Here is a 113,490-nt window from a genome sequence, read left to right on the forward strand (position 1 = left end):
GCGTGCTGGAGCGGATGGACGCCATGCTGTCCGAGACGGACGACGCGGGCCGGCCGGTGGCCTACAACCGCGTCGCGGGCGTCGTCGTCACCGGCAACGAGGACGGCGCCCACCATGTGATCAGCGAGATCACCGGCGGGCTGCAGGACATCGGCTACACCATCCCGGGCCAGGCGTGGACGTACTGGAACCAGGGACCGGGACCGGGGCCGAGCTTCCTCGAGGGCGGCCGCGGCCACGACTGGTCCCGCAGGACGGGCCGGGCCATGGCCGCCAACCTGCTGGGCGTGGCCCAGGCCCTGTCAGCCCACCCCCTGGGCCCGCCGCCCCAGTGACCACTGCCTGCGAGCGCCCGCACGCCGCCGGCGGAACCGCGCCCTGACAGCCGAACCGCGCGAGGAACGTCGGGCGGTTCGGCTGGACGAACGCCGAGCCAGGGGGAGAGCCTGGGCGCCCGTGCCGACCCCTCTGCTGAACTGCCCACAGAGCCGGTCGGCCCGCAGCGGGCCCGCCGGAGGGGCGGAGGCCACCCGGAGGAACCGGAGGCCGTTCGAAGGAACCGGAGCCCACGCGGAGGACCGGAGCCGGCTGGAGGAACCGGAGCCGGCTGGAGGAACCGGAGCCGGCGCGGAGGACTGGAGGCCGCTCGTAGGAACCGGAGCCCACGCGGTGGAACCGGAGGCCACGACGCCCGGTGCCACGCGGAGGACCGGAGCCCGCTCGCGAAGCCGGAGCCCGCTCGCGAAGCCGGACCCCGCCCGGAGGGCCGGAGCCCGGTCCGAGGGCGGGTCCGGTGCCGTCGGCGGGCGGGCCGGGGTCGGGGGCGGGGGGCGTCGTGGGGCCGAGCTGCTTGCCTCAGTCGCGCCGGGACTGTTCCTGGGCGTCGGTGTTGGGGGTGACGGCCTCGCCCGCCTCGCCCCGGCGGCGGCGTTGTTCCTCGGAGTCCCTGGTGCGCCGCTCGGCCTCCTCGACCTCGCGCAGGACCTCCTCGACGGCCGTCTCCGGCTGCTTGCGGTCGTCGTTCTCGGACACGGGATGCCTCCTCGTTCGTCGGTTCGGTGTCGGCTTGGCGGCTGCTCAGCTGCCCGCCGTGGCGATGCGCAACGGCACCGGACCGGCCACCGGGTCGGCGCGGGCGGGGTCGTCCGCGTTGCGGCGGGTGACCTCCTCCCACCAGGACGGGCCGTCCTCGATGTGCCGCAGCAGCACCCCCTCGCGCAGCGCCCACGGGCAGATGGTGACCGTTCGCAGACCGGTCAGCTTCATCGCCGTGTGGGCGACGACCGCGCCCGCGAGGCTCTGTGCGGAGCGCGGCGCGGAGATCCCGGGCAGCCGGGCGCGTTCGGCGGCGGGCAGCACGGCCAGGCGGTCGATCGCGGTGCGCAGGTCCGCGCAGCTCAGCTGCCGCTCCACGAACGGCCCGTGCCGCCCGGGAGCCGCCCCGCACAGCCGCCCCAGTTGCTGGAACGTGCGGGAGGTGGCGGCCGCCGTGCGGGGCCCCTCCCAGCGGATCCGGGCCGCCGCGTCCCGCATCTGGTGCCGGATCCTGCGGCGCAGCGCCCGCACCTGCTCCGGCGTCGGCGGGTCCTCCTCGCCGAAGTACTCGTGGGTCAGCCGGCCCGCGCCCAGCGGCAGCGAGGCCACGAAGTCGGGCAGCCGGCCGCGTCCGAACGCCACTTCCAGCGAACCCCCGCCGATGTCGAGCAGGGCGAGCGGACCGGACCGCCAGCCCATCCAGCGGCGCGCTCCGAGAAATGTGAGCTCGGCTTCGAGCTCCCCCGGCAGCGTGCACAGGGCGACGCCCGTGCGGTCCCGGACGGTGCGGAGCACGTCCTGCCGGTTCGGGGCGCCGCGCACCACGGCGGTCGCGAAGGCCAGCGGACCGGCCGCGCCCCACCGCTCGGCGGTACGGCTCGCCGCGGCCACCGCGTCCACCAGCCGCTCCACCGCCGCCTCGGGCACCGGATCGCCCGGTGTCACGTGCTCGGACAGCCTCAATGGCCACTTCGCCGTGTGCACCGGCAGCGGCGCCCCGCCGTCCGTGTCCGCCACGACGAGTCTGACGGTCTTCGATCCCACATCCACCACGCTGGTCCGCATGGCCCGCTGGGTACCCCGCCGGCGGTGGTTCACCCTCCCTTCATCGCCAGGCCGGCCTCCCGACATGCGGTTTCAGGCCATCTGCCGCCGCACCAGCTCGTGCAGTCGGCCGCTCGTGTCGGCGAGCAGCCGGGCGGGCGGTCCCTGCTGGACCACCTTGCCGTCCTCCATCACCACCACGCGGTCCGCGTCCAGCACCGTCGACAGCCGGTGCGCGATGACGATGCGGGTCGCCCGGAGCGCCTTGGTGCTCTCGATCACCGTGCGCTGCGTCTCGTTGTCCAGGGCGCTGGTCGCCTCGTCGAAGAAGAGGATCCGCGGCTGGCGGATCAGCGCCTGGGCGATCATCAGCCGCTGCCGCTGACCCCCGGAGACCGCGCCGCTGCCGGACACGATCGTGTGCAGTCCCATCGGCATCCGCTTGATGTCCTCGGCCAGCCCCGCCATCTCCGCCGCCGCCATCGCCTCCTCGGGCGTGTACGGCTCGGTGCCGCAGATGACGTCCAGGATCGAGCCGGTGAACGGCTGGGCGTGCTGGAGCACCACCCCGCACTGCCGGCGCACCGCCGACTGGTCGAGCGCGGCCAGGTCCTGACCGTCGTAGAGCACGCTGCCGGACAGCGGCTTGTCGAAGCCGATGAGCAGGCGCAGCAGCGTGGACTTGCCGCAGCCGCTCGGGCCGACGATCGCCACGAACTCGCCCGGCCGCACCTCGAAGGACACGTCGTCGAGGACGAGCGGCCCGTCGTCGGAGTAGCGGAACGACAGCCTCCGCGCCTCGATCGCCCCGGTCAGCGGCCCGGGACGCGTGCTGGCGGCCCGCACCTCGGGGGTGGCGTCCAGAACCGGCCTGATCTGTTCGAACAGCGGCAGCGCGGCCACCCCGGAGACGAACGCACCGGTCAGCTGGGTGACGGAGGTCAGCACCATCGTCACCGACGTGTTGAAGGTGAGGAACTCCGCCGCCGTCATCGAGCCCCGTGCCGGTCCCGCCAGCAGCATGAACATCGCCAGCGTGCACAGCGGCAGATAGACGGCGCCCAGCACCGCCGTCAGGTTCTTGATCCGGCCCACCTTCTGCTGCAGCTCACGGCTGCGGGCGAACTCGGACGCCCAGGCGGCGTAGGCGTAGTTCTCCGCCGCCGCGACCCGCAGCTTCGGCAGCCCGCGCAGGGTCTGGAAGGCCTGGTTGTTCAGCTTGTTGGTGAGCACCACCAGCCGCCGCTGCCAGCGCACCTGCCACAGCCCCAGCCCCAGGAACACGCCCGCGATGACGACGAGCATCCCGATCGCGGCGAGTGCCATCGGCACGCTGAACCACAGCAGCAGCCCCAGGTTCATCGCGCCCACGGTCACCGACTGGGCGACGGTCGGCCCCACCCCGGCCAGCAGCCGGCGGATCGCGCTGATGCCCATGGCGGCGCTCGCCAGCTCACCGGTCGACCGCTCGGTGAAGAACTTCGTCGGCAGCCTCAGCAGCCGGTCCCAGACGGCCGGCTGGAGCGTGGCCTCCACCCGCCCCTCCAGCCGCAGCAGCGTGAGGTTCTGCAGCAGCATGAACACCGCCGCCACCACGCTGCTGAGGATCACCGCGAGGCACACCTGCACGATCAGCTCGGTCTGCGCCTTCGGCACGAACTCGCCCAGCACCTTGCCGGTGGCGATCGGCACGAGCGCCCCGATCGCCACCGTCACCAGACCACTGAGCAGCAGCCCCGCCAGATCGCCGCGGGTGCCGGACATGCAGAACCGCAGCAGCCTCAGCGGGCTCAGCCGCCGCTCGGGCAGCGGCCGGTAGAACATCACCGCCCGCGGCTCGAACTCCTCGGCGTTGGCCTTCTCGATCGGCGTCTCGCGGCCGGTGGACGGATGCACCGCCACATAGCCGCCGCGCCGCCACAGCAGCGCCACCGGAGCACCCGACAGCGCCCGGTGACCCACCAGCGGCCCGACGTTCTCCCGCCACCAGCGGCCGTCCAGCCGGACCGCCCGGGTCCGCAGACGGGACGCCACGGCGATCCGCTCCACCGGATCGAGACGGTCGCCGCCGGTACCCGCCTGCGCGGGCTCGGCCAGCGTGATCCCCGCCGCCCGCGCCACCAGCCGGCACGCCGCGTAGGTGGCGTCCGCGTCCGCCGCGGTGGCGCGCTGCGCGGAACGCTTGCCGATCGCGGCGAGCAGCGTCCGGTCGGCCTGGGCGCGCACCGCCTCGCCGGCCTTGATGCCCTCCGCGGTGCGCGTCTCGTGGGTGTGCTCCAGCTGCTCGATCCAGCGGTCCAGCGTCGTTGTCAGCCGGTACTGCTGGTCCACCATGGACTGCCACAGCGCCGGGTCCATCAGCAGGTCGGCCGCCGCCTCGGCGCCGTACAGCGAGCCGTACTGCACGCTGCCCGGCGGCACCTGCATCCAGAAGACCTCGTCGTCGCTCCGCGCCGCCCCCCGCTCGCTCGCCATCGGCGCCTGGAACAGCACCGCCAGGCTGCGCCCCACACCGAGGGCGAGGGCGTACTCCAGCGGGCTCGTCGTCGGCGGCACGTACTGCGGGTTGCCGTACTCGTCGTACGACCAGGTCTCGGTGCTCGCCGGCTGATACAGCTCGCGCAGGCCGATACGGTGCACCACGCAGTCCCGCAGCGGGCGGGCCACCAGCGTGTGCCGCGGCCCCGCGACCGGGCCGAGCAGCAGCGAGCCCGCCTCCAGGCGGCCCAGATGGTGCCAGTGGCCCTGCTGCTCGGCGTCCACCGCGAACAGGTCCACCGCGCCGGAGGCGATCAGCCACAGCACCTGCGGGCCCTGGAGGTCGAGGCGGTTGAACCCCGAGCAGTCCAGCGGGGTGCCCAGCTGCCCCAGCGCATGGAGGACGACGTCCCCCTCGTGCACGGACTCGTGTACGGAGGTCATCTCACCGCTCCCTGACCAGCGCCGCGTACGCGCCGCCGCGCGCCACCAGCTCGTCGTGCCGTCCGCGCTCCACGACCGTGCCGTGGTCGAGGACGACGATCTCGTCGCTGTCGCGGACCGTGCTCAGCCGGTGCGCGATCACCACGCAGGCACAGCCGCGGCGGCGCAGATTGTCCATCACCACCTGCTCGGTCTCGGCGTCCAGCGCGCTGGTCACCTCGTCGAGGACCAGGATGCTGGGCCGCCGCACCAGCGCCCGGGCGATCTCCAGGCGCTGGCGCTGCCCGCCGGAGAAGTTCCGCCCGTCCTGCTCGACCGGGCTGTGGATGCCGCCCGGCCTGCGCATGATCACGTCGTACAGGGCCGCGTCCTGGAGCGCCTCCACCACGGCCTCGTCCGGGATCGACGGGTCCCACAGCGCCACGTTGTCGCGGACCGTGCCCTCGAACAGGAACACGTCCTGGTCCACGAAGGAGACGGAGGCGGCGAGCGCGCCGCGCGGGATGTCCTCGATGCGCCGGCCGTCGATGCGGATCACGCCCTCCCACGGCGTGTACAGGCCCGATATCAGCCGGGACACCGTGGACTTGCCGCTGCCCGAGCCGCCCACCAGCGCCACCTGCTGCCCCGGGCCGACGGTCAGGTCGAAGCCGGTCAGCAGGGGCTGGTCGAGCGGGTTGTAGCCGAAGGTGATGTTCTGCAGCTCGACATGACCGTGCAGGCGGCGCGTCGACTCCCCGGCGCCGGGGCGGCCGTAGAGCGGGTCGGCGCGGAAGTTCTCCACGTCCTTCAGCCGCGCCACGTCGGCCGCGAAGTCCTGGATGCGGCCCGCCACACCGTTCAGCCGGGTCAGCGGCGCGGTGAAGCGGGTGACCAGCGCCTGGAAGGCGACCAGCAGTCCGACCGAGATGTGTCCCTCGACCGCGCGCATGCCGCCGATCCACAGGATCAGCGCGCTGTTGAGGGTGGCGAGCGTCGGCGCGACCACCCCGAGCCAGGCACTCGGCACCCCGAGCCGCTGCTGCTCCTCCAGCGTGGTGGCGTGCTGCCCCGCCCACTTGCGGAAGTAGCCGTCCTCACCGCCGGTCGCCTTCATCGTCTCGATCAGCTGCAGCCCGGTGTACGCCGTGTTGGTCAGCCGCGCGGTGTCCGCGCGCAGTTTCGCCGTCCGGGTCGCGCGCAGCCGGACGACGACCCGCATCGCCACCAGGTTCAGCAGCGCCACGCCGACGCCGACGAACGTCAGCTGCGGGTCGTACGTGTACAGCAGCACCGCGTACAGCACGACCACCACCGCGTCCACGCCCGCCGCCGACAGATCGCGGGCCAGCGTCTCGGCCACGGCGTCGTTGGACTGCAGCCGCTGCACCAGATCGGCCGGACTGCGCTGGGCGAAGAACGTCACCGGCAGCCGCAGCAGATGGCGCAGGAAGCGGGCGCTGGACAGCGTGGAGGAGATGATCCGGCCGCGCAGCAGATTGGCCTGCTGCAACCAGGTCAGCACCAGCGTCAGCAGCACACATGCGCCCATCGACAGGAACAGCACGTCCAGCGTCGACGTCCGCCGGCCGATCAGGAAGTCGTCGATGAAGGTGCGGCTGAGCCCGGGCAGCGCCGCGCCCACCGCCACCAGCAGGAGGCTCGCGAGCACCACCGCGGGCATCGTGCCGGCCGTGCCGCGCAGCCGGGCCGGCATCGCGCCGAGCACCCCCGGCTTGCGGCCGCCCCGCTCGAAGTCCTCGCCGGGCTCCATCACCAGCACCACACCGGTGAAGCTGCCGTCGAAGTCCTCCAGCGGCACGAAACGGCGGCCCTTGCCGGGGTCGTTGATGAACACCCCGCGCCGGCCGAAGCGGCGGCCCATGCCGTCGTAGACGACGTAGTGGTTGAACTCCCAGAACAGGATGGCCGGCCCCTGCACCTCGGCGAGGGCGGCGAGGTCCATCTGCATGCCCTTGGCGGTCAGGCCGTAACTGCGCGCCGCCTTCAGCAGATTGCTGGCGCGTGAGCCGTCGCGGGAGACGCCGCAGGCGATGCGCAGCTCCTCCAGCGGGACATGGCGGCCGTGGTGGCCGAGCACCATCGCCAGGGAGGCGGCGCCGCACTCGACGGCCTCCATCTGCAGCACGGTGGGCGTACGGACGGTCCGCGTACGGGACCTGGGCACCTTGCGGCGGGGCGGGGCGGCACGGCGTCTGCCGCGGGTCTGCTGTGCGGTGCTCATGGCAGCAGCCAGTCGACGGGGCGCCGGTCGGCCAGCCGGATCGAAGCGGTGGCCAGGGTCATCGAGGTCAGCTCGAACGGCGGCCCGTCCGCGGAGGACCACGCGTAGCCGCTCTTCGTGGCGGACGACCTCTCCAGCTCCACCGTGACGGCCACGGGCCTGCCCTTCTTCGTGAACTCCTCGCCCAGCTGGCTGTCCCCGAGGAACGCGGCGATCTGCTGCGGGGACTGCGCCGAGCGGTCCACGGACTTCACCTCGCCGTGCAGCACGCCGTACTCCTGGCTCGGCACCGACTGGACGGTCAGGTCGACGGAGGCGTGCGCGGGGATGCCGGCGGCGCTCTCGGCGGGGACGTACACGGTGGCGTAGAGGGGGTCCTTCGCGCGGGCGACCTTCTCGACGGCGGCGACGTTCGCGCCCATCCGGATGATCTGCCCGACACTGGCGGCGAGCGCGGTGACGCGGCCCGCGTCCAGGGTGCGCACGACGGTGTCTCCCTGTTCGGTGCGGACCTTGAGCACCGGGGAGTCGGCGGGCAGCCGTTCGCCCTGCTTCGCGAGGACGGTGGTGACCTGACCGGCGACGGGACTCTGGAGGACGTAACTGCCCTGCCCGTGCGTGAGGATGGCGGGCGCGCCGACCGTGGACGACACCGATCCGGTCACCGCCCACACCGAGGCGGCGGCCATCGCGATCAGCGTCACGGACAGCACCAGCCACCCCTGCGGGCGGGCGAGACGCACCGGGAGGTCCAGCTCCTCCGGTGACTGGAGCTTGGCGAGGGCCTGTTGGCGGAACTGCACGGGTCTTCCCTCACCTGCGGGACTCGAGCGACGTGACGAAGGGTGACGGCACCGCTGAGTCCCGGAGCAGCCGGCAGGCGGCTCCGGGACTCAGGTGGCACAAGGGCGCGATCAGAGACCGGCGACCAGGTTCGTGACCGGGGCGGTGTTCAGGCCGGTGACACCCTCGACGGTGCCGACGGCCGTGTCGACGAGGGCGGAGACCGGGGCGATGCTGTCCACCGCGCCCGTCAGGGTGTTCACGGCGTTCACGGACAGGCCGCCGGAGACGCTGTCGAGCTCGGCGTCAGAGATCTCGACGGTCTCGACCTGGGGGGTGGAGTTCATGATGGAACTTCCCTTCGTATGGATATTTCACAAGGGGGAGAGCGGCCCCCTCTGGGGACAGACGAAGGCCGCGACCGCGGGCGCCGAACCGCCCGTCGCCGGGTGAGGAACGGCCTTGCGGTGCGATGGATCAAAGCACGCTGCGGGTCCGGGCTTCCAATCAACCAGCCCCCTCACCAGGCAACTTGCGCCCCTGAGGCGCCCAACCGTGCAGATGGGCGCACGGCTCGGTGGCGACTTCTTCACATGCCCCACGGCATCGCCGCATCCCTCCCCTTGCGCCTCGTGCGGCGGAATCCGGCACACCGGTCCCAAAGGCGTGAGCGGGACCGCCGGTGTGTGGACGAATCCCGGCCGCGGTGACCGGGTTGAGCATTCGATGTGCAGATTCGCTGAAGCAGGGATTCCACCGAGTGTCCACAACGGACCGTGTCTGCTCGATCGCGGTACGTAAGAAGTTCGTCGCGCTTCCGGTTCGGATGCCGTGGCCGATTCCGTCCCGTCGACCGGGTGGCCGCACAGGGATTTGAACGCCCCACAGGGCCCGTGCGTACCAACAGCCATCCAGGCGCCCCGACAGCTGCCGCACGGCGGCACGACTCCCGTCCCCCCAGGAGGTCGAGAAGTTTGAGTCACAAGCGAATTCCGAAGCGCAAGGCCGCGATAGCGGCGGGCGGTGTGGTGGCGCTCGGCGCCGCCGCCATCCTGCTGCCGAACGCCAACGCGTCCCAGGACGGCGCGTCGGACGACGCGGCGGCTGCGCCGAAGACACTGAAGGCGGGCGATGCCTCGGATCTCGCCTCGCAGCTCTCCGGGCTCCTCGGTGACGCCTTCGCCGGTTCCTACTACGACGGTGACAAGCAGCAGCTCGTCGTCAACGTCGTACCGGGCGACAACAACAACGTCATCGTGCAGGCGAAGAAGGCGGGCGCGGCCGTCCGCGAGGTCGACAACAGCATGCAGGAGCTGGAGGCCGGGGCGCAGACCCTGAAGGCGAAGGCCACCATCCCCGGCACCTCTTGGGCCGTCGACCCGCGTACCAACAAGATCCTCGTCACCGCGGACAGCACGGTGACCGGCGAGAAGTGGGACAGACTGGAGTCCACCGTGCAGAGCCTCGGCTCGGGCATGGCGACCATCAAGAAGTCCGCGGGCACGTTCAAACCGTTCGTCTCCGGCGGCGACGCCATCTTCGCGGGTGGCTCGCGCTGTTCCCTCGGCTTCAACGTCACCGCGAGCGACGGTTCCCCCGCGTTCCTGACGGCCGGTCACTGCACCCTCGGCGGCAACGAGTGGTCGGACCAGCAGGGCGGCCAGCCGATCGCCACCGTCGACCAGTCCGTCTTCCCCGGTGAGGGAGACTTCGCGCTCGTCAAGTACAACGACCCGGCGACCGAGGCGCCCAGTGAGGTCAACGTCGGCGGCCAGACCGTGGCGATCAACCAGGCCGCGGAGGCCACCGTCGGCCAGGAGGTGTTCCGGATGGGCAGCACCACCGGGCTCGCCGACGGCCAGGTCCTCGGCCTGAACGCCACGGTGAACTACCCGGAGGGCACGGTCACGGGCCTCATCCAGACCGACGTCTGCGCCGAGCCCGGCGACAGCGGCGGCTCCATGTTCACCCAGGACGGCCTCGCCCTGGGCCTCACCTCGGGCGGCAGCGGCGACTGCACCTCGGGCGGCGAGACGTTCTTCCAGCCGGTCACCACGGCACTGGCCGCGGTGGGCGCGACCCTCGGCGAGGCCGGCGCGGGCGGTGGCGACGCGGGTGCGGGCGGCGAGGAGGCAGGCGCCGGTGAGCAGGGCGCGGGCGAGGAAGCCGGCGCCGGCCAGGGCGTGGGCAACGGTCAAGGTGCCGGCAACGGTCAGGGCGCCGGAAACGGTCAGGGCGCGGGCAACGGCCAGGGCCTCGGCAACGGCCAGGAGGCCGAGGACGGCTCCGGCCTGACCCAGACCGACTGACCGCTACCGGCTGACCGAGACCGGCCGGCAGGTCGGCGAGGCGGGCACGCCGTCGGTCCGACCGACCCGGCTCCTGAGCCGACCGCCCCGGTCCAGGGCGATCACCGGCCCGGTCCCGCACCACACCGTGGCGGGACCGGGCCGGCTCCGCGCCGTCCGGGGCCGACGTCAGTCGTCCGGCAGCGCCCTCAGCAGCAGCAGCGCGATGTCGTCCAACCGCCCCTCCGCGTCCGCCGCGTGCTGGACCAGGGCGTCGGCGAGGTCGTCCAGCGGGCGGTCGCCGAGGTCGGTGAGGCGGTGACGTAGGTCGGTGAGGGCGTCCTCGAAGTCCGTGCCGGGGGATTCGACCAGGCCGTCGGTGTACAGGACGAGCAGCGAACCGGGAGCCAGGACGACCTCCGTCGTCGGGTAGGTCGCCGAACCGTCGATGCCGAGCAGCGGCCCCCCGGCGAGGTCCAGCACCCGCGCCCGCCCGTCCGGCTTGCGCAGCAGCGGCGGCGGATGACCCGCACGGGACATCACGGCCCGTCCCCGCGCCGGATCGAGCCGCAGGTACAGACAGCTCGCGAACAGGTCGGACCCCAGGTCGAGGAGCAGCCGGTTGGTGCTGCGCATGACCTCCGCCGGCGACTGCCCCACCGCCGTGTACGCACGCACCGCCGTACGGACCTGACCCATCAGCCCCGCCGCCGTCACGTTGTGCCCCTGCACGTCCCCGATCACCGCCGCGGCCATGCCCTGCGTGGGCACCAGGTCGTAGAAGTCACCGCCGATCTCCATGCCCTGAGTGGCCGGCAGATAACGGGCCGCCGCCTCGATGCCGTCCAGCGAGGGCAGCGAGTGCGGCAGCAGGGCCTCCTGCAGCCCGTGCGCGAGCCGGTGCTTGGCGTCGTACAGCAGCGCCCGCTCCAGCGCCTGCGCGATCAGGCTCGCCAGACTCGTCAGCACCGCCCGCTCCTCCGTGGCGAAGTGGTGCGGCGTCGCGTACGACAGCACGCACGTCCCCACCGGCCGCCCCGAGGCGATCAGGGGCAAATAGGCGAACGCCGAGAACTCGGACGGCTGCACGGTGAGGGCCGGGTACAAGCGCTCCAGCTCGTCCCGTGACTCGAAGAAGACGGGCACACCGCTGCGCAGCGCCTGGCTGCCGGGAGTCGGCTCAGACAGCGGCATCCCGTCGTGCCAGTCGACGACGCGCGTGTCCCGGTATCCCCGATGGCCGAGCACCCGCATCCGCCCGGCCCGGGAGCCCAGCACCACCAGCCCCTGACTGCCCACGGCCGGCGCGATCTCGTCCGCGACCAGCTGCACCACGTCCTGCACGCCCACCGCCTCGGTCAGCGCCCCCGCGAGGCTCAGCACCTGCGTGATGCTGACCAGCCGCTTCGGCGCCGCCTCACCGGGCGGCGGCGCGGCCCGGTTCATCTCGGCCACCCCACGGGCCCGGCTGATGCGCACGCTGAGCCCGTTCGTGCTCGGATACAACCGGAACGACAGCCACTCGCCGGGCGGCCGCAACGCCACGAACGACGTCACGTGCTGGCTGAACAGCGCCGCCCGGTACCGGTCCTCGTACACGGGATCGTTCAGCCACGGCACCGACGCCCACAGATGCGCGCCGATCAGCCGCGTGATCGGTACGTCCAGCAGCTCGCTCGCGGCCGCGTTGGCGAAACCGACCCGCCCGTGCAGATCGAGCGAGCACAGCCCGTACGGCAGCCGGGCCACCATCCGGGCCGCCTCCACCGAGCCCAGCGTGCCCGCCACCCCGCCCACCAGCGGCGCGGCCAGCAGATCGGGTTCGGGAAGCACCGGCACGCTCTGCTCCGCGGCCCGCTCCAGCCGCAGCGCCAGCCGGTCGCAGGCCGCGGTCAGGTGATCACGCTCCCACTCGGACAGCTCCGGCGGATGGCTGCCGGGCCAGGTCACGAAGATCGCGCCGTACGCCTTGCTCTCGGTCGCCACCGGCAGGGCGGCCAGGGAGAAGGGGTACGGCAGGACGACGGCGATCCGGGGATAGTGGCGCGCCATCGCCTCCTGGTCGCCGACCCACACCAGCCGCCGCTCGCGCACCGCGTCGGACACCGGGATCGGCGCGCTGAGGCCCACCCGCTCCCAGGGAGCCGCGAACGCGCGGGGCAGGCCCGCCATGACCGCCATCTCCAGCACCGGCTGCTCCGGCGAGAGGAGATACACCGCCCCCGAATGGGCGTGCACCTCGTCCATCATCGAAGCCAGCGTCAAGGAGAGCAGCGGACGGCCGACCGGCGTCCGCGTACCCGCCGGCGCCTGCGCGGACGACTGCCCGTCGGACACGCCGACCACCTCCTCGCACGGCCGCGCCACCGACTCCGGATCCAATCTCCTCCCTGCGGGCCCGTCCCGCACGGCGAGCGAGCAAGAAGCCGTCCGTTCCCGGCGGCCGAGGACGACCGGGCGGCCCACGGTCGACGCACGTGCGTCTACCCCGCGCCCGCGCCCCTACGCCGCTCCCGGCGCACGCCCCTCCCCGGAGCAGGGGCGACCCGCACATTCGTCACCTTTCACGCGCCCGCGCCCCCGGCACCCCCACGGAACGACCGCAGGGGCTGCGCAGGTGTCTCATAAGCGCTGTAATGGCCAACGTGGTCGGTGAGGGCGCTGCGGGACGCAGCACGAGGACTCTGCGTGCGGAAAGCGCCCTCAGGACGATCACGGTCGACCAGGAGTCCCCCGAACGGCTGCGCAGGGTCCTGGAACAGGCCCTCGTCTTCGCGGGCGCCGCGTTCGTCGCCGTGTACACGCGCGGCGAGGACGGCGAACTGCTGTGCCTGGTCGAGTCGGCAGGAGCCCCGGGAAGCCTGTACGGCGTGCGGGACAGCTACCCGGTGGCCGGGCGTTCCCCGGTGGCGGAGGCCCTGCGGCGCGGGCAGCCGGTGTGGCTCGGCGCGAAGGAACTCTCCGAACGCGCGCAGTCCCGGCGCATCCCGGCCCAGAACTTCGCCCTGGCCGCGCTTCCGGTGCGGGACGACGGCGGCGGCTGTCTGCTCGCCGTGAGCGAGCGCCCCGACGGCTTCGACGCCGACGACCGGGTCTGTCTGCGGCTCGTCGCCGACGCAGTCGCCTTTCCCGCGCCGGCCGCCACCCCCGACGGCGCGGAACTGCCGCCCGGTGCCTTCAGCCTCGCCATGGACACCGGCCGGGTGGCGGTCGGCGACGGCATCCTGGAACTGTTCGGCCTCGACCCGGACGACTTCGACGGCCGGGTGGAGACCCTGCTGAGCCTGACCGTGCCGGAGGACCTGCCCTCGCTGATGTCCGTCGTCGAGGCCGACCACATGTCCATCGGCGAACGCGAGCTGGAGTTCCGGGTGCTGCAGCCCGCCGGACCACCGAAATGGCTCCGGCTGCGCGGCCGCCTGGTCTCCGGCGGCGAGGGCCGGCCCGCCCGTCTCGTGGGCTCCGTCGCCGACGCCTCCACCCTGCGCTCCGACATCACCGACGTGGCCCGCGTCCAGCGTCTCGCCGCCGCCCTGGCCACCGCGGTCACCGTCCGCGACGTCGGCAAGGCCGTGGTCGCCGCGCTGCGCAGACCGCTGCGGGCCGACCGGATCGCGCTCGCCGAGCTGGAGAGCGACCGGCTCGTCGTCACCGTCCTCGACCCGCCCGAACCCGAGGCCTGGCCGGAACTGTGGCGCGCGGAGTGGCGCACCGAATGGCCCGACGCGCCCGTGCGCACCATGCCCACCCTCGCCGCCGCCCTGCGCGAGGGCCGCGCCCGGATCTGGCCCGCCGGGAGCCCCCTGGAGACCGCGCTCGCCGAGGTCGGCCCCGGCGGCCTCGCCATGCTGCCGCTGCCCGCCGGCAACCGCATGGCCGGAGCCTGCCTCATCGGCTGGGACACCCCGCACGAGTTCGGCGCCGACGAACGCGCCCTGCTCACCGCCGCCGCCGGTCTCGCCGGACAGGCCCTGATGCGGGCCCGCGCGTTCGACGCCGAGCACGAGCTCGTCGGCATGCTCCAGCGCCAGCTGCTGCCCCGCCGGCTGCCCCGGCTGCCCGGCGCGGTCGCCGTCGCCCGCTATCTGCCCAGCACCGCCGGACTGGAGCTCGGCGGCGACTGGTACGACGTCATCCCGCTCCCCGACAACCACGTCGCCCTGGTCATCGGCGACGTCCAGGGCCACAGCGCCGGCGCCGCCACGCTCATGGGCCAGATGCGCACCGCACTGCGCGCCTACGCCGTCGAGGGACACCCGCCCGACGTGGTGGTCTCCCACGCCAACCGGCTGCTCATGGACATGGAGACCGACCTCTTCGCGACCTGCGCCTATGTCGACGTCGACATGGAGGAGGGCTCCGCCTGGTGCGTACGCGCCGGACATCTGCCGCCGGTGCTGCGTCACCCGGACGGCGGCACCGACATCGCGGAGGCCGAGGGCGGCCCGCCGCTCGGCGTCGTACGGCAGGCCGACTTCCCCATGAGCCCGCTCAGGCTCCAGCCCGGCACGATGGTCGCCCTCACCACGGACGGGCTGGTCGAGTCCCACGAGGCCGACATCGACGAGGGCATGCGCCGCCTCGCCGAGCGGCTGTCCGCCTCCGACCCGGCCCACCTCGGACTCGTCGCCGACGCCCTGCTCGGCAACGCCCCCCGCAGCGACGACGTCGCCCTGCTGCTGATGCGCTACGACGGCATGGCCCTGCGCCCGCTGCGGGAGAGCTGGACGGTGTGGCGGGTGCCCCAGGCGGTCGGGCACGCCCGCCGCTTCACCCGGCGCACCCTGCGCTCCTGGGGGGTCACCGAGGATCTCGACGCCGCCCTGCTCGTCGTCTCCGAGCTGGTCACCAACGCCCTGGTGCACACCGACGGCCGGGTCCGCCTCGACATCACCCTCGTCAACGACCGGCTCCGCCTCGCGGTCGCCGACGCCTCGCCGCGGACCCCCGTCAAGCCCACCAGCATCGGCTGGGAGGCCACCGGCGGCCGGGGCATCCTGCTCGTCGAGGCCCTTTCGGCGACGTGGGGGACGGTGCCGGTCAGCGGCGGCAAACAGGTGTGGGCCGAGATCGTCCTGGGCCGCTCACCGGCCGGCCGGTGAGCGATCCGCCGCTCACAGCCGCTTCAGCAGCTCCTCGGCGAGCGGTGCGGAGGACGCCGGGTTCTGCCCGGTGATCAGTCCGCGGTCGGCCACGACGTGGGGCGCCCACGGCTCACCCGCCCGCACCCGCACACCGGCCTGCGTCAGCCGGTCCTCCAGCAGCCACCGCACCTTGCCGGCGAGCCCGCCCTGGATCTCCTCGGCGTTGGTGAAGGCGGCCACCTCGTACCCGGCGAAGGCGTTGGTGCCGTCGGCGCGCTCGGCGGCCAGCAGCGCGGCCGGGCCGTGGCAGACGACCGCGAGCGGTGTCCCTGCCGCCAGGGCCTCGGTCAGCAGCCGACCGGAGTCGGCGTTCACGGCGAGATCCTCCATGGGGCCGTGGCCACCGGGGTAGAAGACGGCCGCGTACTCGTCGAGCCGCACGTCCTCGAGCCGGACCGGCCTCCGGAGCTCCTCGAAGGACTCCAGCGCCTTCGCCATCCGGTCGGCGTTCTCCTGGCCGCCGTTCATCGCGGGCGCGAGGGAGCCGCGGTCGACGGGCGGCACGACCCCGCCCGGCGTGGCGACGACGACCTCGTGGCCCGCGGCCGTGAACGCCTCGTAGGGGACGACGGCCTCCTCGGCCCAGAAACCGGTCGGGTGCGTGGAACCGTCGGCCAGGGTCAGCCGGTCGGCGCCGGTGAGAACGAAAAGGATCTTCGACATGTGCTCACTTCCAGATGCACGGGGACACGTCCAGATGCCTCGACGGTAGAGCCGCCGACCGCCGGAACTCCAATACCGAAAGACATGGCTGCCATAGGTAAGCCGATGGCCTTCAGGGCTAGGCTCGCGGCGTGAGGCACAGCGAACCCGAGGACCGGGACCCCACGGAGGCCGCAGACCCGGGCGCGGCCCCGGCCCCGCATCCCGACCTGAACCTGCTGCGGACGTTCCTGGCCGTGTACCGGTCCGGCTCGTTCACGGCCGCCGGGCGGCTCCTCGGCCTGTCCCAGCCGACGGTGACCACGCAGATGCGCGCGCTGGAGCGGCACACCGGCCGCGAGCTGTTCCAGCGGCTGCCCCGCGGGGTCGCGCCGACCGCCGTCGCCGACGAACTGGCCGCCCGCATCGCCGCCCCGCTCGACGCGCTCGCCGAGGCCGCCGGACACGGCTCGCCCGCCCGCACCCGCCCCGAGCCCGTCCACCTCGCGGGCCCGGCCGAACTGCTCGCCACCCGCGCCCTCCCGGCACTCGCGCCGCTGGTGTCCCGGGGCGTACGGCTGCGCGTCACCCCGGGCCTGACCGACCCGCTGCTCGACGAACTGCGCGCCGGCCGCCACGACTTGGTCATCGCCACGTCGCGGCCGCGCGGCCGCACGCTGGCCGCGGTGCCGCTGACCGACGAGGAGTTCGTCCTGGTGGCTGCGCCCGACGTGGCCGACGGGTGCCGCGAGCGCCTCGCCGCCGAGGGCCCCGGCGCGCTGCACGCCGTAGCGCTGATCGCCTACGCCGAGGACCTGCCCATCGTGCGTCGCTACTGGCGGCACGTGTTCGGCCGGCGCCTGAACTGCCGGGCCGCCGTCTCCGTCGGCGACCTGCGGGCCGTCCTCGGCCTGGTGGTCGCCGGGGCCGGCTTCAGCGTGCTGCCGCGCTACCTGTGCGCCGGGGAACTGGCCTCCGGGGCCCTCGTCCTGCTCCACGAGCCCGAGGACGCGCCGATCAACACCAGCTTCCTGGTGCGGCGTCCGGGCACCTCCGACAACCCCCACGTCTCTCTCGTCCACGACCGCCTCCTACGGGCCGCTCGCGGCTGGTGACCGGCACGGTCCGGCGGGTACCCGGTCGGCGACGCGCAGGAAGACACCACGCACGACTCGACGAACGGGAGCACGTCATGGCCCAGCACGTCCGCGACATCATGACCAGCGCACCGGTGACCGTGGGCCCGCACACCTCGGTCGCCGAGGTCGCCCGCGTCATGCGCGACCGCGACCTCGGAGCCGTCCTGGTGACGGACGGGGACCAGTTGCGCGGACTGGTCACCGACCGCGACCTGGTCGTCCGTTCCCTCGCGGAGGGCGGCGACCCGGAGCAGACCACGGTGGCCGGTGCGTGCAGCGAGGACCTGGTGACCGTGGCCCCGGACGACGAACTGGACACCGCGATACGGCTGATGCGCGAGCACGCCGTGCGCCGCGTCCCGGTCGTCGACCGGGGACACGCCGTGGGCGTCGTCTCGTTGGGCGACGCGGCCATGGAACGGGACCCGGGATCGGCGCTCGGCGACATCAGCGTGGCCAGGCCCAACACCTGAGGGGCGACCCGCCCGGCCGGGAACCGCCCGCCCGGGCCGGGCGTCTTCCGGGGCACAGGCGCGAGGCGGCGGCCGGGGGTTTCCCCGCCGGGCCGCCGGGGACTCGACCGGCAGCGGAGTCAGAAGGAAGATGATGCGTCGTGACCTCGGAGATCAGTGACAAACCCCGTCCCCGCCGACCGGAGACCGGCTGGGCGCGCGCCCAGCGGCTGCGCGGCCAGGACCCGCTGCGGACCTGCCTGCCCGCCGTGGTCGACCGGACGTCCTCCACCCCACCGAACACGGGCAGGGACGAGACGATAGTCAGAGGTGAGGACTAGCGGGGATCAGGGCGACTGATCGGGTCTCTCCCGGGATTTCGTAATCAACGAGTAAATCAAATGATGTTCGTCGTGCCGGTGAACGGCTATGGTGAGTCAGATGAAGGCTCTCGTGCTGTCCGGCGGCGCCGGAACCCGGCTGAGGCCGATCACCCACACCTCGGCGAAACAGTTGGTGCCCGTGGCCAACAAGCCCGTGCTCTTCTACGGGTTGGAGTCCCTCGCGGACGCGGGCATCACCGATGTCGGGATGATCGTCGGTGATACGGCGGAAGAGATCGAGGAAGCGGTCGGCGACGGATCGAAATTCGGTCTGCAGGTCACCTATATCCCCCAGGAGAAGCCCCTCGGGCTGGCGCACGCGGTGCTGATCGCCCGCGAATGGCTCGGCGACGACGACTTCGTGATGTACCTCGGCGACAACTTCATCGTCGGCGGCATCACCGGACTCGTCGAGGAGTTCCGCCGGCACCGGCCCGACGCGCAGATCCTGCTCACCCGCGTCGCCGACCCCCGCTCCTTCGGCGTCGCCGAACTCGACTCCTCCGGACAGGTGATCGGCCTGGAGGAGAAGCCGGACAACCCCAAGAGCGACCTGGCCCTCGTAGGCGTCTATCTGTTCACGCCCGCCATCCACAAGGCGGTGCGCGCGATCAAGCCCTCCTGGCGCGGCGAACTCGAGATCACCCACGCCATCCAGCACCTGATCGACACCCACGCCGACGTGCGCAGCACGATCATCCACGGCTACTGGAAGGACACCGGCAACGTCGTCGACATGCTGGAGGTCAACCGCTCGGTCCTGGAAGGCGTCGAGCGCCGCATCGACGGCGAGGTGGACGCCGGCTCGGAGACGATCGGCCGCGTGGTGATCGAGGAGGGCGCGCGGATCGTCAACTCCCGGATCGTCGGCCCCGCCGTGATCGGTTCCGGTACGGTCGTCAGCGACTCCTACGTCGGCCCGTTCACCTCCGTCGCGCAGAACTGCCGGATCACCGACAGTGAACTCGAGTTCTCCATCGTGCTGCGGGACTCCTCGATCGACGGCGTCGGCCGTATCGAGTCCTCGCTGATCGGCCGGCATGTCGAGGTCACGCCGGCGCCCAGCGTCCCCAGCGCCCACCGACTCGTCCTCGGAGACCACAGCAAGGTGCAGATCCATTCATGAATCTCCTCGTCACCGGCGCCGCCGGCTTCATCGGTTCCCGCTACGTCGCCGCGCTCCTCGCCTCCGACACGCCGGGGGCGCCGCGCATCACCGTGCTGGACAAGCTCACCTACGCCGGCACGCTCGAGAACCTGCAACTCGACCACCCCCGGCTGAAGTTCGTCCGGGGCGACATCCGTGACGCCGACCTGGTCGACAAGCTGATGGCCGAGGCGGACCAGGTGGTCCACTTCGCCGCCGAGTCGCACGTCGACCGCTCGATCCTCACCGCCTCCGACTTCGTCCTCACCAACGTCGTCGGCACCCAGGTCCTCCTCGACGCCGCGCTGCGCCACGGCCTGAAGACCTTCGTGCACGTCTCCACCGACGAGGTCTACGGCTCCATCGAGTCCGGCTCGGCCACCGAGGAGTACCCGCTCGAGCCCAGCTCGCCCTACTCGGCGTCCAAGGCCTCCTCCGACCTGCTCGCCCTGGCCTACCACCGCACCCACGGCCTGGACGTACGCGTCACCCGCTGCTCCAACAACTACGGCCCGCACCAGTTCCCCGAGAAGGTCATCCCGCTCTTCGTCACCAACCTCCTCGACGGGAAGAAGGTCCCCCTCTACGGCGAGGGCCTCAACGTCCGCGACTGGCTCTACGTCGACGACCACTGCGCCGGCGTCGAACTCGTCCGCACCAAGGGCCGCCCCGGCGAGGTGTACAACATCGGCGGCGGCACGGAGCTCACCAACAAGGAACTCACCGGCCTGCTCCTCGAGGCGTGCGGGGCCGGCTGGGACCGGGTGGAGTACGTCGAGGACCGCAAGGGCCACGACCTGCGCTACTCGGTCGACTGGACGAAGGCCCGCGACGAGCTCGGCTACCGCCCCCGCCACGACTTCACCACGGGGCTCGCCGAGACCATCGCCTGGTACCGGGACAACCGCGCCTGGTGGGAGCCGCTGAAGCGGCGCGTCGCCGAGGAGCGGCCATGACCTGGCTGGTCACCGGCGCGGGCGGCATGCTCGGCCGGGACGTCGTCGACGAACTGGCCCGGCGCGGCGAGCAGGTGACCGGACTCGACCGCGCCGCGCTCGACATCACCAGCGCCGACGCGATCGAGGGCGCCCTGGCGGAGCACCGCCCCGCGCTCGTGGTCAACTGCGCCGCGTACACGGCGGTGGACGACGCGGAGACGGACGAGGAGACCGCCACGCGGATCAACGCCGACGGCCCGCGCCTGCTGGCCCGCGCGTGCGGGAGGCACGGCGCCCGCCTGATCCATGTCTCCACCGACTACGTCTTCTCCGGGGAGGCCCGCACCACTCCCTACCCGGAGGACCACCCGACCGCCCCGCGCACCGCCTACGGCCGCTCCAAGCTCGCCGGTGAGCAGGCCGTCCTGGCGGAACTGCCCGATGCGAGCGCGGTGGTGCGTACCGCTTGGCTCTACGGGGTGCACGGCACTAACTTCGTGCGGACGATGATCGGTCTGGAGTCCCGCCGCCCCACCGTCGACGTCGTCGACGACCAGCGCGGCCAGCCCACCTGGAGCGCGGACGTCGCCGCACGCATAGCCGACCTCGGCCCCCGCCTCGGCGACGGCACGCACGGCGTCTTCCACGCCACCAGCTCCGGCGAGGCCACCTGGCACGACCTGGCCCGCGAGGTGTTCCGCCTGCTCGGCGCCGACCCGTCCCGAGTCAGGCCCACCACCACCGAGGCCTTCCCCCGCCCCGCCGCGCGCCCTGCCTACAGCGCGCTCGGTCACCACAGGTGGCAGGAGATCGGTCTGGAGCCGATACGGGACTGGAAGTCCGCCCTGCAGGAAGCACTCCCCCTCATCCGCAAAGAGATGTCCCAGTGAAAGGAAACGTCTCGCGATGTCGATCAGGCCAATGGTCAAGTCCGCGTTGGGCGAGAAGAATGTGCGGGTTCTGCGCCAGTTGAAGCGGCAGCTCACGGGCAAGCCGCCCGTGCCGGTCAAGCCGACCGGACTGGACGCGATCTCCCACGATCTCAACAAGCTGGCCGTGCACTTCAAGACGGACAAGTGGGGGACCCACCGTTACACACAGCACTACCAGCGCCATCTCCAGCACCTGAAGAACAAGAAGTTCAACCTGCTGGAGATCGGGATCGGGGGCTACAGCCGGGCGGGTCAGGGCGGGGCGTCGCTGCGCATGTGGAAGGCGTTCTTCCCCAACGCGCACATCTTCGGCATGGACATCCATGACAAGTCATTTGTCGACGAGGACCGCATCACGACATTCATCGGTGACCAGTCCGACCCCGATTCCCTGAACGCCGTCGCTGACAAGATCGGCGAGATCGACGTCATCATCGACGACGGCAGCCACCGCAGTCCGCATGTGATCACGACGTTCGAGACGCTGTTCCCCCGTCTGAAGGACGGCGGAATCTACGCCGTGGAGGACACACAGTCGTCGTACTGGCCCGAATGGATGGGCAGCGAGGACCTCGACGCGAAGCACACCAGCATGGGAATGCTGAAGCGTCTGACGGACGGCCTGAACTACGAGGAGTTCGTGGACGAGAGCTACGAGCCGACCTACACGGACCGCAACGTGGTCGGCGTGCACTTCTACCACAACCTGGTGATCATCGAGAAAGGCAAGAACGCCGAAGGCTCCAACAAGCGCAGCGCCCTGAAACAGCGCTACGCCAAGTCCTGACGGTGCCCGGGGTGGCCGCGGCCCGAGGCGCGGCCACCCTCGCGGTGCGTCAGCCGCAAAGACCCGGGCCGCGCAGCCGTTCGTAGTGTGCGCGGCAGGTCTCGTACGACGGGAGGAGGCCGAGGCGTTCCGCTTCGGCCAGGGTGGGGGCCTGTTCGTCCTTCGGGGAGAGGACCGGGGGGATGCCCTCCGGCCAGGCGATGGCGAGGGCCGGGTCCAGGGGGTGGATGCCGTGCTCCCGTTCTGGGGCGTAGCCCGTCGAGCAGAGGTACACCACCGTCGCGTCGTCGGTGAGGGCCATGAAGGCATGGCCGAGGCCCTCGGCGAGGAACATCGCGTGCCGGGTGTCGTCGTCGAGACGCACCGCCTCCCAGCGCCCGTAGCCCGGCGAGCCCACCCGCAGATCGATCACCACGTCGAGGACCGCGCCGCGCACACACGTCACGTACTTGGCCTGGCCGGGCGGGACGTCCGCGAAGTGCACCCCGCGGATCACCCCCCGGCGCGAGACCGAGCAGTTGGCCTGCGCCAGCGACAGGTCGTAGCCCGTCGCCTCGCGGAACTCCTCACCCCGGTACCACTCGTGGAAGCTGCCCCGCTCGTCCGGGAACACCTTGGGCTCCAGCACCCAGGCACCCTCGATCTCCAGCGCGCGCACGCTTCACCGCCTTCCGTTCATGCCGTTCACCAGGGGAGCGACCCGTCTGCGGGCCGCGCCGAGCACGCGCCGCGCCCTGCCCAGCAGTTTCCGCGCGCCGCGCGGCCGCGGAATGGGCACCACCTGCATGGTGCCGCCACCGCCGCGCAGCGCGAACGGCAGCCCCGTCCACCGCGGTTCGGCCGCGTCCGGGGCCAGGCAGAGCGAGACGCGCCAGATGCCCCGGGGCAGCGTCGCGGGCAGCGTGGACTCCAGCAGCGACCCCTGCCCCTGAGTCGCACCGGTCAGCGTGGCGTTCGCCTCCAGCGTCCGGCGCGGGGAGGTGAACCTCAGCCGCACCCCGGTGCCGTCCGGGGTGTGCAGCGGCAGCCGCGCGCTCAGCCGGAGACCGGATACCGTCACGTCCGTGCGCCGCAGCCCGTCCAGCCCGATCCGCTTGCCCTTGACGGCGGTGTCCAGGGAGAGATTGCCGTGCGGCTCCGTCCAGTACGGCAGGACCACACGCCCGCCGGCGATCCCCGCGTACGGCTCGGGGCGGCTCGCCCGCGGGAGCGGACCGAGGCGGCATTCCTTCGTCCAGCCGCCGAGTTTCACCCGCACGACCGCGTCCCACACCCCCGTACCGGGCAGCGTGGCGGGATCGACGGTCGCGGTCGCGTGCAGCACCAGCCGCATCTGCTCGCCGCTCTCCCCGCCGTCTGCGCCGTCTGCGCCGTCTCCGCCGTCCCCGGCGGGAACGGTCTCCCGGGTGAACTCGACCGGCTGGAAGTACTGGGCGGAGCTGGTGCGTTCACGCAGCAGCAGGTCCGCGGTCGCCTGACCGAAGCGGGCCGCGGTCTGAGCACCGACCCACGCCACCGCCTCCTCCACGTTCTTCGGCGTGTCGGCGAGCGGGGTGTGCGCCGCGCCCTCGGGGAACGTCATCGGCTTGCGGGCCGAGGTGTACTCGGCGGTGAAGCCGACCCGCAGCGCACCGTCCCGCCACTCGACACCGGTCGGCGTCGCCCTGGGCGCGACCCCGGCCTCCCACTCGGCGAACGCCACCACGTCGTCGTACCGGTCGGCCGCCGTCAGCGCGGCCACCACCTGCTGGGTGGGCTGCAGTCCGGCCGCCACACCCGGCCCGAACCGCTCCACGACCACCTTGTGGATCTCCGCGAACAGTTCCCTGCGGTAGTCGTCCGGCAGGGCCAGCAGCCGCCGGGCGCGCAGCCGTTCCACCATCTCCACCCGCAGCCAGCGGCGGAACAGCCGGTCGCGGACCGCACCCGGCTCGGTGTACCGCTCGACGACGTCGAGCGCCTCACGGAGGTTCTTGAAATAGCCCACCGGGTCGAAGCGCTGGAAACCGGCGTTCGAGGCGTCGTCGCGCCGGATGTGGTAGTAGCAGACATAGTCGCTGAGCACGGACACGTTCTCCGCGCGCAGATACGCCTCTGTGACGAAGACATGGTCCTCCAGGCGCCGCCGCCCCTCCGGGAAGCGCAGCCCGATCCGGTCGAGGAACTCCCGGCGGAACATCTTGTGCGGGGTGAGGCTGTCGATCAGCGGTGCGTTCTCGACCGTGGCCCGCGGATGGTTGCGGCGGAACAACTCCACCGGCACGCCGCGGTTCTTGCCGGCCATCTTCCCGACGACGACATCGGCGCCGTTGGCCACGCCGTAGTCGTACATCCGCTCCAGCGCCTCGTCGCCCAGATAGTCGTCGTTGTCGACGAACATCACGAACTCGCCGCGGGCGGCCGCGATGCCGACGTTGCGGGGCTTGCCCGACCAGCCGGAGTTCTCCTGGTGGATCACCCGCATCCGCGGGTCCTCCGCGGCGAGCCGGTCGAGCCGGGCCGGCGTCTCGTCGGTGGACCCGTCGTCGACGAAGATCGCCTCGAACTCGTCGGGAGGCAGCGACTGCCGCTGCAGCGAGGAAATGCAGTCCTCGATGTAGATTCCCGGGTTGTAGACGGGAACGATGACGCTGACCTTGACCGGCATCTAGATTTAGGGCCCTTCGGGTCTTCTTGCCGACGAACGTGCTGGCTTGGTATGCGTTGCCCGATCGTAACCCCCTGGCCACCGCGGTCCCACCATTCGGCCACCGACGAGACCGTGCCGTGATCAACTGCCCCGCCCCGTGGAGTGCTGACCGTGCGTCTGCTGCTGATGTCCGACACGCATCTGCCCAAGCGGGCCAAGCGGCTGCCCGAGCAACTGCTCGGCGAACTCGACTCCGCGGACGTCGTGTTCCACGCGGGCGACTGGGTCGACACGGCCACGCTCGACCTGCTGGAGTCCCGCAGCCGACGCCTGGTCGGCGTGTACGGCAACAACGACGGGGCCGAGCTGCGCGCCCGGCTGCCGGAGATCGCGTACGCCGAACTCGACGGACTGCGCTTCGGGGTGATCCACGAGACGGGGCCCGCGCAGGGCCGCGAGGCGCGCTGCGCCGCCCGGTTCCCCGATCTGGACGTGCTGGTCTTCGGACACAGCCACATCCCGTGGGACACCACCGCACCGACGGGACTGCGGCTGCTCAACCCGGGGTCACCGACGGACCGGCGCCGGCAGCCCCACTGCACCTATATGACCGTCACGGTCACCGGCGGCCGGCTGACCGAGGTGGAACTGCACCGGCTGCCTCCACGGCGGTGACAGCGCGCACACGGTCCGGGCCGCTTCGTTGTCGGTGGAAGCGGCCCGGGCGCTGCGAGTAGATGCGCTGTCACGGACCTCCTTCCCACGATCGAAAGGGTGGTTATCCGGGCGACTACCCATCTCGGCCGGACTCACACACACCTCATCTCGTCATCTGCGGGAGCGCCGCCACCTGCGGATCCCCGCGGCGAGCGCGGCCACCGCGAGGACGGCGGCGAGGACCGCGCCGGCACGCCTGGCCAGCGGCGGGCCGACGGTGCGCAGCAGGTCGAGCGGCTCCTCCTCGCGGCCCTCCGCCGGTCGCGGGGCCGCGGCCGTGGCCACCGCGGCGGTCTGAGCTTCGGCGGCCCCCGCTCCGGTGGTCTCGGTCTCGGCGGTCCCCGCCGGTGCCGCGTCCGCCGCCGGCTGCGGCTGCCGCTGGGACAGCCGCTCGGACAGACACGCCGCGAACTGGCCGATGATCCGCTCACCCACCTCCGCGAGCACACCCCGCCCGAACTGCGCCGGACGCCCGGTCACCGTCAGATCGGTGCGCACCGACACGGCCGTGGCGCCGTCCCGCTCACCGAGCGTCCCCGTCACGGTGGCCCGGGCCGTGCCCTGGCCCCGGGTCTCCCGGCCACTGGCGACCAGCACCACGCGGTGCGCGGTCTCGTCCCGCTCCTCGAAGACCGCCGTCCCCTTGTACGTGACCGTCACCGGTCCCACCTTGACCTTGACCGAGCCGGACACCGTCTTGTCGTCGTACTCCTCGACCGTCGCGCCGGGCAGACACGGCGCGACCCGTTCGATGTCGAGCAGCGCACGCCACGCGTCGTCGACCGGGACGGGGACGGTGAACTCGTGGTGCAGCTCCATGGCTTCCTCCTCAGGACAGGGCACGTCCGCCGGCAGGGTCCCAGGGGCCCGGCGGGGGCGGATGGACCGCGCCGTGGGTCGCGGTCAGCGGGGCGCCGGTGCCGCCCCACCGCAGGGCGACGATCTCCGCGGCCACGGACACGGCCACCTCCTCGGGCGTACGGGCGCCCAGGTCGAGGCCGACGGGGGAGCGCAGCCGGGACAGCTCACGCTCGCCGAGCCCGGCCTCGGTCAGCCGCCGTGCCCGGTCGTCGTGGGTGCGCCGGCTGCCCATCGCGCCGATGTACGCGGCCGGCCTGCGCAAGGCCTCCTCGAGCAGCGGTACGTCGAACTTCGGGTCGTGGGTGAGCACGCAGATCACCGTGCGCTCGTCGGTGTCGGTGTCGCGCAGATACCGGTGCGGCCACTCGGCGACCACCTCGACGCCCTCCGGGAAGCGGCGCGGGGTGACGAACACCGGTCGGGCGTCGCAGACGGTGACCCGGTAGCCGAGGAACGCGCCGATGCGGGCCACGGCCGCCGCGTAGTCGATCGCGCCGAAGACCAGCATGCGCGGGGGAGGGGCGAAGGACTGCAGGAAGACGCTCACCGCGTCCTCTCGGCGCTGGCCGTGCGGCCCGTAGTGCCGCAGCCCGGTCGCCCCGAGAGCGAGTTCACCCCGCGCGTCGGCGGTGACGGCCGCGTCCAGACCGGTCGTGCCCAGCGTTCCCGAGACCCGGTCCGGCCAGACGGCGAGGGTGGCACCGCGCGGCGCCGGGCCGTCGGTCACCGTCGCCACGGTCACCGGCGCTCCCGCGGCGACGGACTCGGCGACCTCGCCGAAGGACGGATCCAGCTCGGGCGTGACCGGCCGCACCAGCAGGGTGATCTCGCCACCGCACGTCAGACCGACCGCGAAGGCGTCCTCGTCGCTGTAGCCGAACGACTCCAGGCGTGCCTCGCCGTCGGCCACGACCTCCTGCGCCAGCTCGAACACCGCGCCCTCGACACAGCCCCCGGACACGCTGCCGACCACCTCGTCGTCCGGGCCCACCGCCATCGCCGCCCCCGGGTCGCGCGGCGCGCTGCGGCTGACCTCGACGACGGTGGCCAGTCCGAACGGCGCCCGGTCCGCGTACCAGCGGGCCAGCGCCGGGAGGATGTCACGCACGTTGAACTCCTTCCACGGGCGGCTCGGGCACGGGTACCGGGCCGCCCCGCACCACCGCCGCCAGCCGCTCCAGCGCGGCCAGACTGTGCCCCTCGACGAACGCGTCCACACTCGGCAGAGCCGCCGCCATCCCGGCCGCCAGCGGCGCGTACCCGGGCCGTGCCTTGAGCGGATTCGCCCAGATCACCCGGTGCGCCAGGCGGTGCAGGCGGCGCATCCCGTCCGCGAGCAGCTCCGGATCGCCCCGCTCCCAGCCGTCCGACAGCAGCACCACCACCGCGCCGCGCGCCAGGCCGCGCTGCCCGTGGCGCACCAGGAACTCGTGCAGCAGCTCACCCAGCCGGGTACCCCCGCGCCAGTCGGGCACGGCCGAGGCGACCGCCGCCATCGCCAGATCCGGATCGCGGTGCGCCAGCTGCCGGGTGACCCGGGTGAGCCGGGTGCCGATGGTGAACACGTCGGTGCGCGGTCCGCGCGCCGCAGCGTGCGCGAACCGCAGCAGCGCGTCCGCGTACGGCGCCATCGACCCGCTGACATCCACCAGCAGCACGATCCGCCGGGGCCGCTCGGCGCGTGTCCGGTGCCGCAGCCGTGCGGGCTCGCCGCCGCTCCGCAGCAGCTCCCGCACCGTCGGGCGCGGATCGACCTCGCCGCGGCGGGCCGCCCGGCGCCGCGCCGTGCGCCGCACCTCACCGCGCAGTGCCAACGCGGCCAGCAGCCGCCGCACCTGCTCCCGCTCGGCCGCGGTCAGCCCGGCGACATCGCGATGGCGCAGGACCTCGGTGGACGCGGCGAGCGCGGGCACGGGCGGACGGCGGTGGTCCCGTTCCGCCGGCGCGCGGGACGCCGTGCGCGCGTCATGGACGGTGAGCCGGGGCCGGGGCGCGCGGGCCGGTGGTGTCGTGGGACGGGGGTGCGGCTGCTCGCCGGTGCCGAAGCAGGTGGCGAACACGCGCTCGTAGTGCTCCAGGTCGTCCCGGCTGCCGCACAGGGTCAGCCGCCCCGCCCAGTACAGGTCCGTCCGCGCTCCCAGCCGCAGCACCTCCACCGCGCGCACGAACGCCTGCACCCGTTCGCTGCTCGCCTCCAGACCGGCGGCGCGCAGCGCGCGGACGAATGCCAGGAGGCTCGCCAGGGGGCCCGCGACGTCCGGCACGTCACACCCCCCGTCCGGCCAGCACCGCCGCGAAGTCCAGCTTCCGGGCCCGCTCGGCGTCCTCCCGGTACTTCAGCACCGAGCCGAGCGTGGCGAGCGCGAGCGCGGCGTCCACCTCGTGCGCGCCGAGCGCGTCCAGCGCCTCGGCCCAGTCGATCGTCTCGGCCACGCCCGGCGGTTTGACCAGGTCCAGGGTCCGCAGCTCCCGCACCAGCGCGGTCACCTGCTCCGCGAGCCGTTCCGCCACACCGGGCAACCGCCGCCGCACGATGGCCAGTTCACGTGCGAACTCCGGGTGGTCGAACCAGTGGTACAGGCAGCGCCGCTTCAGCGCGTCGTGCACCTCGCGGGTGCGGTTGGAGGTCAGCACCACCACCGGAGGCACCTCGGCCCGGATCGTGCCCAGCTCCGGGATCGTCACCGAGAACTCCGACAGCAGTTCCAGCAGAAACGCCTCGAACTCGTCGTCCGCCCGGTCGATCTCGTCCACCAGCAGCACGCACGGCCGGGTCTGCAGCGCCTGGAGCAGCGGGCGGGCGATCAGGAAGCGGCGGTCGTACAGCTCGCCCTCCAGCCGCCCGGGATCGGTGACCCCGGCCGCCTCGGCGGCCCGCAGATGCAGCAGCTGGCGCGGGAAGTCCCAGTCGTACAGCGCCTGGGAGGCGTCGATGCCCTCGTGGCACTGCAGGCGGATCAGCGGAGCGTCCAGCGCCTCGGCGAGGGCGGAGGCGAGCGCGGTCTTGCCCGTGCCCGCGTCGCCCTCGCAGAAGACCGGCCGGTGCAGTCTCAGCGCCAGGTAGCAGGCGATCGCCAGCCCGTCGTCGACCAGGTACCCCGTCTCCTCCAGACGGGCCCGCACCTGCTCCGGGCCCTGCACCTCGGTGATCGTCGCTCACCCCATCCCGGCGGCGGCCAGCACCGCCCGCTTGGTGAGCACCCGCGCCAGATGCGCCCGGTACTCGGGCGAGGCCGCGGTGTCCCGGGCGGGCCGGGTGCCCTCCGCCGCGGCCTCGGCGGCCCGGCCCACCGCGTCCGCGTCGCCGGCGCCGGACAGGGCCTGCTCGGCCGCCGTGGCGCGCAGGGGTGTGGCACCCATGTTGGTCAGGGCGATGCGGGTCTCGGCGATGTGCCCGTCGTCCCGCCGCACCAGCGCGGCCACGCCGACCGTCGCCCACGACTGGGCCACCCGGTGGAACTTCTCGTACCGGAAGCCCCAGCCGTCCGTCTTCGGGATGCGGACCTCGACCAGCAGCTCGTCGGGGGACAGGGCCGACTCCAGATAGTCGACGAAGAAGTCGCGCGCCGCGATGGTGCGCCGGCCGCCCGGCCCCTGTGCGACCAGCTCACCGTCCAGTGCCAGGACGACGGCGGGCAGGTCCCCGGCCGGGTCGGCGTGCGCGAGAGATCCGCCGAGGGTGCCCCGGTGCCGCACGGCGGGGTCGGCGACCGTGGAGGTGGCGGACGCGAGCAGCCCCGCGTGCCGGCGGACCAGCGGGTCGGTGACGACGGCGTGGTGGGTGGTCATCGCGCCGATGACCAGGGTGTCGCCGTCCTCGCGGACCCCGCGCAGCCCGGGGATGCGGTTGACGTCCACGACGAGCTCGGGGAAGGCCAGCCGCAGCCGCATCAGGGGCAGCAGGCTCTGCCCGCCGGCCAGCACCTTCGCGTCCTCGCCCGCGTCGGCGAGCGTGCGCACCGCCTCCTCGACGCTGCTGGGGCGGGCGTACTCGAATGCGGGGGGAATCATGCCGCCGCCTCCTTCCCGGAGTCACCGGAGTCACCGGAGTCACGCGAGCGACCGGGGTCGCGCGAGCCACCGGAGCCGGACCGCACGGCCTGCCAGACCCGCTCGGGTGTGCACGGCATGCGGATGTCCTGCACGCCGAGGGGTCGCAGGGCGTCCACGACCGCGTTGACGACGGCGGGCGTCGAGGCGATCGTGCCCGCCTCGCCGACGCCCTTCACCCCCAGCGGGTTGGAGGTGGCCGGTGTCTCGGTGCGGTCGGTGACGAACTCGGGCAGGTCCGGGGCGGCCGGCACCATGTAGTCGGCCAGGGTGCCGGTGACCAGGGTGCCCTCCTCGTCGTACACGGCCTCCTCGTACAGCGCCTGCGCGATGCCCTGGGCGATGCCGCCGTGCAGCTGGCCCTCGACGATCAGCGGGTTGATCACCTTGCCGACGTCGTCGACGCACACGTACGACCGGATGCGCACGGCGCCGGTCTCGGTGTCGGCCTCGACCGCGCACAGATGGGTGCCGTGCGGGTAGGAGAACGTGTCCGGGTCGAGGACGTGCTCGGCGTTGATCGACGGCTCCATGCCCTCGGGCAGGTCGTGCGAGGCGAACGTCGCGAAGGCCACCTCCTGGATGGTCTTGCGCGCCTCCGGGGAGCCCTTGACGACGAAGGCGCCGTCCGTGAAGTCGAGGTCGGCCTCGTTCGCCTCCAGCAGGTGGGCGGCGACCTTGCGGGCCTTGTCCACGACCTTGCGCGCCGCCTGGTGGACGGCGACGCCGCCGACGACGAGGGAGCGTGAGCCGTAGGTGTCCAGGCCGTGCGTCGCCAGCCGGGTGTCGCCGTGCAGCACCTCGACGTCCTCGAACGGCACCCCGAGGACGTCGGCGGCGATCTGGCTCCAGGACGTCACATGGCCCTGGCCGTGCGGGCTGGTGCCGGTGATGACCTCGACCTTGCCGGTGGGCAGCATCCGCACGCTCGCCGCCTCCCAGCCGCCGGCCGCGTAGCGCATCTCGCCCAGCCAGCGGCTCGGCGCGAGGCCGCACATCTCGGTGTACGTCGAGACACCGATGCCGAGGCGTACGGTGTCGCCCCGGTGCGCGCGGTCGGCCTGCTCGGCGCGCAGTTTGTCGTAGTCGAACAGGGCGAGCGCCTTGTCGGTGGCGGCCTCGTAGTTGCCGCTGTCGTAGGTGAGCCCGGCGATCGTGGTGTACGGGAACTCCTCGTGCCGGATCCAGTTGCGGCGGCGCAGCTCGACCGGGTCCATGCCGAGTTCGGCCGCCAGGTCGTCCATGATCCGCTCGATCGCGAAGGTCGCCTCGGGCCGGCCGGCGCCGCGGTAGGCGTCGATCGGGGTGCGGTTGGTGAACACGCCGGTGCAGGAGAAGTCGTACGCTCCCATCTTGTAGATCGCCGGGTACATGGAGGCGCCGAGGACGGGGATGCCCGGGCTGAGCAGCATCAGGTAGGCACCCATGTCGGCCAGCAGGGACACCTTCAGACCCAGCAGCGTGCCGTCGCGGCGCGCGGCGATCTCGATGTCCTGGACCTGGCTGCGGCCGTGGTGGGTGGCGACGTTGGCCTCGGAGCGGGACTCGGTCCACTTCAGCGGACGGCCCAGCCGCCTGGCCAGCACGAGGGTGATCACTTCCTCGCCGTACACCTGGAGCTTGGAGCCGAATCCGCCGCCCACGTCGGGGGCGACGACGCGGAGCTTGTTCTCCGGGACGCCGGTGGTGACGGCGAGCAGGACCCGCAGGACGTGCGGGATCTGGGTGGAGGAGTACAGGGTGAACTCGCCGGAGGCCGCGAGCGGATCCACCACGACCGCCCGCGGCTCCATCGCGGTCGGGATGAGGCGCTGCTGGTGGTAGCGGCGCGTCAGGACGACGTCCGCCCGGTCCCTTTCGGTCTCGTAGTCGCCGTTGGCCGTGCGGTACTCGTACGAGCGGTTGGTGCCCTTGTCGGCGTGGACCAGCGGGGCGTCGTCGGCGAGGGCCGCCTCGATGTCCAGGGCGGCGGGCAGCGGGGTGTAGTCGACCTCGATCGCCTCCAGGGCGTCGGCGGCCGTGTACCGGTCGCGGGCCACCACCACCGCCACCGGGTCGCCCGCGTAGCGCACCTCGTCGACGGCGATCGGCGGGTGGTCCGGCACCACGGTGTCCTCGGCCACCGGCCAGGCACACGGCAGCGACCCCATCTCCTCCGCGACGTCCCGGCCGCTGAACGCGGCGATGACGCCGGGGCGCTCCAGCGCCGCCGACACATCCACGCGGTCGATCCGGGCGTGGGCCATCGGGCTGCGCAGGATCGCCAGGTGCAGCAGTCCGCTGACGCTGATGTTGTCGGTCCAGTTGGTCTGCCCGGTGATCAGGCGGGCGTCCTCCTTGCGGGTCCGGGCCCGGCCGACCTCCCGCTCCACCGTCTCGGTCATGTCGCGACCTCCTGTTCGGAGGCGGCCAGCACGGCGGCCACGATGTTCTGGTAACCGGTGCAGCGGCACAGGTTCCCCTCCAGGCCGTGCCGCACCTCGTCCGGCGTGGGATGCGGATGCTCGCGCAGCAGATCGCGCGCCGCCATGATCATGCCCGGGGTGCAGTAGCCGCACTGCAGCGCGTGCCGCTCGTGGAACGCCTTCTGCAGCTCGGTCAGCTCCCCGTTCCGGGACAGCCCCTGCACGGTGGTCACCTCACCGCCGTCCGCCTGGACGGCCAGCACGGTGCAGCTCTTGACGCTCGCGCCGTCGAGCTCCACCGTGCAGGCCCCGCAGTTGGAGGTGTCGCAGCCGATCGGGGTGCCGGTCAGGCCGAGCCGGTCGCGCAGGTAGTGGACCAGGAGGAGGCGGGGCTCCACGTCGTCCTCGTACGTGGTGCCGTCCACCTTCACCGAGATGTGGGTCATGTGCCCTCCAGAGGCCGATCGGGTGGATAGGAGCAGGAAACATCGGCCGGGCGTGATGTAGGTCACTCTAGGACCGGTCCACCGCGGTGGCGACCGCTGCGGCGCGGTTCGTCGGGCGTTAATCCGTTGCCTCCGCGCACCCGGTCCTGGTGCACTGTCCGTGTCCCGCCCGTCACGCGACGAGGAGCAGCAATGCGCGCACCGTTCATGTCCCTCCCGGAAGGAACGCCCTCCACCTCAAAGGACATGACGCTTCGTGCACCTGCTCAATCTCGGGATCCTCGCCCATGTCGACGCCGGTAAGACCAGCCTGACCGAGCGGCTGCTGCACTCCGCCGGGGTGATCGACCGGATCGGCAGCGTCGACGCCGGCAGCACCCGCACCGACACCCTCACGCTGGAGCGCCGGCGCGGCATCACCATCAAGGCGGCCGTCGTCTCGTTCCCGCTCGGCGGCGCGACCGTGAACCTCATCGACACACCGGGCCACCCGGACTTCATCGCCGAGGTGGAGCGGGCGCTCGCCGTGCTGGACGGCGCGGTGCTGGTCGTCTCCGCCGTGGAGGGCGTGCAGGCGCAGACCCGCGTGCTGATGCGGACCCTCCAGCGGCTGCGCATCCCCACGCTGATCTTCGTGAACAAGATCGACCGCAGCGGCGCACGGGAGGCGGAGGTGCTGCGGGCGATCTCGGCCCGGCTGACCCCGTCGATCGTGCCGATGGCGACGACCTCCGGCCTCGGCACATCGGGCGCCCGTGCCGTCCCCGGACTCTCCCCGAGCGCGCTGGACGTCCTCACCGGCCAGGACGACGAGCTGCTCGCCGAGTACCTCGAGGGGGAGATCTCGGGCCCCCGCCTGCGCACCGCTCTCGTCGCACAGACCCGGCAGGCCCTGGTGCACCCGGTGTACTTCGGCTCCGCCGTCACCGGCGCGGGCGTCGAGGCGCTGCTGACGGGAGTCAGGGAGCTGCTGCCCCCGGCGGACGGCGACCCCGAGGAGCCGGTCTCCGGCACCGTGTTCAAGGTGGAGCGGGGCCCGGCCGGGGAGAAGATCGCCTACGCGCGGATGTTCTCGGGCACCCTGCGGGTCCGCGACCGGATCCCGTTCGGGCGGGACGGCGGCGCGGACACCCGGCCGGAGGGCCGCGTCACCGCGATCAGCGTCTTCGACCACGGCACGGACACCCTCGCGGACTCGGTGCCGGCGGGCCGGATCGCCCGGCTGTGGGGCCTGGCGGACATCCGGATCGGTGACGCGCTCGGCGAACCCCGCAAGACCCAGGAGCACTTCTTCGCCCCGCCCACCCTGGAGACCGTCGTCGTCCCGGGGCCCGGCGCGGACCACAGGGCCCTGCATCTCGCGCTCACCCAGCTCGCCGAACAGGACCCCCTGATCGGCCTGCGCCACGACCCGGTGCGGCGCGAGACCTCCGTGTCGCTCTACGGCGAGGTGCAGAAGGAGGTCGTCCAGGCCACGCTCGCCGAGGAGTACGGCCTGGACGTCACCTTCCGCGCGACGACACCGCTGTGCATCGAGCGGCCCGCCGGGACGGGGGCGGCCGTGGAGTTCAACAAGAAGGACCCGAACCCGTTCCTCGCGACGGTCGGCCTGCGCGTCGACCCGGCACCCGCCGGCAGCGGCGTCGACTTCCGCCTGGAGGTGGAGCTGGGCTCGATGCCGTACGCCTTCTTCAAGGCGGTCGAGGACACCGTGCGCGAGGCACTCGGCCAAGGGCTGCACGGCTGGCAGGTCACCGACTGCACGGTCACCATGACCCACGCCGGCTACTCGCCCCGGCAGAGCCACGCACACCAGCGCTTCGACAAGAGCATGTCGAGCACCGGCGCCGACTTCCGCGGGCTGACCCCGCTGGTCCTCGTCGAGGCGCTGCGCCGCGCGGGCACCGTCGTGCACGAGCCGATGCACCGCTTCCGCATCGAGGCACCGGCGGACACCCTCGGCGCCCTGCTGCCCCTGCTGGCGGGTCTGGGAGCCGTGCCCGAGTCCACCGACACGCACGGTGACCGTTGCGTCCTGCACGGCACGGTGCCGGCGGCCCGGGTGCACACCCTGGAGCAGCGGCTGCCGGGACCGACCCGCGGCGAGGGCGAGCTGGAGACCTCCTTCGGGCACTACGCGCCGGTCACGCACGGCACGCTGCCGGAACGCCCGCGCACCGACCACAACCCGCTGAACCGCAAGGAGTACCTGCTGAACGTCACCCGGAGAGTGGGCGGTTGACCGCCGCCCACCCCCGCGGCGTGCCTACTCGTCCCACGCCTGGATGAGCGTCTGCTCGGTGATCTTTCCGTCGCGCAGCGAGAGCATCGACTCCGAGAGCACGCGCACCCCGTCGGAGTACACACAGCTCTCGCTGTAGGCGGCACGGTCGCCCTGGACGACACACTGCTCCAGCTTGTGCGTCATGTCGCGGCTGTACACGTCGTCGAGCATGGCGGCGATCTCGTCCCGGCCGTGCAGGACCTTCGGGTGGCTGGGCTGGGTGTTGCGGTCCACGATGCGCAGCTCCGCGTCGTCGGCGTACAGCGACACCAGATTGGCCGACGTGTCGGCCTCGACGCACCGGCGCAGAGTGTCGGTGGTGAAGACGGGTTCTGCCGCGGTTGCCATGATGACCTCCTCCGAACGGGCCGCGGCGCGGTCCTCCGAACGGGCCGCGAGGGGCCTCGCCTACGAGCCTCCTCCGCCCCGCGATGCCGGGCAAACGCAGCGCTCCCGCACGGCCCGGCCGTCGGCCGTCCCCCGCGCTCACCGGCCCTTACCGATCAGTCGGACGTAGGGTCGGGAGGAACGGACAGCGGCCGACGAAGGAGACGCACCATGGCGCAGGAAGTACGCGGCGTGATCGCACCGGGGAAGGACGAGCCGGTACGGATCGAGACGGTCGTCGTACCCGACCCCGGTCCGGGTGAGGCGGTCGTCCGCGTCCAGGCCTGCGGGGTGTGCCACACCGACCTGCACTACAAACAGGGCGGCATCAACGACGAGTTCCCCTTCCTGCTCGGCCACGAGGCCGCGGGCGTGGTGGAGTCGGTCGGCGACGGCGTCACCGACGTCGCGCCCGGGGACTTCGTGATCCTCAACTGGCGCGCGGTGTGCGGGAAGTGCCGCGCCTGTCTGCGCGGGCGGCCCTGGTACTGCTTCGACACGCACAACGCCCGGCAGCGGATGACGCTCACCGACGGCACCGAACTCTCCCCGGCGCTCGGCATCGGTGCCTTCGCCGAGAAGACCCTCGTCGCCGCCGGACAGTGCACCAAGGTCGACCCCGCCGTCTCCCCGCAGGTCGCCGGGCTGCTCGGCTGCGGGGTGATGGCCGGCATCGGCGCCGCGATCAACACGGGGAACGTCGGCCGGGGCGACTCGGTCGCGGTCATCGGCTGCGGCGGCGTCGGGGACGCGGCTGTCGCGGGGTCGCGTCTGGCCGGGGCGGCGAAGATCATCGCGGTCGACATCGACGACCGGAAGCTGGAGACCGCCCGCTCGATGGGCGCCACCCACACCGTCAACTCGCGGGAGACGGACCCGGTGGAGGCGATCCGGGACCTCACCGGCGGCTTCGGCGCCGATGTCGTCATCGAGGCCGTGGGCCGGCCCGAGACCTACCGGCAGGCGTTCTACGCCCGCGACCTGGCCGGCACGGTCGTCCTGGTCGGTGTGCCCACACCCGAGATGAAGCTGGAACTGCCGCTCCTCGACGTCTTCGGGCGCGGCGGCTCCCTGAAGTCATCGTGGTACGGCGACTGCCTGCCGTCCCGTGACTTCCCGATGCTGATCGATCTGCATATCCAAGGGCGCTTGGACCTCGGCGCGTTCGTCACCGAGACCATCCAGCTCGACGAGGTCGAGAAGGCCTTCGAGCGGATGCACCGCGGCGACGTGCTGCGGTCGGTGGTGGTGCTGTGATGACCGCCCGCATCGAACGCCTCGTCACCTCCGGTCGGTTCAGCCTCGACGGCGGCACCTGGGACGTCGACAACAACGTGTGGATCGTGGGTGACGACCACCAGGCCGTCGTCATCGACGCCGCCCATGACGCCGACGCCATCGCCGAGGCCGTCGGCGACCGCCGGCTGACGGCGATCGTGTGCACCCACGCCCACAACGACCACATCGACGCCGCGCCCGCCCTCGCCGAGCGCACCGGCGCCACCATCTGGCTGCACCACGACGACCTGCCGCTGTGGAAGCAGACCCACCCCGACCGTGACCCCGACGCCTGGCTGGTCGACGGGCAGGTGATCGAGGCGGCCGGCGCCGACCTCACCGTGCTGCACACCCCGGGGCACGCGCCGGGCGCGGTCTGCCTGTACGACCCCGGTCTGGGGACCGTCTTCACCGGCGACACGCTCTTCCAGGGCGGGCCCGGCGCGACCGGCCGCTCGTTCTCCCACTTCCCGACGATCATCGACTCGATCCGGGACCGACTGCTGACGCTCCCGCCCGAGACGAAGGTGCTCACCGGGCACGGTGACGCGACGACCATCGGCGCGGAGGCCCCGCATCTGGACGAGTGGATCGCCCGCGGCCACTGAGCCGACCCGCCGGAAAAGGTGACAGAGGATGTCCGGCTTACCCGTCACGCTCGGAGCAGCACGCGCAGCAACAGCAGTACGAGCAGTACGAGCAGCACGAGAGCAACGGGAGGCCGGGCATGCCGGAAGAGCTGAAGGACAAGGTCGCGCTGGTCGCGGGGGCGACCCGGGGAGCCGGGCGGGGCATCGCCGTGGAGCTGGGCGCGGCGGGCGCGACCGTGTACGTGACCGGCCGCAGCACACGCGAGCGCCGCTCCGAGTACGACCGGCCGGAGACCCTGGAGGACACCGCCGACCTGGTCACCGAGGCGGGCGGCCGGGGCATCGCCGTACCGACCGATCACCTCGACCCCGCCCAGGTGCGCGGGCTCGTCGACCGCATCGCGGACGAACAGGGCCGGCTGGACGTCCTCGTCAACGACATCTGGGGCGGCGAGAAGCTCTTCGAGTGGGACACCCCCGTCTGGGAGCACGACCTCGACAACGGGCTCAGGCTGCTGCGGCTCGCGATCGACACCCACGCCATCACCAGCCACCACGCCCTGCCCCTGCTGCTGCGCCGGCCGGGCGGACTCGTCGTCGAGGTCACCGACGGCACCGCCGACTACAACCGCGAGAACTACCGCGTCAACTTCTTCTACGACCTGGCCAAGTCCGCCGTGCTGCGGATGGCCTTCGCGCTGGGGCACGAACTGGGTCCGCGCGGCGCCACGGCCGTCGCGCTGACTCCCGGATGGCTGCGCTCGGAGATCATGCTCGAGACCTTCGGGGTGCGTGAGGACAACTGGCGCGACGCGCTGGAGCGCGTGCCCCACTTCGCCATCTCCGAGACGCCGCGCTATGCCGGCCGCGCGGTCACCGCCCTCGCCGCCGACCCGGACGTGGCCCGCTTCAACGGCACCTCCCTCTCCAGCGGCGGCCTCGCCCAGGAGTACGGCTTCACCGACCTGGACGGCAGCCGCCCGGACGCCTGGCGGTACCTGGTCGAGGTGCAGGACGCGGGCAAGCCGGCGGACGTGACCGGCTACCGGTGAACGCCCGGCCCGGTGGATCCGTTCCGGCCTCTGCCGCGGTGATCGACCGGGCGGCTACCGTCACCCCATGACGAAGGACGCACGGCGCTTCGAGGGGTACGGGGTTCTCATCACCGGCGCGGCACGCGGCATCGGCGCGGCCACCGCCCGGCGGTTCGCCGAGGAGGGGGCCGGGGTGCTGGTGGCCGACGTGGACGCGGCCGAGGCGGAGCGGACCGCGTCAGCCCTGCGCAAGCGCGGGCTCGCGGCCGAGGCCCGGGTGTGCGACGTGGCCGACCAGGTGTCCGTCGAGGAGGCCGTCGCGCACTGCGCCGGCACCTTCGGCTCGCTCGACGTCCTGGTCAACAACGCCGCCCATTGCACCCCCGACGCGCCCCGCTTCGAGGACGAGCCGGACGAGGAGTGGGCGGCCGACCTCGACATCACCCTCACCGGCGCGTACCGCTGCTGCCGGGCCGCGCTGCCGCACCTCGCCGCGACCGGCAGGGGCGCGATCGTGAGCGTCGGCTCGGTCAACGGGCTGCAGGACTTCGGCAACCACGCCTACAGCGCCGCGAAGGCCGGTCTGATCTCCCTCACCCGCACCCTCGCCGGCCACGCCGGGCCCCGGGGGGTCCGCGTCAACCTCGTGGCGCCCGGCACGGTCCGCACCAGGGCCTGGGAGGGCCGGGACGCGGACCTGGAAGCGGCGCGCCGCCTGTACCCGCTGGGCCGCGTGGGCGAGCCCGAGGACATCGCCGCCGCGGTCGCCTTCCTCGCCTCCCGGGACGCCTCGTGGATCACCGGCGCCACGCTCGTCGTCGACGGCGGCATCACGGCGGTGAACTCCGGCTTCCACCAGGCGCTGCCGCGGCCCGACGGTGTCCGGGGAACCTAGGGGGTGTCCGCAAGGTCCCGCCTGCCCCGCGACGCCCGGCACGCACTCTCGCCGCACACCTGATCCTCTCCGCAGGCGTCCCAGGTCACCGTTCGATTGCGGCGTGTGAGTCCGTACAACCGATTTTTCCGATCGGCCGTCTACCTGGCAGAGTGCGCAGGCCATGCGCTCAACTCCAGGGGAAAGGCAAATCGGACCATGGGGGACATACGTAGACGGAGCGCCGTCGTCCTCGGGCTCACCGCGCTGGTGACCCCGCTCACGCTGACGCTCGGCACCGCACCGGCGCAGGCCGCGAGCTGCACCACCCAGGCGGGCCCGCATCAGAAGCAGGTGGAGAAGTTCCTCGGCCGCCCGGTCGACGGCAAGCAGTCCTCCGCCGACTGCAAGGCCATCCGCGCCTTCCAGACCAAGCACGGAATCACGCCGGCCGCCGGCTACGCGGGTCCGGTCACCTGGGGTGTGATGGACCTCATGAACAAGCAGAAGGCCGTGGGCAAGAACCCGAACAAATCGGGTAAATGCCCGGTGAACAAGGGCCGCATCGCCTGCGTGGACCTCACCCTTCAGCTGAGCTGGATCCAGGACGGCAAGAAGCTCGTCTACGGCCCCGTGCCGGTCCGCACCGGCCGCGACGGCTACGAGACCCGCACCGGCCTGAAGAAGATCTCCTGGCGCAACATCGACCACGTCTCGACCATCTACGACGTGCCCATGCCGTACGCGCAGTTCTTCGACGGCGGCCAGGCCTTCCACTCGGTCGGCGTCAGCATGTGGAACCCGCCCGGTTCGCACGGCTGCGTCAACATGACGAAGACCGACGCCAAGAAGTACTGGTCGCTGCTGAAGACCGGCGACGACGTCTACGTGTACGGCCGCAAGCCGGGCACCTGACGCCCCCGGCCCGCGCCGGCCGCGCCACGGGCCGGATCTCCGCCGATGTGTGAAGGCGGGCACACGAGCGCGGAGGTGGGCGCTCCGTGTGAACTCCCGCACGTGCCGGGCCAGATGGACGTGATCAGCAACACGTCCGAAATGCCCCATGCGCGTGCGATTACTCACAGCGCCTTCACCTCGGGCGCCGTATGCTTCACAGCATGTCCACCACTGTTGAACCCTCCTCCGAGCGATCGGCTGCCGAGGTCAACGAGGAGATCCGGGCCCTGTGGCTCCGGTCGGGCGGGACACTGAGCGGCGAACAGCGCGAGGAGTACCAGCGCCTCGTCCTGGAGTGGGCCGCGGCCCTCCCTCAGCCGGCCAAGGCCGCCTGACCGTCCCGTAGACCAGCTCGGCACCACCACCTCGGCATCGCACATCCACCAGCAGGGCACCCGTGACCGAATGGGTGCCCTTCTCGCACTTGCCTCGGCCCTCTGCTACGGCATCGTCGACTTCGCCGGCGGACTGCTGTCCCGGCGCGTACCCCACACCACCGTCACGTTCCTCGGACAGGTGGGCGGGCTGCTGCTCGCCGTCGCGGCCGCGCTCGCGCTGCCCGCGGACGCCGTAGCCGCCTCCGACCTGATGTGGGGCGCGCTCTCCGGCGTCGGCAGTGCCACCGCGATGCGTCACCTCAACCGTGGCCTGAGCCATGGGGCGATGAGCGTGGTGGTGCCCGTCAGCGCCGTGACGGGGGTCGCCCTGTCCGTTCTGTGCGGGGTCCTGGTCCTCGGCGACCGCCCCGGGGCCCTCGCCTGGGCCGGTATCGCGGTCACCGGCCCCGCCCTGTGGTGGGTCTCCGGCGGCGGTGCCCGCATGGGCGACGGAGCGAGGGACGGGCTGCTGGCCAGTGCCGGAGTGGCCGTGCAGTACGTCGCTCTCGGCCAGGCCGACCCGGTGAGCGGGCTGTGGCCCGTCGCCGCGGGCCGTGTCGCCGCCGTCCTGGTGCTGCTGCCCGGCGTGCTGCGCCGCCCCCGGCTGCCGAGACCGCCGGCGCGGCAGAGCCTTCAGGCCCTGGCCGTCGGAGCGGGCGCAGCGCTCGGCCTGGTGCTGTATCTCCTCGCCGCGCAGCGCCACCTGCTGGCCGTCGCGGTCGTCCTCGCCTCGCTCTATCCCGCTCTCCCGGTCGTCCTGGGACTCGCCGTGCTCGACGAACACGTCTCACGACGCCAGGCGGCGGGTCTGCTCGGCGCCGCACTGGCGACCGTCCTGCTCACGGTGGGATGACGCGGGCCGGCCGGCTGCCTGTGCCGACTGTGCGGTGCCCGCTCAGCCCCACATCGCCGAATAGTGGCGCTGGTAGGCCTTGCGGTCCTGTTCCGCCCGGATCCAGCGGGTGGCCACCAGCGCCACCATGCTGCCGCCGACGACGAGCAGTCCGGGCCCGACGTTGCGGGGGTCGGCCAGGCGGGACAGCAGCGTGGAGGCGTCCGGGATGCCCGTGGTCGGCGCAGAGGAACCCGGGGACGCGCCGCCCGGTGCCGCCGCGCCCGCGGGACCCGAGGGCGCGGGGGAGGGGGCCGCGGACTCGTTGCCGTCCGGCGGGGACACGATGAGACGGACGTTCAGCGCGGAGAGGGCCTTCGTCACGGGCTGGAAGTACGTCGTCCCGCCCGCACGGCAGTCGCCGCTGCCGCCCGAGGTGACGCCGAGCGCGATGCCCTCGGAGAACATCGGTCCCCCGCTGTCGCCGGGCTCCGCGCACACATTGGTCTCGATGAGCCCGCTGACCGTGCCCTCGGGGTAGTTCACCGTCGCGTTGAGCGCGGTCACCTCCCCGTCGCGCAGTCCACTGGTGCTGCCGCTGCGGAACACCCGCTGGCCGACCGTGGGATCACCCACGCCGGTGATGCGCACGCCCTTGCCGTCCCCGACGGCCACCACACCGGCGCCCTCGCCGGCCCGGCCGTCGGCGTACTCGATCAGGGAGTAGTCGTCGCCGGGGAAGCTGCCGCCGACCGTCGTCCCGACCTCCTGCCTGCCCCGGCCGTCGGAGAACCACACGGAGCCCTCCGGCCCGCAGTGCCCGGCCGTGAGGATGAACTCCCGTGTACCGTCGGTCACGTTGAACCCCGCCGAGCACCGCCCGGCGGTGGACAGGATGGGCGTCGCGCCGTTGAGCCGGGTGGTGAACGTGCCCTCGGTGCGCTCCATCCGCACGAAACCGCCGATGCCGTCGGCCACTTCGGTCAGCTCGGACCAGTCGTCGGCGGACACCGTGGTGTCGCCCCGGACCACCACCTGGTTGGAGCGGTAGTCCATGGCCCACGCCGTGCCGGGCACCCGCGGAGCCGAACGCAGCGTCCGCGTAGCCGACTTCAGCTCGCTCATGCTGTGCCGCACCATCTTCGGCTCGGCACCGGCCCGCCTCACCTCCCGCGCCGCCTCCTCGTCGGTGACCGCGACCACCGTCCGCCCGTCCGCGCCGATCCAGCTGCCCGCCGTGCGGTCGGTGCCGAGCCGCGACACCAGCCGCGCGCCGGGCCCGGCGGACGTCGCCTCCTCGGTCGCCGCCGCGAACGGCACGGCGTCCGCGGCGGGCGGCTCGCTCGCCACCGCGCGCGTGACCATCGTGCATCCCAGGAGGATTCCGCCGACGGCCGCCAGCCGTGTCACTCGCCGGACGACCCGTCGTCGTGCGTGCCTCATGCATGGCTCCCGTACCAGAACAGCGCGCGGTGCGCACACCACGGGGCACTCCCTTGAGTCGAGTGCCCTCACTCCATACGGGCCCGGGCCCCGGCGCGTTCAGCGCCGACCGCGATGCGAACGGCACGTACGCGGCTCTCGTGGTGTCCGCTCACCCCACGGCCGCCTATCTTGAGCCCATGACCAGGATCGCGCACGGACCGTCCGGTGAACCGAACCCCCTCAGGGCCCTCACCCTCGAGCAGCTGCGCGGCCGCACCAGCATGAAGTGGCGGACGTACCCCGCGGACGTGCTTCCCCTGTGGGTGGCCGAGATGGACGTGCCGCTCGCCGAACCCGTGGTGCGGGCCGTCACCGAGGCACTCGAGCGGGGCGACACCGGCTACCCCGCCGGCACCGCCTACGCCGAGGCGCTCGCGGCCTTCGCGGAGAAGCGGTGGGGATGGGACGGGCTCGCGGTGGAGCGCACGGCGATCGTGCCCGACGTGATGCTGGGCGTGGTGGAGATGCTCAAGCTGGTCACCGGGTACGGCGACGCGGTGGTGGTGAACTCGCCCGTCTACCCGCCCTTCTACGACTTCGTCCGGCACATGGACCGCCGGCTGGTCGAGGCCCCGCTCGGCGCGGACGGGCGTCTCGACCTCGCCGCGCTCGAGGACACCTTCCGGCAGGCCGTGCAGGGCGGAGGGCGCGCCGCGCACCTGCTGTGCAGCCCGCACAACCCCACCGGCACCGTGCACACCGCCGAGGAACTGACCGCCGTCGCCGCTCTCGCCGACCGGTACGGCGTGCGCGTCGTCGCCGATGAGATCCACGCCCCGCTGGTCGTCGGCGACACCGGCTTCGTGCCGTATCTGAGCGTGCCGGGCGGCGAACGCGGACTGTCCCTGATGTCGGCCTCGAAGGCGTGGAACCTCGCCGGGCTCAAGGCGGCCCTCGCCGTCGCCGGGCCCGAGGCGGAGGGCGATCTGGCCCGGATGCCCGAGGAGGTCGGCCACGGTCCGAGCCACGTCGGCATCATCGCCCACACCGCCGCCCTGCGCGACGGGACAGCCTGGCTGGACGCGCTGCTCGCCGGACTCGACGCCAACCGCCGGCTGCTCGCCGGCCTCCTGGCCGAGCGCCTGCCGGCGATCCGCTACCGCCCGGGCGAGGCCACCTATCTCGCCTGGCTCGACTGCCGCGCCCTCGCGCTCGGCGACGACCCGGCCCGTGTCTTCCTGGACCGCGGCCGGGTGGCCCTCAACTCCGGGCTGCCGTTCGGCACGGGCGGCGCGGGCCGCGCGCGGCTGAACCTGGCCACCTCACCGGAGGTGATCGAGGAGGCCGTTCGCCGCATGGGGATCGCCGCAGAGGGCGGCGTCGTGGATCCGGGGGCCTAGGGGGTGTCCGCAAAGTCCCGCCTGCCCTGCGGGCGGACGACGCGCTTTGCGGACACCCCCTAGACTGCCCGGCATGGACGACGAGGTGGTGGGCCGGCTCGGGGCGGGCAAGTACCTGTTGGTCACCAGCTACCGCCGGAACGGCACGCCGGTGGCCACCCCGGTGTGGGTCGTACGGGACGGCGACGCGCTCGGGGTGTGGACGGTGGCCGACTCCTGGAAGGTCAAGCGGATCCGCAACCGCCCCGATGTCCTCGTCGGCCCCTGCGACCTGCGCGGCAACCCCACCGGCGACCAGGTACCCGCCACCGCGGAGATCTGCGACCGGGCCACCACCGCCCGCTACCGCGCGCTGATCGCCCGCAAGTACGGTCTGACGGGCCGGCTGACGCTGCTCGGCAGCCGGTTGCGCAGGGGACTGGACGGTACGGTCGGGATCCGCATCACCCTGTGACGGGCACGCCCCGTCGGTCCGTCAGCTCCACGCCCGGTAGGGCTCGTCGACCAGCTGGAAGACCGGTTCGCCGCGTACCGGGTCCTTGGCCGTGGACAGCCGCACCCGGTCACCGCTGTGGATGCCGATGGGCGGCCCCATCACCCGGCCGCGCAGCACGAAGCCCTCGGCCATCTCGATGAGGGACACGTTGCGCGCGGCGGGCGTGTTGCGGTGCACCACCGTGGAGTGGCGGACCGTGCCGACGCCCTCGCTGCGCTCCGTGCGCAGGTCGCTGCCCTGACAGACGGGGCACAGCAGCCGGTGGTACATGGCGGTGCCGCACCAGGTGCAGCGCTGGAAGAGGATGGCCTCCGACTCCGGGCCCTGCGGTTCGAGGACGCCCGTCGCGGAGCCGGCTGCCTGCTGAGCGACGCTTCCTGAGTGGTGGTACACGCTGGTCAACTCCCTGCACTCGGCCGGAATCCCGCGTGCCCGGTCACCCGGGCACGGGTGTGCGCGGCTCGCCGTGCCACCGTGCACAGCGACAGAGTATGGCACTGAGTGCCACGCGTAAAGGCACTGCGTACCCTGAATCTTCCCGGGCGGTGCCGCGCGGTACGGTCAGGAGCGACCCAGCGCGGACTCGAGCTCCTGCACCACCCGCCACAGCGGCGCCTGACGCCGGGCGACGACGACCACCACGTCCTCGGGCCGCTCGTCCACCGGCGGCGTGAGCACCGCGCCGAAGGCGGCCTGGACGTGCCGCAGGGCGTGGTCCACCGCCGCCTCGGAGTCGTCCCTGCCGTCCGAACGCAGCCAGGAACGCAGCGCGTTGTTGTGCGCGGCCACCACCGCCGCCGCGACCACGTCGGCCCGCAGAGTGCCGTCCCGGTGCCCGGCGAAGCGTCCGCGCAGATAGTCGGCGAGAGCCCGCTCGTAGCGCCACACCACCGACAACTCGTAGGCGCGCAGCCCCGGAACCCGCTTGGTGAGGCGGTAGCGCTGGACGGAGAAGGCCGGGTTCTCGGCGTACATCCGCAGCACGAGCCGGGCCGCGTCGCAGACCCGGCGCACCGGTTCGTCGTCGTCGGAGCTCGCCGCGAGGAACGCGGTCATGTCGGCCAGACAGCGCTCGTGGTCCGGGAAGACCACGTCCTCCTTGGACGGGAAGTAGCGGAAGAACGACCGCCGTCCCACACCGGCGAGCGCCACGATGTCGTCCACCGTCGTCTGCTCGTAGCCCCGCTCCAGGAACAGTTCGAACGCGGCCGCGATCAGCGCGTCCCGCATGGACGGCCTGTCCGCCCTGCCGGCCTTGTCGTCGCGGCCGGGAGCCGCGCTGCTGGAGCTCATGAACGGGAACGTAGCACTTGAGCGCCGCGCATGGCACTCAGTGCAGGACTGGGCGGAACTGAGTGCTGTCCGTCGGCCGCGCTCTCCGGGGCGTCCTTATGATCGGGTGACCGTCACTCCCGAGGAGCCCCTATGCCGTCCGCCCGCCCCCGCATCCTCTACGTCACCGACCTGGCCTACCCGGCCCGCGGGCGCCGCTACTGCGACGAGGACATCTTCCTGACCTCGCGGCTGCGGACGGCCTTCGACCTCGCCCTGTGCCACCCGAAGGACGCCGCCGCACTGCTCGACGGCTTCGACGCCGTGGTGATCCGCAACAGCGGTCCCGTCCTGGCGTACCAGGAGGCCTACGACTCCTTCCGCGCCCGCGCCACGGCGACCGGGACGCCGGTGTACAACCCCCTCACGGGCCGCGGCGACATGGCCGGCAAGCAGTACCTGCTCGATCTGACCGCCGCCGGCCACCCGGTGATCCCCACCGTCGACCGCCCGGAGGATCTGCACCGGCTGCCCGCGGCCGAGCGGTACGTGGTGAAGCCCCGGCTCGGCGCCGACTCCATCGGACTGCGCGTCGTCCCCGCCGGCGAGGTGCCCGCGCTCGTCGACGGGAGTGTCCTGGTGCAGCCGCACATCGACTTCGCCTACGAGGTGTCCTTCTACTTCGTCGACGACGCCTTCCAGTACGCCCTGTACGCCCCGCACCCGGACCGGCGCTGGCAGCTGGAGCCCTACGAGCCCTCCGAGGAGGACCTCCGGTTCGCCCGGCGGTTCATCGACTGGAACACCCTCGACCACGGCATCCAGCGAGTGGACGCCTGCCGGGCGCCGCACGGCGAACTGCTGCTGGTCGAACTGGAGGACCTCAACCCCTACCTCTCCCTCGACGCCCTCGACGAGGCCCGCCGGGAGGCGTTCGTCACCACCATGGCGGCCTCGCTGCGCCGCTTCACCGGCACGGGCGGCTGAACCTCCCGGGCGCCCGGCGCGTATCTCTCCGCATCAGGCGGCTGACGGTTCCCCGTGTCTGGACGGATCCCCGTGTCCGGGACAGTCCCCGGTGTCCGGGACGCCCCCCGCGGGACGGAAGGAGAGCAGCGTGACGACACCGTCCGAGCCACCCCGGCCGCACGACGGCCCACCCCTCGAACCCATCCGCGTCCTGCGCCCGCGCCGCACCGACGCGCTCGCGGAACTGTTCCGGCAGTTCGAGGAGGACCAGGAAGCCTACGAGCCGGTGTTCCCGCCCCGGGCGCCCGCCGGATCCGAGGACGAGACACAGGAACTCCCGTCCCTCGCCCCCACCGCCGTGCGGCGCCGTGTCTCACTCGCCGAGCACCCCGCGGTCGTCACGGCCGCCATGGCCGTCGCGGCGCTGATCGGCTTCGGCGGGGCGGCCCTGCTCACCGGCCCGGGCGCCGACGACCGCACGGCTCCCGTCCCCGCGCCCCGCCCGTCCACCGCCCAGCCCGCCGTCCCGCCCCCGCCCACCCGGGACGACCGCGGATTCCTCAGCGAGGGCGACGTGGGCCCCGCGGTGACCGAACTCCAGCAGCGCCTGCTGCGCATCCCCGACGTCTACCGGGACGGCACCACCGACGGCCGCTACGACGCCACGCTGTCCGCGGCCGTCGCCCGTTTCCAGCTCTGGTACGGCATCCAGGGCGACGAGACCGGCGTCTACGGCGACGACACGCGTCTGGCGCTGGAGTCCCGCACCCAGGCCGTGGCGGGCGGGACGCCGAGCGGCCCGCCCCATCCGGACGGCGCGTGACCGCCCGACGCGGGCGCCGTGCTCAGACCCGCCCGCGCCCTGGCCGGCGCCCTGCGCGGGCCCACCCCTTCGGCACACGGATGTCGAGGACGCACACGTCGTCGCGGCGTTCCTCCTCCAGCATCGCGTCCAGCAGCGTGCCCAGGGAGCCCTGCTCGTCACCCGGGTCGGCGGCGACGGCCCGGGCCAGCCGGTCGAGGCCCTGGTCGAGGCTCTCCGGGGGCCGCTCCACCAGTCCGTCCGTGTACATCAGCAGCCGGTCGCCCGGTTCGAGACGGCACCGCGCCTCCTCGAAGTGCGGGGTCGCGGTGGCGCCCAGCAGCGTGCCGCGGGGCCGGTCCAGATAGGTCACCTCGCCGCCGCGCAGCAGCAGCGGCGGCGTGTGCCCCGCCTGCGCCCAGACCAGGCAGCGCTCGGCGGGGTCGTACCGGGCCAGGACCATGGTCGCCGTGCCATGGCTGTCCCGCGAGTGCAGCAGCAGGGTGTTGAGGCGGGAGAGCGCGCCGGTGAGCGAGGACCCGGTGATGACCATGCCCTTCGCGGTGAACCGCAGCTGGGCCATGGTGGCGACGGCGTCGACGCCGTGCCCGGCGACATCCCCGACGACGAACAGCGCGTCGCCGTCGGGGAGTTCTATGGCGCTGAACCAGTCGCCGCCCACGTGGATCCCCGACTGCGCGGGGAGGTACGCGACTTCGACGCGCAGCCCGGCCAGGTCGACCGGCTGCCCGGGCAGCGGCAGCAGGGCGTGCTGCAGCCGTGCCACCAGGGTCCGCTCCGCCTGGAGCACGTCGTGCTGGGTGAGGATGGCCCGCTCGCTCTCGACCAGGGCGAGTTCGGCGCGGCGCCGCGCGGTGACGTCCTGCACGAAGCCGTGCACCTCGACGGGCGTGCCGTCCCTGTCCGCCACCGCCTCGGCGACGAGCCGCAGATGCCGGACACCGCGGGCGGTGCGGACCCGGAACGGGGCGTCGACCGGCCGCCCCTCGCGGATCAGCCGTTCGACGGCGCGGGCCAGGGCGGGCCGGTCGTCGGGCAGCGCGAGCGGCGGGAGGTCGTCGAGCCGGACCGGTCCCCGTGCGGAGTCCCGGTCGAGGATGGTGAAGACCTGTGAGGACCAAGAGGCGGCCGACGTGGCCAGGTTCCAGTGCGCCCAGCCGAGATTGCCCAGCCGCTGCAGATCGGCGAGGCGCTGTTCCTGCCGGTCGGAGGAGGCGTGGCGGATCCAGGTGAGGACCAGCGCGTCGTCCAGCCGCGTCACGCGCACGGAGTAGGTGGGCAGCTCCGCGACGCCGTCCACCACCTCCTCGTGGGCGAAGGGCTCGCCGTCGTACGGCTCCCCGGTCGCCAGGGTGTGCAGGCACCCCTGCCACAGTGCGTCGTCCGGCAGTTCGGACCGGTACTCGCGCAGCCGCCGCCCGGCCGGCTCGCCTCCCGTGCCGCGCAGCAGACCTGCGGCCTGCGCGGTCGCCGCGTCGATGCGGAAGTCCTCGACCTCACCGGCCGGTCCGCGCACCGGGGTGAGCAGCATCGCGGGGACGGGCAGGGCCTCGAACAACGCGGTCACGGCGTTCGCGGGCGCTTCGGCCGGCGGCTCGCGTCGCGTCGCGAACGCACGCAGCCGTCCCGCGCACAGCCGGGTCACTCCCCGCAGGTGCGCGCGGTCGCGCGGGGTGAACGGTCCGTCGCCGCCGCGCAGCACACCGATGCAGAACTCGGCGTCCCCGCCCGGGGGGACGGGCAGCCACGCCCGTGAGCGCCAGCGCTCGGACGGCTCGCCGATCAGGGCGTAGCGCCTGCTGTCCTCGGCGAAGTCCTCCAGCCAGCGCGGCCGGCCGGTCGCGGCGGCGTTCACCGCCGCGACACCGCTGAACGGAGGGATCTGGCGCCAGCGGGCGGCCAGCGCCTCGTCGATGCCGGCGTGGCCGACCAGTTCGAGCCCTCCGGCGGGCCGGCAGGCGTAGATCATCACCGCGTCGGCGCGCAGATCGGGGGCGAGGTGCTCCAGCAGACAGCCGGCCAGATCCTGCGGGGTGTCGACGCGCACGAGGGCCCGGCCGAGGCGGCTGAGCGCGGCGGCGACGTCGTCGGGCGGGTCGTCCGCCGGGACGTCGGACGGCAGGCCGCGCGGGTCCCCGATCCCCGCCGATGCCTCGACGGCGCCGGCGGCCGGGGCGGGCGCCAGCTCCCCGAGGGTGATCCAGCACTCCTCCAGCAGTGAGTGACGGGCCGCCTTGGCGCGCTGGAGCAGCGTCTCGCCCGCGGCGTCCGCGGAGCAGCCGGTCAGGGCCATCACCACGCCCTTGGCGCGCTCCACGACGGCCGACATCGCCGTCTGCTCGCGCAGCCGGTCCATCTCGGCGCGTTGCCGCGCGACGACCCTGGCCAATTCGGCCAGGTCAGGCGCGGCCCCGGGCTCCGCCGGGGTAACGGGGTCGCTCACGCGTCGAGCATGGCACACAAACCGCTGTTCGATGACGGCCTTGCCCCGCGGAGATCCGCGGAACCTCCAGCAGCCCCCGCAGGGCCTCCGGGGTCAGCGGCCCGCGTTCACCAGGGCCTGGGTCACCGCGCGGACGCTCCGGGCGATGTGCTGGAGCTGCATGACCTCGGCCGCGTACAGCTTGATCGTGTGCTCGATGACGCCCTCGTGCAGTCCCAGCCGGGGAAGGTCGGCCCGGGCCGTCTGCAGGGCGGTGCGGGCCACCCGGATCTCCTGTTCGACCTGGAGCTGGGCGTGCCGGGCCAGCAGCACGGGGTTCCTGATGAACGCGGGATAACTCGCGTAGCGCGCCGGCACCAGCTCGCGCAGCCACTTGGCCGCCGAGCGCTCCCAGTCGTAGCTGCCGGGCGTCTTGACCTGGCAGGGCCAGTCGGGGCTGACACGCGTGGACGTCAGGGGCATGTTCATCGCTTCCGGGTGTGCGGCGCCGTTGGGGTGGACGACGGGGTGGGGCGGCCCCGGCCTAGGGGATGACCGGGGCCGCCACGGGCGGCCGGGCAGGGGACGCCCGGCCGGACACCCTCACCACCGGAGCGGGTAGGAGCCGGCGGCTGCGGGTGTCGCTGCGCGGCAGGGCCGCGATCCGTGAGCAGTATTTATATATGCCGTCTGCTTTGCAAGACGTATGAAAACATTCATGCGTGCTTTGATGCGGATGGTCCCCTTGGTGGGTGTTCCGCAGGGGTGCCGTCAGTCCCGGATGAAGAACTGGTGCTGGTCGGCGACCTGTTCGTACTCCTCCAGGCGCGCCTGCGTCCGCTCCGGGTCCGCGTCCGTCATCGCCTGGAGCAGCGCCGCGCACATCACGCCCGGCGCCGCGTACGAGTCGAACACCAGCCGCGACCCGGTGCCGGTCGCGAAGGTGACGTCGGCCTCGTCCGCGATCGGCCCCAGCGCCAGATCGGTGATCAGCGCCACCTTCAGCCCCGCGCCCCGCGCGACCCGCACCGCCGTGAGCGTCTCGTGCGCGTGCCGCGGCATGGAGAACGCCAGCACCCAGGTGCCGCCCGCTTCCCGCGACTGCAGCAGCGCGTCGTAGGCGACGCTGCCGCCCAGCGTCACCAGCCGCACGTCCGGGTGGATACGACGCGCCGCGTAGGCGAAGTACTCGGCCAGGGAGACGGAGATGCGCAGTCCGAGGACGGTCAGCGGGGCCGACTCCGACAGTTTGCGGCCGATCTCGATGACCCGGTCCGCGTCGGCGAAGTCCCGCCGCAGGTTCTCCAGGTTCTCGATCTCCGCGTCGACCGCCGCCTGCAGCTCGTTGCCCCGGTTCTCCTCCGCCGCGCCGCCGGCGAGGGTGCCGAGGGCGATCGACTGGAGCTTCTCCCGTAGCGCGGGGTAACCGCTGAAGCCGACCGCGGAGGCGAACCGCGTCACCGACGGCTGACTCACCCCGACCCGGTCCGCGAGATCCGTGATCGACAGGAACGCCGCCTCGGTGATGTGCTCGATCAGGTACTGGGCGATGCGCCGCTGCCCGGGGGAGAGCCGGGGCCGGTCGAACAGCGTGCGGAGCTGGGAAGTCGGGGACACCTCCGTGTCCTGGCCCGCCTTCCCCGAGGTGATCGCGGATGCCTGTGCGCGTGCCTGCTGCGGCGATGGCACCGGTGCGCCTCCTTCGTCTCCCACGAAGGTTCAACATAGCTCACTCACCGTGGCGACCAGCCGTCTCACCGGTGCGCACCGGCACGCTCGCGCGGGGATATCCCCGGCCCGGGCGGGAACCCGCCCTCCCGTCACAAGCCTCAGACCCCACGCACAGGAGGAACAACCGGAATGACCGTCCCCGAGGAGAACCGGCCCAAGACCACGGCCACGGACGACACCACCGAGCAGCGGCACGCGGAGCGGAACCGCGACCAGGGCGCGGGCGGCACCAGCCGCACGCTGCGCGAGGCGCTGGAGGAGGCGCAGGTCCGCCCCGACGACTTCGAGGACCGCTGACGGCCGCCCGCACCGCGACGCACGACGCGGCGAGAGCGACGGCACACAGCCGCACAGCCGCACAGCGGCACACAACGACACACAGGCAGACGACAACAACGGCAGGTGAACCCCCGATGAGCGCCCTGAGCGCCCTGGAACAGGCCCTGGAGAACCGATGGGAGGCGGTGTGGGCACGCATGCTCGGCCGCGACCGCGAACCGGTCGAACTCGTCGAGGCCCTGCGGCACGAGTGCGACAGCAACGCGGTGGTGTCCCCGGCCGGCCAGGTGATGGTCCCCAACGCCTACGACGTGGAACTGGCCGACACGGTGCACGAGGAGCTGTGCCGCCGCGGCACCAGCGTCGGACAGGCGCTCACCGACAGTCTGGCCCGGCACGCCGCGCGCCAGGGCTACGCCTGGGCGGGCCCCCTCACCGTGCACGTCGGCAGGTCCCGGGACCTGCCCAACGGCCGCTACCGCGTGGCGAGCAGCGTCATGCGGCACGTGAGCGCCGCGGGGTTCCAGCAGGCAGAGCGGTGATCCCGCCGGTCACCGGCGGGATCACCGGCGGTAGATCGTGATCGAGTGACCGACGTCCTCGACCGGACGGCTGCCGGCGAGCAACTCCGCCAGCCTGCCGGTCGCCTTGGCCGCCGCCGAGTCGGACACCGCCAGCACCCCGCGCACCCGCTCGGGCGGCACGCGGCGCGGATCGGCGGCCCGGATGCCGTAGGCCGACGGCACGCCGCTGCCCTTGTACACCAGCCAGATCCGCTCGCCCCGGTAGCGCTCGCGCAGCCGGTCGGCGAGCCGGCCGAGGTCCTGTCCCCAGTCCACGTTGGAGTCGTGCAGATGCAGCCGGGTCCTCGCCGGTCCGCCGAACGCCTCGTTGGAGTACGGCAGGTAGTAGGGGTACGTGCGCAGTGAGCTGACCGCGACGAAGGCCACCAGCGCTCCCGTGACGACCGGGACCCACCGGCGCCGCAGCACGAGCACACAACCGGCCGCCACGGCGAGGAACATCGGCAGGAACAGCGCGTACCGCGTACCGAAGTTGCGCGACCCGTACATGGCGGCGGCCAGCAGCACGGCGGGTGCCGCGAGCACATAGGGGGCGGCGGGCCGCAGCCGCCGTACCGCCACCACCGTCACGGCACCGGCGGCCCACAGCGCGAGCATGCCGAGCGGCGTCTTCACCAGCAGGGCGGCCGGCAGGTAGTACCAGAGCGAGCCGGTGTACAGCCGGCCGAACAGGAAGCCCTCCCACGGGTGGTTCTCGAGCCCGAACTGGATGCGCATACCGTCCCGGTAGGGCTCCGGGAGCGGCATCAGCTGCACCAGCAGCCCGCGCAGGCCGTGCACGACCGGGACATGCTGTTGCGGACTCCATCGCAGCCGCGGATCGACCACCAGATACGCGACCCAGACGACGGCGACCGCCACCAGCGCCACCACGCCGGCGCCCGCGCACGCCCGCGCAGCCCTGCGCCGGTGTCCGCCGCTCGCCGCGCACCACGCCGACACCCCGGCGAGCACGAGCAGCACGGGTACCACCGGCAGCGTGCTCATCTTCGTCGCCAGGGCCGCGCCCAGCGCCGCACCGGCGAGCGGCAGATGGAGCCGTGGCCCGAGGCGCGCCCGCCACAGCAGCCACACGGCCGTCAGCAGGAACCCGGCGGCCGGCACGTCGAGCGTCGCCAGCGAGCCGTGCGCGATCACGTCCGGGGACAGGCAGTACAGCGCGAGCGCCACCGACGCGCCCGCCGAGCCGGCCAGTTCACGGGCGAAGGCGAACACCACCCACCCGAACAGCAGCGTCAGCACGATCACCGGGAGCCGCGCCCACAGCATCACCTGCCAGGGATCGTTGCCCGACTCGTACAGCAGCCGGCGGCCCAACGCGCTCTGACCGCCTCGGAAACCGGCGTCCAGCCGTGGATCCGCGACCGCGACCCCGGCCGCGATCACCAGCTTCCCGAGCGGCGGATGCTCGGGGTTGTACCGCAGGCTGCGCTCCTCCAGATACACGGCGGCGGCGCCCACGTACACCGGCTCGTCGATCGTGGGCGTCTGCCGGACGGCGGCGGTCACCAGGGCGACGAGCATCTGCCCGAGCAGCAGCACCACCAGCCCGGCCACCACCCACCGCCGACCCGCAAGACGCCTCATGGGCCGCTACTCTCCCACCGGCACCGGGCCGGCCGCGCGGTCATCGGCGGATGTCACACCGCCTGTCCCCGCACGACGTCCGGGGCCGACGCGGCGAGTCCGGCCAGCGGCGGACCGCTGAGCCGGCACACCTTCCACTCCTCCAGCAGCTCCGCGCCGAGGGACGTGTAGAACGCGATCGCCGGCTCGTTCCAGTCCAGCACCACCCACTCGAACCGCTCGAATCCGCGCTCCCGGCAGATCGCGGCCAGCGCCGCGAGCAGCGCCCTGCCGTGGCCGGCGCCCCGGGTGTGCGGACGGACGTACAGGTCCTCCAGGTACATGCCCCTGGTCCCGGTCCAGGTCGAGAAGCGCGGGAACCAGAGGGCGAAGCCCGCGATCCGGCCGGTCTCGTCGTCCTCGGCGATCAGGACGAACGCGGCCGGGTGTTCACCGAACAGGGCCTCGCGCAGCTGTTCCTCGGTGGCGCGGGCCTGGTCGGCGGCCCGTTCGTAGGCGGCGAGTTCACGGATCATCGCGCGGATCTCGGGGACGTCGTGCACGGCGGCTGCTCTGATCATGCAGGCGAGCCTCGGTCACCCGAACGTGCCGCGTCCACCGGATTCCACCCACCGGGACGCCCGCTCGCCGAGCCGTCCGAGCCGTCCGGACCGTCCAGAACGGACACCGGCACCACCAGGTCCGCCCGGTGGCGCGTCGCGGCGACCAGTCCGGCGTTGCGCTGGTCGCTGCGCATCACCCACGCCACCGCCTCCTGGTGCGTCTTGCCGAACTCCTCGTGGCGGGCGATCAGCCGGCGCAGCCGCTCCGGCTCGTCCAGCTCGCAGAACCACACCTCGTCGAGGCAGGACCGCACGCGCGCCCAGGCGCCCGTGTCCAGCAGCAGATAGTTCCCCTCGGTCACCACCAGCCGTGCGGTCGGCGGCACCGGCACGGCCCCGGCGAGCGGCTGCTCCAGCACCCGTTCGAACCCGGGTGCGTACACGACGTCGCCGTCGGTCTCCTCGCGGAGCCGGGCCAGCAGCGCGGCGTACCCGGCCGCGTCGAAGGTGTCCGGGGCGCCCTTGCGGTCCCGGCGGCCGAGCCGGTCCAGTTCCGCGTCCGCGAGGTGGAAGCCGTCCATCGGGACGTGCGCGACCCATGGTTCCCCGGCGCCGTTCAGTTCCCGCACCACGCGCTCGGCGAGCGTGGACTTGCCGGAGCCCGGACTGCCGGCGATGCCGAGGATCGCGCGCCGGCCGTCCCCGGGGAGGGCCCGGGCACGGCTCAGGAGGTCGTCGAAGGTCGGAGCCACACAGCAGAGTGTGTCACCCGAAGGGCTGCGCCTCGGGCGGGGGAGGAGGACTTCGGGTCCCGCGGGGAACAGTGGCCTGTATGACGGACCTGGGCCTGCCCGACACCATCCTCGCGTGCCTCTTCGACCTCGACGGCGTCGTCACCAGGACGGCCGTCGTGCACGCCGCCGCCTGGAAGGAGACGTTCGACGCCTTCCTGCGGGAGCGCGGGGGAGAGGACGCCCGGCCCTTCGACGACGGCGACTACGGCCAGTACGTCGACGGCCGCCCGCGCGCCGACGGCGTCCGCACCTTCCTCGCCTCCCGCGGCATCGAACTCCCGGAGGGCACGCCCGGCGATCCGCCCGACGCCTCGACCGTGCACGGACTCGGCAACCGCAAGAACGAGCTGCTGCTGGAGAAGATCCGCACCGGCGGCGTCGAGGTCTACGAGGGCACCCTGCGCTACATCGAGCGGGCCCGGGCCCGCGGGCTGCGCACCGCGATCGTCTCCTCCAGCGCCAACTGCCGCGACGTACTGCGCTCGGTCGGAGCCGAGGACCTCTTCGACGTCCGGATCGACGGCGTGGTCGCCGCCGAACGCGGCCTGGCCGGCAAACCCCGCCCGGACACGTTCCTCGCCGCCGCCCGGGACCTGGGCGTCGGGCCCGAGCAGGCCGCCGTGTTCGAGGACGCGCTGTCCGGCATGGACGCCGGGCGCGCCGGCCGCTTCGGCTACGTCGTCGGCGTGGACCGGGCCGGCCGGCGCGACGCGCTGTACGCCCACGGCGCCGACCGGGTCGTCACCGACCTGGCAGAGCTCGCGGCCGAGGGCTGACAACCGGTCACGTCCCCCGGACGGCTGCGGCAGTTGGCCGTATTCCGCCCTGCGCGATCTTGACCCGCGGGTTAGTTTTGTCCACGTTTCCGAATTTCTGTGATGGTCGGTATTCCGGTCCGGCGTTCCGCTCCCGCAGGGCCGGCGGTTCCTTGGACCGAGCGGCCGAGGGAACCCGGGACGAGTGGCGCGCGAGAAGAAGAGGTGGACGATGACCCAGGGCAACGGCGCCCTCCTCGTCGGTGCACGGCGACGCGAGCAGGCGGCCGGGCCGGGCGCGGCCCGCCGGATGCGCGGCACCCGTCCGCTCGCGGTCGTGGCCGCCGTCTTCACCCTCGCCCAACTCGTCCTCGTCCGCCCCGCGCTCGGCCTCGGCTGGGACGAGATCGTCTACGTCAGCCAGGTCACCTCCCACCACCCGGCCGCCTTCTTCAGCGCCCCCCGCTCACGCGGCGTGTCCCTGCTGGTCGCGCCCGTCGCCTCCTGGTCCGACTCCACCGCCCTGCTGCGGGTCTACCTGGCCGTGCTGTCCGGGCTCGCGCTCTACCTCGCCCTGCGCTGCTGGCGCGGGCTGTTCCCGACCCGGGTCCTCGTCACCGGCGGGGCCTTCTTCGCCTCCTTGTGGATCACCCTGTTCTACGGTCCCCAGGCCATGCCCAACTACTGGGTCGCGGTCGGCGCGCTGATCACCGTCGGCTGCTTCCTGCGGTACCGGGCCGACCGCGGTGCGCCCGGCGCGCTCTGGGGCATCGTGGCGGGGGCCGCGCTCATGGCGTGGATGCGGCCCACCGACGCCGTCTACGTGACGATCCCGCTGTTCGCCGTCGCGCTCGTGAGCGGCCACTGGCGCACCCTGCTCGCCCTGATCACGGGCGTGGCGGCGGGCGCCGTACCGTGGGTGATCGAGGCGTACGCCTGGCACGGCGGGCTGTCCGAGCGGCTGGCCGAGGCCTCCCGCATCCAGGGCGGGCTCGGCTGGCACATCGCCGTCGACGACCAGCTGCGCAGCCTGGGCGGACGGGCCCTGTGCCGTCCCTGCACCGGGGAGATGCCGCATCCGGTGATCACCCTGTGGTGGTTCGTCCTGCCTCTGCTCGCGGTCCTCGGCCTGGTCATCGCGGTACGGAGCCGGCGCACCCTGCCCACCCTGGTGCCGCTGGCCTGCGCCTCGACCGCCGCCCTCCCGTACCTGTTCATGATCGAGTACGCGGCGCCCCGCTTCCTCCAGCCCGCCTACGCCCTGCTCGCCATCCCCGTCGCCGACGCGCTGTGGCATCTGGTCCGCACCCCGCGCGGCACCTGGCGGCCGGTCGTCACGGCGGTCGTCGCACTGGGGCTCGCCGGTCATCTCGCGGTGCAGCTGACCGTCGTGGTGTTCACCGTGGACCGCAACACCGACAGCCGCCGTGACTGGGCACGCACCGCGAGCCGGCTCCACGACCTCGGCGTTCGCCCGCCCTGCCTGATCACCGGGTACGAGGCCATCCCCATCGGCTACTACACCGGCTGTTCCTCCGGCGCGACCGCCGGTCACAACGAGAACACGACCGTCGACGAGATCCTCCGCACCGCGGACCACATCCCGGTCGCGCACCTCACCGGCCCGGGCGCCGCTCCGCCCGGCTACGCCCGCCCCTGGCCCGCTCACCCGATCAGCGACCTGACGGCCCGGGTCGCCCCGAGGTGGTCACGGGGTTAGAGATCGCGATTCGGGAAACGCGGATCGGACACCCCAGGACGTACGAGTGGACGTGGCGAGCCCTGAGAGAGGGAGGACGACATGGGCACGGAACCGATGGGTGACGACGCCTATCAGCCCACCGGAAGCAACGAGGAACAGGCCGACGCCGCACCGCTCGACCTGCAGGACGCCGTCGACGAGCGGACCTACGACGACACCCTCGACGAGGGCTACTCGCCGCCGGAGAAGCCGCTCGGGGTCACCAAGCACGGCACCACGGCCGCCGAGCAGCACGAGGGGGAGACCCTCGACGAACGGCTGGCGCAGGAGGTGCCCGACGCGTCCGGGCCCGTAGGCGACGAGGTCGGTGACCTGCCCGGAGGCGACGGCGAACCGGTCGACCCGGAGGCGGGCGCCGACCGCGCCGGACGCCTGGTCGCCCCGGACGAGGGCGTCCGCGGCGACACCACGAAGGAGACCGTCGCCGACGACGTGGGCATCGACGCGGGCGCCGCGGGCGCGGAGGAGGCCGCCGTGCACGTCGTGGAGGACGACACGGCACTGCCCGAGGACCAGGACCGCACCTGACCCCCACCGAGCACGCCACCGGGCCGGTGCGCACAGGCACCGGCCCGGTGGCGTGCTCTCTCCTGTCCTGCGCGCCAGGGGCGGGGGCAGGGTCAGGGGAGCATCTTGTCCAGGGCGGCCGGCCCTTCCTGGTCCAGCTTGCGCCTGGCCCACTCGAGGTTCTGCGGGGTGAGGTCCTTGCCCGAGGCAAGGACGATGTCCTCCGGCGACACATCGGTGCCGGTGCGGGCGTGGAGCAGGCGGTCCGGGGTGGCGCGGTCCTCGGGCTGCCGGGACGCGTCGGGCTGGGACGTCGACATCTTCTGACTCCTCGGGTCCGGATCCTGTTGCGGCCCCGGTGCTGTCATCGGGTCCGATATCTCACCATTCAACGCCGGAGCCCACCGTGCATCCGGAAGCGCTCGGGGCACCGCCGTGGAAGGCCGCCTCTCAGCGGTGAAGGGCCGCTCCTCTCGGATGCCGGAGTACCTTCCCCGGCCCGCGGAAAACCTGCCCGGCCGTACCCGCGCCCCCGTTCGGACGCGCACCGATGTCGCGTCACGGCGGACGCCGTGAAGGTGGGAGGCACATGTCCCGTGTGGACACACATGTCTCTGCGTACGACAGGAGTTCCTCATGCGTATACGTCTGCTGACCGCGGCCGGACTGGCGAGCGTGGCCCTGCTGGCATCCGCCGGCACGGCAGCGGCCGACGGGCCGGATACCGTCGGCGTCGCCAAGGACAGCCCCGGCTTCCTGTCCGGAAACGTCGTCCAGGTCCCGATCGACGTGAACGTCAACGCGTGCGGGAACACCATCGGCCTGGTGAACGTGCTGAGCCCGGCGATCGGGAACACCTGTGTGATCAGCGACTGATTCGCCGCACGGCGCCCCCCGGCCCCGCGGACCACCGCGGGGCCGGGGGCGCCGTCAGCTGTCACCGTCCGGCCACGGCGCCAGCACCAGCATCGTGACGTCGTCCTGCACGTCGGGGCAGTGCCGTACGAGATCCGCCCACACTCGCTCGGTCAGCGTGCCGGGATCGTCGTGGGCGAGATCCGCCAGCCGATCGGCCAGCGGATAGAAGGCCCCGTCGGAGTCGCGCGCCTCGAACACCCCGTCGGAGGCCAGGAACAGCCGGTCACCCGGCCGCAGCGGCACCGCGGACGCCGCGGGCGGTGCCGTCTCGGCCAGCCCCAGCCCGAGCGGCACGCCCGGTTCGACCTTCAGCTCCTCGACCCGCCCGTCGCGCAGCAGCAGGGGTCCCGGCTGTCCGCAGGCCACGATCCGCACCGCCCGCGCGTCGGCGGAGAAATCCATCAGCACGGCGGTCGCGAACAGCTCGGCGTGCGGATCGCCCCCCGCGTCCGCCATCAGCCGGCGGTCCAGCCGGGCCGCCACGGCTTCCGGATCCCGCTGATCCAGCACCGCCTCGCGGAACGCGCCGAGCAGCGACGCCACCGTCGCGACCGCCGACAGACCGTGTCCCTGCACGTCCCCCATGACCGCCCGCACGCCGTACGGCCCGGCCCGCACGTCGAAGAAGTCGCCGCCGACCAGCGTCCCGCGCTGCGCCGCCCGGTACAGCCCCGCACAGCGCACCGGCCCCACCCGGTCCGGAAGGGGCGGCACCACGGCCCGCTGGACGGCGTGCGCCACGGCCCGCTCGGTGACCAGCTGCGCGTCCCGGCGGCTGCGCACGAACGACAGCAGCACGCTCAGCACGGCGACGAACGCGATGGTCAGCCGATCCGTGGCGCCCACGTCGGCGAGGTGGAACACCGGCACGCTCAGCATCAGCAGCGACAGAGCGCCGAGCACCGCCGTCGTCAGGGGCCCGTGCACCAGCACCGCGAGCGGCGGGACGGCACCCAGGACGAACCCGATGTCCAGCGGCTCGGGGGCGGCAGCCGCCGCCACGCCGACGGCCGCCAGCAGCCCGCCCGGCAGGAACCGGGCCCAGCCGGGCGGCGGCGCGCCCCGCAGAAAGGCCCGCTCCTCCCGGTCCCGGCGCGGCGACCCGGCGCGCACTGTGCTCACATCCCCACGCTGCTACGCGCGGCCGGGCCGCGCACCCCGGAGGACCGGGCCTGACGGGGTCAGAACGACGTCAGCGTCAGCCGCAGGCCGGTGGGCGCGGTGTCCTGGATGTACGAGGCGAAGTCGGCGACGTCGTCGAAGGCGAAGCCGTACGCCTTGCCGTCCTCGGTGGCCGTGTGCATGGCCTTGGAGTAGTGGTTGGTGAGCTCGGTCCGGTAGAAGTCCGCGGGGTCGGTGGTCGGCTGGGCAGGGTGGCTGAGCAGCGTGGAGCGGTTGAAGCCGGCCCCGAGCACCGCGGCGACGGGGCCGGTCGTGCCGTCGTTGGGGGCGGCGAGGGCGCCGTCGCAGAACAGCACGTCCCGCGTGGAGGGCTTGCCGAACGACACCTGGGCCGGTCCGTCGAAGGTGAGGCGCTCGCCGCGCACCCGGCCGGTGAAGGTGCCGGCGTTGGTGGTGATGGTCAGGTCCCGGCCGGTGTACGTGCTCCACACCTCGTCGATGTACGGGGCGAGGTAGTCCTTCGCGAACAGACCGGCGTCCAGGCCGTGTCCGGGGGCGATGATCCGGGTGTCGTCCACGACGAGCCGCGAGAACGCCTCGACCTGCTTCACCGCCTCGAACGCGGCGGCCCTGCCGCCCTCGCGCACGGTGCCCGTCGTCTGGTCCTTGGCGCCGGTGAGCCGGATGCTCAGCGGCACGCTGAACATGTCGACCATCGTCGTGTTGCAGAACATGCCGGAGGCGTTGTAGGTGAATTCCGCACAGTCGTGCAGCACGCCGTAGTTGGGGTCGGAGGTCACCCAGCCGGCCGGGTACTGCAGTGCCGCGTTGCCGTTGCCGTCGGCCACGGCCTTGAACTTCAGCTTCGCGCCGAGGGACACGTAGATCCGGCCGGACATGAAGGGCAGCGACAGCCGGGTCTCACCGGAGCCGGCGAGGCCGATCGCGTAGTCGGTGAATCCGTCCGGGCCGTTGTCCGACAGGGCGATCGGCGCCAGGGTGCCGTCGGGGGTGACCCGTACCTGCCTGCCGTCCTGGTTGCCGACGATGTAGAGGTGGACGCTGCCGTTGTCGAAGGAGCCGCTGTTGTTGACGATCGTCAGCGGGAGGGAGCCCGCCGCCTTCGGGGCGGCCTGGTCCTTCGCGGAGGGGTCCGGGGAGGAGCCCGCGAGGGCGTGGGGGGCGAGCACGGCCGCCGCGGGCACGGCTGCGGCGGCGCCACCGAGGGCGAACAGCAGCTTGCGGCGACCGAGGGTGCGCTGGTGTCGAGGAGTCATGTGGGGGGTCTCCCGAGGTACTCGTGCGGGCTTCTGAGAGCGCTCTCACCGCAAAGTCCGGTGACCGCGCGGCCTCGATGGTACGGATCTCAACCGTCACCGCCAACGCGTCCGACTTGTCCTCGACTCGCCCTGACCTGCGCCTACTTGATGCGACGACAAGAGCCCCACGAGCGCTTAACGACCCCTTAAGGCTCCTTTAAGCGCCTGGCGCCTCGCAGGACGCAGGACGCAGGACGCCGGGCGCCGGCGTCCGGCCGGCCTGATGTGCCGGATACGTCGGAGACGTCGGAGACTTCGGAGAACGCTCTCACCGGTCGGCGGACAGCAGGTCCTCCGCCGTGCCGAGAACCTCCGTCACCCGCAGTGCGAACGCCGCGTCACAGGAGTGAGGGCGGCCGGTCCCGGCGGCCGTGAGCAGGGCGTCCACGGCCCGCATCAGGGACGGGACCACCGGCTGCGTGGACTGGGGCAGCGCGGTGACGCCCGAGGCGCCGCGCAGCTCCACGGCGGCGCCCGCGGCGGCCGGGGGAGCGGTCAGGCTCAGGGTGAGGGTGCTCGACGCGCCGCTCGCATGGTCGAGGACCAGATGCACGGTGTCCCCGGGGCCGGGTGCCGCCGCCCGCACCCGCCGGACGTCGCCGAGCACCGGCAGCAGGACGGACAGGGCGTGCGGGCCCACGTCCCACAGGGCACCCTTCTCCCGCCGCCACGGGGAGGCGGCGAAGGGGTTGTCGCCGGCGGTGAACACCGCGCCCAGCCACTCGGCCCGCGCGGTGAACCAGCCGCCCACACGCGCCTGTTCGGCGATCCACGCCTGAGGCCCGGACTGGAAACGGGTGGTGAAGAACACCACCGAGGCCACCCCCGCCTGCTCGGCCGCCTCCACCACCGCCCGCCCCTGCGGCACCGACAGCGCGAGCGGCTTGTCGAGCAGCAGATGGCATCCCGCCCGGGCGGCCCGCACCGCCAGTTCGCCCTGCACCCCCGGAGGCAGGGCCACGGCCACCGCGTCGACATCGGCGAGCAGGGCGTCGAGATCGTCGTAGGCGCGGGCGCCGTACGACTCGGCCAGATCCTCGGCCGCCTGCGGGCGGCGCCCCCACACTCCGGCGAAGTCGAGGGTCTCGTGCGCACTGAGCGCCGGGGCGTGCGCCACCCGCGCCCACGGTCCCGTACCGAGCAGTCCGATCCGCATACCGCCGCCTCCCGCCGTCCCGGTGCACACCGCCGGCCGGTGCGCGCGCCGACGGCCGCATGGCGCCGAGCGTGGCACACCGGCCGGGGAGAGAGGCACCCCCGGGTGGCGTTCAGCCCTGCGGCTGGCTGATGTTGACCATCCAGGAGACGCCGAACCGGTCCGTGCACATCCCGAACACGTCCCCCCACATCTGCTTCTCCAGCGGCACGGACACCGAGCTGCCGCTGGAGAGCTTGTCCCAGTAGCCGCGCAGCTCGCTCTCGTCCTCGCCGCTGAGGCTCACCGAGAAGTTGTTGCCCGGCTGGTACTCCATCCCCGGCGGGTGGTCGGCGCCCATCAGGGTGAAGCCGGACGGGGTCTCCAGCATGCCGTGCATGATCTTGTCCGCGTTCTCGGCTCCGGGCTGGCCGAACTCACCGTAGGTGTTGAGCCGCAGGTCGCCGCCGAAGACCTCCTTGTAGAACTCCAACGCCTGCCGGGCGTCACCGTTGAAACTCAGGTACGGATTGAGGCGCGAGGCCATGAGAAACCTCCAGATACTGGCGCAAAGGTGCACTTGCGCGCAGCGTAACGCGGCCCACTGACAACCGCCCCCCGTGCCGGAGCCCCCACGAGTCACGGCGATTCAGTTCCCGTCCTGCTGAATGCGTTCGCTTTCTTCTATTGGATTTCCGGCGCTTCGCCGACCACGCTGGAAAACGCTTGCCACCCCCAGTGCCACTCCATCCGGAAGAGGTCACGCCCCCATGCACACCCGCCGCATCGGTGACGTCGAGGTCAGCGCCATCGGGCTGGGCGCCATGCCCATGTCCATCGAAGGACGGCCCGACGAGGCACGCTCGCTGGCCACCCTGCACGCCGCCCTGGACGCCGGAGTCACGCTGATCGACACCGCGGACGCCTACCACCGGGACGCCGGCGAGGCCGGACACAACGAGACCCTGATCGCCAAGGCCCTCGCCTCCCACGACCGGGGCGGCGACGTCCTCGTCGCCACGAAGGGCGGCCATCTGCGCCCCGGTGACGGCAGCTGGACCCTGGACGGCAGCCCCCGGCACCTGAAGGCGGCCTGCGAGCAGTCCCTGCGCCGGCTCGGCGTGGAGGCCATCGGCCTCTACCAGTTCCACCGGCCCGACCCGCGCGTCCCCTACGCCGAGTCCGTGGGCGCGCTGCGCGAGCTCCTCGACGAGGGCAAGATCCGCATGGCCGGGATCTCCAACGCCGACCCGGCCCGGATCCGGGAGGCGAACGAGATCCTCGGCGGCCGGCTGGTCTCCGTGCAGAACCAGTTCTCCCCGGCGTTCCGCTCCAGCGAGCCGGAGCTGCGGCTGTGCGACGAACTCGGCATCGCCTTCCTGCCGTGGAGCCCGTTCGGCGGGATCTCCCGGGCCGGTGAACTCGGCTCCGTCCACGCCCCCTTCGCGCGGATCGCCCAGGCGCACGGGGTCAGCCCGCACCAGGTGTGCCTGGCGTGGATGCTCGCCAAGTCGCCCGTCGTCGTGCCGATCCCCGGGGCCAGCAGGCCGGAGACCGTCCGCGACTCGCTCGCCGCCGCCGATCTCGCGCTGACGGCCGAGGAGATCGCCGAACTGGACGCCGCCTGAGACCGCCCAGTCGCCTGTTCCCCGGGGAGGACCGCCGTCGATGGCGTCGTCGCAGGAAAGACCGCTCGACCACCGCTACCGGGGCGAGCACCCGATCCGCACTCTCGCCTATCTCTTCCGCGCCGACCGCGGCCGGCTCCTGGCCGCCGTCGGCGTCTTCACCGTCAAGCACAGCCCGGTCTGGCTGCTGCCGCTGATCACCGCCTCGATCATCGACACCGTCGTCCAGCACCAGCCGATATCCCGGCTGTGGACCAGCACCGCGATCATCATGGTCATCCTGCTGGTCAACTACCCGCTGCACGTGCTCTACGTCCGCCTCCTGTACGGCAGCGTCCGCCGCATGGGCACCGCGCTGCGCTCCGCCCTGTGCACCCGGATGCAGCAGCTGTCCATCGGCTACCACGCGCGGGTCAGCGCCGGGGTGCTCCAGGCCAAGGTCGTCCGCGATGTGGAGACCGTCGAGCAGATGGTGCAGCAGACCGCCGAGACCGGGCTCGGCGCGATCACCGTGCTCGTCGGCGGGCTCGTCATCATCGGCGTGCGCACACCCGAGTTCCTGCCCGTCTTCCTCGTCGTCGTGCCCGCGGCCGCGGTGATCGTCGCCCGGCTCCGGGCCCGGCTGCGCGCCCACAACGAGCACTTCCGGCACGAGGTGGAGACCCTGTCGTCCCGGGTGACGGAGATGACCCGGCTCATCCCCGTCACCCGCGCCCACGGACTGGAGGGCAAGGCGCTGCGCCGCATGAACGGCACCCTGGAGCGGCTGCTCACCTCGGGCCTGCGCCTGGACCTGGTCAACGGCCGCTTCGGCTCGCTGGCCTGGGTCGTGCTCAACGTGGTGGGCGTGCTGGTCCTGGCCGGCGCGGCGCTGATCTCGTACTACGACGTCTGGGGTGTGACGGCGGGCGACGTCGTGATGCTCAGCGCCTTCCTGACCACCCTCACCAACTCGACCACCACACTGGCCGGCCTCGCGCCGGTCATCACCAAGGGACTGGAGTCCGTCCGCTCCGTCGGCGAGGTGCTCCAGGCGCCCGAACTGGAGGACAACGAGGGCAAGGCCGAGCTGCCGGCGCTGCGCGGAGCGGTCACCTTCGACCACGTCGGCCACGCGTACGACGGCGACGGGCGCCCCGCCGTACGGGACTTCACCCTCGACGTGCGGCCCGGCGAGACCATCGCCCTCGTCGGTGCCTCCGGCGCGGGCAAGTCCACCGTGCTGAACCTCGTCATCGGCTTCATCCGGCCCACCTCGGGCCGGCTGCTGCTCGACGGGACCGACATGAACAGCCTCGACCTGCGCACCTACCGGCGCTTCGTCTCGGTCGTGCCCCAGGAGTCGATCCTGTTCGACGGGACGGTCCGGGAGAACGTCGCCTACGGCATGGACGACGCCGACGAGGAGACGGTGCGGGCGGCGCTGCGCGACGCCAACGCGCTGGAGTTCGTCGACCGGCTGCCCGAGGGCCTCGACACCCTCGTCGGGGAGCGCGGCGCACGCCTGTCCGGCGGGCAGCGCCAGCGTCTGGCCATCGCCCGCGCCCTGATCCGGGACCCCCGGGTGCTGGTCCTGGACGAGGCCACCTCGGCGCTGGACACCCGCTCCGAGGCCCTGGTCCAGGAGGCACTGGCGCGGCTGCTGCGCGGGCGCACCACGTTCGTCGTGGCACACCGGCTGTCCACCGTGCGCGGTGCCGACCGGATCGTGGTCATGGGGGAGGGGCGGATCCTGGAGACCGGCACCCACGAGGAACTGCTGCGCCGCGGCGGGGCGTACACCGCGCTGCACAGCGGCCAGGTGGCCTGAGACGACCGCTCGCGGCCGGTCAGCGGGCGAAGGTTTCTCGTCAATTCCGGCCAGGTGAGGAAAAGGGGGGTATGCCTGAGCCCGGGTCGGGTACACGCAGCGAAAACCAGAGAGGGGCGCTTCGTGCTCGTACCGGACCCGAAGGTCGTGAGACAGCTGCTGACGAGGTACGCGACGCTGCGGATCGCACAGGCGGAGGGGCATGCGTCCGCGGTGTCGCGCGAACTCGAGGACGTCAGCTACACGCTCTGCGTGATGATGGGCACGTCCCGCATCGAGGACGCCATCGCCCGGGCGGACGCCCTGCTCGCCGAGGGACGTACCGCGGCCCGACGGACCGCGGACCCGGACGGCGAGAGCGGCTTGTCCCTGGCCGTCTGATCCCGCCGGCCCCGCGGACGGGGACGGCACGGCACGGGCCTGGGTGGAGGCGCGCGAGGATTCTCGCGCCTCCACCCAGGCCCGTGTGGGACATACGGGGGAATTGCCGCCGCCCGCGATCCGGGCGCCTAGACTCGGCAGTCGCGTCTCCGCACCGGGGCCGCCGAGCAGAAAGGCACGTTGACGGGTGTTCCAGGATTCCCCCATCTACGACCGACTCATCGCGGAGTGTGGCGACGTCCCCGCACAGGTCCGCCGCGAGGCCGAACGCGTCAGCAGGGAACTGGAGCTGGTCATGCGACCCCTGCAGTCCCCCGGCTACGGACCCGGCCTCGACCGGCCGCACTCCCCGGGCAACGGCTGGCAGCGCACCGCCCTGCTGCCGGGCCCCCGCCCGGCCTGACGGCCCGGACGCCGGCCTCGCGAACCAGCCGGCGCCCCCGCGCACCACGGACGGCTCCGTGACGGCCGCGTCCGCCCCGCGAGGACGCGCCCGCTCGGTGACGGGGACTCAGCGGGCCCGTATGCCCTGCTCGTCGACCTCCCGTCTGTCCTCCGGGACGGGACGGGCCAGCCACTCGGCGATGGTGCGGGCGATCGGCTGGCCCGTCTCCACCTCCACGAAGCCGAACTGCCCCGACTGGTTGCACTCGAGGAACCACCACATCCCGTCGCCGTCCTCCACGAAGTCGAAAGCGCCGTACGCCAGTTCGGCCTCCCGTAGATAGCTGTGGACCGCCTCCGCGGTGCGCGCCGGCACCTCCACCGGCTCCCAGGGCGACCCCGGTCCCGCGAAACGCACGTCCACCTCCTGCGGATCCGCGTCCGCGGCCGTCGCCTTGCGGGCCGCCAGCAGCCGTTCCCCCACGGCCGTGAGCCGGATGTCCGCCCGCTTGGCGATCCGCCGCTGCAACAGCGTCGGCCCGAACGCGACGGCGGAGAAGTCGGTGTCCGGTGCCACCCTGCTCGTCGGCACCGCTCTGGGCGGATCCTGCGGATGCGCCCCGGAGACGGGCTTGACCACCAGATCGGGGTAGCGCTCGGCGAACTCCCGGGCGGCCCGCGGGAACGTGGTGATGACGGTGGCGGGCACGGGCAGCCCGCAGCGCTGCGCCAGCCGCAGCTGCCACGGCTTGTGCCGGGCCCGGCGCGCCGCGTCCGGATGGTTCATCCAGCGGGCGTGCGAACCGCGCAGCATGCCGTAGAGCGCCTGTGAGGCCTCCTCGGTGAGCCAGGCGGACGGCTGCGCCGCCCGCTGCGCCGGCGGACCCGGCCTGCGCACCCACACGGAGCGCAGCCCGGCGAGGCTCACCAGCCGTCCCCCCGCGGACAGATGGCCGCGGAACCGGCCGTGGACGAATTCGCCGGACAGCGAGACGCCCTCGGTCAGATCGGCGGGATCGAGGCGCATCACCGGCACCCCGGCGTCGTGGAGATGCACGACCACCATGTCGGCGGTCACATCCTCCTCACAGGTGAGGATGAGCACGGTCATCGTCTACGGTCCGCTGTCAGTCGTCGAAATGGGTCTTGGAGCCCGCGGTGGACGTCGTGGTCCCCACCTCCCGCAACAACCCGTGGTCCGAGGCCGCGACCCGTCCGTCGACGAGTACGTTCAACTGCAGTCCGGAGTCGTACACATACGGAGTGGTGACCGCCAACTCCGGTGCCGGACGTGCGTAGTTGAGCGCGAACGGTTGCATCGTGTCTCCCTCGTCGGTGCTGCGCCGACCGAACGTCGGCCACCCGCACGCCGCCGCCTGGTCCGCCGACTTCTTTTGGCTTCCAGAGACTTATACGAATCGAACGGGTGGTTGGTTTCCTCACGGAGCGTAATCATCGGCGGGGCGACGCTCCGAAGGCGGGGGCGTCGCGCCGAGGGGCCGGGTGCCCGCGGAGCCCCGGAGCGAGCGCAGGGCGAGCAGCAGCACGCCGATGTCGTCCAGATAGACCGGGTCGGGCAACAGGTCCGCGGGCAGCACCAGATACAGCACCGCGCCCCAGAAGATCCAGCGCGGCCCGGTGGGCAGACCCGCCCGCGCCAACTCCCGCCTCGTGCGCACCAGTCGCACGAGGACGGCCACGGCGCCGGCGAGCACCAGGGCCGCCAGAACCGCCGCCACGACCAGCACCAGGGTGGTCGTCTCCACTGGCTGACCACCTCCTCCCGGAGTTCCGGCAGACGAAACCAGACGAACGCAGACGAACGCAGACGAACAGGTACTTCACCCCGTGGTCACGGACTTCACGCCGCGAACACGAGCTTCACCGAGCGGATTCCCGTTTTCGGCGCCGCCATGACGACAGGTACCGGCCGTCGTCGACAGCGCGTCCCGCTTCCCCGGGCACCCCTGGCGAAACACCGATCACCGCAGGTCATCCCCGTGGCCCACCCAAGTGGCAGGGCGGCACAGGGGCGCCTAGTAATGATCCACGTAGCGTCGCTCGTCGCACGTCCGGGGGCGTGGGAGCGGCCCGAGCCTTCCCCATGGAGCCGAGCATGACCACCTTCTCTTCATCACCCCCCTCCAACGAACCGGCCATACCCGGCGACACGGCCGCCTCGTCACCGCCGACCGCGTCGACGGTCGTCGCCACCGGCGTCCACCGGCCGGATCCCGCACGCGCGCGGACCGTGGTCACCACGACGAAGCCGGTCGCCACCGTCGACGACGGGGACCCGGCGCTCCGGAGGGACCCGCTCGCCACCGCCGCCGCGGACCCCGCGCTCCCGAGGGACCCGGTCGCCACCGTCGACCTCGTGGATCCCCTCGACCCCGACGACCCGGCCGACGCCCTCGATCCGGCCGGGACGAGCGAGGAGACGGGCCGGGCACCCTACGGCGATCCGGTCAGCGACCTCGTGCACGTCGCCGTGTCCGACCGGCCCCTGGAGGAGGTCGTCGACCTCATCACCACGCTGGAACGGTCCCCCGAACACGCCCGGGCCGTGGTCGAGGCGCTGCGCGCCGCAGGCGTCGACCGGTCCGTGGAGGACGTCACCCGGCTGGTCGCCCTGCTGACCCGGCCGCCGCGCGACGCCGACAGCGCGGACGAGACGATCCGCGCGGCGGCCGCGCACCGTCCCCTCGAGGACGTCACCCGCCTGGTCGCCCTGCTGCACGCGGAGCCGCTGGCCGCCCACTGCCGCGAGGAGGCGCTGCGCGCCGCGGCCACCGGACGGTCGGTCGAGGAGCTGATCGAACTGATCGACCGGCTCGCGGCGGAGCAGCCGCCACCACGCCCCGCACGGCCGAAGGCCGCCACCCCGCGGTCCGACGGCACGGAGGCGGCCGCCGTCCAGGCGCCGGAGGCCGAGGAGCCGGCGCGTGAGCGGCGTCCCGCCCGCCGGGTGGCCGTCCGTACGACCCCGCGTGAGAACCGGCCGAGCGGCCGTCCGCGCCGCGGGTCGCGCGACGGCGACCGCCGGCTGCGCCGTATGCGGCCCGGCCTCCGGCCGGGCGGGCGCGGACCGCGCCGTCCGCGCGGTCCGCGGCGGCCCGAGCCGGCGGCCCGCACCCGCCAGCCCGAGCCGGTCATCAGGTCCGTCACCTGGTCGAGCTGGCTCGCCGCCGCGGCCCTCGCCCTGTGCGCGGTCGCGCACTTCCCGCTGCACCACGACGGCACGTCACTGCGCCTGCACGCCTTCGCCGTCGGCCTGGCGGTGCTCTGCACCGTGCTCGCCCTGATCCTCGTGGTGCGCCCCGGTGCTCTGGTACTGGTGGCCGCGCTCGCGGTCCCGGCGGTTCTGGCCGCGACCCACGCCTACGGCGGTTCGTTCTCGTCGTCGGTGCTGTCCCGGGCGGTGGACCTCGCGCTCGCTCCGCCGTGGCTCGCCAGTGCCGCCGCCGTCACCGCCGCACTGCTCGCCCTCACGGCCCTGGTCGTGCGGGTGGCGTCCCCGTTCCCGGGCCGCCGCTGGGCCGCCTGGCCACCGCCGGAGGCCCGCCACACGGCCGACTGACCGGCACCGCCGCACGAGGGCCGGCCCGCACGAACGCGGGTCCGGCCCTCGCGGCGAGCCGAGACCGGCCGGCAGCGGCCGGGGCCCAGCCGCCGACTGCCGCGCGCCGCCGACCACCGCGTGGTGGCCGGGCCTCACGCCCGGGTCTGATCGCCGGTGGCGGGTCTCCTGCGTGGGATCTGGATGCGGTGACCGGGCTGGTTTCTCGGGTCCGGCGGGCGGTGGCCGGTACTTTCCCGCCCGGATCCGGCCTGCGGTGGCCGGTACCTTCCCGCCCGGATCCGGGCTGCGGTGGCTGGGCCTCCGCCCCGGTTGTGGTCGCCGGTGGCGGCGGTCTCCTCCTGGGATCTGGATGCGGTGACCGGGCTGCTTTCTCGGGTCCGGCCTGCGGTGGCCGGTACTTTCCCGCCCGGATCCGGCCTGCGGTGGCCGGTACCTTCCCGCCCGGATCCGGTCTGCGGTGGCCGGGCCTTCACCTCGGAGGCGGTCCGCGGCTAGCGGCGGGTCGCCGGTGACGGCGTCGCGGCTGCCGTGTGCTCGGGCCGCGTCGTGGTGTCCTCGGCGTCAGCCGTTCCGCCTCGCGCGTCCTCCGCCGACGGGGCGGTCTCCACCGTCGCCCGCGCGTCCGCAGGGTCCTGTGCTCTTGGTAGTGCGCCCCGCGCGTCCGCCGGGTCCTCATCACTCGGCCGTGCGCCCCGCGCATCCGGTGAGTCCTGCGCACTCGTCAGTGCGCCCCGCGCATCCGGCGTCGCGCCGTCCGTCCGTTCCTCGCCCTCGTCGGGCATGGCGCGGCGGACCTTCGCGGTCAGCTTGAGGCGATCCAGCCGACGTGTCAGGTTCCGCAGGGGTGAGGCGGGTTGCTGGGTCGGCAGGCGGCCGGCGGCCGGGGCGTCGGCGGACTCCCGGTACGCGGCCAGGGCCTCGTGGGCGCGTTCGGCCGCCTCGCGGTAGAGGTCCCGGGACCTGGTCATCGCCTCCAGCGCCTCGGCGTACATCTTCACCAGGCTGCGCTCGCGGGCGAGTTCCTCCTCCAGCGTCAGCAGGTGCCAGTCCTCCCGCAGCGCGGTCAGGTCGTCCTGCGCGCCGTCCGGCAGCGGACGCGGCAGCGCGTCGAAGCGGGCCACCGCGGCCACGAGTTCGGCCGGCTCCGTGCCGTCCAGGAACACCGCGCGCACCGAGAAGGCGTCGGCCTCGTAGCCCTCCGGGACCGGGCGGCCGGGCAACAGCACCGCGCCGCCGCGCGGCACCTGCACCTCGAACTCCCTGAGCGCCCAGTTCACCACCCGCAGCTGGTGCGGCGCGGCCCGGTGCTCCACCACGCGGTCCCGCAGTCCCGGCGGCAGCCAGTGCGCCAGCGGCACCTTGCCGCGCTCGTCCGTGGTCATCGCCTCGTGGACGACGACATGCAGATGCCATGGGTCCCGCGCGCACGCGCGCAGCAGCCGTCGTACGGCCTTGTCGTCCTCGGGCAGCGGGTTCAGGGCGCCCGGCCGCAGTCCCGTCGCCGCGTCCTCCCGCCAGCCGGCGTCCGGATCCGGGGGCCAGAACATGCCGGCCGGGGACGGCCACGTCTGGTCCCAGGGCTGCTCGGCCTCCGCGACCAGCGTCCAGTCCTGTCCGTCCTCCGTGGCGGGCGCGAGGCTCAGCCGGGCCCGCACCGTGACCTCACCGGCGACCCGCACCCGGGCCTCGAACACACGGTCCCGTGAGCCGCCGGGGTCGGGCACCTCCAGGAAGTCGTCGATGTCCTGGCTGTCCTTGAGCCGGCGCAGGCTGCGCCGGAGGACGTCCTCCGGGGCGCCACCGGCATGGCGGCCGCGGGTCAGCCAGACGGTGGGCGGAATCGTGCGGCGGACTGTGGGGGAGGTCTGCATGGGTCCAGGTGTGAGCGGGGGCACGTGCTCCTGCCAGTATCGTCGCCGCCGGTCGGCGGGTTCCAAACGGGCTCCGCCGGACGGCGCAGCCGGGTCACGCCTGCCCACCCGGTGCCCGGTGCAACCACCGGCGCGCGGAGATGCCGTACGCGCGGGGTGTGCGCGGCGCGCACGCGGTGGGGCGCCCTCACTCGTGGTTCCGGGCGGTGTCCGGTCTCCAGAATGGGTCCTCGCGAGCAGGGCCTGCCCACCATCCGCATCGGGGCGGGCCCTGCTCGCACGTGATCGGTCCCGACCGCGAAAGGCGCGGACTCTATCAGGGGCGGATTCTTCCTGGCGCATATTCCTCCGGAAAACGCCAAAGCCTTCACCTCGCGCGAGCACACACAGTAGCGTCGATGTCACGTTCGCGGTACAGCCGTGCGAGGAGGGGGATCCGGCGTGCCCGGAATCGACGAGAGTCTGCTGGACGCCATGCGACTGCCGGGTGCGCGCGGTGCCCTGGTGGTCGACTGGATCAGCGGACTCGCGCTGGGCGCGGTCGGCGAGGCCCCGGGCGACGACACCGAGGCCACGGCCGCGGAGACCGCCGAGCTCGCCCGCCTCGCCCTGGAGAGCGGCACGCTCGCACCGGGCGGCGCCGCGGTCCCGGCCGCCTCCGCCGCCCCGGCCTCCTCTGCCCTCTCCGCCGCATCGACTCCCTCGGACAAGGAACCACCCGTCGAGGACCTGATCCTCACCACCGCGGACGCCTACCACCTGCTGCGGTTCGTCGTCACGCCGTTCGACAGCACGGTGTTCCTGTACCTGTGGCTCGACCGCCGTGACGGCAACCTCGCCCTCGCCCGTATCCGGCTGGCCGAGATGGCGGACCGGCTGGTGCTCGGATGACCACCGTCGTGCCCACGGACGCCGCCCCCGCCCTGCTCGGCAGCCTCGCCGCCGACCGCGCGACCGGGGCGCTCACCACCGCGTCCGGCGTCTTCTATCTCTGCGCGGGCCAGGTGGTCCACGTCGAGTCCGCGCTGAGCCCCGCCCTCGGCGACCTGCTCACCCGCAGCGGCGCCGTGGCCCCGGACGGCTGGTGGGACGCCGTGGAGCGGGCCGGCGCCCGGCACCGCGTGGGCCGTCATCTGGTGGACAGCGGACGCCTCACCACCGGTGCCCTGGAGCTGTGCCACCTCGGCGCGCTGTTCGACGCGGCGTACTTCGCCCTCGCCCACGACGACCGGCCCGCCCGCTTCCGCCCCGGAGTGGCGCACTGGCTCGGCGCGGTCCGCCCCGTGTCCGTGGAGACGGTGCTGTGCGAGTCGCGGCGCCGCCGCGCCCTGCTGCACCGCATATGGCCCGACCCCGCCGTCGACACCGCCCCCCTGGTCCGTGCCCCCGGCGCCGACCCCGCGGACCTGCCGCCCCGACGCGGCCGCACCCTCGCCCTGGTCGACGGAGCCAGCACCGCCGCGCAGATCGCCTCGGCGCTGGCGTGCCGCACCTTCCACACCCTCGTCGAGCTGCGCCGCCTCGCCGCCGACGGACTGGTCACCCCCGCGCCGCCCCCGCCCGCCGCTGCCGCCCTCCCGGGGCCCGGTGCTCCCGGCGCGGCGTGGGACGAGCCCGACACAGCGCTGCTGAGACGGCTCCTGGACGCCTTGGAGGCACTGTGATCCGCGCGCGCCGGCAGCGTGCCGAAAGGAGACTGCTCATGGCCGTCGAGACCGACGTGCAGGACGAACTGCGCCGGTTGCGCACCCGCATCCCCCGGCTCACCGGATCGCTCGCCGCCACCGTCGACGGGCTGGTCCTCGCCCATGACGTGCCCGGCACCGAACCGGAAGGGCTGGCCGCCCTCACCGCCGCCGCGCTCGGCGTCGCCTACCGCATGACGGACGCCGCCTCGCGCGGCGAGTTCCGCGAGCTGCTGGTGCGCGGCGCCCAGGGCTACGTCGCGACCTACGCGGCCGGGACCACCGCGGTCCTCACCCTCCTCGCCGACGACCGGGTCAACGTGGGCCGGCTGCACCTGGAGGGCCGGCGCAGCGGGGCCCGGATCGCGGACCTGGTCGACACCCACATCGGCCCCGGCGGCGGCCGGCACGCCGACCGCGCGGCGGCGCAGCACCCCGCGCCGCCCCCGGACCCGGCCCGCCGCATCGGCACCCTTCCGGTGCGCACCCCCCAGCGGCCCTCGCACGCGCCCCGGCCCCAGCCCGGCGGCTGAACACCGGCTTCCCCACGGCCGGACCCACGCACCACCGGGCGACCGGCCGCATCACCGATTCCGACGGAAAGGACACCACTCATGGCCAACACCGAGACCTCGCTCAAGGAATGCCTCGCCTCCATCGACGGCGCCACCGCCGCCGCTCTCGTCGACTACACCAGCGGCATGGCCCTCGGGACGCTGGGCGGCGGCAAGGACTTCAACCTGGAGGTCGCCGCGGCCGGCAACACCGACGTGGTGCGGTCCAAGCTGCGCACCATGGAGCACCTCGGCATCAAGGAGGAGATCGAGGACATCCTGATCACCCTCACCAGCCAGTACCACCTGATCCGGCTGCTCAAGGGACGAGGCGGCAACGGCCTGTTCCTGTACCTGGTGCTGGACGCCGGCCGCGCCAACCTGGCGATGGCCCGCCACCAGCTGCGCCGTATCGAGGCGGAACTGGAGGTCTGACCCCCGGGCACGGCACGGGAGCGGCACCGCGGGGGATCGGTGCCGCTCCCGCCGCCCCGCACCCCCGCCTCCTGACCCTCCGTACCTTCTTCACCGGCCCGTGTGGGGGGACGCCGCGGGCAGTTCCACCGTGATGCGCATCCCGCCGGCGGAGCGCGGGGCGAGGGTGAGCGTGCCGTCGTGTGCCTGGGTGATGGTCTTGACGATGGTCAGGCCGAGGCCGACACCCGCCTGGTCGGTGTGCACGCGTTCCGTGCCGCGCCGGAACGGTTCGGTGAGGGTCGGGACGAGCTGTGGACTGACCTGCTCGCCGGTGTTCTCGACGGTGAGCACCACGGTCCCGGGGCCGGCACCGGTGTGGATCCACACGGTTCCCCCCTCCGGCAGGTTGTGGACGATCGCGTTGTGCAGGAGGTTCGTGGCCAGCTGCAGCAGGAGCGCCGGCGAACCGAGCGTCGGCGCGATGTCTCCCGACGTGTCGACGGTGACTCCGTGCTTCTCCGCGAGGGGCAGGAGTGTCTCGGCGGCCTCCTCGGCCGCCAGGGACAGGTCGACGTGTTCGCGGGTGAAGGACCGCCGGCCGGCGCGGCTCAGCAGGAGCAGTGCTTCCGTGAGGTCGATCGCCCGCGTGTTGACGGCGTGCAGGCGGTGGACGAGTTCGTCGCCGGCGCGGCTCGGATCGGCGCGCGCCACGTCGAGCAGCGACTTGGAGACCGCCAGCGGGGTGCGCAGTTCGTGCGAGGCGTTGGCGGCGAATCGCTGCTGCTCGGCCACGTGTGCCTCGAGCTGCGCCAGCATCGTGTCGAAGGCGTCGGCGAGTTCACGGAACTCGTCCTGCCGGCCCGGCAGCCGGACGCGGTGCGAGAGCGATCCGCTCGCGGCCGTGCGGGTGGCGTGTGTGATGCGGTTCAGGGGGGCGAGCATGCGGCCGGCGAGGACCCAGCCTCCGACGAGGCCGAACACCAGCAGGAAGAGCAGCACCGCGCCCGCGGCCGACGCGAAGTCGCGCAGGAGGAAGGAGCGCACCAGCACGCCCCCGGGGACACTCGTGTAGGCGGGCAGGTGGCGCAGGACGAAGATCCACATCGCCGCGAGCAGCAGGACCCCGGCGAGCATGAGGAATCCGGCATAGCTGAGGGTGAGCTTGACGCGGACGCTCAGCCCCGGTGCCCTATCCATGGTCGTGCCCCTGGTGCGCGGCCGCCGGCCGGGCGTCGATGCGGTAGCCGACGCCCGGGACGGTGGCGATGATCCAGGGCTCGCCGAGCCGCTTGCGCAGGGCCGAGACGGTGATGCGGACGGCGTTGGTGAACGGGTCGGCGTTCTCGTCCCACGCGCGTTCCAGCAGTTCCTCGGCGCTCACGACACCGCCTTCGGCGGCGACCAGGACTTCGAGCACCGCGAACTGTTTCCGGGTGAGGGCGACGTAACGGCCGTCGCGGTGCACCTCGCGGCGGAACGGATCCAGGCGCAGGCCCGCGATCTCCCGTACGGGCGGCCTGGTGTACGCACGCCGACGGTCGAGTGCTCTGAGCCGGAGCACGAGCTCGCGCATCTCGAACGGCTTCGTGAGGTAGTCGTCGGCACCGAGTCCGAACCCGGAGGCCTTGTCGTCGAGACGGTCCGCGGCGGTGAGCATGAGGATCGGCATGCCGCTGCCGGAGGCGACGATGTGCGTGGCGATCTCGTCGCCCGAGGGCCCGGGTATGTCGCGGTCGAGGACGGCGATGTCGTAGGTGTTGACGCCGAGGAGTTCCAGCGCGGTGTCGCCGTCACCGGCGATGTCACCCGCGATGGCCTCCAGGCGCAGCCCGTCGCGGATGGCCTCTGCCAGATAGGGTTCGTCCTCGACGATCAGCACACGCATGCCGTCAAGGCTACGAGCCGGCACATATCGTCCGCGTATCGAGAACCGCACCCGTGCCGGCACCCTGTCCGACGAGCCGGACATCGCGCAGCCGGCCCGTTCCGTGCGGTGACGTGTGTCCCGCCCGGCCCCGGGGTACCCCGGGCGGAACTGTCAGCCGTACCGGCGGTTCGGGCTCGTCACCGGCGTGGGCCGCACCGTCGCCGGACGGCACCGGGACAGACTGCTGCGGCAGGGCGCCGACACCGTCGCACTCGGATCTCGGTGGGGCGCCGACGGGAGGAGCGTCGACGTGACGGGCTGGACCTGGGAGTACGAGGGCTACGACCCCGCCGAAGCGCGGCTGAGGGAGTCGCTGTGCACCCTGGGCAACGGCTATTTCGCCACCCGCGGAGCACTGCCGGAGTGTTCCGCCGACGAGGTGCACTACCCCGGGACGTATGTGGCCGGCTGCTACAACCGGCTCACCTCCGAGGTCTCCGGGCGGCGGGTCGAGAACGAGGACCTGGTCAATCTGCCCAACTGGCTGCCGCTGCGCTTCCGCCTCCCCGACGGTCCGTGGATCGGCCCCGACACGGCCGTCGTGCTCGACCACCGCGAGATCCTGCACCTGGCCTCGGGCCTGCTGGAGCGGTTCACGCGCTTCGACCTCGGCGGGGGCCGGGCCCTGACGGTGCGCCAGGAACGGCTGGTGCACATGGCCGACCCTCATCTGGCCGCGCTGCGCACGGAGTTCACCACCGAACGCTACTCCGGTCCCCTCGAGGTGGAGGCGGCCCTTGACGGCACCGTCACCAACGCCGGTGTCGCCCGCTACCGCGACCTGGACGGCCGGCATCTGACGCATGTGCACGGCGGCAGCGCCACGCCGGGGACGGTGTGGCTGCGCTGCCGCACCCGCACCTCCGACATCCGCATCGCGCTGGCGTCCCGGCTGCTCACCGATGCGCCCGTCAGTTCCCGCAGGGAGAGCGGCCGGGCCGTCCAGCACACCCGGCTCCATCTGACGCCGGGCCGCACCGCCACCGTGGACAAGCTCGTCGCCCTGCACACCTCACGGGACCCGGCGATCAGCGACCCCCTGCACGCCGCCGTGGACCGGGTGGGCCGGGTCCCCGGCCTGGAGGAGCTGACCGGTTCGCACCGGACCGCCTGGGGCCAGCTGTGGCGGCGGGCCGAGCTGGACGTCCCCGGGGAGGCGGGCACCATCCTGCGCCTGCACCTGTTCCATGTGCTCCAGACGCTCTCCCCGCACACCGCCGACCTGGACGTCGGCGTCCCGGCCCGCGGGCTGCACGGCGAGGCCTACCGCGGGCACGTCTTCTGGGACGAGCTGTTCGTGCTGCCCTACCTCAATCTGCACTTCCCGGAGGTCTCCCGGGCCCTGCTGCACTACCGCTACCGACGGCTCGAGCGGGCCCGCACCGCCGCCCGGGACGCCGGCCGCAGGGGCGCGATGTACCCCTGGCAGAGCGGCAGCGACGGCCGGGAGGAGGCACAGAAGGTCCATCTCAACCCGCGCTCGGGCCGCTGGGTGCCCGACCACTCGCATCTGCAGCACCATGTGGGCTCGGCGATCGCGTACAACGTGTGGCAGTACTGCGAGGCCAGCGGCGACACCGAGTTCCTGCACACCGAGGGCGCCGAGATGCTGCTGCAGATCTCCCGGTTCTGGGCGGACGCGGCCGAGTACGACCCGCATCTGGGCCGGCACCGCATCCGGGGCGTGGTCGGCCCCGACGAGTACCACGACGCCTACCCCGGCGCGGACCGCCCCGGTCTGGACGACAACGCGTACACCAACGTCACGGCGGCCTGGGTGCTCGCCCACACGCTCGACGTGCTGCGCGCCCTGCCCGAGCCGCGGCGGCGGGAACTCGACGAGCGCACGGGCCTGGACGGCGGTGAACTCGAACACTGGGAGGAGGTCTCCCGCACCCTCCACGTGCCCTTCCACGAAGGGGTCATCAGCCAGTTCGAGGGCTACGGCGAACTCGCGGAGCTCGACTGGCCCGCGTACCGGCGGCGGTACGGCGACATCCGCCGCCTGGACCGGATCCTGGAGGCCGAGGGGGACACCGTCAACCGCTACCAGGCCTCGAAGCAGGCGGACGTCCTGATGCTCGGGTATCTGTTCTCCCCGGCCGAACTGCAAGGGCTGTTCGGCCGGTTGGGGCACGCTCTCGACGAGCGGACCTGGCGGCGCACGGTGGACCACTACCTGCACCGCACCAGTCACGGCTCCACGCTCAGCGGTCTGGTCCACGGCTGGGTGCTCGCCCGGGACCGGCGGGCCGAGGCCTGGTCGTTCTGCCAGGAGGCCCTCCAGGGGGACATCGCCGACATCCAGGGCGGCACCACCGGGGAGGGCATCCACCTCGGTGCCATGGCCGGGACCCTCGACCTGGTCCAGCGCGGACTGCCCGGCCTGGAGACCCGCAACGGCGCGCTGCGCCTGAACCCGGTGCCGCTGCCGGAGCTGTCCTCCTACGGCTTCACCATCCGCTATCACGGCCACTGGGGTGTCCGGCTGCGGCTGGAACGCGGCCGGCTGGAGATCGCCGTACCGCCGAGCGGTCCGGCACCGATCGACGTACGGCTGCCGGACCGGACGGCCCGCCTCCAGCCGGGGGAGACGGGCCATCTGCCGCTCACGGACTGAAGCCCGCGGCGGGGCCGGTCACTTGTGGAACGTGATGTACCCGTTGCGGTCCGGGTCGTTGCTGCGGGTGTACGAGTGCACGTCGGCGCGGCTGCCGCTCGGCTTGTACAGGTAGATCGTGTCCCCGGTGTTGTTCCACATGAAGTTGCAGTTGTCGCGGTAGACGACGTTGTTCTTGTCGGAGTCGCTGCCGTTGCCCCCGCGCAGCTTCACGTAGTCGCCGGGCTGGAGGTAGTGGTTGGCGGTGAACTCGAACCAGTTCCCGGCGGCGTCCTCGACGAAGTAGCCCTTGAGGTTCACGGTCTTCGTCGACGAGTAGTTCTTGATGGTCAGGTACTCCTGGTGGGTGTTGCCCCCGGAGCACCGGTTGGAGTCGCTTCCCGGCGCGTCGTACTGGATGCCCCGGACCTTCAGCGCCGAGGTGTACTCGGCGGCCTGCGCCGGCACGGCCGTCAGTGCGGCGAGCGCGCCCGCGGCGGCGGTGGTGGCGACGGCGGCAGTGCGTATCCGCATGGATGTCTCCCCCCTCCATGACCCCCACGTGAAGGCCATGTGGTGATTCAGTGAAGGGGAGATCGTACACAACCGCACGCGCAGAGCGCCCGCCCGGTCCGCGATCGGACCGGGCGGGCGCTCATGGGCGGCCGGGGCGACCGGCTCATCCGGTCAACGGCTCACGCGCCGCTCTCCCGCACCATGTCCTCGCGTTCGACGATCTTGACGCGCTCGCGGCCCTGCGGCTCGCCCAGCGCCTTCTCCGCGGCGTCCAGGCGGTACCAGCCGTCCCAGGTCGTGTAGCGGATCTCGCGCTCGGCGAGGAAGGCGTCCACGGCCTCGGGGGCGGGGGAGGCGGGGGTGTGCAGCCGCCCGTCGGCGTAGTCGGCCAGCAGATTGGCCACCGTCTCGTTGGCGTCACCCTTGGTGTGCCCGATCAGGCCCACCGGACCGCGCCGGATCCAGCCGGTGACGTACGTCGACTGCACATGCTCGCCGGTCTCACCGATGACCCGGCCGCCCTCGTCCGGGACGGTGCCGGAGTCGATGTCCCAGGGCAGCTTGGGGAGTTTGTCGGAGAGGTAGCCCACCGCGCGGTAGACGGCGGTGACGTCCCAGTCCTTGAACTCGCCGGTGCCCTTGACGTTGCCGGTCCCGTCGAGGGCGGTGCGCTCGGTGCGCAGCCCGACGACCCTGCCGTCCTCGCCGAGGATCTCCGTGGGCGACTCGAAGAAGTGCAGGTACAGCTTGTGCGGGCGGTCGCCGGCATCGCGGATCGCCCAGTTCTCCAGGGTCTTGGCGACCATGTCGGCCTGCTTGTTGCCGCGCCGGGTGGCGATCGACCCCTCGTCGTAGTCGATGTCCTCGGGGTCGACGATCACCTCGATGCTGGGGGAGTGGTCGAGCTCCCGCAGCTCCATCGGGCTGAACTTCGCCTGTGCCGGGCCGCGACGGCCGAACACATGGATCTCCAGGGCCTTGTTGGCCTTCAGGCCCTCGTACACGTTCGGCGGGATCTCCGTCGGCAGCAGCTCGTCCGCCGTCTTGGCCAGGATCCGGGCGACGTCCAGGGCGACGTTGCCGACGCCGAGCACCGCGACCTTCTCGGCCTCGAGGGGCCAGGTGCGCGGCACGTCCGGGTGGCCGTCGTACCAGGAGACGAAGTCGGCGGCGCCGTAGGAGCCGTCGAGGTCGATGCCCGGGATCGGCAGCGCCCGGTCGGCCATGGCGCCGGTGGCGAAGATCACGCCGTCGTAGAAGGCGCGCAGGTCGTCGAGGTGGATGTCGGTGCCGTAGTCCACGTTGCCGAACAGGCGGATCTGCGGTTTGTCGAGGACCTGGTGCAGGGCGGTGATGATGCCCTTGATCCGCGGGTGGTCGGGGGCGACGCCGTACCGGATCAGTCCGAACGGCGCCGGCATGCGCTCGAAGATGTCGATGGACACGCCCGGTTCGGTGGCGACGTCGGACTTGAGCAGGGCGTCGGCGGCGTAGATCCCGGCGGGGCCGGATCCGACGATGGCTACCCGCAGGGGGCGGGGCATGGTCAGTTTCCCTTCGAGCGAGGACAAGCGACTCGCCCCGAAGCCTAAACTGAGGCTTGCCTAAGTTGGTACGCGGGTCCGGTCTATGGGGTCATAAGGCTCTCTTATGACATCTCCCTCGGAGGGCTTATGGCTCCCGGCCCGCCGGCGGCTGCTGGGGAAGGGGCTGCTCGGCCCAGATGACCTTGCCGGCCGGCAGATAGCGGGTGCCCCAGCGTTCGGCGAGCTGCGCCACCAGGAACAGACCCCGCCCGCCCTCGTCCGTCATCGTCGCGTAGCGCAGATGCGGCGAGGTGCTGCTGCCGTCGAAGACCTCGCAGATCAGATGGCGGTCGCGCAGCATGCGCACCCGGATGGGCGGGCCGCCGTAGCGGATCGCGTTGGTGACGAGCTCACTGAGGATCAGCTCCGTGGAGAACCCCAGCTCCTCAAGGTCCCACTCGGCCAGCTTCCGGGTGACCGCCGCCCGCACGTCGCCGACGGCCGCCGGATCGGACGGCACCTGCCACTCGGCGACACGGTCCGCGGGCAGCGCCCGCGTGCGCGCCACGATCAGCGCGATGTCGTCACCGGCCCGCGACGGACGCCGTGCCTCAAGCACCACCCTGCAGGTGTCCTCCGGGGAGTCCCCGGCCCGCGACAGCGCCTCGCGCAACTGCTCCAGGCCGACGTCGATGTCATGCCGCCGGTCCTCGACCAGCCCGTCCGTGTAGAGCACCAGCCGGCTGCCCTCGGCCAGCTCCAGATCGGCCGTCTCGAACGGCAGCCCCCCGAGCCCCAGCGGCGGGCCCGCGGGCACGTCCGGGAACTCGACCCGGCCGTCCGGGTGGATCAGCGCGGGCGGCGGATGGCCCGCCCTGGCCACGGTGCAGCGCCGGGACACCGGGTCGTAGACCGCGTACAGACAGGTCGCCCCGGTCACCGGCGCGTTGTGCTCCTCGTGCGCCTCGTCCTGGTCGATGCGCCCCACCAGCTCGTCGAGCAGGCCGAGCAGCTCGTCGGGCGGCAGGTCGAGGGCGGAGAAGTTGTGCACCGCGGTGCGCAGCCGTCCCATGGTGGCCGCGGCGTGCAGACCGTGACCGACGACATCGCCGACCACCAGCGCCACCCGGGTGCCCGACAGCGGCAGCACGTCGAACCAGTCGCCTCCCACCCCGGCCTGCGCGGGCAGGTAGCGGTAGGCGATCTCCAGGGCGCTCTGCTCCGGCAGGGTGCGCGGCAGCAGGCTGCGCTGGAGCGTCACCGCCATGCTGTGCTCGCGGGTGTAGCGGCGGGCGTTGTCGATGGAGACCGCGGCCCGCGCCACCAGCTCCTCGGCCAGCGCCACCTCCTCGGCGTCGAACGGCTGTGGCTTCTCGGAGCGCCAGAAGCTCACCACACCCAGCGTCACCGCACCCGCCCGCAGCGGCACCGTGATCAGCGAGTGGATGCCGTACTCGACGACCTGCCCGGAGCGTTCGGCGTCCTGCGCCTGCCAGCCGGGGGCGTCGGCGAGCCGGGGCTCGAGCACCGCCCGCCCGCCCCTGAGACTGCGGCCCTGCGGGGACGACTCGACGAACCGGATCTTCTCGCCCACCGGGTACAGCGGGGCGTCCTTGCGGATCCCGGCGAGCGCGGTGCGGCGCACCGCGCTCGCCGCGTCGGGCTGTCCGCCGGCCAGCACCGACTCGAACAGGTCCACGGTGGCGAAGTCGGCGAACCGCGGCACCGCCAGCTCCGTCAGTTCCTCGGCCGTGCGCGTGACGTCCAGGCTGGTGCCGATGCCCACCCCGGCGTCGTACAGCATGTCGAGCCGCTCTCGTGCCTCCTCGGCGCGGCCGGACAGGGCCCGCAGCTCGGTGGAGTCGCGGACGGTCGCCACGCTGCCGGGTGGTCCGCCGGCCCGGTCGGTGGGCCGCTGGTTGACGGCCAGCAGCCGGTCGCCGACCAGATGCACCTCGTCCGTGGCGACCCGCCCGGACGACAGCAGTTCGGCGGTGCCGGGATCCAGACCCAGGTCCAGGACCTGCCGGCCCTCCGCGTCGGCCGGCAGTCGCAGCAGCCGGTGGGCCTCGTCGTTGGCGAGCATCAGGGTGCCGTCGCCGCCCACGATGACGACGCCCTCCCGCACCGCGTGCAGCACCGCGTCGTGGTGCTCGTACATCCTGGTCATCTCGTGCGGGCCCAGCCCGTGGGTCTGGCGCAGCAGCCGCCTGCTGACCAGGGCCGCGCCGGCGGTGGCGAGGGCGAGCGCGACAGCCGCCGCCGCCAGCACCAGCGGCAGCTGACTGTTGGCGGCCCCGCCGACGTGCTCGGTGGTGATGCCCGCGGACACCAGGCCGACGACGGTGCCGTCGCCGTCCTCCACCGGCACCACCGCCTGCACCAGCTCGCCGATGGTGCCGTCGATCTCCTCCACCACGGGCTCGCCCCGCAGCGCGGGCCCGAGCGTGCCCACGAACTTCCTGCCGATACGGTCCGGCCTGGGGTGGGTGTAGCGGATGCCCTCGGTGTTCATGACGACGACGAAGTCGACCTTCGCCTGCTTGCGCACGGCCTCGGCCCGCGGCTGGAGGACCGCCGTGGGGTCGGGCGCGTCCAGCGCCTCGACGATGCCGGGTGAGTTCGCGAAGGTCTCCGCGACGGCCAGGGAACGGTTGCGGGCCTCCTGGGTGCTGTCCCGCCGCACCTGCAGCACCAGCGCCACGACGGCGGCCACGACCAGCAGCACCACGATCACCACATGCAGCACGAACACCTGGCCGGCGACGCTGCGCCCGCTCAGCACCGACCGCAGCCCCGCCACTGGACGCCACCACCGGCCACCGCCCCGCTCCCGCCGCGCGGCCGCCGCCGCCACGGGCCGCAACGGCGACCGGGCCCTGGATCGACCCATGAGTCGGACCATGTGCCATGTCTACACTGCCGGGCCACCCGAGGCGAGGGGCGTCACCCTTCGTGGGCGGCGGTCGGCCCCGCCGCGCCGGCCGGAGTGCGCCCGGGTCGCGCGCGGCCGGCTCCCCCGGGCGACCGCGCGCGACCCTCCCCCCGGCGCGCGGCTCGTCCCCCGAACCCGCGCGCCTCTCGTGAGCGGTCCGGTCCGGGCGGTCCGCCCGGAGGTCTCACCGCGCCAGCGCGTGCGCCAGTTCCGTCGAGGCGCGGGCGATCTCGGTGTCCTGCTCGTCGAGCAGCCGGTCCAGGTCGCCGGCGCGGGCGCGCACCGCCTGGCGGGCCGCACGCTCCCATGCCACCGGGTTCTCGCGGTGGTTGAGCAGCTTGGGATAGACGGCGGCGGTGCTCTCCCACTGCCGGGCGTCCGCGATGGCCCTCAGCAGCTGGATGATCTGGGCGCGGCAGGTGACATGCGGAAGCTGGGCCAGCTCCCAGAGGAAGGGGACGGTGGCGGCCGTCGCCTGTTCCACGACGAAGCCGTACTGGCAGATCCGCCGGCGCAGATCCTCCAGGGCGGCCCGGGCGGTGTCGGCGTCGCCCCAGGCGATGCCGTTGAGCAGCAGGGGGATGGCCGCCGCCGACCCGGTGGAGTCCTGGATGTCGGCCCACGGCACTCGGGACAGTGCCGTGAGGGGCGTGGTCCGGGCCACTCCGGTGGGGGGCGTGTGGCGCACAGGGCGCTCGCTGCTCGGCTGTTCCGTAGAAGCGCTGCGCATGGCTGGGTGCCTTTCCGCGGCAGTCGTGTCAGGTGGGCGGGTGCGTCGCGTGGGCCGACAACCGGGCCCACACCGTCTTGCCCGCGGGAGGGGTGGGGGTCCAGCCCCACGCCTCGCACAGGGCGTCGACGATGCCCAGGCCCCGGCCGTGCTGCTCCAGGGCGGAGGCGGGGGTGTGCACGGGCGGGCGGTCGTCGGGGTCGGAGACGGTCAGCAGCAGGTGCGCCGGGTCCAGGTGGAAGCCGATACGGACCTCCGGTGCGCCCGCGCTCCGCGGCGCCGCGTGGGTGGCGGCGTTGGCGGCGAGCTCCGACATCACGAGCGTGGCGTCGTCGCACCGGTGGCCGAGCGACCAGGCGCGCAGGGTCTCCCGGGTGAAGGAGCGGGCCCGGGCGAGGCCCTCCCGGCTGCACTCGATGCGCAGTGCCGCCGAGGGGAACGCGGCGTCGGCCGTCCACGGCATCGGGCGTGCCTCCACGCCGGGCGGGCGGAGCACGGGATGCGCAGGTGATGACACGGCATCTCCCCGATGCGACGTCAGGTCAGTGCGCCAACAGGGGGGTTGACGCCGCCGTTATTATCCACGCTGAAAGCGCCCGTGTGCAATTGCACGAGAAATTGCGTGGGTTTTTTTCGGCCGGGCGCGTACGAACAGCAAGGAGACTGCGGTGCCAGGAGTGCGCAACGGAGTACGGGCGAGCCAGCTGGACGCCTGCTGGATCAAGAGCCGGCACAGCAACGCGGAGGGCAACTGCGTGGAGGTGGCCCCGCTGACCGGCGGCGCCATCGCGATGCGCAACTCCCGTGACCCCGACGGGCCCGCCCTGGTGTACACGGCCGCGGAGCTGGCGGCATTCCTGGCCGGCGCCAAGGACGGCGAGTTCGACCACCTGGTCTGAGCACGGCCGGTACGTGGCCCGAGCACGGCCGGGGCCGGGCGCCCGGCGCGGACCCGGTGACGGGGGCGCCGCCGGGGGAGCGGAGGGCAACTCCTCACTTCCGTCCGGCTTCTACGGGTGATGCGGTGCGGCGTGATGAGGTGCGATAGTGTAAATCGCCCTTGTGCCGGTCTGCTGGGAGTCAGGATGTCCGCCGCGTCGTCGCATCGCATCTCCCGTCTGGAACCCTATCTGGACAGGCCCGAGCCGGCTCCGACCCTGCTGAAGATGCTGGTCGGAGTGCAGCTCGCAGGCTTCCGTGAGGATGCCGGTCTGGCCCAGGACCAGGCGGCACGCGCCGTCGGTTTCAGTGCGGCGAAACTGTCCCGTATCGAGTCGGGCAAGGGCCGCCGCCCGCCCACCGAGGCGGACGTCCGCAAGCTGCTCCAGCTCTACGGCACCGACGACTACGAGGGCTCGGTCCTGCTCAAGCTGCTCCAGCGTGCCGGGGAGCCGGGCTGGTGGCAGCGGTACGACAAGCGGCTGATGCCCGAGTGGTTCGACCGTCTGGTGGGGCTGCAGGAGGCCGCCGCCACCATCCGCACCTTCGAGATCCAGTACGTGCCGGGCCTGCTGCAGACCGCCGCGTACACCCGCGCCGTGGTCGAGCGCGGACTGCCCAACGCGCCGGCGAGCGAGGTGCAGCGCCGCGTGGAACTCCGTATGCGGCGCGCCGAACTGCTGTCGCGGGCGGGCGCCCCGCAACTGTGGGCGGTCATCGACGAGTCCGTCCTGCTGCGCGTGCTCGGCAGCCCCGAGGTGATGCGCGAACAGCTCGAGCACCTGGTGAGGATGGCCGAACGGCCCAATGTCACCGTGCAGATCGTGCCGCTGGGCGTGACCAACGCGTCGGCTCCGGCCATCCCGGTGACGTATCTGCGCTTCGGGGGCCTCGACCTGCCCGATGTGGTCTACCTGGAGCACATCAGAAGCGCCAACTTCCTCGAGGACCGCGACGAGACGGAGGAGTACCGGATCGCGCTGGACCGCCTCGCCGACGAGGCGCTCAAACCCCGCGACTCCCTGGAACTGCTGCGCAGCACCATGGAAGAGCGCTATCCCGCGCCGTAGCCGCCGTCCGGATGCGCGACGCCCCTCGCGGGACCCAGGTGGTCGGCGAGGGGCGTCGGCGCGTCGGGGGTGTCTCTACGGAACCCGGCCCACGCCGCCGAACTCGATCCACTCGTCGGAGAGCTGACGGGGGGCCACCTCTGTGTCCGGACGCCAGGTGGAGACCTCCACCAGACCCGGCTCCAGGATCTCCAGACCCTCGAAGTACGACTCCACGTCCTTCTCCTCACGGACCCGGCCCCAGTGCCCCTGGGTCACCTGGTCCATGAAGCCGGTCACGAACTCGCGGACCTTCGGGTCGTCGCTGACCAGCTGGCACATCACCATGAAGCTGCCGGGAGCCAGCCGTTCGCGCACCCGGCGGGCCACCGCGAGCGGGCCGTCGGTGTCACTGTCCGGGATGCAGTGGAACACCGAGTTGAACAGCACGCACACCGGCTGCGAGAAGTCGAGCAGGCGCTGGGTCTCGGGGTGCGAGAAGATCTCGTCGGTGGAGCGCATGTCGGCGTGGATGACCGCGGTGCGCTCGTCCTGCTCCAGCAGTGCGCGGCCGTGGACCAGCACCATCGGATCGTTGTCCACGTACACCACGTGGGTGCTCGGGTCGATCCGCTGGGCGACCTGGTGCACGTTCTCCTGGGTGGGCAGACCGGAGCCGTGGTCGAGGAACTGGCGGATTCCGTACTCCTGCGCGAGGGTGCGCACCACCCGCTGCAGGAAACGCCGGTTGTTCAGCGCGAGCCGGCGCGTGCTGGGAACGACCTTGTCGAGCTCCTCGACCGCCGCGCGGTCGGCCGCGTAGTTGTCCTTGCCGCCCAGGTAGTAGTCGTACATACGCGCGGCCGTCGGCACGGTTGCGTCGATCTCGGTGGACAGCTGCTTACCACTGTGCATCGTTCCCCCTGCGGAGTACCGCGCCAACTGGACTGGCTGGACAGGGATTACATCCTAGGGAGGCCGTTGCGTGGCGTGCCAGCCCGTCGGCGAACAAGCCACGAACGAACGACACGCCGATCACCGTCCGTGCCCCTGAGTGCCCCGACCGTCACTCACGGTGCCGTATCGCTTCGCGGAGCCGGGGTACTCGCGGACGCAGTCGTCCCCGCACGGAACCGGACGCAGCAGTTCCCGCACGGACGTCGTTCCCCCACGGAAGGTGGCAGCGTGCACAGCCCGGAAGACCGGATCGCCGACCCCTGGGGTGCGCGGACCCCGTACGCCCCCGGCACCCCGTGGCCGGTGCGCACGGACATGCACCTGGCCAAGGGGATCACCGAGGACGACGTGGAGCGGTGGGTGCGGTCCGCGTCGATCCTGCACTCCAACGGGGACGCCCTGGACATCGCGGTGCGCGCCGGCCGCATCGTGGGCGTCAGGGGGCGCCCCGGCGACCGGGTCAACCGCGGCAGGCTCGGCCCCAAGGACCTCTACGGCTGGCAGGCCAACCACGCACCCGACCGGCTCACCAGGCCGCTCGTCCGCGAGGACGGCCGCCTGGTGGAGACCGACTGGGACACGGCCATGGACCGGATCGCCGCCCGCACCGCACAGCTGCTGGACGAACGGGGACCGGGCTCGATCGGCTTCTACACCACCGGCCAGCTGTTCCTGGAGGAGTACTACACCCTCGCCGTCCTGGCGCACGCCGGCATCCGCACCAACCACCTGGACGGCAACACCCGTCTGTGCACGGCGACCGCCGCCGAGGCGCTGAAGGAGACCTTCGGCACCGACGGACAGCCCGGCTCCTACGAGGACATCGACCACGCCGACACCGTCGCGCTGTTCGGGCACAACGTGGCCGAGACCCAGACCGTGCTGTGGATGCGGATCCTGGACCGCCTCGAGGGCTCCGACCCGCCCCGGCTGGTCTGCGTCGACCCCCGTCACACCCCCGTCGCCCGCCGCGCCGACGTGCACCTGGCGCCGCGGCCCGGCACGAACGTCGCCCTGCTCAACGCCCTGCTGCACGAGATCATCCGCACCGGCCGCATCGACCGCGCCTACCTCGACACCCACACCGTCGGCTTCGACGAGCTCGCCGCCCGCGTCGAGCGGTGCACCCCGCGGTGGGCGGCGGAGATCTGCGACGTGCCAGCCGCCGAGATCGAACGGGCGGCCGAGATCCTCGGCTCGGCGCGGCGGCTGCTGTCCACCGTCCTGCAGGGCGTCTACCAGTCCCACCAGGCGAGCGCCGCCGCCGTCCAGGTCAACAACCTGCACCTGATCCGGGGCATGCTCGGCCGCCCCGGCTGCGGACTGCTCCAGATGAACGGCCAGCCCACCGCCCAGAACACCCGCGAATGCGGCGCCGACGGCGACCTGCCCGGCTTCCGCAACTGGCAGAACGACCAGCACGTCGCCGAGCTCGCGCAGGTGTGGAACGTGGAGCCGGAGGACATCCCGCACTACGGCCCGCCCACCCACGCGATGCAGATCTTCCGCTACGCCGAGCAGGGCTCCCTGCGGATGCTGTGGATCACCGGCACCAACCCGGCCGTGTCCCTGCCCGAACTCGCCCGGATCCGCTCGATCCTCGCCCAGGAACGGCTGTTCGTGGTGGTGCAGGACCTGTTCCTCACCGAGACCGCGCAGCTCGCCGACGTGGTGCTGCCCGCCGCCACCTGGGGGGAGAAGACCGGCACCTTCACCAACACCGACCGCACGGTGCACCTGTCCGAGAAGGCCGTCGAACCGCCCGGCGAGGCCCGGCCCGACCTCGACATCTTCCTCGACTACGCCGCCCGCATGGACTTCCGGGACAAGGACGGCGGCCCGCTGATCGGCTGGCACGACCCCGAGTCGGCGTTCGCCGCCTGGCAGCGGTGCAGCGCCGGACGCCCCTGCGACTACACCGGCCTCGGCTACGACAGGCTGCGCGGCGGCAGCGGCATCCAGTGGCCGTGCACCGCCGAGGCGCCCGAGGGCACCGCCCGGCTCTACACCGACGGAATCGACCACGCCCACCCCGACCGGTGCGAGAGCTACGGCAAGGACCTGGTGACCGGCGCGACCGTGGACCCGGTCGAGTACCGCTCCCTCAACCCGGACGGCAAGGCGGTCATCAAGGCGGCCGAGTACCTGCCGCCGCACGAGGACCGCTCCGACGACCACCCGCTCCAGCTGATCACCGGCCGCACGGTGTACCACTTCCACACCCGCACCAAGACCGGCCGCGCCCCCGAACTGAACGCCGCCGCCCCCGACGTATGGGCGGAGATCTCACCCGCCGAGGCCGCCGCACAGGGGCTGGCCGACGGCGACCTGGTCCAGATCACCACCCCGCGCGGAGCGATCAGGGCCCGGCTGCGCACCACCGCGATCCGCGACGGCGTGGTGTTCGTGCCCTTCCACTACGGCTACTGGGACACCCCGGCCGGCCACCGGCCCCCCGACGGCACCCCCGGACGCGCCGCCAACGAGACCACCGTCACCGACTGGGACCCGGTCTCCAAACAGCCCCTGTTCAAGACGGCTGCCGCCCGGGTCACGCTCGTCGCCCGCCGCGGCTCCCCGGCGGCGGCCTCCGCCCACGACACCGCCGGGAGCGGGACATGAGCGGCATCACCACCACCCTGCGCGCCCTGCACGACGGCGAACGCGACCTGGAACACGCTCTGCTGGCCGCCGCGGCACGCCACCGCGCCGAGCACGAGTTCCACCACGTCGCCCTCGACATCGCCCGCTGGTCCCGGGAACACGCCGCCCGGCTCGCCGACGCCGGCCGCGATCACGGCCTCGACCTGTCCGGCCCGCGCGACAACCCCGCGTCCGCCGCGCTCACCGCACTGCGCGAGAAGGCCTCCGAGGCCCTCGGCCGCCGCCCGGAGACGGGCCTGCTCCTGCTGCACGACCTGCGGGACCTGCACCTGGCCGCGGCCCGCAACTCCCTGCACTGGGAGATGCTCGCCCAGGCGGCGCAGGCCACCCGGGACCAGGGACTGCTCGCGCTGGTCTCCTCGTGCCATCCGCAGACGCTGCGCCAGATGCGCTGGACCAACACCATGATCAAGGTGCTCTCGCCGCAGCTCCTCACCAGCGTGTGACAGGCGGCCCGGTCGCCTGCGCGGACACCCGCACGCCGCTATTGTCGGTTTCGTTCCGCCGGTGTGACGCGCCGGCCGGAGTGTGGGCCGATCGAGCCGCTTCCCGGGAGAGCGCCATGCATGCCTCGGACGACGACCACGACGAATACGACGACTACCACTACGACCTCGGCACCTACAGCCGGCCCGTGACCACCGGCTCCGCGACGGCCCAACTCTGGTTCGACCGCGGGCTGATGTGGACCTACGCCTTCCATCACGAGGAGGCCGTCGCCTGCTTCGAGAAGGCCGCCGCGGCCGATCCCGACTGCGCCATGGCGTACTGGGGCATCGCCTACGCCCTCGGCCCGAACTACAACAAGCCCTGGGAGGCCTTCGACGGCGACGAACTCGTCCGCACCGTCGAACGCACCCACGCAGCGGTCGAGCGGGCGCACCGGAAGGCCGGCCGCGCCACCCCCGTCGAACAGGCCCTCATCGGCGCCCTGCGCGCCCGCTACCCCCAGGCCGAGGCCGCCGCCGACTGCTCGGTGTGGAACGAGCCGTACGCGGACCGCATGCGTGCCGTGTACGACAGCGCGCCCGACGACCCCGACGTGGCCACGCTGTGCGCCGACGCGGCCATGAACCTCACCCCCTGGCAGCTGTGGGACCTGCCCACCGGCCGCCCCGCCGAGGGCGCCCGCACCCTGGAGGCCAAGGCGATCCTCGACCGTGCCCTCGCCACCGAGGCCGGCGCCCACCACCCCGGCGTCCTGCACCTCTACATCCATCTGATGGAGATGTCGCCCACCCCGGAAGCGGCCCTCACGGTCGCCGACCGGCTGCGCGGAGCCGTCCCCGACGCGGGGCATCTGCACCACATGCCCTCGCACCTGGAGGTGCTGTGCGGCGACTACCGGCGCGTCGTCTCGGACAACACCCGGGCGATCGCCGCCGACGAGAAGTACCTCCGGCGCGCCGGCGCCATGAACTTCTACACCCTCTACCGGGCCCACAACATCCACTTCAAGATCTACGGCGCCATGTTCCTCGGCGCCTCACAGGTGGCCCTGGACGCCGCCGCGCAGCTCGAGGCCGCCGTCCCCGAGAAGCTGCTGCGGGTGCAGAGCCCGCCGATGGCCGACTGGCTCGAAGGCTTCCTAGCGATGCGCGTCCACGTCCTGATCCGCTTCGGACGCTGGGACGACATCCTGGCGCTGCCCTTCCCCGCCGACCCCGAGCTGTACTGCACCACGACCGCGATGCTCCACTACGCCCGTGGCGTCGCCCTCTCCGCGACCGGCGCCGTCGACCGGGCCGAGGCCGAACGGCAGGCGTTCCGCTCGGCCGTCGACCGGGTCCCGGATTCACGGACGCTGTTCAACAACACCTGCCGGGACATCCTCGCCGTCGCGTCGGCCATGCTGGACGGCGAACTCGACTACCGCAGGGGCAACTTCGACGCGGCCTTCGCCGCCCTGGAGCGGGCCGTCGCACTGGACGACAACCTGCCCTACGACGAACCCTGGGGCTGGATGCAGCCCACCCGGCACGCCTATGGCGCGCTGCTGCTGGAGCAGGGCCGGGTGGCGGAGGCGGAGGCGGTCTACCGCGCGGACCTCGGTCTCGACGCGACGCTGCCCCGCCCCCTGCAACACCCCGGGAACGTCTGGGCGTTGCACGGGTTCCACGAGTGCCTGATCCGCGCCGGCCGGACCGGTGAGGCCGCGATCGTGGCCCAACAGCTCACCCGGGCCACCGCGTTGGCTGACGTACCGATCGACCGCTCCTGCTTCTGCCGGCTGGACACCGGCCACGGTCACCACCCGGCGACCGTGCGGGACGGCGACGGGTGCTGCCACTGAGCCGGCGCCGAGGCCGGCCCGGTGGCGCCTCGGGCCTCCTCAGCGGGAGGACTCCATGACCGCCTGGAACGACTTCATACAGGGGAAGCAGTGCCGGTCCGTGGCATGCCGCCGACGGGCCTCCTCTTCCTCCTCCTTCTCCACTCCGCACAGCGTGGTCGTCCTGTCCGTGGTCAGGACATGCCACACCGGCTCTCCCGAAGTGTCTGCACCGCACCACATCTCGTGCATTCCCAGCTCCCTCCGGGTAGGCATGGAGGCCGCTTCCATCTGAGCACGGCCCCGGCCCGGGCGGCCTCCCGGGACGGCCATGCGGGTGATGCGGCCCATGGGGTGGCACAACGGCGGCCCGAGCCGGATGCTGGAGACGTGACGACGAAGGCGCCGATCGTGGTACACCCGCCGCTCGGCACGGGCGGACGGCGCGTGACCGTGCGCGGCGAGATCGTCGGGCTCGCGAACTCCGACCGCGACGTGGTGGAGTTCCTGCGGCGCGCCGGGCTGCCGGAGGGGGAGCGGCTCCTGGACGACCCGGCCTGGGTGAAGTGGGTCGGCGGCCGGGCCCACGTGTACGACGCGGCGTGACTCTCCCGGGCGGTACGCCCGCCCGCTCCGCCGGCCGGCCCGACGGTCACCGTCGGCGCCGACTCCGACGGTGACCGCGCATCCTCGTATACCCCCGGTTTCCTCCGGCATGCGGGTCCGCACGCCCCGCGACCGCCGGCCGTGCTGCGCACGAGACCGGTGAGATTGCCGATCCCCGGCCGCACCCTCCTCTCCGACAGTGGCACCGCCAGCCCATCGGCGGCGCCCCCGGCCGGCGCACGGACGCATCCCGCGTCGTACCCCCGTGCCCCGGACGGCGGGCGGCCCGCCGCCATAGAGAGGACCACTCGTCGTGCAGCAGCACCCCCACAGCAGCAGCGGCCCGGCCGACGCCCCGCAGTCGCGCCGGCACGTCCGGCGCAGGACCGGCAGGCTCGCCGGACTCGCCGCCGCCGTCACCGCCGTCGTCGGCCTCACCACCCTCACCGGGCCCGGCGCCCAGGCGGCCGACAACCCCTACGAGCGCGGTCCGGCGCCGACCGAGTCCAGCATCGAGGCGGCGCGCGGCCCGTACGCCGTGTCGCAGGTCTCCGTCTCCTCGCTGTCCGTCACCGGCTTCGGCGGAGGCACCATCTACTACCCGACCAGCACCGCCGACGGCACCTTCGGCGCGGTCGCCATCTCGCCCGGCTTCACCGCCTACGAGTCCTCCATCGCCTGGCTGGGCCCGCGCCTGGCCTCCCAGGGCTTCGTCGTCTTCACCATCGACACCAACACCACGCTCGACCAGCCCGACTCGCGCGGCGACCAGCTGCTCGCCGCGCTGGACTACCTCACCCAGCGCAGCGCGGTCCGCAGCCGTGTCGACAGCAGCCGCCTCGGCGTGATGGGCCACTCGATGGGCGGCGGCGGCAGCCTCGAGGCCGCCAAGGACCGGCCGTCCCTCCAGGCGGCGATCCCGCTGACGCCCTGGAACCTCGACAAAACCTGGCCCGAGGTCAGAACCCCCACGCTGATCTTCGGTGCCGACGGCGACACGATCGCCCCGGTCTCCAGCCACTCCGAGCCCTTCTACAGCGGGCTGCCGTCCTCCCTCGACCGGGCGTACATCGAACTGAACAGCGCCACGCACTTCACGCCCAACACGTCGAACACGACGATCGCGAAGTACAGCATTTCCTGGCTGAAGCGGTTCATCGACAACGACACCCGCTACGAGCAGTTCCTGTGCCCGCTGCCGCGGCCCAGCCTGACCATCGAGGAGTCGCGGGGCAACTGCCCGCACACCTCCTGACGCACCTTCCCTCAGGGGGACCGGTGGCGGCCCGCGCTCGGCGCGGGCCGCCACCGGCGTTTGTGCGCGTGCACCGCCGCGGGCGGCGCACCTTGGGCGCCGGCACACTCCGCTGGACCCCCGAGGGCGGAAAACCCGCTGGTGGAACGGTGGTTGAACCCTGTTCGACGGATGGACGGATGCCTTCCACCCTCCGTTACGCGCAAGTAACGTCGCGGAAATGACCGGACAGACGACCCCGGGAACCGCTCCGCTCACGTACCGCGCGCGACCCCGGCGGCTGGTGCTCGCCGAACTGCTGGACGGGCTGCGCACCGAGGGCGGAGTCCGTGTGGTGACCGGCGAACCGGGTTGCGGCCGCACGGCGTTCCTCGAGTCCGCGGCACGCTCGTTCGGCGCCGGACCGGTCCGGCAGGTCCGGGCCGACCCGGCAGGTTCCCTCCGGCGGCACAGCGGCCTGCACACCCTCCTGCGTGCCGTCGGCCACTGCGGCCACTGCGGCCGCGTTCGCGACGACGGTACGGCCGGGGAGGTGCTCCTCGACGCCCTGCGCACGTCGGCCGCCCGGTCCCCTCTCCTGGTGTGCGTGGACGACGCCCACCTCTGGGACGCCGCCTCGCGGACCGCGCTCGGGGAAGCCGCCCGGCATGTGCACGCGGCGCCCGGCGGGGTGGGGCTGCTGCTGACCGTGCCCGGGCACCGGCCCGTCGACCGGGAGTTCGCGGGCCTGCCCGTGCTGCGCCTCGGACCGCTCGACACCGGGGAGGCAGCCCGCCTCCTCGACGAGGTGATCGACGGGGCGGCCGGGCCCGCCGTCCGCGACGAGCTGGTCCGGGAGGCCGAGGGCAACCCCGCGCTGCTGCTCGCCATGACCCACCGCCTGACCCCGGCCCAGCTCAGCGGCCACGCCCCGCTGCCGCGCCCCCTGGCCGACACCGAGATCCTCACCGCGCTCGTGGGCGGCCACCTGGCCGGCGTTTCCCCCGCACAGGCCGACGTGTTGCTGACGACGGCGGCGGCCCTGCGGGCGACGGGCGAGCCGGACGCGGACGCGGACCTGGTACGGCGGGCCGCAGGGCGCCTGGAGCGCCGGTCCCGCACGACCGGCACGGACAGCGGTGGCCGGGGCGTGGCGGCCCCGCGGACGCCGGGCGGGTCGGACGCGGACCTGGCGCGGGAGGCCGCAGGGCGCCTCGGGCGCCGGGCCGGCGCAGCCGCCTCGGCCGGCGGCGGCCGGGGTGCGGCGGACGCGCCGGGCACGGGAGGGGGAGAGACCGGCGGGGATTTCACGGCCTTCGGCGCGGGCGCCGCCGCAGGGCCCGACGATGCCGCGCTGCCCGACGTGCTCCTGGCGGTCGACGGGCGGCTCCGGTTCAGGAGTGTGCTGGTCGGCAGGGCCGCGTACGCCGGTGCGTCGCCCGAGCGGCGGCGGGAGGCGCACCGGGCGCTGGCAGCGGAGTCGGCGCAGCCCCACGGCATCCCGGTGCTGCTGCACCGTTCGTGGACCGTCGCGGGGCCCGCGCCCGCGCTCGCGGCCGAGTTGGCGGGTACCGCCGGCGATGCCGCCTCCAGCGCACCCCCCGCACTGCGGCGCACGGCGTACGTACGGGCGGCCGAGCTGACGCCGGACCACGCCGAACGTGCACACCGCTACACCTGCGCCGCCGAACAGGCCCTGCTCGCGGGGGACCCGGCCGAGGCGCTGCGGCTGCTCGACGCCGTGCGCAGCGGGAGCGCGCCCGCCACCGTGCGCGGGCGTGCCGAACTGCTGCGCGGCGCCGTGCTGCTGGCCGACGGCCCGGTGGACGACGCCCGGGAGTCCTTCCTCCTCGCCGCGCACCTGCTGGCCGCCGGTCACCCCCAGGAGGCCGACACGGCGGGCCTCGGCGCGGCCAACGCCGCCTGGGCCGCCGGCGACATGCCGGCCTGCCTCCTCGCCCTCAGCCCCGAGCACTCCGCTCCCGCCAGGGAAGCTCGCACCGCGGGCTCCTCCTCCGCCGGCCTGCTGCGCGATCACCTCGACGGCATGCGGGCGGTCCTTCTGGGCCGCTTCGATCTCGCCGGGGCTCCTCTAGGACGCGTCGTCGAGCGGGGGCTGCCCGCCGACGACCCGGAGCCGCTGCTGCGCAGTGCCGCCGCCGCGCTGATGCTGGGTGATGTGACCGGGGCCCGCCGGGCCGGGGCGCGGGCGCTGGCGGCGGCACGGACACTCGGGGCCGCGGCGCTCGAACCCCGGGCGCTCGAATACCTGGCCTACGCCGAACTGCGGGCCGGCCGGCACCAGTTGGCCCGGACCCATGCCGAGGAGGGGCTGCGCACCGCGCGGCGGACCGGGCAGCGCAACACCGCCGCCCACCATCACGCCGTCCTGGCGCTCGCCGCGTCGATCGAGGGCGAGAAGGAACTCGTCGCCGAGCACGTGGCCGCCGCGCTCGTCATCGCGCGGCGGCACGGTCTGGCGCAGGCCGCCACCCTGGCGCAGTGGGCGGCGGCCCGCGCCGACCTGGGTGCCGGCCGGCCCCGGGAGGCCGCGGACCGGCTCGGCCCGCTGGTGCGCCCCGGCCCGCGGCGCGGCCACTTCGCGGTGTGGATGCTCGCCGTCCCCTGCTTCGTGGAGGCCGCCGCACTCGCCGGACAGCCCGAGCACGCCCGCCCGGTGGTCCAGGACTTCGCCCTGTGGGCCGCCTGCGGCGCCGACCCGCAGGCCCCCGCCCAGCTGCTGCGCTGCCATGCGCTGCTGGCGGGCCCCGACACGGCCGACACGCTGTACCTGCGGGCCCTGGACCGGCACGAGGAGACCGCCGGCGACTTCGAACGGGCTCGCACCGCCCTGCTGTACGGCATGTGGCTGCGGCGCCGGCGCCGGCTGCGGGAGGCACGGGAGCGGCTCGGGGAGGCGCTGATGGGCTTCGAACGCTGCGGCGCACACCTGTGGGCGCAGCAGGCGGGCGCGGAACTGCGGGCCAACGGGGCGGCACCGGGCGGGGCGGGTCCGGGGGAGGCCCGCAGCGGCACGGCGGAGCTGGACCGGCTCACCTCGCAGCAGCTGCGTATCGCCCGGTACGTGGCCGAGGGCGCGACGAACCGGGAGGTGGCCCTGAGCCTGTCCGTGAGCACCCGCACCGTCGACTACCACCTGCGGAAGGTGTTCGCCGCACTGGGGGTCCGTTCCCGGGTCGAGCTGGCCCGATTGGTCGAGCAGGCGGAAAAGACCGGTGCACAGCTCTAGGGACCGACCGGACGGTATGCCATCCTTCGGGGCAGGACGAGTCAGGTGGCGACCGGCCCACGGGCTCCGCGGCCGGCCAGGGGGGCCGGGCAGCGGACCTCCGCGGGCGCCGCCCGGAAGCCGAACCTGGGGGAGATGCGCGATGCAACACGCCGTACGGCCACGGACCCTGCTTCGCTCCGGACCCGTGCCCGCGCCACCGCGCCGGGCACCCCGCGTGCGGTCGCTCATCGACGCCGACGCGCTGCGGGTCCTGCACAGTGCCGCCCGGGCGCTGCTCGACGACCTGCCCCAGCTCTCCGACCGGCTGGTCGCCGCCCTGCAGGAGCAGGAGCCCGCCTACCGGGCCGCGGTGGAGAACGACGCCACCGGGATCTGGCAGGAGGTGCACCGCTCGCTGCGGCACAGCATCTCCTCGCTGCTCGACCCGCGCGGCGCCCGGGACGCGGCACGCCGCTGCACCTGGAAGATCGGTGCCACCCGCGCCGAGCAGGGCATGCCGCTGGACGCGCTGCTGCACGCCTTCCGGCTGGGCGGCTCGCTGGTGTGGCAGGGCCTGGTCGACGAGACGTCACGGACCGCGCCGGAGGACGTACGCCTCCTCGTGCATGTGGCGTCCGACGTGTGGAACTTCGTCGACGACCACTGCACCCTCCTGGCGGACGCCTACCGGCAGACCGAACGGCAGCTGGCCTGGCGCCGGGAGAACAGGGTGCGACTGCTGGCCGGGGCACTGCTGGACGGCACCAGCCGGATCGCCGACCTGCCCGAGGCGGCGCAGGCACTGGGACTGCCCGAGCAGGGCCGGTACGTGGTCGTGGCCGTCGCCGGCGGCAGACTCACCGGTTGTCCCGGTGCCCAAGTGGTGCCCGCTCCGGGTGTGCGCGCGCACTGGCACGCGGGCGTGGAGGCGGACTACGGCATCGTCCTCGCCGAGGACGGCGTGGATCCGCTGCTGCCGCAGGAACAGGCGCCCGGCGTGCGCGTCGGCGTCAGCAGTGCCGTCGAGGGACTGGCCGCGGTCGGCGAGGCGCGCCGGCTGGCGGACACCGCGCTGACCCTGTGCCCGGAGCCGGGAGGGGTCATCCACCTGACCGAGCACCTGCCCGCGGCCCTGGTGGTCTCCGCCCCGGAACTCGGCACGGCACTCGCCGACCGGCTGCTGGGCCCGCTGGCCGGCCTGGAGCCGGCCGACGCGGAGGTGCTGCTGGACACCCTGGCCACCTGGCTGGCCTGCGACGGCTCGGCCCAGAGAGCGAGCCGCCGCCTCTACTGCCACCGCAACACCGTCCTCAACCGCCTGCGCCGCTACGAACAGCTGACGGGCCGCTGCCTGTCCCGCCCGTCCGACCTGGTCGAAGTGAGCCTGGCCCTCACCGCCCGCGGCCTCCTGCGCTCCTGACCCGGACACGCCCCGACAGGCCCGCCGCCTCCTGAGCCCGCCTCCGGACGCCGGCGGGCCTGCGTGTGTCGCCTCCGGACGCCGGCGGGCCTGCGTGTGTGCCCGTACCGCCGCGCCCCGCGGCACCAGGAGCCCCGGGCGTACGGAACCACGTGTTCCCCCTGCCTGGGCAGCCGCACAACCCCCGGCCGCCCGCGTTGGTCGGGCGCAGCGAGCGGGGGCGATCGGGTGTACCGGCCGGCCGTGCGCGTGCTGTCGTGAGCTGCCCTTGAACCGAACTTCCCCCGAAGTCGTGCCGCCGAGCGGTACGGCCCCGAGGAGCCGTGATGCCCGAAGCACCACCGGACGACCTGCCCGCCCTGCACGTCGAGAACGTCGACGTCACCTACGGGCGAGCCCTGTCCGCCCTCCGTTCCGTGTCCCTGAACGTGCCGGCCGGATCCGTCGTGACCCTGCTCGGCGCCAACGGGGCCGGCAAGACCACCCTGCTGCGGGCCGTGTCCGGGACACTGCGCCTGCACCGCGGCGCCATCACGGCCGGCCGCATCCGCTACGGCGACACGGTGCTCGACGGCAAGGACCCCGTCACGGCGGTGCGCGCCGGAGTCGTCCAGGTCCCCGAGGGCCGGCGGGTGTTCGCCGGACTCAGCGTCGACGAGAACCTCCGCAGCGGCGGTCTCGGCCTCGGCCGGCGCGGACGCGCACAGGTCCAGGAGGCGCGGGACCGGGTCTTCACGCTGTTCCCCCGGCTCGCCGAACGCACCCACCAGGCCGCGGGACTGCTCTCCGGCGGCGAGCAGCAGATGCTCGCCATCGGCCGCGCCCTGATGGCCGCGCCCCGGCTGCTGCTCCTCGACGAGCCCTCGCTCGGCCTCGCACCGCAGATGGTGTACCGGATCGCCGAGGTGATCCGCGAGATCAACGCCCAGGGCACCGCCGTCCTCCTGGTCGAGCAGAACGCCGGCATGGCGCTCTCCCTCGCCGACCACGCGCACGTCCTGGAGGTCGGCGAGACCCGTCTGTCCGGCCCCGCCGACGAACTCGCCCGCACCGACGCCGTGCGCCGCCTCTACCTGGGCGAGACGGCCGAGGACCAGGGGGCGGCGTGAACGACCGCACCAAGGCCACTCCGCCCGTGCTCGACGTACGGGACGTCACCGTGCGTTTCGCCGGCCTCACCGCGCTCGACGCGGTCTCCTTCACCGTGGCGCCCGGCTCGCTGCACGCGATCATCGGACCCAACGGCGCCGGCAAGTCGACCTGCTTCAACGTGCTGTCCGGCCTCACCCGTCCGGCCTCGGGCACGGTGACCCTCGGCGAGAGGGAACTGACCCGGCTCGCCCCGCACCGCATCGCCGCGCTCGGCGTGGCCCGCACCTTCCAGAACATCGTCACCACCCACGGCACGGTCGCCGACAACCTGATGCTCGGCCGCCACGCCAAGTCCCGCGCCGGCTTCGCCGCCAGCGCGCTGCGCCTGCCGAGCGCCGTGCGCGAACAGCGCGCACACCTGGAGCGGGCCCGTGAGATCGCCGAACTCACCGGACTCGGCCACCACTTCGACAGTCCCGTCGGACTGCTGTCGTACGGCGACCGCAAGCGGGTGGAACTCGCCCGCGCCCTGTGCCTGGAACCGAGCGTGCTGCTCCTGGACGAACCGGTCGCCGGCATGAACGCCGCCGAACGCGCCCGCACCGCCGAGGTCATCCGCGAACTGCGCGCCGAACTCGGCCTCACCATCGTCCTGGTGGAGCACGACATGGGCATGGTGATGCGGCTCGCCGACGACGTCACCGTCCTCGACTTCGGAAAGACCATCGCCCACGGCACGCCCGACGAGGTCCGCCAGGACCCCGAGGTGCTGCGCGCCTACCTCGGCACCGGAACACAAGGGGAGGACGCGGCATGACCGGGTTCCTGGACAACGTCCTCAACGGACTCGCGCTCGGCGCGGTCTACGCACTGGTCGCCCTCGGCTTCGTGGTCATGTTCAAGGCCTCGGGCGTCCTCAACTTCGCCCACGGCTCCATCCTCCTGCTCGGCGGCTACCTCATCGCCGTCCTGCACGACGACCTGGGCTTCGCCGGCGCGCTCGCGGTGGCCGTCCTGACCACCGCCGCGCTCGCCGGCGCCCTCGACCGGTTCCTGCTGCAACGCGCGGGACAGGACGAGCAGTCGGCGCACATCCAGACCATCGCCACCATCGGCATCGACATCCTGATCTTCACCGACCTGGCCCGCCGCATCGGCGGCGACCTGCTGACGCTGGGCGACCCGTGGGGCGACTCGGTCACCGAACTCGGCCCGGTCACCGTCGCCGACAGCCGGCTCGCCGCGATCGTGGTGTCCACCGTGGTCATCGGCGCGGTGTTCGCCCTGTTCCGGTTCACCTCCTGGGGACTGTCCCTGCGGGCGGCGGCCGAGGACCTGGAGGCGGCGGCCCTCATGGGCGTACGGCTGCGCCGGGTGCGCGCCCTCGCCTGGTGCCTGGCCGGTGCGCTGGCCGCGCTCGCCGCGGTGTTCCTCGCCGCGTTCCCGGCACCCGGTCTGGAGCGCACCACCGGGCAGATCGCGCTGCACGCCTTCCCGGCCGCGATCCTCGGCGGCCTCACCTCCCCGGTCGGCGCCCTCGCCGGCAGCCTCCTCATCGGGCTCACCGAGGCGCTGGTCGTCGGCTACGAGTCCGACCTGCACGTCCTCGGTGACGGCTTCGGCGAGGTCGCCCCTTACGCGGTGATGCTGCTGGTGCTCCTGGTGCGGCCCACCGGGCTGTTCGGCGGGAAGGGAGCGGCACGTGTCTGACCGTCTCCTCGGGCTCGTCAAGGGCCGCCCCGCCCGGATCCTCCTGCTCGCTCTCCTGCTGTGCCTGCCGCCCTTCTACCTGGACGCCTTCTGGCTGCGGATCGGCCTGTTCTCCATGGCCGCGGCCATCGGCGCGGTCGGACTGTCGCTGCTCAGCGGCACCGCGGGACAGCTCTCCCTCGGTCATGCCTTCTTCCTCGCCGTCGGCGCCTACGGCTACTCCTACCTGGCCGGCGAGCCCGGCCCGGGACTTCCGCCGGTCCTCGCCGCCGTCTGCGCGGTGCTGCTCGCCGGAGCGGCGGGCGGGCTGTTCAGTCCCGTCGCCGGCCGGGTGAAGGGCATGTACCTGGGCATCGCCACGCTCGCCCTGGTGTTCCTCGGCCACCATGTGCTGCTCACCTGGGACTCGGTCACCGGCGGCTTCAACGGCCGCTCGGTGCCGCCGCTGGAGCTCGGCGGGTTCACCTTCGACGCCTCCGGCTCCGAACTCGTCGTGCTCGGCGTGCCGTTCGGCGCCGAGGAACGCCTGTGGTTCCTGGGCCTCGCCCTGTTCGCGTTCACCTGGTTCACCGCCGGCGGCCTGCTGCGCGGACGCCCGGGCCGGGCGCTGGCCGCCCTGCGCGACAGCGAGACCGCGGCCGCGGTGATGGGCGTGGACGTCGCCCGCCACCGCTCGGCGGCCTTCGTGGTGTCCTCCATGTACGCGGGCCTCGGGGGAGTCCTCCTGGCGCTGGCCTTCCGCCGGGTCGTGCCCGACTACTTCTCCCTCGCCCTGTCCATCGACTACCTCGCCATGATCGTCATCGGCGGCCTCGGCTCGGTCGCCGGAGCCACCGCGGGCGCCGTCTTCGTCACCGCGCTCCCGCTGCTGATGACCCGTTACGCCGACCAGCTGCCGCTGGTGACCGCCCCCGGCTCGGGCGAGGGCTCCGTCGGCCCCACCGAGGCCGCCCGCTATCTGTACGGCGCCGCGATCGTCCTCGTCCTGCTGTACGCACCCGACGGCCTGCACGGACTGGCCCGCCGGATCCGCGCACGCCTGCGGCGCCGCAGGCCCCCCGCCCCCGACCGGGACCCCGCACCCTCCTCACCCTCACCGTCACCCTCACCCTCGCAACCGGCCGCGGCCGCACCGACCAAGGAGCACACCCCGTGAACACCACGACCCACAGGCACCGCAACCGGCGCCGCACCTCCGGTACCGTCCTCGCCGGCGCTCTCGCCCTGCTGCTCGCGGTCTCCGGATGCAGCTCCAAGGCGGACAGCGGCGACAAGGGCGGCGACGCCGCCGACGGCGTCCGCACCGGACCCGGTGTCAGCGCCAAGACGATCAAGCTGGGCGCCCTGACCGACCTCACCGGCCCCTACGCCACCCTCGGCAAGTCCATCGTGCAGGCCCAGCAGATGTGGGCCGACGAGATCAACGCCAAGGGCGGCATCTGCGACCGGAAGATCGAGATCGTCGTCAAGGACCACGGCTACGACGTGCAGAAGGCGGTCACCGCCTACGCCGACATCTCCCAGGACGTCGTCGCCATGCCGCAGGTCATCGGCTCCCCGGTGGTCGCCGCGCTGCTCGACGACATCGAACGCGACAAGATGCTCACCTTCCCGCAGGCCTGGGCCGCGTCCCTGCTCGGCAAGGACGCCGTCCAGGTGATCGGCACCACCTACGACGTCGACATGATCGCCGCCGTCGACTTCCTCACCCGCACCAAGGGTCTGAAGAAGGGCGACACGATCGGCCACGTCTACTTCGAGGGCGACTACGGTGCCAACGCCCTGGAGGGCTCCACCTGGGCGGCGAAGAAGGCCGGCCTGAAGGTGGTGGACCAGAAGATCCAGGCCACCGACACCGACCTGTCCGCGCAGGTCTCCGCGCTGCGCAAGGAGGGCGTCAAGGCCATCCTGATCAGCGCCGGGCCCGCCCAGACGGCCTCCCTGGTCGGCGTCGCCGCCTCCCGCGGCCTGAAGGTCCCCGTGGTCAGCAGCGCTCCCGGCTTCGCACCCCAGCTGATGAAGACACCGGCCGCACCGGCCCTGGCCGCGATGCTCAGCATCGTGAGCGCCGCGCCCGCGGTCAGCGCCGACGTGCCGGGCGTGCAGCAGATGGTGAAGTCGTACCAGAAGAAGTACCCGGACTCGCCGGTCGACTCCGGCGTGCTGTCCGGCTACAACGCCGCGCAGCTGATGGGCGCCGACCTGAAGAAGGCCTGTGAGGCCGGCGGCCTGAGCCGGGAGGACGTCGTGAAGGCGCACCGCTCGCAGAAGAACGCCGACACCGGACTCGGCACCCCGCAGGACTTCTCGGACGTCGACCGTCCGGCGAGCGTCGAGACGTACGTCCTCAAGCCCGACGCCAAGGCGGTCGGCGCCGTGGTGAACGCCGAGGACGCCCACACCGCACCGGGCGTCGAGGACTACCTGTCCGCACGCTGACCACCGGGCCCGCCGGGACGTTCCGCGACGGAACGCCCCGGCGGGCTGTCGTGCGGCTCAGGACACCGCTTCGGGATCGCGGTCCGACGCCGGCCAGACGTACGGCAGGTCGTCCGGCACGTCGGGGAAGTGCTCCGCGTAGGCGGCCGGGTCCTTGCGGAGCAGGGCCGAGCGGTGGGCGCGGTGAAAGGGCTCGTCCCCGAGCCAGGGCGGCAGCTCACCGGCCCGCGCCAGCTCCGCCTGGTCGCGCACCCGGGTGCCGGGCCGGGCGGCGGCGAGGTCGGCGACCAGCGTGGCCGCGCAGCTGTCCTGGTGCCCCTGCTCGCGCCAGACCCGGCACACCTCCAGCCCGTAGCGCACCAGCGCCTCCTCGTACCCGGTCCACATCCGCACCGCCGGATGCCGGCGCCATCCGTAGCCGGGCACGATCAGACCGCGCAGCACCTGGAGCGCCTCGACCCGCTGCTTGCCGAGCCGGCGCCGGTCGAGGACCAGCGCCGACTCGGCGAAGTCGGGGTACGGCAGGAACGTCTGCATCGGGCGGTCCGTGTTCCCCGCCCGCGGGGGAGGCACACCCGCGCAGGTCAGCCCAGGGTGCCCAGACGGGCCTCGCGCCACAGGTCGACGCCGCCGTCGGTGGCGTACTTGTCGATCTCGGCCAGCTCCTCGGCGGTGAAGTCGAGGTTCTCCAGCGCGGCCACGTTCTGCTCCAGCTGCTCGGTGCGGGAGGCGCCGATGACCAGCGAGGTGACGCGCGGGTCCCGCAGGGCCCAGGCCAGCGCCATCTGCGCGAGGCTCTGCCCGCGGCGGGCCGCGATGTCGTTCAGGGCGCGCAGCCGCTGCCGCATGTCGTCCGTCAGCCACGCCGGGTCGAACGACTTGCCCTGCGCCGCCCGCGAGTCCTGCGGGACGCCGTCCAGGTAGCGGCCGGTCAGCAGCCCCTGCGCGAGCGCCGTGAAGCCGATGACGCCGAAGCCCTCCTCCTGGGCCACGTCCAGCAGGCCCTCCGTCTCGATCCAGCGGTTCAGCATGCTGTACGACGGCTGGTGGATCAGCAGCGGAGTGCCGAGGTCCCGCAGGATCGCCGCCGCCTCGCGGGTGCGCTCGGCGTCGTAGGAGGAGATGCCGACGTAGAGCGCCTTGCCCTGGCGTACCGCCGTGTCCAGTGCGCCCATGGTCTCCTCGAGCGGGGTGGTGGCGTCGAGGCGGTGCGAGTAGAAGATGTCGACGTACTCCAGGCCCATACGCTTCAGGGACTGGTCCAGCGAGGCGAGCACGTACTTGCGGGAGCCGCCGCCCTGCCCGTAGGGGCCGGGCCACATGTCCCAGCCGGCCTTGGTGGAGATCACCAGCTCGTCGCGGTACGGGGCGAGGTCCTGCTTCATCAGACGGCCGAAGTTGATCTCGGCGGCGCCGTAGGGCGGCCCGTAGTTGTTCGCCAGGTCGTGGTGGGTGATGCCGAGGTCGAAGGCGCGCAGGGCGATCTCGCGCTGGGTCTCGAAGGGCCGGTCGTCGCCGAAGTTGTGCCAGTAGCCGAGGGACAGCAGGGGCAGGTCGAGTCCGGAGCGCCCGGTGCGGCGGTAGCGCATCGTGCCGTTGTAGCGCTCGGGGTGGGCGACGTGGTTCATCGTGTTCGGTCTCCGGTGGTGCGTTCCGAGGTGTCCCGTGGGATCGTGTGTGACCCTTGCCCACAGTGCCCCCACGTGATCAGGAAGTCCAACCGATCCTTTCCATGAGATTCAGCAGTGCCGCTTCTGAATCGGTGCGGGCCGGAATGACGGATTGCCGGTCCCTCCGTACGGGCAGGGTCGCAGCGAGTGGCATGAGCACGACTGCCCTTCCCCCACGAGGAGGTCGACCATGCGGAGCCGAACGCTGACCGGCGGCCTGGCCGCGATCGCGATGATGTCCCTGCCCCTGCTGGGCGGCCAGGCCGTGGCCGCCGAGCCCGAGACGGCCCGGCAGGCCGCGCCCGCCGCCCGGGTGCTCACCTACGACGCGAGCGGTGCCGCGGAGTTCCGGTCCGCGGTGGACCGGGGCGCCGCCGTCTGGAACGAGAGCGTCGACGCGGTCGAACTGCGCGCGGCCGCATCCGGGCAGCGCGCCGACATACGCGTCCTGGCCGACAACGGCTGGCCGCGCGCCGTGCCGGCCGGTCTGGGCAAGGGCACCGTCTACATCGGGCGCCAGGCCGTGAACCAGGGCCATCACACGGTCCGCATCTCGTCCCACGAGCTCGGCCACATCCTGGGCCTGCCCGACCGCAAGCCCGGCCCCTGCTCCAGCCTGATGTCCGGCTCCAGCGCGGGCACCGGCTGCACGAACGCCTACCCGAACGCGGCGGAGCGGGCGGAGGTCGAGGGCAACTTCGCGGGCTCGCGCGGTGAGGCTCCGGCGGCCCTGCTCGCCGCCGCGCTGCGGGACTGACCGGACGGCTCACGCCCCTGGCCTGCTTCCGTCACCGGAGAAGCCCGCGCCCTCGCACCTCCGGGGGCGGGGCTTCTCGCTGCGGCGGGCGGACCGCTCAGCGCTGGTACGGCATGGTGGCGCAGTCGGAGGTCGCCGGCTCGCCCCGGAGCCGGTCGGTCAGCCAGGAGATGGCGTCGCCCTGGTCGGTGATCAGCGGGGCCAGGTGGTTGGTGAGGATCTTGTCGCCCAGGTTCGGCAGCCTGACCGCCTTGTAGGTGACGTCCGCGCCCTTCTTGCACCAGTCCACCGCGAGCCGGCGGGACTGGGCGTGCGGGACGATGTCGTCCTGGACACCCGTGGCCAGCCGGACGGGCCCGGTCGGCTTCAGCGTGCCGAGGCGCTGCTTGTCGAGGACCGCCTGAGCGCGCGGCTCGCCGGCGATGACCTCGGCCACGGACTTCCCGCTCCTGGTCCACTCGGTGCTCCTGGTGAAGCCGTAACCGAAGATCGCGTCCCCCACACAGGTCGTGGAGATGTCCTTCAGCGCGGCCTGCCCCGTGGCGTTGACGTGCTCCGCCACGACCTCGCGCATGTCCGGCTCGGCCTGGACGAAGCCGTTGATCGACCAGCCCAGCGCGCCGGCCAGGGCGCTGCCGTCGATGCCCTTCATCACCTCGGTCAGATCGGCGGGCGGCGCGCCGCTGTAGGTGCCGACGAGGTTGATCTCCGGGGCGTACGTGCCGTGCAGCTCGGCCGCGGAGGCGCTGGCGCCACCGCCCTGGCTGTAGCCGTACAGGCCCACCCGGGAGCCGGCCGTGACGGACGCGCCCGGCACGGCGTACGCCGCTCTGGCCGCGTCGAGCATGGCGTGCCCCTGGTCGACACGGTTGACGTAGGTGTGCACCCGGTCGGTCGCGCCGAGCCCCACGTAGTCCGTGACGACCACGGCCGCGCCGGTGGCGAGGATGCGGTAGATCGCCAGGTCCTCGTAGGCGATCGACACGGTCTGTCCGTTGAGGGTCAGCGGGTGCTGCAACGCGAACGAGGGGGCGCACTGGTCGCCCTGTCCCATGGTGCCCGAGCCCACGACCACCAGCGGGCGGGGGCCGCCGCCCTTCCACCGTGCGGTGGGCTCGATGTAGGCGCCGGTCACGGCGACCCGCTCGCCGGTCGACGCGGTGGAGGTGTACATCAGGCGCGTGGCCGTGCCGGGCAGCGGGCGGCCGTCGAGACCGGGCAGGCTCAGGCCCAGCGGCAGCGGCTCGTGCCGGACCAGAACGCCGTTGCCGGAGGGAAGTTCGGAGGGCGGGGTGTAGAAGGCCGGGATGGTCACGCCCCGGGACACCACCGGGTCGCTCGCGGCGGCGGTCGGGGCGGTGGCGCAGACACAGGCGGTCGTGGCGACGACGGTGGTCAGCACGGCGCTGATACGGCTCACGGCTCACTCCTCGCTCTGCTCAGGAAAGGTGAACCGGAAACTAGCACCGCTCACTTACCGCCGGTAACACCCGCGTAAGTTACGGCACGGTAACTATTCGCGGAGTGAAGTACCCGCCTCGCCCGGGCATGCGAAGAGCGGGCCCCGCCGGTCGTCCGGCGGGGCCCGCTCGAGGTCGGGGGTGTTCGGGTGGGTGCGGTCAGGCGGTGTGCAGGGTCAGCCCGTAGCGGCCGAGGATCTCGTTGACCGGCTGGAACCAGGTCTCGCCGCCGCCGGAGCAGTTGCCCCAGCCGCCCGAGGTGACGCCCTGGGCCTGGTCGCCGCTGAGGAACGACCCGCCCGAGTCGCCCGGTTCGGCGCACACGCTCGTCTTCGTCATCTGGTGCACGGCCCCCTGGCTGTAGTTCACCGTCTCGTTCTTGGCGAGCACGGCGCCGCAGTGCCAGCGGGTCGTCGAACCCGAGCGGCAGATCGAGGCGCCGACCGGTGCCTCGGCCGACCCGCGCACCAGCTGGTCCGGGACAGTGCCCCAGCCGAGCACCACCGGGACCGTCCACCAGCCGCTGCCCACGTTCACCCAGGCGTAGTCGTCGCCCGGGAACGAGGAGCCCTGGAAGTTGCCGATGTAGGAGCCGTCCCAGCCGCGGACCCCGGCGCCGGCGCCGCCGCAGTGGCCTGCGGTGACGAAGCCGCCGTGCACCGAGAAGCCGATGGAGCAGCGGACGTTGCCGGTGTAGAACGGGTCGCCGCCCACGGTCCCCGCCGCGAAGGTCCGCGCGGCGGCCCGCACGGTGCGCACCGCGACCGGACCGGCCTCGCGGGCCGCGGCGACGAACCGGCGGACATCGTTGTCGGACCGCTCGGCCCGGACGACGTTCACGACCACCGCGTTGGCGGCCGGGTCGACGGACCAGCTGCTCACGCCCCGGGGCGCGTCGAGGCGGTCGATGCGCGCCTTGGTGGCGTCGAGCCGGCGGGCGCTGTGCTCCACGGTGCGCACGGCGGCGCCGGAGGAGCGCAGCGTGCGGACCGTCGAGGGGGTGGCGTCCTCGGTGACGGCGACGGTCAGTCTCCCGCTCTTCGCGTCGAACCAGTCGCCGGCGTAGGCCGGTCCGGCGGCCTTGCGGGCCTCGGGGGCGAGTTCGGTGGCCCGGCGCTCGGCCGCGAGGCGCGTCTCGGCCTCGGCGCGGGTGAGGCCGAGGTCGCGCTGCATCGCGTCGAGGAGGCCGGCGGAGGCGGTCGGGGAGGGGGCGGGGGAGTCGGCCGCGTCGTTCGCGGACGCGGGCAGGGTGCCGGCCGCGGTCCAGCTGCCGATGAGGAGGAGGGCGGCCACGCAGGCATGCGTGAGTCCGGTGCGTCTCATGGAAGATGCCCTTCGTCGTTCCAGCGAGGTGGGGGTGGAACAACCACGATCTGAGAGCGCTCTCAATCCGAGTGGAGCAGAGCGTAGCGGGTCCAGGTCATCAGGTCCATGCCAATGGGGCGGTCAATTCGTCGTGAGGTAGAGGTGGTTGTGCACAGCGACGGCCTACGTCCGCTCGTCCCACCCGTGAGGCACGCTCATCTCACCCTTGAGGCGAGCCGTTTCGCCTCGCGGGCGGCCTCCTTCGCCTCCCGTTCGGCGCGGGTCAGGGCGTCGGCGGCCGTACGGCCCCGCTTCTCCGCCTCACGCTGCTCGCGGTCGGCCCGCTCCACCTCCTCACGAGCCGCCTCGAGCTGCTGCTCGATCTCCGCCACCCGCCGCTCGGCCTCGTCGCGTCGCTCACGTGCCTGCTCCACGGACGCCTCGGCCTCCGTCCGCTCCCTGCGCCGTTCCCGCAGGCGCTCCGCGGCGGCCTCGGCGGCCTCGGCCGCCGCGCGGGCCTGCTCCTGCCGTTGCCTGCGCCGCTCGGCCAGCTCGTCCTTCTTGCGCGCCGGTGCCGGAGCCGTTGCCGGTGCTGGTGCACGTCGCGCCGTACGGGTGGTCGTGGCCGTGTGCGTGCCCGTGCCGCTCGCGGAGACCCCGGGGAACTCGGCGGGCGGGGTGAGCGCGCTCTCCAGGCGGGCCTCCGCCCAGCGGTCGGCGGCCTCCGGGTCGGCGAGCACGGCGCGCAGGGTCTCCTCCACATCCCGCTGCACCGCGTCCGACAGCGGGTGTCCGGCGTCCCGCGTCAGCCGCGCGGCCTGCCGGGAGAGCTCGGCGACGATGCGCCGCCGCTGTGCGGACAGCTCTTTCAGGCCACTGGGATCCAGGGTCGCGTAGGCCTCGCGAAGCGCCCGCCCCAGCTCCAGGAACTGCTGGGCCTCCTCGGGCCGGGACCGGCGCAGCAGGTTCGCCGCCCACGCCGCGAGGGTGGGCCGGCGGGCGGCGTGGATGCGCCGGGCGTCGTCGGCGCGCCCGGCCGTCCTCGCCGCGGCGGCCCGCTCCTCGCGCCGGGGCACGAAGTCGGACGGCGGCAGCGCGTACAGCTCGTCGAGCACCGCCTCCACGTCATCGCCCGCGCCGTCCCGCGTGCCCTTGCGCCCCATGATCCCCAGACTCCACCGGTCACGGCGGGTACGCACGCCGGGCGGCCGAGCGGGGGAGGAGGTGAGAGCACTGCCGGGAACCCGGTGCGCAGCGCTCGGCCGGGCGGCGGGATCCGCTCAGCTCTCGGACCGCTCCTCGCCCGTGGGCCGAGCACCCGCCCGGTGTCACAGCCGTTTGCCCGCCACCTCGTCCTCGCCGGGCTCCGTACCGGCCCGGGCCGCGCGTGCCTTGTGCCACCGGAGCCGGTCGAGGCGGGCGATGACGGGGGAGGCCGTCACGCCGTGCAGGACGACAGAGGTCAGGACCACGAAGGCCACCACGGCCCACAGGTCCTCGGCCGGCACGCCGAAGCCGGGGGTGCCGAGGGCGTGGGCGAGGTAGAACAGCGAGCCGATGCCCCGGATCCCGAAGAGGGCGATCACCACACGCTCCCGGGTGCCCGCCGGCGTACGGAACTGGGCGCACCAGCCGGCCAGGGGGCGGACGGCGCACAGCAACACCACTCCCACCACCGCGCCCTGCCAGGTCAGCGGCGCCAGACCACCCTGGGCGACGAACGCGCCCAGCAGGAACAGCAGGCCGGCCGTCAGCAGCCGCTCCACCTGCTCCACGAAATCGTGCAGCACCATGTGGTACCCGTGTGCCCGCTCCGCCGCGCGGATGCGGCACGCGGTGACGAACACGGCCACGAATCCGTAGCCGTGCAGCAGTTCCGCCACACCGTAGGCCAGGAAGGTCGCCCCCACGGCGACGAAACCCTCGCGGTGTTCGGACAGCCGCAGCGCCCACCTCCCCGCCCGGAAGAACAGCCAGCCGAGCAGCGAGCCCACGGCGAGACCCGCGCCCACACCGGCCGCGCACTTGTAGACCACGTCCACCAGGGCCCAGCGGGCGACCCCGCCGCCGGTCACGGCACCGCCCGCGGCGGCGAGGGCGGCGGCGCCGAGGACGAACGGGAAGGCCAGGCCGTCGTTCAGGCCGGCCTCGCTGGTCAGGGTGAAGCGCACCTCGTCCTCGTCGTGCTCGGAGTCGGTCGGGGCGCCCACCCGCACCTCCGAGGCGAGCACCGGATCCGTGGGCGCGAGCACGGCCGCCAGCAGCAGCGCCGCGGCCGGCGGCCAGTCCAGCAGCGTCCAGGCGAGCACACCGACAGCCGCGATGGTCAGCGGCATGGTGATCCCCAGCTGCCGCCAGGTCGCCCGCCAGCGCCGCCGTCCGAAGGGCCGGTTCAGCGCGAGTCCGGCACCCATCAACGACACGATCAGGCAGACCTCGGTGAGGTGTTCCACCCATGCCCTGCCGGACACCGGGTCGATCTCCGGCAGCGGCAGCGGGAGCAGCTGGACGCCGACGCCGCAGACGAGGAACACCAGCGGCATGGACAGCGGCCGCCCCGCCACCAGCCGGGGCAGCACCGCCGCCGCGAGGGCGCCGACGCCGACCAGGGCGAAGAGAAAGTCAGGCGTGGTCACCGTGCACATGTGCCCAGGGCTCCCCGGGGGCACGCAGCCGCCCCGCCGAGATCGACGTGACGGGTGAGGGCGGGATCGT

104 protein-coding genes and 1 pseudogene (1 of these 105 running past the window's edge) are annotated in these 113,490 nt (G+C 73.0%); 54 read left to right on the forward strand and 51 right to left on the reverse strand.

Translation table 11 applies throughout. From position 1 onward, the window contains the following. Window positions 1-335, forward strand: the 3' portion of a protein-coding gene (locus AB0412_RS06620; protein WP_366401371.1) for a flavodoxin family protein. It extends 274 nt beyond the left edge of the window; only the last 335 of its 609 coding nucleotides appear in the window; the start codon falls outside the window, past its left edge; its stop codon occupies window positions 333-335. A 520-nt stretch (window positions 336-855) separates the two neighbouring features. Here AB0412_RS06620 and AB0412_RS06625 read toward each other — a convergent pair. The 6 genes from AB0412_RS06625 to AB0412_RS06650 all read right to left on the reverse strand — a co-directional run bounded on the left by AB0412_RS06625 (window position 856) and on the right by AB0412_RS06650 (window position 8,355). Then, on the reverse strand, window positions 856-1,032 hold the full coding sequence (locus tag AB0412_RS06625; protein ID WP_366401372.1) for a hypothetical protein: 177 nt from the start codon (window positions 1,030-1,032) through the stop codon (window positions 856-858). A gap of 45 nt (window positions 1,033-1,077) precedes the next feature. Beyond that, window positions 1,078-2,100, reverse strand: a complete 1,023-nt coding sequence (locus AB0412_RS06630) for a Ppx/GppA family phosphatase (RefSeq protein ID WP_366401373.1) — start codon at window positions 2,098-2,100, stop codon at window positions 1,078-1,080. 72 nt (window positions 2,101-2,172) lie between these two features. After that, on the reverse strand, window positions 2,173-5,001 hold the full coding sequence (locus tag AB0412_RS06635; protein WP_366401374.1) for an NHLP bacteriocin export ABC transporter permease/ATPase subunit: 2,829 nt from the start codon (window positions 4,999-5,001) through the stop codon (window positions 2,173-2,175). Between the two features lies 1 nt (window position 5,002). Then, window positions 5,003-7,225, reverse strand: coding sequence for an NHLP family bacteriocin export ABC transporter peptidase/permease/ATPase subunit (locus AB0412_RS06640; protein ID WP_366401375.1), 2,223 nt, complete (start codon window positions 7,223-7,225; stop codon window positions 5,003-5,005). Next, window positions 7,222-8,028, reverse strand: a complete 807-nt coding sequence (locus AB0412_RS06645; protein WP_366401376.1) for an HlyD family efflux transporter periplasmic adaptor subunit — start codon at window positions 8,026-8,028, stop codon at window positions 7,222-7,224. The genes AB0412_RS06640 and AB0412_RS06645 overlap by 4 nt, the downstream gene beginning before the upstream one ends. A gap of 111 nt (window positions 8,029-8,139) precedes the next feature. Beyond that, the gene (locus tag AB0412_RS06650) at window positions 8,140-8,355 is read right to left on the reverse strand and encodes a type A2 lantipeptide (protein ID WP_366401377.1); all 216 of its coding nucleotides are present in this window, start codon (window positions 8,353-8,355) and stop codon (window positions 8,140-8,142) included. Window positions 8,356-8,982: 627 nt separating this feature from the next. Here AB0412_RS06650 and AB0412_RS06655 point away from each other — a divergent pair. Then, window positions 8,983-10,317, forward strand: coding sequence for a S1 family peptidase (locus AB0412_RS06655; RefSeq protein ID WP_366401378.1), 1,335 nt, complete (start codon window positions 8,983-8,985; stop codon window positions 10,315-10,317). A gap of 168 nt (window positions 10,318-10,485) precedes the next feature. On the opposite strand, the gene AB0412_RS06660 is transcribed toward AB0412_RS06655, so the two are convergent. Beyond that, on the reverse strand, window positions 10,486-12,633 hold the full coding sequence (locus AB0412_RS06660; protein ID WP_366401379.1) for a SpoIIE family protein phosphatase: 2,148 nt from the start codon (window positions 12,631-12,633) through the stop codon (window positions 10,486-10,488). 299 nt (window positions 12,634-12,932) lie between these two features. On the opposite strand from AB0412_RS06660, the gene AB0412_RS06665 reads away from it, so the two are divergent. Next, window positions 12,933-15,398 carry a SpoIIE family protein phosphatase gene (locus AB0412_RS06665; RefSeq protein WP_366401380.1) on the forward strand — a complete coding sequence of 822 codons (2,466 nt, stop codon included), beginning with the start codon at window positions 12,933-12,935 and terminating at the stop codon, window positions 15,396-15,398. 12 nt (window positions 15,399-15,410) lie between these two features. Here the strand turns inward: AB0412_RS06665 and AB0412_RS06670 are convergent, their stop codons facing one another. Further along, window positions 15,411-16,103, reverse strand: coding sequence for a type 1 glutamine amidotransferase domain-containing protein (locus tag AB0412_RS06670; RefSeq protein ID WP_366401381.1), 693 nt, complete (start codon window positions 16,101-16,103; stop codon window positions 15,411-15,413). Window positions 16,104-16,312: 209 nt separating this feature from the next. Between AB0412_RS06670 and AB0412_RS06675 the strand changes: the two genes are divergently transcribed. The 7 genes from AB0412_RS06675 (at window position 16,313) to AB0412_RS06705 (ending at window position 21,860) form a co-directional block, all read left to right on the forward strand. Then, window positions 16,313-17,197: a LysR family transcriptional regulator gene (locus AB0412_RS06675; protein WP_366401507.1), complete on the forward strand. Its 885-nt coding sequence runs from the start codon at window positions 16,313-16,315 to the stop codon at window positions 17,195-17,197. A gap of 77 nt (window positions 17,198-17,274) precedes the next feature. Next, window positions 17,275-17,694 carry a CBS domain-containing protein gene (locus AB0412_RS06680; protein WP_366401382.1) on the forward strand — a complete coding sequence of 140 codons (420 nt, stop codon included), beginning with the start codon at window positions 17,275-17,277 and terminating at the stop codon, window positions 17,692-17,694. A 140-nt stretch (window positions 17,695-17,834) separates the two neighbouring features. Next, a complete protein-coding gene (locus AB0412_RS06685; protein ID WP_366401383.1) occupies window positions 17,835-18,014 on the forward strand; it encodes a hypothetical protein in 180 nt (59 codons plus the stop codon). A gap of 100 nt (window positions 18,015-18,114) precedes the next feature. After that, window positions 18,115-19,182 carry a glucose-1-phosphate thymidylyltransferase gene (locus AB0412_RS06690; protein ID WP_366401384.1) on the forward strand — a complete coding sequence of 356 codons (1,068 nt, stop codon included), beginning with the start codon at window positions 18,115-18,117 and terminating at the stop codon, window positions 19,180-19,182. Further along, window positions 19,179-20,159, forward strand: a complete 981-nt coding sequence (gene rfbB / locus AB0412_RS06695; protein WP_366401385.1) for a dTDP-glucose 4,6-dehydratase — start codon at window positions 19,179-19,181, stop codon at window positions 20,157-20,159. The genes AB0412_RS06690 and rfbB overlap by 4 nt, the downstream gene beginning before the upstream one ends. Continuing rightward, a complete protein-coding gene (rfbD, locus tag AB0412_RS06700) occupies window positions 20,156-21,031 on the forward strand; it encodes a dTDP-4-dehydrorhamnose reductase (RefSeq protein ID WP_366401386.1) in 876 nt (291 codons plus the stop codon). Before rfbB ends, rfbD begins: the two co-directional genes overlap by 4 nt. A 16-nt stretch (window positions 21,032-21,047) precedes the next feature. Then, window positions 21,048-21,860 (forward strand): class I SAM-dependent methyltransferase, encoded by an 813-nt coding sequence (locus AB0412_RS06705; protein WP_366401387.1) that lies wholly within the window; start codon window positions 21,048-21,050, stop codon window positions 21,858-21,860. Between the two features lie 49 nt (window positions 21,861-21,909). On the opposite strand, the gene rfbC is transcribed toward AB0412_RS06705, so the two are convergent. Then, on the reverse strand, window positions 21,910-22,518 hold the full coding sequence (gene rfbC, locus AB0412_RS06710; protein WP_366401388.1) for a dTDP-4-dehydrorhamnose 3,5-epimerase: 609 nt from the start codon (window positions 22,516-22,518) through the stop codon (window positions 21,910-21,912). A 3-nt stretch (window positions 22,519-22,521) separates the two neighbouring features. Then, window positions 22,522-24,507, reverse strand: a complete 1,986-nt coding sequence (locus AB0412_RS06715) for a glycosyltransferase family A protein (protein WP_366401389.1) — start codon at window positions 24,505-24,507, stop codon at window positions 22,522-22,524. A 153-nt stretch (window positions 24,508-24,660) separates the two neighbouring features. Here AB0412_RS06715 and AB0412_RS06720 point away from each other — a divergent pair, with 153 nt between their 5' ends. Beyond that, window positions 24,661-25,164, forward strand: a complete 504-nt coding sequence (locus tag AB0412_RS06720; RefSeq protein WP_366401390.1) for a metallophosphoesterase — start codon at window positions 24,661-24,663, stop codon at window positions 25,162-25,164. A gap of 153 nt (window positions 25,165-25,317) precedes the next feature. Here the strand turns inward: AB0412_RS06720 and AB0412_RS06725 are convergent, their stop codons facing one another. The 7 genes from AB0412_RS06725 to AB0412_RS06755 are packed head-to-tail and all read right to left on the reverse strand — an operon-like array spanning window position 25,318 to window position 32,968. Continuing rightward, the gene (locus tag AB0412_RS06725) at window positions 25,318-26,025 is read right to left on the reverse strand and encodes an SRPBCC family protein (protein ID WP_366401391.1); all 708 of its coding nucleotides are present in this window, start codon (window positions 26,023-26,025) and stop codon (window positions 25,318-25,320) included. Window positions 26,026-26,035: 10 nt separating this feature from the next. Next, window positions 26,036-27,175: an XdhC family protein gene (locus tag AB0412_RS06730; RefSeq protein WP_366401392.1), complete on the reverse strand. Its 1,140-nt coding sequence runs from the start codon at window positions 27,173-27,175 to the stop codon at window positions 26,036-26,038. Beyond that, window positions 27,168-28,331, reverse strand: coding sequence for a VWA domain-containing protein (locus tag AB0412_RS06735; RefSeq protein WP_366401393.1), 1,164 nt, complete (start codon window positions 28,329-28,331; stop codon window positions 27,168-27,170). The genes AB0412_RS06730 and AB0412_RS06735 overlap by 8 nt, the downstream gene beginning before the upstream one ends. A 1-nt stretch (window position 28,332) precedes the next feature. Next, window positions 28,333-29,217, reverse strand: coding sequence for a MoxR family ATPase (locus AB0412_RS06740; protein WP_366401508.1), 885 nt, complete (start codon window positions 29,215-29,217; stop codon window positions 28,333-28,335). A gap of 6 nt (window positions 29,218-29,223) precedes the next feature. Continuing rightward, window positions 29,224-30,078, reverse strand: a complete 855-nt coding sequence (locus AB0412_RS06745; RefSeq protein WP_366401394.1) for a xanthine dehydrogenase family protein subunit M — start codon at window positions 30,076-30,078, stop codon at window positions 29,224-29,226. Further along, entirely contained in the window at window positions 30,075-32,501 is a 2,427-nt protein-coding gene (locus tag AB0412_RS06750) for a xanthine dehydrogenase family protein molybdopterin-binding subunit (protein ID WP_366401395.1), read from the reverse strand. The genes AB0412_RS06745 and AB0412_RS06750 overlap by 4 nt, the downstream gene beginning before the upstream one ends. After that, window positions 32,498-32,968 carry a (2Fe-2S)-binding protein gene (locus tag AB0412_RS06755; protein ID WP_366401396.1) on the reverse strand — a complete coding sequence of 157 codons (471 nt, stop codon included), beginning with the start codon at window positions 32,966-32,968 and terminating at the stop codon, window positions 32,498-32,500. The genes AB0412_RS06750 and AB0412_RS06755 overlap by 4 nt, the downstream gene beginning before the upstream one ends. Before the next feature lie 256 nt (window positions 32,969-33,224). Between AB0412_RS06755 and AB0412_RS06760 the strand changes: the two genes are divergently transcribed. Continuing rightward, window positions 33,225-35,210: a translation factor GTPase family protein gene (locus AB0412_RS06760; protein WP_366401397.1), complete on the forward strand. Its 1,986-nt coding sequence runs from the start codon at window positions 33,225-33,227 to the stop codon at window positions 35,208-35,210. A 24-nt stretch (window positions 35,211-35,234) separates the two neighbouring features. On the opposite strand, the gene AB0412_RS06765 is transcribed toward AB0412_RS06760, so the two are convergent. Next, the gene (locus tag AB0412_RS06765) at window positions 35,235-35,600 is read right to left on the reverse strand and encodes a nuclear transport factor 2 family protein (RefSeq protein ID WP_366401398.1); all 366 of its coding nucleotides are present in this window, start codon (window positions 35,598-35,600) and stop codon (window positions 35,235-35,237) included. A gap of 210 nt (window positions 35,601-35,810) precedes the next feature. Here AB0412_RS06765 and AB0412_RS06770 point away from each other — a divergent pair, with 210 nt between their 5' ends. From AB0412_RS06770 to AB0412_RS06800, 7 genes are all read left to right on the forward strand, one after another. Continuing rightward, window positions 35,811-36,896, forward strand: a complete 1,086-nt coding sequence (locus AB0412_RS06770) for an S-(hydroxymethyl)mycothiol dehydrogenase (RefSeq protein ID WP_366401399.1) — start codon at window positions 35,811-35,813, stop codon at window positions 36,894-36,896. Continuing rightward, window positions 36,896-37,525 carry an MBL fold metallo-hydrolase gene (locus AB0412_RS06775; protein ID WP_366401400.1) on the forward strand — a complete coding sequence of 210 codons (630 nt, stop codon included), beginning with the start codon at window positions 36,896-36,898 and terminating at the stop codon, window positions 37,523-37,525. Before AB0412_RS06770 ends, AB0412_RS06775 begins: the two co-directional genes overlap by 1 nt. Before the next feature lie 119 nt (window positions 37,526-37,644). After that, window positions 37,645-38,559: an SDR family oxidoreductase gene (locus AB0412_RS06780; protein ID WP_366401401.1), complete on the forward strand. Its 915-nt coding sequence runs from the start codon at window positions 37,645-37,647 to the stop codon at window positions 38,557-38,559. A gap of 67 nt (window positions 38,560-38,626) precedes the next feature. Further along, window positions 38,627-39,436 (forward strand): SDR family NAD(P)-dependent oxidoreductase, encoded by an 810-nt coding sequence (locus tag AB0412_RS06785; protein ID WP_366401402.1) that lies wholly within the window; start codon window positions 38,627-38,629, stop codon window positions 39,434-39,436. A gap of 198 nt (window positions 39,437-39,634) precedes the next feature. Then, window positions 39,635-40,330, forward strand: coding sequence for a L,D-transpeptidase family protein (locus tag AB0412_RS06790; RefSeq protein WP_366401403.1), 696 nt, complete (start codon window positions 39,635-39,637; stop codon window positions 40,328-40,330). A gap of 191 nt (window positions 40,331-40,521) precedes the next feature. After that, window positions 40,522-40,707, forward strand: coding sequence for a hypothetical protein (locus AB0412_RS06795; protein ID WP_366401404.1), 186 nt, complete (start codon window positions 40,522-40,524; stop codon window positions 40,705-40,707). A gap of 70 nt (window positions 40,708-40,777) precedes the next feature. Then, the gene (locus AB0412_RS06800; protein ID WP_366401405.1) at window positions 40,778-41,602 is read left to right on the forward strand and encodes an EamA family transporter; all 825 of its coding nucleotides are present in this window, start codon (window positions 40,778-40,780) and stop codon (window positions 41,600-41,602) included. A gap of 42 nt (window positions 41,603-41,644) precedes the next feature. On the opposite strand, the gene AB0412_RS06805 is transcribed toward AB0412_RS06800, so the two are convergent. Then, on the reverse strand, window positions 41,645-43,024 hold the full coding sequence (locus AB0412_RS06805) for a S1 family peptidase (RefSeq protein WP_366401406.1): 1,380 nt from the start codon (window positions 43,022-43,024) through the stop codon (window positions 41,645-41,647). A 179-nt stretch (window positions 43,025-43,203) separates the two neighbouring features. Here AB0412_RS06805 and AB0412_RS06810 point away from each other — a divergent pair, with 179 nt between their 5' ends. Together AB0412_RS06810 and AB0412_RS06815 are read left to right on the forward strand one after the other, a co-directional pair. Further along, entirely contained in the window at window positions 43,204-44,406 is a 1,203-nt protein-coding gene (locus AB0412_RS06810) for an aminotransferase class I/II-fold pyridoxal phosphate-dependent enzyme (protein ID WP_366401407.1), read from the forward strand. Window positions 44,407-44,479: 73 nt separating this feature from the next. Then, window positions 44,480-44,860, forward strand: coding sequence for a PPOX class F420-dependent oxidoreductase (locus AB0412_RS06815; RefSeq protein ID WP_366401408.1), 381 nt, complete (start codon window positions 44,480-44,482; stop codon window positions 44,858-44,860). Window positions 44,861-44,881: 21 nt separating this feature from the next. On the opposite strand, the gene AB0412_RS06820 is transcribed toward AB0412_RS06815, so the two are convergent. Continuing rightward, window positions 44,882-45,295, reverse strand: coding sequence for a zinc ribbon domain-containing protein (locus tag AB0412_RS06820; protein WP_366401409.1), 414 nt, complete (start codon window positions 45,293-45,295; stop codon window positions 44,882-44,884). A gap of 168 nt (window positions 45,296-45,463) precedes the next feature. Continuing rightward, entirely contained in the window at window positions 45,464-46,195 is a 732-nt protein-coding gene (locus tag AB0412_RS06825) for a TetR family transcriptional regulator (protein WP_366401410.1), read from the reverse strand. A gap of 132 nt (window positions 46,196-46,327) precedes the next feature. Between AB0412_RS06825 and AB0412_RS06830 the strand changes: the two genes are divergently transcribed. Continuing rightward, window positions 46,328-47,161, forward strand: coding sequence for a hypothetical protein (locus AB0412_RS06830; RefSeq protein WP_366401411.1), 834 nt, complete (start codon window positions 46,328-46,330; stop codon window positions 47,159-47,161). A gap of 130 nt (window positions 47,162-47,291) precedes the next feature. Beyond that, entirely contained in the window at window positions 47,292-47,966 is a 675-nt protein-coding gene (locus tag AB0412_RS06835; RefSeq protein WP_366401412.1) for a peptidoglycan-binding protein, read from the forward strand. Window positions 47,967-47,988: 22 nt separating this feature from the next. Here AB0412_RS06835 and AB0412_RS06840 read toward each other — a convergent pair whose 3' ends face one another. From AB0412_RS06840 to AB0412_RS06850, 3 genes are all read right to left on the reverse strand, one after another. Further along, the gene (locus AB0412_RS06840) at window positions 47,989-50,322 is read right to left on the reverse strand and encodes a SpoIIE family protein phosphatase (protein WP_366401509.1); all 2,334 of its coding nucleotides are present in this window, start codon (window positions 50,320-50,322) and stop codon (window positions 47,989-47,991) included. A gap of 180 nt (window positions 50,323-50,502) precedes the next feature. Beyond that, on the reverse strand, window positions 50,503-50,877 hold the full coding sequence (locus AB0412_RS06845) for a hypothetical protein (RefSeq protein ID WP_366401413.1): 375 nt from the start codon (window positions 50,875-50,877) through the stop codon (window positions 50,503-50,505). Window positions 50,878-51,159: 282 nt separating this feature from the next. Continuing rightward, window positions 51,160-52,077 carry a MurR/RpiR family transcriptional regulator gene (locus tag AB0412_RS06850; RefSeq protein WP_366401414.1) on the reverse strand — a complete coding sequence of 306 codons (918 nt, stop codon included), beginning with the start codon at window positions 52,075-52,077 and terminating at the stop codon, window positions 51,160-51,162. A gap of 171 nt (window positions 52,078-52,248) precedes the next feature. On the opposite strand from AB0412_RS06850, the gene AB0412_RS06855 reads away from it, so the two are divergent. Then, on the forward strand, window positions 52,249-52,416 hold the full coding sequence (locus AB0412_RS06855) for a hypothetical protein (RefSeq protein ID WP_366401415.1): 168 nt from the start codon (window positions 52,249-52,251) through the stop codon (window positions 52,414-52,416). A gap of 116 nt (window positions 52,417-52,532) precedes the next feature. Then, window positions 52,533-52,940, forward strand: coding sequence for a DUF3662 domain-containing protein (locus AB0412_RS06860; protein ID WP_366401416.1), 408 nt, complete (start codon window positions 52,533-52,535; stop codon window positions 52,938-52,940). Window positions 52,941-52,961: 21 nt separating this feature from the next. On the opposite strand, the gene AB0412_RS06865 is transcribed toward AB0412_RS06860, so the two are convergent. From AB0412_RS06865 to AB0412_RS06875, 3 genes are read right to left on the reverse strand one after another with little or no spacing between them, the layout of a single operon-like run. Next, complete coding sequence (locus tag AB0412_RS06865) at window positions 52,962-54,569, reverse strand: phospholipid carrier-dependent glycosyltransferase (RefSeq protein WP_366401417.1); 1,608 nt, start codon at window positions 54,567-54,569, stop codon at window positions 52,962-52,964. 53 nt (window positions 54,570-54,622) lie between these two features. Continuing rightward, window positions 54,623-55,129 carry a GNAT family N-acetyltransferase gene (locus tag AB0412_RS06870; protein ID WP_366401418.1) on the reverse strand — a complete coding sequence of 169 codons (507 nt, stop codon included), beginning with the start codon at window positions 55,127-55,129 and terminating at the stop codon, window positions 54,623-54,625. After that, window positions 55,126-55,863, reverse strand: a complete 738-nt coding sequence (locus AB0412_RS06875; RefSeq protein ID WP_366401419.1) for a nucleoside/nucleotide kinase family protein — start codon at window positions 55,861-55,863, stop codon at window positions 55,126-55,128. Before AB0412_RS06875 ends, AB0412_RS06870 begins: the two co-directional genes overlap by 4 nt. Window positions 55,864-55,943: 80 nt before the next feature. Here AB0412_RS06875 and AB0412_RS06880 point away from each other — a divergent pair, with 80 nt between their 5' ends. The 3 genes from AB0412_RS06880 (at window position 55,944) to AB0412_RS06890 (ending at window position 58,950) form a co-directional block, all read left to right on the forward strand. Further along, window positions 55,944-56,681: a beta-phosphoglucomutase family hydrolase gene (locus AB0412_RS06880; RefSeq protein WP_366401420.1), complete on the forward strand. Its 738-nt coding sequence runs from the start codon at window positions 55,944-55,946 to the stop codon at window positions 56,679-56,681. 211 nt (window positions 56,682-56,892) lie between these two features. Then, on the forward strand, window positions 56,893-58,380 hold the full coding sequence (locus AB0412_RS06885; protein WP_366401421.1) for a hypothetical protein: 1,488 nt from the start codon (window positions 56,893-56,895) through the stop codon (window positions 58,378-58,380). A gap of 81 nt (window positions 58,381-58,461) precedes the next feature. Further along, on the forward strand, window positions 58,462-58,950 hold the full coding sequence (locus AB0412_RS06890; protein ID WP_366401422.1) for a DUF5709 domain-containing protein: 489 nt from the start codon (window positions 58,462-58,464) through the stop codon (window positions 58,948-58,950). Between the two features lie 92 nt (window positions 58,951-59,042). On the opposite strand, the gene AB0412_RS06895 is transcribed toward AB0412_RS06890, so the two are convergent. Next, the gene (locus AB0412_RS06895) at window positions 59,043-59,249 is read right to left on the reverse strand and encodes a hypothetical protein (protein WP_366401423.1); all 207 of its coding nucleotides are present in this window, start codon (window positions 59,247-59,249) and stop codon (window positions 59,043-59,045) included. A 316-nt stretch (window positions 59,250-59,565) separates the two neighbouring features. On the opposite strand from AB0412_RS06895, the gene AB0412_RS06900 reads away from it, so the two are divergent. After that, entirely contained in the window at window positions 59,566-59,805 is a 240-nt protein-coding gene (locus tag AB0412_RS06900; protein ID WP_366401424.1) for a chaplin, read from the forward strand. Window positions 59,806-59,859: 54 nt separating this feature from the next. Here the strand turns inward: AB0412_RS06900 and AB0412_RS06905 are convergent, their stop codons facing one another. From AB0412_RS06905 to AB0412_RS06920, 4 genes are all read right to left on the reverse strand, one after another. Then, the gene (locus tag AB0412_RS06905; RefSeq protein WP_366401425.1) at window positions 59,860-60,969 is read right to left on the reverse strand and encodes a PP2C family protein-serine/threonine phosphatase; all 1,110 of its coding nucleotides are present in this window, start codon (window positions 60,967-60,969) and stop codon (window positions 59,860-59,862) included. Between the two features lie 59 nt (window positions 60,970-61,028). Next, window positions 61,029-62,246, reverse strand: a complete 1,218-nt coding sequence (locus tag AB0412_RS06910; RefSeq protein WP_366401426.1) for a glycoside hydrolase family 64 protein — start codon at window positions 62,244-62,246, stop codon at window positions 61,029-61,031. A gap of 310 nt (window positions 62,247-62,556) precedes the next feature. Then, window positions 62,557-63,444, reverse strand: coding sequence for a Gfo/Idh/MocA family oxidoreductase (locus AB0412_RS06915; protein ID WP_366401427.1), 888 nt, complete (start codon window positions 63,442-63,444; stop codon window positions 62,557-62,559). Window positions 63,445-63,556: 112 nt separating this feature from the next. Further along, window positions 63,557-63,970, reverse strand: a complete 414-nt coding sequence (locus AB0412_RS06920; RefSeq protein WP_366401428.1) for a VOC family protein — start codon at window positions 63,968-63,970, stop codon at window positions 63,557-63,559. Window positions 63,971-64,193: 223 nt separating this feature from the next. On the opposite strand from AB0412_RS06920, the gene AB0412_RS06925 reads away from it, so the two are divergent. From AB0412_RS06925 to AB0412_RS06940, 4 genes are all read left to right on the forward strand, one after another. Then, window positions 64,194-65,051, forward strand: a complete 858-nt coding sequence (locus AB0412_RS06925; protein WP_366401429.1) for an aldo/keto reductase — start codon at window positions 64,194-64,196, stop codon at window positions 65,049-65,051. Between the two features lie 40 nt (window positions 65,052-65,091). Next, window positions 65,092-66,861, forward strand: a complete 1,770-nt coding sequence (locus tag AB0412_RS06930; RefSeq protein WP_366401430.1) for an ABC transporter ATP-binding protein — start codon at window positions 65,092-65,094, stop codon at window positions 66,859-66,861. 123 nt (window positions 66,862-66,984) lie between these two features. After that, complete coding sequence (locus AB0412_RS06935; protein ID WP_366401431.1) at window positions 66,985-67,242, forward strand: DUF5133 domain-containing protein; 258 nt, start codon at window positions 66,985-66,987, stop codon at window positions 67,240-67,242. A 187-nt stretch (window positions 67,243-67,429) separates the two neighbouring features. Continuing rightward, on the forward strand, window positions 67,430-67,645 hold the full coding sequence (locus AB0412_RS06940) for a hypothetical protein (RefSeq protein WP_366401432.1): 216 nt from the start codon (window positions 67,430-67,432) through the stop codon (window positions 67,643-67,645). A 108-nt stretch (window positions 67,646-67,753) separates the two neighbouring features. On the opposite strand, the gene tgmB is transcribed toward AB0412_RS06940, so the two are convergent. The 3 genes from tgmB to AB0412_RS06955 form a co-directional block, all read right to left on the reverse strand. Next, on the reverse strand, window positions 67,754-68,737 hold the full coding sequence (tgmB, locus tag AB0412_RS06945) for an ATP-grasp ribosomal peptide maturase (protein ID WP_366401433.1): 984 nt from the start codon (window positions 68,735-68,737) through the stop codon (window positions 67,754-67,756). 16 nt (window positions 68,738-68,753) lie between these two features. After that, entirely contained in the window at window positions 68,754-68,945 is a 192-nt protein-coding gene (tgmA, locus tag AB0412_RS06950; protein WP_167990342.1) for a putative ATP-grasp-modified RiPP, read from the reverse strand. 120 nt (window positions 68,946-69,065) lie between these two features. Next, window positions 69,066-69,392, reverse strand: coding sequence for a YkvA family protein (locus AB0412_RS06955; protein ID WP_366401434.1), 327 nt, complete (start codon window positions 69,390-69,392; stop codon window positions 69,066-69,068). 350 nt (window positions 69,393-69,742) lie between these two features. Here AB0412_RS06955 and AB0412_RS06960 point away from each other — a divergent pair, with 350 nt between their 5' ends. Continuing rightward, window positions 69,743-71,206 carry a hypothetical protein gene (locus AB0412_RS06960; RefSeq protein ID WP_366401435.1) on the forward strand — a complete coding sequence of 488 codons (1,464 nt, stop codon included), beginning with the start codon at window positions 69,743-69,745 and terminating at the stop codon, window positions 71,204-71,206. Window positions 71,207-72,003: 797 nt separating this feature from the next. On the opposite strand, the pseudogene AB0412_RS06965 reads toward AB0412_RS06960, so the two are convergent. Then, window positions 72,004-73,080: pseudogene (locus AB0412_RS06965) on the reverse strand (hypothetical protein); the annotation flags it as partial. A 441-nt stretch (window positions 73,081-73,521) separates the two neighbouring features. Between AB0412_RS06965 and AB0412_RS06970 the strand changes: the two are divergent. From AB0412_RS06970 to AB0412_RS06985, 4 genes are all read left to right on the forward strand, one after another. Next, window positions 73,522-73,971, forward strand: coding sequence for a hypothetical protein (locus AB0412_RS06970; RefSeq protein ID WP_366401436.1), 450 nt, complete (start codon window positions 73,522-73,524; stop codon window positions 73,969-73,971). After that, window positions 73,968-74,744 (forward strand): hypothetical protein, encoded by a 777-nt coding sequence (locus AB0412_RS06975; protein WP_366401437.1) that lies wholly within the window; start codon window positions 73,968-73,970, stop codon window positions 74,742-74,744. Before AB0412_RS06970 ends, AB0412_RS06975 begins: the two co-directional genes overlap by 4 nt. 38 nt (window positions 74,745-74,782) lie before the next feature. Beyond that, complete coding sequence (locus AB0412_RS06980) at window positions 74,783-75,298, forward strand: roadblock/LC7 domain-containing protein (RefSeq protein WP_366401438.1); 516 nt, start codon at window positions 74,783-74,785, stop codon at window positions 75,296-75,298. An 81-nt stretch (window positions 75,299-75,379) separates the two neighbouring features. Next, entirely contained in the window at window positions 75,380-75,754 is a 375-nt protein-coding gene (locus tag AB0412_RS06985; RefSeq protein WP_366401439.1) for a hypothetical protein, read from the forward strand. Between the two features lie 90 nt (window positions 75,755-75,844). Here the strand turns inward: AB0412_RS06985 and AB0412_RS06990 are convergent, their stop codons facing one another. Next, window positions 75,845-76,933, reverse strand: coding sequence for a HAMP domain-containing sensor histidine kinase (locus AB0412_RS06990; RefSeq protein ID WP_366401440.1), 1,089 nt, complete (start codon window positions 76,931-76,933; stop codon window positions 75,845-75,847). Continuing rightward, a complete protein-coding gene (locus AB0412_RS06995; RefSeq protein WP_366401441.1) occupies window positions 76,926-77,621 on the reverse strand; it encodes a response regulator transcription factor in 696 nt (231 codons plus the stop codon). The genes AB0412_RS06990 and AB0412_RS06995 overlap by 8 nt, the downstream gene beginning before the upstream one ends. 292 nt (window positions 77,622-77,913) lie before the next feature. On the opposite strand from AB0412_RS06995, the gene AB0412_RS07000 reads away from it, so the two are divergent. Then, entirely contained in the window at window positions 77,914-80,283 is a 2,370-nt protein-coding gene (locus AB0412_RS07000) for a glycosyl hydrolase family 65 protein (RefSeq protein ID WP_366401442.1), read from the forward strand. 18 nt (window positions 80,284-80,301) lie between these two features. On the opposite strand, the gene AB0412_RS07005 is transcribed toward AB0412_RS07000, so the two are convergent. The 5 genes from AB0412_RS07005 to AB0412_RS07025 all read right to left on the reverse strand — a co-directional run bounded on the left by AB0412_RS07005 (window position 80,302) and on the right by AB0412_RS07025 (window position 86,432). Further along, the gene (locus AB0412_RS07005) at window positions 80,302-80,796 is read right to left on the reverse strand and encodes a lamin tail domain-containing protein (protein WP_366401443.1); all 495 of its coding nucleotides are present in this window, start codon (window positions 80,794-80,796) and stop codon (window positions 80,302-80,304) included. A 161-nt stretch (window positions 80,797-80,957) separates the two neighbouring features. Further along, complete coding sequence (locus AB0412_RS07010) at window positions 80,958-82,322, reverse strand: FAD-dependent oxidoreductase (protein ID WP_366401444.1); 1,365 nt, start codon at window positions 82,320-82,322, stop codon at window positions 80,958-80,960. A gap of 127 nt (window positions 82,323-82,449) precedes the next feature. Continuing rightward, the gene (locus tag AB0412_RS07015) at window positions 82,450-85,209 is read right to left on the reverse strand and encodes a SpoIIE family protein phosphatase (protein WP_366401445.1); all 2,760 of its coding nucleotides are present in this window, start codon (window positions 85,207-85,209) and stop codon (window positions 82,450-82,452) included. Window positions 85,210-85,423: 214 nt separating this feature from the next. Beyond that, a complete protein-coding gene (locus AB0412_RS07020; protein WP_366401446.1) occupies window positions 85,424-85,969 on the reverse strand; it encodes a hypothetical protein in 546 nt (181 codons plus the stop codon). Between the two features lie 28 nt (window positions 85,970-85,997). Continuing rightward, on the reverse strand, window positions 85,998-86,432 hold the full coding sequence (locus tag AB0412_RS07025; protein ID WP_366401447.1) for an ATP-binding protein: 435 nt from the start codon (window positions 86,430-86,432) through the stop codon (window positions 85,998-86,000). 205 nt (window positions 86,433-86,637) lie between these two features. On the opposite strand from AB0412_RS07025, the gene AB0412_RS07030 reads away from it, so the two are divergent. Both AB0412_RS07030 and AB0412_RS07035 read left to right on the forward strand, forming a co-directional pair. Further along, window positions 86,638-86,868: a DUF397 domain-containing protein gene (locus AB0412_RS07030; RefSeq protein ID WP_366401448.1), complete on the forward strand. Its 231-nt coding sequence runs from the start codon at window positions 86,638-86,640 to the stop codon at window positions 86,866-86,868. Between the two features lie 186 nt (window positions 86,869-87,054). Continuing rightward, window positions 87,055-87,978, forward strand: a complete 924-nt coding sequence (locus AB0412_RS07035; protein ID WP_366401449.1) for a helix-turn-helix transcriptional regulator — start codon at window positions 87,055-87,057, stop codon at window positions 87,976-87,978. Window positions 87,979-88,053: 75 nt separating this feature from the next. Here AB0412_RS07035 and AB0412_RS07040 read toward each other — a convergent pair whose 3' ends face one another. Further along, entirely contained in the window at window positions 88,054-88,872 is an 819-nt protein-coding gene (locus AB0412_RS07040) for an SAM-dependent methyltransferase (protein ID WP_366401450.1), read from the reverse strand. A gap of 270 nt (window positions 88,873-89,142) precedes the next feature. On the opposite strand from AB0412_RS07040, the gene AB0412_RS07045 reads away from it, so the two are divergent. From AB0412_RS07045 to AB0412_RS07055, 3 genes are all read left to right on the forward strand, one after another. Then, window positions 89,143-91,536: a nitrate reductase gene (locus AB0412_RS07045; protein WP_366401451.1), complete on the forward strand. Its 2,394-nt coding sequence runs from the start codon at window positions 89,143-89,145 to the stop codon at window positions 91,534-91,536. Continuing rightward, on the forward strand, window positions 91,533-92,024 hold the full coding sequence (locus AB0412_RS07050) for a hypothetical protein (protein WP_366401452.1): 492 nt from the start codon (window positions 91,533-91,535) through the stop codon (window positions 92,022-92,024). The genes AB0412_RS07045 and AB0412_RS07050 overlap by 4 nt, the downstream gene beginning before the upstream one ends. 116 nt (window positions 92,025-92,140) lie before the next feature. After that, complete coding sequence (locus tag AB0412_RS07055; RefSeq protein ID WP_366401453.1) at window positions 92,141-93,871, forward strand: hypothetical protein; 1,731 nt, start codon at window positions 92,141-92,143, stop codon at window positions 93,869-93,871. A gap of 39 nt (window positions 93,872-93,910) precedes the next feature. Here AB0412_RS07055 and AB0412_RS07060 read toward each other — a convergent pair whose 3' ends face one another. After that, entirely contained in the window at window positions 93,911-94,060 is a 150-nt protein-coding gene (locus AB0412_RS07060; protein WP_366401454.1) for a hypothetical protein, read from the reverse strand. Window positions 94,061-94,261: 201 nt separating this feature from the next. Here AB0412_RS07060 and AB0412_RS07065 point away from each other — a divergent pair, with 201 nt between their 5' ends. From AB0412_RS07065 to AB0412_RS07105, 9 genes are all read left to right on the forward strand, one after another. Beyond that, on the forward strand, window positions 94,262-94,456 hold the full coding sequence (locus tag AB0412_RS07065) for a hypothetical protein (protein WP_260828051.1): 195 nt from the start codon (window positions 94,262-94,264) through the stop codon (window positions 94,454-94,456). 313 nt (window positions 94,457-94,769) lie between these two features. Next, a complete protein-coding gene (locus AB0412_RS07070; protein WP_366401455.1) occupies window positions 94,770-95,711 on the forward strand; it encodes an alpha/beta hydrolase in 942 nt (313 codons plus the stop codon). A 220-nt stretch (window positions 95,712-95,931) separates the two neighbouring features. Next, window positions 95,932-98,940, forward strand: a complete 3,009-nt coding sequence (locus tag AB0412_RS07075) for a LuxR C-terminal-related transcriptional regulator (RefSeq protein ID WP_366401456.1) — start codon at window positions 95,932-95,934, stop codon at window positions 98,938-98,940. 142 nt (window positions 98,941-99,082) lie between these two features. Next, window positions 99,083-100,342, forward strand: coding sequence for a helix-turn-helix domain-containing protein (locus AB0412_RS07080; protein WP_366401457.1), 1,260 nt, complete (start codon window positions 99,083-99,085; stop codon window positions 100,340-100,342). Between the two features lie 326 nt (window positions 100,343-100,668). Further along, the gene (locus AB0412_RS07085) at window positions 100,669-101,451 is read left to right on the forward strand and encodes an ABC transporter ATP-binding protein (RefSeq protein ID WP_366401458.1); all 783 of its coding nucleotides are present in this window, start codon (window positions 100,669-100,671) and stop codon (window positions 101,449-101,451) included. Further along, window positions 101,448-102,251, forward strand: a complete 804-nt coding sequence (locus AB0412_RS07090; RefSeq protein ID WP_366401459.1) for an ABC transporter ATP-binding protein — start codon at window positions 101,448-101,450, stop codon at window positions 102,249-102,251. Before AB0412_RS07085 ends, AB0412_RS07090 begins: the two co-directional genes overlap by 4 nt. Next, complete coding sequence (locus tag AB0412_RS07095; protein ID WP_366401460.1) at window positions 102,248-103,144, forward strand: branched-chain amino acid ABC transporter permease; 897 nt, start codon at window positions 102,248-102,250, stop codon at window positions 103,142-103,144. The genes AB0412_RS07090 and AB0412_RS07095 overlap by 4 nt, the downstream gene beginning before the upstream one ends. Next, on the forward strand, window positions 103,137-104,300 hold the full coding sequence (locus AB0412_RS07100) for a branched-chain amino acid ABC transporter permease (RefSeq protein ID WP_366401461.1): 1,164 nt from the start codon (window positions 103,137-103,139) through the stop codon (window positions 104,298-104,300). The genes AB0412_RS07095 and AB0412_RS07100 overlap by 8 nt, the downstream gene beginning before the upstream one ends. Further along, window positions 104,297-105,583 (forward strand): ABC transporter substrate-binding protein, encoded by a 1,287-nt coding sequence (locus tag AB0412_RS07105; RefSeq protein ID WP_366401462.1) that lies wholly within the window; start codon window positions 104,297-104,299, stop codon window positions 105,581-105,583. Before AB0412_RS07100 ends, AB0412_RS07105 begins: the two co-directional genes overlap by 4 nt. A gap of 57 nt (window positions 105,584-105,640) precedes the next feature. Here AB0412_RS07105 and AB0412_RS07110 read toward each other — a convergent pair whose 3' ends face one another. Both AB0412_RS07110 and mgrA read right to left on the reverse strand, forming a co-directional pair. Beyond that, window positions 105,641-106,120 carry an MSMEG_6728 family protein gene (locus tag AB0412_RS07110; RefSeq protein WP_366401463.1) on the reverse strand — a complete coding sequence of 160 codons (480 nt, stop codon included), beginning with the start codon at window positions 106,118-106,120 and terminating at the stop codon, window positions 105,641-105,643. Between the two features lie 47 nt (window positions 106,121-106,167). Beyond that, window positions 106,168-107,211, reverse strand: a complete 1,044-nt coding sequence (gene mgrA / locus AB0412_RS07115; RefSeq protein ID WP_366401464.1) for an L-glyceraldehyde 3-phosphate reductase — start codon at window positions 107,209-107,211, stop codon at window positions 106,168-106,170. 232 nt (window positions 107,212-107,443) lie between these two features. Here mgrA and AB0412_RS07120 point away from each other — a divergent pair, with 232 nt between their 5' ends. Beyond that, entirely contained in the window at window positions 107,444-108,010 is a 567-nt protein-coding gene (locus AB0412_RS07120; RefSeq protein WP_366401465.1) for a snapalysin family zinc-dependent metalloprotease, read from the forward strand. Between the two features lie 97 nt (window positions 108,011-108,107). Here AB0412_RS07120 and AB0412_RS07125 read toward each other — a convergent pair whose 3' ends face one another. From AB0412_RS07125 to AB0412_RS07140, 4 genes are all read right to left on the reverse strand, one after another. Continuing rightward, entirely contained in the window at window positions 108,108-109,430 is a 1,323-nt protein-coding gene (locus AB0412_RS07125; RefSeq protein ID WP_366401466.1) for a lipase family protein, read from the reverse strand. A 199-nt stretch (window positions 109,431-109,629) separates the two neighbouring features. After that, a complete protein-coding gene (locus tag AB0412_RS07130; RefSeq protein WP_366401467.1) occupies window positions 109,630-110,793 on the reverse strand; it encodes a S1 family peptidase in 1,164 nt (387 codons plus the stop codon). A gap of 197 nt (window positions 110,794-110,990) precedes the next feature. After that, on the reverse strand, window positions 110,991-111,938 hold the full coding sequence (locus tag AB0412_RS07135; RefSeq protein ID WP_366401468.1) for a hypothetical protein: 948 nt from the start codon (window positions 111,936-111,938) through the stop codon (window positions 110,991-110,993). Window positions 111,939-112,103: 165 nt separating this feature from the next. Continuing rightward, the gene (locus tag AB0412_RS07140) at window positions 112,104-113,411 is read right to left on the reverse strand and encodes a cation:proton antiporter (RefSeq protein WP_366401510.1); all 1,308 of its coding nucleotides are present in this window, start codon (window positions 113,409-113,411) and stop codon (window positions 112,104-112,106) included. Between the last annotated feature and the right edge of the window lie 79 nt (window positions 113,412-113,490).

This window comes from Streptomyces sp. NPDC052012, from assembly GCF_040689265.1.
Taxonomy (GTDB): domain Bacteria; phylum Actinomycetota; class Actinomycetes; order Streptomycetales; family Streptomycetaceae; genus Streptomyces.

Bases quoted from the DNA above. Each gene is read 5' to 3' on its own strand.
- AB0412_RS06650 (WP_366401377.1), bottom strand. From the start codon at position 8,355: ATGAACTCCACCCCCCAGGTCGAGACCGTCGAGATCTCTGACGCCGAG.
- AB0412_RS06825 (WP_366401410.1), bottom strand. From the start codon at position 46,195: ATGAGCTCCAGCAGCGCGGCTCCCGGCCGCGACGACAAGGCCGGCAGG.
- AB0412_RS06640 (WP_366401375.1), bottom strand. From the start codon at position 7,225: ATGAGCACCGCACAGCAGACCCGCGGCAGACGCCGTGCCGCCCCGCCC.
- AB0412_RS07130 (WP_366401467.1), bottom strand. From the start codon at position 110,793: ATGAGACGCACCGGACTCACGCATGCCTGCGTGGCCGCCCTCCTCCTC.
- AB0412_RS07025 (WP_366401447.1), bottom strand. From the start codon at position 86,432: ATGCCGTGGACGGCCGACGCCGCGTTCCCCTCGGCGGCACTGCGCATC.
- AB0412_RS07055 (WP_366401453.1), top strand. From the start codon at position 92,141: ATGCATGCCTCGGACGACGACCACGACGAATACGACGACTACCACTAC.
- AB0412_RS06715 (WP_366401389.1), bottom strand. From the start codon at position 24,507: ATGCCGGTCAAGGTCAGCGTCATCGTTCCCGTCTACAACCCGGGAATC.
- AB0412_RS06785 (WP_366401402.1), top strand. From the start codon at position 38,627: ATGACGAAGGACGCACGGCGCTTCGAGGGGTACGGGGTTCTCATCACC.
- AB0412_RS06895 (WP_366401423.1), bottom strand. From the start codon at position 59,249: ATGTCGACGTCCCAGCCCGACGCGTCCCGGCAGCCCGAGGACCGCGCC.
- AB0412_RS07020 (WP_366401446.1), bottom strand. From the start codon at position 85,969: ATGCGCAGCGCTTCTACGGAACAGCCGAGCAGCGAGCGCCCTGTGCGC.
- AB0412_RS06750 (WP_366401395.1), bottom strand. From the start codon at position 32,501: ATGACCGAGACGGTGGAGCGGGAGGTCGGCCGGGCCCGGACCCGCAAG.
- AB0412_RS07015 (WP_366401445.1), bottom strand. From the start codon at position 85,209: ATGGTCCGACTCATGGGTCGATCCAGGGCCCGGTCGCCGTTGCGGCCC.
- AB0412_RS06985 (WP_366401439.1), top strand. From the start codon at position 75,380: ATGGCCAACACCGAGACCTCGCTCAAGGAATGCCTCGCCTCCATCGAC.
- AB0412_RS06915 (WP_366401427.1), bottom strand. From the start codon at position 63,444: ATGCGGATCGGACTGCTCGGTACGGGACCGTGGGCGCGGGTGGCGCAC.
- AB0412_RS07035 (WP_366401449.1), top strand. From the start codon at position 87,055: ATGTCCGCCGCGTCGTCGCATCGCATCTCCCGTCTGGAACCCTATCTG.
- AB0412_RS07010 (WP_366401444.1), bottom strand. From the start codon at position 82,322: ATGCCCCGCCCCCTGCGGGTAGCCATCGTCGGATCCGGCCCCGCCGGG.
- AB0412_RS06845 (WP_366401413.1), bottom strand. From the start codon at position 50,877: ATGAACATGCCCCTGACGTCCACGCGTGTCAGCCCCGACTGGCCCTGC.
- AB0412_RS07120 (WP_366401465.1), top strand. From the start codon at position 107,444: ATGCGGAGCCGAACGCTGACCGGCGGCCTGGCCGCGATCGCGATGATG.
- AB0412_RS06690 (WP_366401384.1), top strand. From the start codon at position 18,115: ATGAAGGCTCTCGTGCTGTCCGGCGGCGCCGGAACCCGGCTGAGGCCG.
- AB0412_RS06815 (WP_366401408.1), top strand. From the start codon at position 44,480: ATGGACGACGAGGTGGTGGGCCGGCTCGGGGCGGGCAAGTACCTGTTG.
- AB0412_RS06680 (WP_366401382.1), top strand. From the start codon at position 17,275: ATGGCCCAGCACGTCCGCGACATCATGACCAGCGCACCGGTGACCGTG.
- AB0412_RS06980 (WP_366401438.1), top strand. From the start codon at position 74,783: ATGGCCGTCGAGACCGACGTGCAGGACGAACTGCGCCGGTTGCGCACC.
- AB0412_RS06725 (WP_366401391.1), bottom strand. From the start codon at position 26,025: ATGGAGCTGCACCACGAGTTCACCGTCCCCGTCCCGGTCGACGACGCG.
- mgrA (WP_366401464.1), bottom strand. From the start codon at position 107,211: ATGAACCACGTCGCCCACCCCGAGCGCTACAACGGCACGATGCGCTAC.
- AB0412_RS06840 (WP_366401509.1), bottom strand. From the start codon at position 50,322: ATGGACCGGCTGCGCGAGCAGACGGCGATGTCGGCCGTCGTGGAGCGC.
- AB0412_RS06900 (WP_366401424.1), top strand. From the start codon at position 59,566: ATGCGTATACGTCTGCTGACCGCGGCCGGACTGGCGAGCGTGGCCCTG.
- AB0412_RS06910 (WP_366401426.1), bottom strand. From the start codon at position 62,246: ATGACTCCTCGACACCAGCGCACCCTCGGTCGCCGCAAGCTGCTGTTC.
- AB0412_RS06860 (WP_366401416.1), top strand. From the start codon at position 52,533: ATGAGCGCCCTGAGCGCCCTGGAACAGGCCCTGGAGAACCGATGGGAG.
- AB0412_RS06885 (WP_366401421.1), top strand. From the start codon at position 56,893: ATGACCCAGGGCAACGGCGCCCTCCTCGTCGGTGCACGGCGACGCGAG.
- AB0412_RS06770 (WP_366401399.1), top strand. From the start codon at position 35,811: ATGGCGCAGGAAGTACGCGGCGTGATCGCACCGGGGAAGGACGAGCCG.
- AB0412_RS06990 (WP_366401440.1), bottom strand. From the start codon at position 76,933: ATGGATAGGGCACCGGGGCTGAGCGTCCGCGTCAAGCTCACCCTCAGC.
- AB0412_RS06870 (WP_366401418.1), bottom strand. From the start codon at position 55,129: ATGATCAGAGCAGCCGCCGTGCACGACGTCCCCGAGATCCGCGCGATG.
- rfbB (WP_366401385.1), top strand. From the start codon at position 19,179: ATGAATCTCCTCGTCACCGGCGCCGCCGGCTTCATCGGTTCCCGCTAC.
- AB0412_RS06960 (WP_366401435.1), top strand. From the start codon at position 69,743: ATGACCACCTTCTCTTCATCACCCCCCTCCAACGAACCGGCCATACCC.
- AB0412_RS06810 (WP_366401407.1), top strand. From the start codon at position 43,204: ATGACCAGGATCGCGCACGGACCGTCCGGTGAACCGAACCCCCTCAGG.
- AB0412_RS07080 (WP_366401457.1), top strand. From the start codon at position 99,083: ATGCAACACGCCGTACGGCCACGGACCCTGCTTCGCTCCGGACCCGTG.
- AB0412_RS06780 (WP_366401401.1), top strand. From the start codon at position 37,645: ATGCCGGAAGAGCTGAAGGACAAGGTCGCGCTGGTCGCGGGGGCGACC.
- AB0412_RS06890 (WP_366401422.1), top strand. From the start codon at position 58,462: ATGGGCACGGAACCGATGGGTGACGACGCCTATCAGCCCACCGGAAGC.
- AB0412_RS06865 (WP_366401417.1), bottom strand. From the start codon at position 54,569: ATGAGGCGTCTTGCGGGTCGGCGGTGGGTGGTGGCCGGGCTGGTGGTG.
- AB0412_RS06830 (WP_366401411.1), top strand. From the start codon at position 46,328: ATGCCGTCCGCCCGCCCCCGCATCCTCTACGTCACCGACCTGGCCTAC.
- AB0412_RS06635 (WP_366401374.1), bottom strand. From the start codon at position 5,001: ATGACCTCCGTACACGAGTCCGTGCACGAGGGGGACGTCGTCCTCCAT.
- AB0412_RS07110 (WP_366401463.1), bottom strand. From the start codon at position 106,120: ATGCAGACGTTCCTGCCGTACCCCGACTTCGCCGAGTCGGCGCTGGTC.
- AB0412_RS06705 (WP_366401387.1), top strand. From the start codon at position 21,048: ATGTCGATCAGGCCAATGGTCAAGTCCGCGTTGGGCGAGAAGAATGTG.
- AB0412_RS07095 (WP_366401460.1), top strand. From the start codon at position 102,248: ATGACCGGGTTCCTGGACAACGTCCTCAACGGACTCGCGCTCGGCGCG.
- AB0412_RS07050 (WP_366401452.1), top strand. From the start codon at position 91,533: ATGAGCGGCATCACCACCACCCTGCGCGCCCTGCACGACGGCGAACGC.
- AB0412_RS06790 (WP_366401403.1), top strand. From the start codon at position 39,635: ATGGGGGACATACGTAGACGGAGCGCCGTCGTCCTCGGGCTCACCGCG.
- AB0412_RS06665 (WP_366401380.1), top strand. From the start codon at position 12,933: ATGGCCAACGTGGTCGGTGAGGGCGCTGCGGGACGCAGCACGAGGACT.
- AB0412_RS06995 (WP_366401441.1), bottom strand. From the start codon at position 77,621: ATGCGTGTGCTGATCGTCGAGGACGAACCCTATCTGGCAGAGGCCATC.
- rfbD (WP_366401386.1), top strand. From the start codon at position 20,156: ATGACCTGGCTGGTCACCGGCGCGGGCGGCATGCTCGGCCGGGACGTC.
- AB0412_RS07075 (WP_366401456.1), top strand. From the start codon at position 95,932: ATGACCGGACAGACGACCCCGGGAACCGCTCCGCTCACGTACCGCGCG.
- AB0412_RS06805 (WP_366401406.1), bottom strand. From the start codon at position 43,024: ATGAGGCACGCACGACGACGGGTCGTCCGGCGAGTGACACGGCTGGCG.
- AB0412_RS06765 (WP_366401398.1), bottom strand. From the start codon at position 35,600: ATGGCAACCGCGGCAGAACCCGTCTTCACCACCGACACTCTGCGCCGG.
- AB0412_RS06930 (WP_366401430.1), top strand. From the start codon at position 65,092: ATGGCGTCGTCGCAGGAAAGACCGCTCGACCACCGCTACCGGGGCGAG.
- AB0412_RS06745 (WP_366401394.1), bottom strand. From the start codon at position 30,078: ATGATTCCCCCCGCATTCGAGTACGCCCGCCCCAGCAGCGTCGAGGAG.
- AB0412_RS06670 (WP_366401381.1), bottom strand. From the start codon at position 16,103: ATGTCGAAGATCCTTTTCGTTCTCACCGGCGCCGACCGGCTGACCCTG.
- AB0412_RS06795 (WP_366401404.1), top strand. From the start codon at position 40,522: ATGCTTCACAGCATGTCCACCACTGTTGAACCCTCCTCCGAGCGATCG.
- AB0412_RS07135 (WP_366401468.1), bottom strand. From the start codon at position 111,938: ATGGGGCGCAAGGGCACGCGGGACGGCGCGGGCGATGACGTGGAGGCG.
- AB0412_RS07085 (WP_366401458.1), top strand. From the start codon at position 100,669: ATGCCCGAAGCACCACCGGACGACCTGCCCGCCCTGCACGTCGAGAAC.
- AB0412_RS06925 (WP_366401429.1), top strand. From the start codon at position 64,194: ATGCACACCCGCCGCATCGGTGACGTCGAGGTCAGCGCCATCGGGCTG.
- AB0412_RS06800 (WP_366401405.1), top strand. From the start codon at position 40,778: ATGGGTGCCCTTCTCGCACTTGCCTCGGCCCTCTGCTACGGCATCGTC.
- AB0412_RS07005 (WP_366401443.1), bottom strand. From the start codon at position 80,796: ATGCGGATACGCACTGCCGCCGTCGCCACCACCGCCGCCGCGGGCGCG.
- AB0412_RS06755 (WP_366401396.1), bottom strand. From the start codon at position 32,968: ATGACCCACATCTCGGTGAAGGTGGACGGCACCACGTACGAGGACGAC.
- AB0412_RS06855 (WP_366401415.1), top strand. From the start codon at position 52,249: ATGACCGTCCCCGAGGAGAACCGGCCCAAGACCACGGCCACGGACGAC.
- AB0412_RS06975 (WP_366401437.1), top strand. From the start codon at position 73,968: ATGACCACCGTCGTGCCCACGGACGCCGCCCCCGCCCTGCTCGGCAGC.
- AB0412_RS06630 (WP_366401373.1), bottom strand. From the start codon at position 2,100: ATGCGGACCAGCGTGGTGGATGTGGGATCGAAGACCGTCAGACTCGTC.
- AB0412_RS06920 (WP_366401428.1), bottom strand. From the start codon at position 63,970: ATGGCCTCGCGCCTCAATCCGTACCTGAGTTTCAACGGTGACGCCCGG.
- tgmA (WP_167990342.1), bottom strand. From the start codon at position 68,945: ATGCAACCGTTCGCGCTCAACTACGCACGTCCGGCACCGGAGTTGGCG.
- tgmB (WP_366401433.1), bottom strand. From the start codon at position 68,737: ATGACCGTGCTCATCCTCACCTGTGAGGAGGATGTGACCGCCGACATG.
- AB0412_RS06880 (WP_366401420.1), top strand. From the start codon at position 55,944: ATGACGGACCTGGGCCTGCCCGACACCATCCTCGCGTGCCTCTTCGAC.
- AB0412_RS06775 (WP_366401400.1), top strand. From the start codon at position 36,896: ATGACCGCCCGCATCGAACGCCTCGTCACCTCCGGTCGGTTCAGCCTC.
- AB0412_RS07040 (WP_366401450.1), bottom strand. From the start codon at position 88,872: ATGCACAGTGGTAAGCAGCTGTCCACCGAGATCGACGCAACCGTGCCG.